Annotated in this window: 105 protein-coding genes and 3 tRNA genes (2 of these 108 only partly in view); 63 read left to right on the top strand and 45 right to left on the bottom strand. The window is 57.1% G+C overall.

The annotated features are described in order from the left end of the window. From tssH to E1180_RS21260, 9 genes are all read right to left on the bottom strand, one after another. Positions 1–1293 carry the beginning of a type VI secretion system ATPase TssH gene (gene tssH, locus E1180_RS21300; RefSeq protein WP_155194645.1) on the bottom strand. 1509 nt of this gene lie to the left of the window's left edge, so 1293 of the gene's 2802 nt are visible here — the first part of the coding sequence; it begins with the start codon at positions 1291–1293; the stop codon falls past the left edge of the window. Positions 1294–1319: 26 nt separating this feature from the next. Next, positions 1320–2915 carry a type VI secretion system baseplate subunit TssG gene (gene tssG / locus E1180_RS21295; RefSeq protein WP_196220672.1) on the bottom strand — a complete coding sequence of 532 codons (1596 nt, stop codon included), beginning with the start codon at positions 2913–2915 and terminating at the stop codon, positions 1320–1322. Then, positions 2912–4909, bottom strand: a complete 1998-nt coding sequence (gene tssF, locus E1180_RS21290; protein WP_155194641.1) for a type VI secretion system baseplate subunit TssF — start codon at positions 4907–4909, stop codon at positions 2912–2914. Before tssF ends, tssG begins: the two co-directional genes overlap by 4 nt. Beyond that, on the bottom strand, positions 4906–5457 hold the full coding sequence (gene tssE / locus E1180_RS21285; RefSeq protein WP_155194639.1) for a type VI secretion system baseplate subunit TssE: 552 nt from the start codon (positions 5455–5457) through the stop codon (positions 4906–4908). Before tssE ends, tssF begins: the two co-directional genes overlap by 4 nt. Positions 5458–5575: 118 nt before the next feature. Further along, positions 5576–6061 (bottom strand): Hcp family type VI secretion system effector, encoded by a 486-nt coding sequence (locus E1180_RS21280; RefSeq protein ID WP_155194637.1) that lies wholly within the window; start codon positions 6059–6061, stop codon positions 5576–5578. Positions 6062–6263: 202 nt separating this feature from the next. Continuing rightward, positions 6264–7787 (bottom strand): type VI secretion system contractile sheath large subunit, encoded by a 1524-nt coding sequence (tssC, locus tag E1180_RS21275; protein ID WP_155194635.1) that lies wholly within the window; start codon positions 7785–7787, stop codon positions 6264–6266. Next, on the bottom strand, positions 7788–8339 hold the full coding sequence (gene tssB, locus E1180_RS21270) for a type VI secretion system contractile sheath small subunit (protein WP_155194633.1): 552 nt from the start codon (positions 8337–8339) through the stop codon (positions 7788–7790). Positions 8340–8607: 268 nt separating this feature from the next. Further along, the gene (locus E1180_RS21265) at positions 8608–9894 is read right to left on the bottom strand and encodes a type VI secretion system protein TssA (RefSeq protein ID WP_155194631.1); all 1287 of its coding nucleotides are present in this window, start codon (positions 9892–9894) and stop codon (positions 8608–8610) included. A 71-nt stretch (positions 9895–9965) separates the two neighbouring features. Beyond that, a complete protein-coding gene (locus tag E1180_RS21260; RefSeq protein ID WP_155194629.1) occupies positions 9966–10676 on the bottom strand; it encodes an OmpA family protein in 711 nt (236 codons plus the stop codon). A gap of 383 nt (positions 10677–11059) precedes the next feature. Here E1180_RS21260 and E1180_RS21255 point away from each other — a divergent pair, with 383 nt between their 5' ends. From E1180_RS21255 to E1180_RS21205, 11 genes are all read left to right on the top strand, one after another. After that, positions 11060–12886 carry a type VI secretion system Vgr family protein gene (locus tag E1180_RS21255; protein ID WP_155194626.1) on the top strand — a complete coding sequence of 609 codons (1827 nt, stop codon included), beginning with the start codon at positions 11060–11062 and terminating at the stop codon, positions 12884–12886. A 43-nt stretch (positions 12887–12929) separates the two neighbouring features. After that, positions 12930–13532: a DUF6931 family protein gene (locus tag E1180_RS21250; protein WP_155194625.1), complete on the top strand. Its 603-nt coding sequence runs from the start codon at positions 12930–12932 to the stop codon at positions 13530–13532. 18 nt (positions 13533–13550) lie between these two features. Beyond that, positions 13551–15344, top strand: coding sequence for a type VI secretion system-associated FHA domain protein TagH (gene tagH, locus E1180_RS21245; protein ID WP_155194623.1), 1794 nt, complete (start codon positions 13551–13553; stop codon positions 15342–15344). 57 nt (positions 15345–15401) lie between these two features. After that, positions 15402–16736, top strand: coding sequence for a type VI secretion system baseplate subunit TssK (gene tssK, locus E1180_RS21240; protein WP_155194621.1), 1335 nt, complete (start codon positions 15402–15404; stop codon positions 16734–16736). After that, on the top strand, positions 16736–18379 hold the full coding sequence (icmH, locus tag E1180_RS21235) for a type IVB secretion system protein IcmH/DotU (RefSeq protein WP_155194619.1): 1644 nt from the start codon (positions 16736–16738) through the stop codon (positions 18377–18379). Before tssK ends, icmH begins: the two co-directional genes overlap by 1 nt. A 19-nt stretch (positions 18380–18398) precedes the next feature. After that, the gene (gene tssM, locus E1180_RS21230; RefSeq protein WP_196220671.1) at positions 18399–22052 is read left to right on the top strand and encodes a type VI secretion system membrane subunit TssM; all 3654 of its coding nucleotides are present in this window, start codon (positions 18399–18401) and stop codon (positions 22050–22052) included. Positions 22053–22056: 4 nt separating this feature from the next. Next, complete coding sequence (gene tagF, locus E1180_RS21225; protein ID WP_155194608.1) at positions 22057–22704, top strand: type VI secretion system-associated protein TagF; 648 nt, start codon at positions 22057–22059, stop codon at positions 22702–22704. Further along, positions 22701–23471 carry a PP2C family protein-serine/threonine phosphatase gene (locus tag E1180_RS21220; protein ID WP_155194600.1) on the top strand — a complete coding sequence of 257 codons (771 nt, stop codon included), beginning with the start codon at positions 22701–22703 and terminating at the stop codon, positions 23469–23471. Before tagF ends, E1180_RS21220 begins: the two co-directional genes overlap by 4 nt. Further along, positions 23471–25447, top strand: a complete 1977-nt coding sequence (locus E1180_RS21215) for a serine/threonine protein kinase (protein WP_155194597.1) — start codon at positions 23471–23473, stop codon at positions 25445–25447. The genes E1180_RS21220 and E1180_RS21215 overlap by 1 nt, the downstream gene beginning before the upstream one ends. A gap of 70 nt (positions 25448–25517) precedes the next feature. Next, positions 25518–25940: a biopolymer transporter ExbD gene (locus tag E1180_RS21210; RefSeq protein ID WP_155194595.1), complete on the top strand. Its 423-nt coding sequence runs from the start codon at positions 25518–25520 to the stop codon at positions 25938–25940. After that, on the top strand, positions 25937–27745 hold the full coding sequence (locus tag E1180_RS21205; RefSeq protein ID WP_155194593.1) for a hypothetical protein: 1809 nt from the start codon (positions 25937–25939) through the stop codon (positions 27743–27745). Before E1180_RS21210 ends, E1180_RS21205 begins: the two co-directional genes overlap by 4 nt. A gap of 146 nt (positions 27746–27891) precedes the next feature. On the opposite strand, the gene E1180_RS21200 is transcribed toward E1180_RS21205, so the two are convergent. The 3 genes from E1180_RS21200 to E1180_RS21190 all read right to left on the bottom strand — a co-directional run bounded on the left by E1180_RS21200 (position 27892) and on the right by E1180_RS21190 (position 29662). After that, complete coding sequence (locus E1180_RS21200) at positions 27892–28560, bottom strand: MotA/TolQ/ExbB proton channel family protein (RefSeq protein WP_155194590.1); 669 nt, start codon at positions 28558–28560, stop codon at positions 27892–27894. A 174-nt stretch (positions 28561–28734) separates the two neighbouring features. Further along, on the bottom strand, positions 28735–29172 hold the full coding sequence (locus E1180_RS21195) for a hypothetical protein (protein ID WP_155194588.1): 438 nt from the start codon (positions 29170–29172) through the stop codon (positions 28735–28737). A gap of 55 nt (positions 29173–29227) precedes the next feature. Continuing rightward, the gene (locus tag E1180_RS21190; protein ID WP_208997289.1) at positions 29228–29662 is read right to left on the bottom strand and encodes a DUF1036 domain-containing protein; all 435 of its coding nucleotides are present in this window, start codon (positions 29660–29662) and stop codon (positions 29228–29230) included. A 228-nt stretch (positions 29663–29890) separates the two neighbouring features. Between E1180_RS21190 and E1180_RS21185 the strand changes: the two genes are divergently transcribed. Further along, positions 29891–30271 carry an ExbD/TolR family protein gene (locus E1180_RS21185; protein WP_196220669.1) on the top strand — a complete coding sequence of 127 codons (381 nt, stop codon included), beginning with the start codon at positions 29891–29893 and terminating at the stop codon, positions 30269–30271. 80 nt (positions 30272–30351) lie between these two features. On the opposite strand, the gene E1180_RS21180 is transcribed toward E1180_RS21185, so the two are convergent. The 3 genes from E1180_RS21180 to gloA form a co-directional block, all read right to left on the bottom strand. Then, on the bottom strand, positions 30352–31890 hold the full coding sequence (locus tag E1180_RS21180; protein WP_155194582.1) for a caspase family protein: 1539 nt from the start codon (positions 31888–31890) through the stop codon (positions 30352–30354). A gap of 468 nt (positions 31891–32358) precedes the next feature. Beyond that, a tRNA-Glu gene (locus tag E1180_RS21175) sits at positions 32359–32434 on the bottom strand. A 125-nt stretch (positions 32435–32559) separates the two neighbouring features. Continuing rightward, positions 32560–33000 (bottom strand): lactoylglutathione lyase, encoded by a 441-nt coding sequence (gene gloA / locus E1180_RS21170; RefSeq protein WP_155194580.1) that lies wholly within the window; start codon positions 32998–33000, stop codon positions 32560–32562. Positions 33001–33052: 52 nt separating this feature from the next. Here gloA and E1180_RS21165 point away from each other — a divergent pair, with 52 nt between their 5' ends. The 5 genes from E1180_RS21165 (at position 33053) to E1180_RS21145 (ending at position 36398) form a co-directional block, all read left to right on the top strand. Beyond that, entirely contained in the window at positions 33053–33817 is a 765-nt protein-coding gene (locus E1180_RS21165) for an SIR2 family NAD-dependent protein deacylase (protein ID WP_155194578.1), read from the top strand. Positions 33818–33964: 147 nt separating this feature from the next. Beyond that, the gene (locus E1180_RS21160) at positions 33965–34546 is read left to right on the top strand and encodes a cold-shock protein (protein WP_155194577.1); all 582 of its coding nucleotides are present in this window, start codon (positions 33965–33967) and stop codon (positions 34544–34546) included. A 121-nt stretch (positions 34547–34667) separates the two neighbouring features. Further along, entirely contained in the window at positions 34668–35162 is a 495-nt protein-coding gene (locus E1180_RS21155; RefSeq protein WP_208997288.1) for a DUF192 domain-containing protein, read from the top strand. 234 nt (positions 35163–35396) lie between these two features. Then, positions 35397–35473: transfer RNA gene (locus tag E1180_RS21150), tRNA-Pro, on the top strand. A 208-nt stretch (positions 35474–35681) separates the two neighbouring features. Then, positions 35682–36398 carry a hypothetical protein gene (locus E1180_RS21145; protein ID WP_155194575.1) on the top strand — a complete coding sequence of 239 codons (717 nt, stop codon included), beginning with the start codon at positions 35682–35684 and terminating at the stop codon, positions 36396–36398. On the opposite strand, the gene E1180_RS21140 is transcribed toward E1180_RS21145, so the two are convergent. Together E1180_RS21140 and E1180_RS21135 are read right to left on the bottom strand one after the other, a co-directional pair. Continuing rightward, on the bottom strand, positions 36370–36876 hold the full coding sequence (locus E1180_RS21140; protein WP_155194573.1) for a hypothetical protein: 507 nt from the start codon (positions 36874–36876) through the stop codon (positions 36370–36372). The genes E1180_RS21145 and E1180_RS21140 overlap by 29 nt on opposite strands. A gap of 14 nt (positions 36877–36890) precedes the next feature. Continuing rightward, positions 36891–37187 carry a hypothetical protein gene (locus E1180_RS21135; protein ID WP_155194571.1) on the bottom strand — a complete coding sequence of 99 codons (297 nt, stop codon included), beginning with the start codon at positions 37185–37187 and terminating at the stop codon, positions 36891–36893. Positions 37188–37519: 332 nt separating this feature from the next. On the opposite strand from E1180_RS21135, the gene E1180_RS21130 reads away from it, so the two are divergent. Both E1180_RS21130 and E1180_RS21125 read left to right on the top strand, forming a co-directional pair. Then, positions 37520–37825 (top strand): ETC complex I subunit, encoded by a 306-nt coding sequence (locus tag E1180_RS21130; RefSeq protein ID WP_155194568.1) that lies wholly within the window; start codon positions 37520–37522, stop codon positions 37823–37825. A 146-nt stretch (positions 37826–37971) separates the two neighbouring features. Continuing rightward, positions 37972–38048 (top strand) — tRNA-Arg (locus E1180_RS21125). A gap of 245 nt (positions 38049–38293) precedes the next feature. On the opposite strand, the gene E1180_RS21120 is transcribed toward E1180_RS21125, so the two are convergent. After that, the gene (locus tag E1180_RS21120) at positions 38294–38551 is read right to left on the bottom strand and encodes a hypothetical protein (RefSeq protein ID WP_155194566.1); all 258 of its coding nucleotides are present in this window, start codon (positions 38549–38551) and stop codon (positions 38294–38296) included. Positions 38552–38737: 186 nt separating this feature from the next. Between E1180_RS21120 and E1180_RS21115 the strand changes: the two genes are divergently transcribed. Continuing rightward, positions 38738–40735 carry an AfsR/SARP family transcriptional regulator gene (locus tag E1180_RS21115; protein ID WP_155194564.1) on the top strand — a complete coding sequence of 666 codons (1998 nt, stop codon included), beginning with the start codon at positions 38738–38740 and terminating at the stop codon, positions 40733–40735. Here the strand turns inward: E1180_RS21115 and E1180_RS21110 are convergent. Together E1180_RS21110 and E1180_RS21105 are read right to left on the bottom strand one after the other, a co-directional pair. Then, the gene (locus E1180_RS21110; protein ID WP_155194562.1) at positions 40732–41019 is read right to left on the bottom strand and encodes a hypothetical protein; all 288 of its coding nucleotides are present in this window, start codon (positions 41017–41019) and stop codon (positions 40732–40734) included. The genes E1180_RS21115 and E1180_RS21110 overlap by 4 nt on opposite strands. Positions 41020–41072: 53 nt before the next feature. Beyond that, positions 41073–41366 (bottom strand): hypothetical protein, encoded by a 294-nt coding sequence (locus tag E1180_RS21105; protein ID WP_155194559.1) that lies wholly within the window; start codon positions 41364–41366, stop codon positions 41073–41075. Between the two features lie 268 nt (positions 41367–41634). On the opposite strand from E1180_RS21105, the gene E1180_RS21100 reads away from it, so the two are divergent. Then, positions 41635–42951, top strand: coding sequence for a YcaO-like family protein (locus tag E1180_RS21100; protein ID WP_155194557.1), 1317 nt, complete (start codon positions 41635–41637; stop codon positions 42949–42951). A 210-nt stretch (positions 42952–43161) separates the two neighbouring features. Here E1180_RS21100 and E1180_RS21095 read toward each other — a convergent pair whose 3' ends face one another. Both E1180_RS21095 and E1180_RS21090 read right to left on the bottom strand, forming a co-directional pair. Beyond that, positions 43162–43704, bottom strand: a complete 543-nt coding sequence (locus tag E1180_RS21095; protein ID WP_155194554.1) for a CAP domain-containing protein — start codon at positions 43702–43704, stop codon at positions 43162–43164. Then, positions 43701–44540, bottom strand: coding sequence for a phosphodiesterase (locus E1180_RS21090; protein ID WP_155194552.1), 840 nt, complete (start codon positions 44538–44540; stop codon positions 43701–43703). The genes E1180_RS21095 and E1180_RS21090 overlap by 4 nt, the downstream gene beginning before the upstream one ends. A gap of 174 nt (positions 44541–44714) precedes the next feature. Here E1180_RS21090 and E1180_RS21085 point away from each other — a divergent pair, with 174 nt between their 5' ends. The 4 genes from E1180_RS21085 to E1180_RS21070 are packed head-to-tail and all read left to right on the top strand — an operon-like array spanning position 44715 to position 48550. Next, on the top strand, positions 44715–46523 hold the full coding sequence (locus E1180_RS21085) for an ArnT family glycosyltransferase (protein WP_208997287.1): 1809 nt from the start codon (positions 44715–44717) through the stop codon (positions 46521–46523). After that, a complete protein-coding gene (locus E1180_RS21080) occupies positions 46507–47418 on the top strand; it encodes a phosphatase PAP2 family protein (RefSeq protein ID WP_155194550.1) in 912 nt (303 codons plus the stop codon). Before E1180_RS21085 ends, E1180_RS21080 begins: the two co-directional genes overlap by 17 nt. Further along, complete coding sequence (locus E1180_RS21075; protein WP_155194548.1) at positions 47415–48176, top strand: glycosyltransferase family 2 protein; 762 nt, start codon at positions 47415–47417, stop codon at positions 48174–48176. The genes E1180_RS21080 and E1180_RS21075 overlap by 4 nt, the downstream gene beginning before the upstream one ends. A gap of 59 nt (positions 48177–48235) precedes the next feature. Continuing rightward, positions 48236–48550, top strand: a complete 315-nt coding sequence (locus tag E1180_RS21070; RefSeq protein ID WP_155194546.1) for a lipid-A-disaccharide synthase N-terminal domain-containing protein — start codon at positions 48236–48238, stop codon at positions 48548–48550. Positions 48551–48602: 52 nt separating this feature from the next. On the opposite strand, the gene E1180_RS21065 is transcribed toward E1180_RS21070, so the two are convergent. Both E1180_RS21065 and metC read right to left on the bottom strand, forming a co-directional pair. Then, positions 48603–49442 carry a PhzF family phenazine biosynthesis protein gene (locus tag E1180_RS21065; RefSeq protein ID WP_155194543.1) on the bottom strand — a complete coding sequence of 280 codons (840 nt, stop codon included), beginning with the start codon at positions 49440–49442 and terminating at the stop codon, positions 48603–48605. A gap of 100 nt (positions 49443–49542) precedes the next feature. Then, the gene (gene metC / locus E1180_RS21060) at positions 49543–50718 is read right to left on the bottom strand and encodes a cystathionine beta-lyase (RefSeq protein ID WP_155194541.1); all 1176 of its coding nucleotides are present in this window, start codon (positions 50716–50718) and stop codon (positions 49543–49545) included. A 227-nt stretch (positions 50719–50945) separates the two neighbouring features. Here metC and E1180_RS21055 point away from each other — a divergent pair, with 227 nt between their 5' ends. The 5 genes from E1180_RS21055 (at position 50946) to E1180_RS21035 (ending at position 56891) form a co-directional block, all read left to right on the top strand. Continuing rightward, the gene (locus E1180_RS21055; protein ID WP_155194539.1) at positions 50946–51965 is read left to right on the top strand and encodes an amino acid ABC transporter substrate-binding protein; all 1020 of its coding nucleotides are present in this window, start codon (positions 50946–50948) and stop codon (positions 51963–51965) included. 412 nt (positions 51966–52377) lie between these two features. Beyond that, positions 52378–53394, top strand: coding sequence for an amino acid ABC transporter substrate-binding protein (locus E1180_RS21050; RefSeq protein ID WP_196220668.1), 1017 nt, complete (start codon positions 52378–52380; stop codon positions 53392–53394). A gap of 252 nt (positions 53395–53646) precedes the next feature. Further along, positions 53647–54855: an amino acid ABC transporter permease gene (locus E1180_RS21045; protein ID WP_155194914.1), complete on the top strand. Its 1209-nt coding sequence runs from the start codon at positions 53647–53649 to the stop codon at positions 54853–54855. Positions 54856–54866: 11 nt separating this feature from the next. Further along, positions 54867–56018 carry an amino acid ABC transporter permease gene (locus tag E1180_RS21040; protein WP_155194537.1) on the top strand — a complete coding sequence of 384 codons (1152 nt, stop codon included), beginning with the start codon at positions 54867–54869 and terminating at the stop codon, positions 56016–56018. Between the two features lie 69 nt (positions 56019–56087). Continuing rightward, positions 56088–56891, top strand: a complete 804-nt coding sequence (locus E1180_RS21035; protein ID WP_155194535.1) for an amino acid ABC transporter ATP-binding protein — start codon at positions 56088–56090, stop codon at positions 56889–56891. Positions 56892–56925: 34 nt separating this feature from the next. Here the strand turns inward: E1180_RS21035 and E1180_RS21030 are convergent, their stop codons facing one another. Beyond that, entirely contained in the window at positions 56926–57555 is a 630-nt protein-coding gene (locus E1180_RS21030; RefSeq protein WP_155194533.1) for a TetR/AcrR family transcriptional regulator, read from the bottom strand. A gap of 171 nt (positions 57556–57726) precedes the next feature. On the opposite strand from E1180_RS21030, the gene E1180_RS21025 reads away from it, so the two are divergent. Beyond that, on the top strand, positions 57727–58437 hold the full coding sequence (locus E1180_RS21025; RefSeq protein ID WP_208997285.1) for an HD domain-containing protein: 711 nt from the start codon (positions 57727–57729) through the stop codon (positions 58435–58437). A gap of 359 nt (positions 58438–58796) precedes the next feature. After that, positions 58797–60137, top strand: a complete 1341-nt coding sequence (locus E1180_RS21020; protein ID WP_155194529.1) for a globin-coupled sensor protein — start codon at positions 58797–58799, stop codon at positions 60135–60137. 17 nt (positions 60138–60154) lie between these two features. Here the strand turns inward: E1180_RS21020 and sseA are convergent, their stop codons facing one another. The 6 genes from sseA to E1180_RS20990 form a co-directional block, all read right to left on the bottom strand. Continuing rightward, a complete protein-coding gene (gene sseA, locus E1180_RS21015; RefSeq protein WP_155194527.1) occupies positions 60155–61009 on the bottom strand; it encodes a 3-mercaptopyruvate sulfurtransferase in 855 nt (284 codons plus the stop codon). Positions 61010–61018: 9 nt separating this feature from the next. Then, the gene (locus E1180_RS21010) at positions 61019–61492 is read right to left on the bottom strand and encodes a GFA family protein (protein ID WP_196220667.1); all 474 of its coding nucleotides are present in this window, start codon (positions 61490–61492) and stop codon (positions 61019–61021) included. 39 nt (positions 61493–61531) lie between these two features. Next, a complete protein-coding gene (locus E1180_RS21005) occupies positions 61532–62248 on the bottom strand; it encodes an alanyl-tRNA editing protein (protein ID WP_155194525.1) in 717 nt (238 codons plus the stop codon). A gap of 329 nt (positions 62249–62577) precedes the next feature. Continuing rightward, positions 62578–63228 carry a LysE family translocator gene (locus tag E1180_RS21000; RefSeq protein WP_155194523.1) on the bottom strand — a complete coding sequence of 217 codons (651 nt, stop codon included), beginning with the start codon at positions 63226–63228 and terminating at the stop codon, positions 62578–62580. A gap of 83 nt (positions 63229–63311) precedes the next feature. Next, positions 63312–64826 carry a cardiolipin synthase gene (gene cls, locus E1180_RS20995; RefSeq protein ID WP_155194521.1) on the bottom strand — a complete coding sequence of 505 codons (1515 nt, stop codon included), beginning with the start codon at positions 64824–64826 and terminating at the stop codon, positions 63312–63314. A 30-nt stretch (positions 64827–64856) separates the two neighbouring features. Next, complete coding sequence (locus E1180_RS20990) at positions 64857–65891, bottom strand: cysteine synthase A (protein WP_155194518.1); 1035 nt, start codon at positions 65889–65891, stop codon at positions 64857–64859. Between the two features lie 336 nt (positions 65892–66227). On the opposite strand from E1180_RS20990, the gene E1180_RS20985 reads away from it, so the two are divergent. Together E1180_RS20985 and E1180_RS20980 are read left to right on the top strand one after the other, a co-directional pair. Beyond that, complete coding sequence (locus E1180_RS20985; protein WP_244314143.1) at positions 66228–66860, top strand: ChrR family anti-sigma-E factor; 633 nt, start codon at positions 66228–66230, stop codon at positions 66858–66860. Between the two features lie 59 nt (positions 66861–66919). Next, entirely contained in the window at positions 66920–67717 is a 798-nt protein-coding gene (locus E1180_RS20980; RefSeq protein WP_155194514.1) for an SDR family NAD(P)-dependent oxidoreductase, read from the top strand. A gap of 206 nt (positions 67718–67923) precedes the next feature. On the opposite strand, the gene E1180_RS20975 is transcribed toward E1180_RS20980, so the two are convergent. The 8 genes from E1180_RS20975 to E1180_RS20940 all read right to left on the bottom strand — a co-directional run bounded on the left by E1180_RS20975 (position 67924) and on the right by E1180_RS20940 (position 78095). Next, on the bottom strand, positions 67924–69153 hold the full coding sequence (locus E1180_RS20975; protein WP_155194512.1) for an SAM-dependent methyltransferase: 1230 nt from the start codon (positions 69151–69153) through the stop codon (positions 67924–67926). Further along, a complete protein-coding gene (locus E1180_RS20970; protein WP_196220666.1) occupies positions 69150–70028 on the bottom strand; it encodes a DUF1365 domain-containing protein in 879 nt (292 codons plus the stop codon). Before E1180_RS20970 ends, E1180_RS20975 begins: the two co-directional genes overlap by 4 nt. After that, complete coding sequence (locus E1180_RS20965) at positions 70025–71323, bottom strand: NAD(P)/FAD-dependent oxidoreductase (RefSeq protein ID WP_155194510.1); 1299 nt, start codon at positions 71321–71323, stop codon at positions 70025–70027. The genes E1180_RS20970 and E1180_RS20965 overlap by 4 nt, the downstream gene beginning before the upstream one ends. Positions 71324–71594: 271 nt before the next feature. Then, the gene (locus tag E1180_RS20960) at positions 71595–72194 is read right to left on the bottom strand and encodes a hypothetical protein (RefSeq protein WP_208997283.1); all 600 of its coding nucleotides are present in this window, start codon (positions 72192–72194) and stop codon (positions 71595–71597) included. Positions 72195–72668: 474 nt separating this feature from the next. Next, positions 72669–73349, bottom strand: coding sequence for a DsbA family oxidoreductase (locus tag E1180_RS20955; protein ID WP_155194508.1), 681 nt, complete (start codon positions 73347–73349; stop codon positions 72669–72671). Between the two features lie 107 nt (positions 73350–73456). Continuing rightward, entirely contained in the window at positions 73457–74638 is a 1182-nt protein-coding gene (locus tag E1180_RS20950) for a PleD family two-component system response regulator (RefSeq protein ID WP_208997282.1), read from the bottom strand. A 13-nt stretch (positions 74639–74651) separates the two neighbouring features. Further along, complete coding sequence (locus tag E1180_RS20945) at positions 74652–76283, bottom strand: class I adenylate-forming enzyme family protein (RefSeq protein WP_155194506.1); 1632 nt, start codon at positions 76281–76283, stop codon at positions 74652–74654. Between the two features lie 24 nt (positions 76284–76307). Then, complete coding sequence (locus E1180_RS20940) at positions 76308–78095, bottom strand: extracellular solute-binding protein (protein WP_155194503.1); 1788 nt, start codon at positions 78093–78095, stop codon at positions 76308–76310. A gap of 365 nt (positions 78096–78460) precedes the next feature. Between E1180_RS20940 and E1180_RS20935 the strand changes: the two genes are divergently transcribed. Further along, entirely contained in the window at positions 78461–79072 is a 612-nt protein-coding gene (locus tag E1180_RS20935) for an invasion associated locus B family protein (protein WP_155194501.1), read from the top strand. Positions 79073–79202: 130 nt separating this feature from the next. Here E1180_RS20935 and hspQ read toward each other — a convergent pair whose 3' ends face one another. The 3 genes from hspQ to E1180_RS20920 all read right to left on the bottom strand — a co-directional run bounded on the left by hspQ (position 79203) and on the right by E1180_RS20920 (position 81682). Continuing rightward, positions 79203–79526 carry a heat shock protein HspQ gene (gene hspQ / locus E1180_RS20930; RefSeq protein WP_155194499.1) on the bottom strand — a complete coding sequence of 108 codons (324 nt, stop codon included), beginning with the start codon at positions 79524–79526 and terminating at the stop codon, positions 79203–79205. A 102-nt stretch (positions 79527–79628) separates the two neighbouring features. Next, a complete protein-coding gene (locus E1180_RS20925) occupies positions 79629–80669 on the bottom strand; it encodes an HpcH/HpaI aldolase/citrate lyase family protein (RefSeq protein WP_155194497.1) in 1041 nt (346 codons plus the stop codon). 95 nt (positions 80670–80764) lie between these two features. Beyond that, positions 80765–81682 (bottom strand): lysophospholipid acyltransferase family protein, encoded by a 918-nt coding sequence (locus E1180_RS20920; RefSeq protein WP_208997280.1) that lies wholly within the window; start codon positions 81680–81682, stop codon positions 80765–80767. 233 nt (positions 81683–81915) lie between these two features. On the opposite strand from E1180_RS20920, the gene E1180_RS20915 reads away from it, so the two are divergent. Both E1180_RS20915 and E1180_RS20910 read left to right on the top strand, forming a co-directional pair. Next, positions 81916–82869, top strand: a complete 954-nt coding sequence (locus tag E1180_RS20915) for an AEC family transporter (RefSeq protein ID WP_155194492.1) — start codon at positions 81916–81918, stop codon at positions 82867–82869. A gap of 19 nt (positions 82870–82888) precedes the next feature. Continuing rightward, on the top strand, positions 82889–83311 hold the full coding sequence (locus E1180_RS20910; RefSeq protein ID WP_196220664.1) for a DUF1801 domain-containing protein: 423 nt from the start codon (positions 82889–82891) through the stop codon (positions 83309–83311). A 3-nt stretch (positions 83312–83314) separates the two neighbouring features. Here the strand turns inward: E1180_RS20910 and E1180_RS20905 are convergent, their stop codons facing one another. Next, a complete protein-coding gene (locus tag E1180_RS20905; protein ID WP_155194488.1) occupies positions 83315–84517 on the bottom strand; it encodes a UbiH/UbiF family hydroxylase in 1203 nt (400 codons plus the stop codon). A 204-nt stretch (positions 84518–84721) separates the two neighbouring features. Here E1180_RS20905 and E1180_RS20900 point away from each other — a divergent pair, with 204 nt between their 5' ends. The 15 genes from E1180_RS20900 (at position 84722) to E1180_RS20830 (ending at position 101549) form a co-directional block, all read left to right on the top strand. Continuing rightward, the gene (locus E1180_RS20900) at positions 84722–85660 is read left to right on the top strand and encodes a DUF2182 domain-containing protein (protein ID WP_155194485.1); all 939 of its coding nucleotides are present in this window, start codon (positions 84722–84724) and stop codon (positions 85658–85660) included. A gap of 283 nt (positions 85661–85943) precedes the next feature. After that, positions 85944–86660 carry a CDP-alcohol phosphatidyltransferase family protein gene (locus E1180_RS20895; protein WP_283404437.1) on the top strand — a complete coding sequence of 239 codons (717 nt, stop codon included), beginning with the start codon at positions 85944–85946 and terminating at the stop codon, positions 86658–86660. 141 nt (positions 86661–86801) lie between these two features. Next, positions 86802–87779 carry a quinone oxidoreductase family protein gene (locus tag E1180_RS20890; protein ID WP_155194483.1) on the top strand — a complete coding sequence of 326 codons (978 nt, stop codon included), beginning with the start codon at positions 86802–86804 and terminating at the stop codon, positions 87777–87779. Between the two features lie 11 nt (positions 87780–87790). Further along, positions 87791–88750, top strand: coding sequence for a LysR family transcriptional regulator (locus E1180_RS20885; protein WP_155194481.1), 960 nt, complete (start codon positions 87791–87793; stop codon positions 88748–88750). Between the two features lie 97 nt (positions 88751–88847). After that, complete coding sequence (gene uraH / locus E1180_RS20880; RefSeq protein ID WP_155194479.1) at positions 88848–89201, top strand: hydroxyisourate hydrolase; 354 nt, start codon at positions 88848–88850, stop codon at positions 89199–89201. A 3-nt stretch (positions 89202–89204) separates the two neighbouring features. After that, entirely contained in the window at positions 89205–90686 is a 1482-nt protein-coding gene (gene xdhA, locus E1180_RS20875) for a xanthine dehydrogenase small subunit (RefSeq protein WP_155194477.1), read from the top strand. Beyond that, positions 90670–93009 carry a xanthine dehydrogenase molybdopterin binding subunit gene (xdhB, locus tag E1180_RS20870; RefSeq protein ID WP_155194475.1) on the top strand — a complete coding sequence of 780 codons (2340 nt, stop codon included), beginning with the start codon at positions 90670–90672 and terminating at the stop codon, positions 93007–93009. Before xdhA ends, xdhB begins: the two co-directional genes overlap by 17 nt. Next, on the top strand, positions 93006–94010 hold the full coding sequence (gene xdhC, locus E1180_RS20865) for a xanthine dehydrogenase accessory protein XdhC (RefSeq protein WP_155194473.1): 1005 nt from the start codon (positions 93006–93008) through the stop codon (positions 94008–94010). Before xdhB ends, xdhC begins: the two co-directional genes overlap by 4 nt. 60 nt (positions 94011–94070) lie before the next feature. Beyond that, positions 94071–95615, top strand: coding sequence for an ABC transporter ATP-binding protein (locus tag E1180_RS20860; RefSeq protein ID WP_155194470.1), 1545 nt, complete (start codon positions 94071–94073; stop codon positions 95613–95615). Then, positions 95615–96706, top strand: coding sequence for an ABC transporter permease (locus tag E1180_RS20855; RefSeq protein ID WP_155194468.1), 1092 nt, complete (start codon positions 95615–95617; stop codon positions 96704–96706). The genes E1180_RS20860 and E1180_RS20855 overlap by 1 nt, the downstream gene beginning before the upstream one ends. Further along, positions 96699–97613: an ABC transporter permease gene (locus tag E1180_RS20850; RefSeq protein WP_155194466.1), complete on the top strand. Its 915-nt coding sequence runs from the start codon at positions 96699–96701 to the stop codon at positions 97611–97613. Before E1180_RS20855 ends, E1180_RS20850 begins: the two co-directional genes overlap by 8 nt. A 98-nt stretch (positions 97614–97711) precedes the next feature. Then, positions 97712–98776, top strand: coding sequence for a BMP family ABC transporter substrate-binding protein (locus E1180_RS20845; RefSeq protein WP_155194464.1), 1065 nt, complete (start codon positions 97712–97714; stop codon positions 98774–98776). 83 nt (positions 98777–98859) lie between these two features. Next, complete coding sequence (locus E1180_RS20840; protein ID WP_155194462.1) at positions 98860–100041, top strand: urate hydroxylase PuuD; 1182 nt, start codon at positions 98860–98862, stop codon at positions 100039–100041. A gap of 6 nt (positions 100042–100047) precedes the next feature. Beyond that, positions 100048–100557, top strand: coding sequence for a 2-oxo-4-hydroxy-4-carboxy-5-ureidoimidazoline decarboxylase (gene uraD, locus E1180_RS20835; protein WP_155194459.1), 510 nt, complete (start codon positions 100048–100050; stop codon positions 100555–100557). 65 nt (positions 100558–100622) lie between these two features. Continuing rightward, the gene (locus tag E1180_RS20830) at positions 100623–101549 is read left to right on the top strand and encodes a patatin-like phospholipase family protein (RefSeq protein ID WP_155194457.1); all 927 of its coding nucleotides are present in this window, start codon (positions 100623–100625) and stop codon (positions 101547–101549) included. Between the two features lie 17 nt (positions 101550–101566). Here E1180_RS20830 and E1180_RS20825 read toward each other — a convergent pair whose 3' ends face one another. Then, complete coding sequence (locus tag E1180_RS20825; protein ID WP_155194455.1) at positions 101567–103255, bottom strand: alpha/beta hydrolase; 1689 nt, start codon at positions 103253–103255, stop codon at positions 101567–101569. A gap of 561 nt (positions 103256–103816) precedes the next feature. Here E1180_RS20825 and E1180_RS20820 point away from each other — a divergent pair. Continuing rightward, positions 103817–105772, top strand: a complete 1956-nt coding sequence (locus E1180_RS20820) for a putative bifunctional diguanylate cyclase/phosphodiesterase (protein WP_155194453.1) — start codon at positions 103817–103819, stop codon at positions 105770–105772. A 14-nt stretch (positions 105773–105786) separates the two neighbouring features. Here the strand turns inward: E1180_RS20820 and E1180_RS20815 are convergent, their stop codons facing one another. Continuing rightward, the gene (locus E1180_RS20815; protein ID WP_244314134.1) at positions 105787–106863 is read right to left on the bottom strand and encodes a LacI family DNA-binding transcriptional regulator; all 1077 of its coding nucleotides are present in this window, start codon (positions 106861–106863) and stop codon (positions 105787–105789) included. A gap of 113 nt (positions 106864–106976) precedes the next feature. On the opposite strand from E1180_RS20815, the gene E1180_RS22075 reads away from it, so the two are divergent. The 10 genes from E1180_RS22075 to E1180_RS20770 all read left to right on the top strand — a co-directional run. Further along, complete coding sequence (locus E1180_RS22075; RefSeq protein WP_196220663.1) at positions 106977–107144, top strand: hypothetical protein; 168 nt, start codon at positions 106977–106979, stop codon at positions 107142–107144. Between the two features lie 42 nt (positions 107145–107186). After that, complete coding sequence (locus tag E1180_RS20810) at positions 107187–108329, top strand: TRAP transporter substrate-binding protein (protein ID WP_155194450.1); 1143 nt, start codon at positions 107187–107189, stop codon at positions 108327–108329. 123 nt (positions 108330–108452) lie between these two features. Beyond that, entirely contained in the window at positions 108453–108968 is a 516-nt protein-coding gene (locus E1180_RS20805; RefSeq protein ID WP_155194447.1) for a TRAP transporter small permease, read from the top strand. Positions 108969–108978: 10 nt separating this feature from the next. Beyond that, positions 108979–110310 carry a TRAP transporter large permease gene (locus tag E1180_RS20800; RefSeq protein WP_155194445.1) on the top strand — a complete coding sequence of 444 codons (1332 nt, stop codon included), beginning with the start codon at positions 108979–108981 and terminating at the stop codon, positions 110308–110310. Between the two features lie 8 nt (positions 110311–110318). Then, on the top strand, positions 110319–111632 hold the full coding sequence (gene hisD / locus E1180_RS20795) for a histidinol dehydrogenase (protein ID WP_155194443.1): 1314 nt from the start codon (positions 110319–110321) through the stop codon (positions 111630–111632). Between the two features lie 4 nt (positions 111633–111636). Continuing rightward, complete coding sequence (locus tag E1180_RS20790) at positions 111637–112389, top strand: SDR family NAD(P)-dependent oxidoreductase (RefSeq protein ID WP_155194440.1); 753 nt, start codon at positions 111637–111639, stop codon at positions 112387–112389. Beyond that, positions 112386–113381: a zinc-dependent alcohol dehydrogenase gene (locus E1180_RS20785; RefSeq protein ID WP_155194438.1), complete on the top strand. Its 996-nt coding sequence runs from the start codon at positions 112386–112388 to the stop codon at positions 113379–113381. The genes E1180_RS20790 and E1180_RS20785 overlap by 4 nt, the downstream gene beginning before the upstream one ends. A gap of 10 nt (positions 113382–113391) precedes the next feature. Beyond that, positions 113392–113682 (top strand): UxaA family hydrolase, encoded by a 291-nt coding sequence (locus tag E1180_RS20780; RefSeq protein ID WP_008197157.1) that lies wholly within the window; start codon positions 113392–113394, stop codon positions 113680–113682. A gap of 13 nt (positions 113683–113695) precedes the next feature. Continuing rightward, positions 113696–114877, top strand: a complete 1182-nt coding sequence (locus E1180_RS20775) for a UxaA family hydrolase (RefSeq protein WP_055671772.1) — start codon at positions 113696–113698, stop codon at positions 114875–114877. Between the two features lie 125 nt (positions 114878–115002). Next, positions 115003–115343, top strand: the 5' portion of a protein-coding gene (locus E1180_RS20770) for an Ldh family oxidoreductase (protein ID WP_155194436.1). 676 nt of this gene lie beyond the right edge of the window; 341 of the gene's 1017 nt are visible here — the first part of the coding sequence; its start codon is at positions 115003–115005; its stop codon lies off the right edge, out of view.

The following is a 115343-nucleotide window of genomic DNA, read 5'->3' as shown; positions in this document are numbered from 1 at the left end:
GGAGGCCGTGTCCAGAACACTGACGGCCTTGTCCGGCAATTGGCGGGCCGGAATGTATCTGTGCGACAGTGATACGGCCGAGCGGACAGCGCTGTCGAGGATCCGGACCTGATGATGGTCTTCCATCGGTCCGAGCAAACCACGCACCATTGCAAAACATTTTTCTTCGTCCGGTTCATCCACCTGCACCGGCTGGAACCGGCGGGTCAGTGCAGGGTCCTTTTCAAAATGCTGCCGGTATTCCGACCAGGTGGTAGCTGCGACGGTCCGCAATGTCCCGCGGGCAAGTGCCGGTTTCAAGAGGTTGGCGGCATCCCCGGTTCCAGCGGCACCGCCAGCGCCAATAAGTGTATGGGCTTCGTCGATGAACAAGATGGTTGGAACGATTGAAGCGTGAACCGCGTCGATGACGGCCCGGAGGCGTTTTTCGAATTCACCCTTCATGCTGGCGCCGGCCTGCAGCAAACCAAGATCGAGCGCGCATAACCTTGTGCCCAAAAGGGCAGGTGGAACGTCTCCGGCGACGATCTTTTGCGCAAAGCCCTCAACGATTGCGGTCTTGCCGACCCCGGCTTCACCGGTGAGGATCGGATTGTTTTGCCGCCGCCGCATCAGGACGTCGATCACTTGCCGGATCTCATCATCCCGCCCGACGATCGGGTCAAACTCTTCCGCCCGTGCCCGTGCCGTGAAGTCGACGGTGAACTGGGTCAATGCGTCTTCACCGGCGCCGCTTCCCGGTCCCGCCTCTGAAGGGTCGGCGCTGCCTGCGGGACTGGCTTTGGGGCCGGAGCCATCCACGGGCCTTGCTCTGGTTTCTCCGGAGGCGCCTGCAATGGCATCCAGGTTTTTGACCAGGAGATCACGGTTTATCTCGGAAAACTTGTCAGAATAACTCAGAAACTGGCGCCAGGTGCCCTTGTCGCTCATGGCGGCCATCAGCACGTAGGCTGAGCGGATCTTGTAATCACCGTACCGGAGAGTGCCCTCGAACCAGGCCCGCTCCAACGCTTCCTGAAAGGGGGCGGCCATGCCGGGAAGTTCGGTCTGGTTGATCTTGAATTTGGCAATCGTTGCCTGAAGATCTGCATCGACCTCGCCAAGGTCGATATCAAAATGGCGCAGAATATGAACAAGATCGGTGTTGTCGTCGCGCACCAGATAATAGAGCCAATGGACAATCTCCAGATGGCGATGGCCGGAGCTTTTTGTCAGCCGCATGGCCTTTTCCAGGCTTTCATAGCTGACGCTTGTCAGTTTGTTTGCAACGGTCTCAACCAGAATATCGCTCATGGTATCGGCCCTTCTGAAGTAAATGCCTATTGATAAACAGTGGTGTGTCTGCGGATGGGGCGGAATCGCGTGTCAGTCAGGATATCGTCTGCCGGGCTGTCATCCCCGGGCGCATCGGATTCGCCGTGTGGGGGCTTAAGCCAGCCGATATGTCCAAGCGTTGCGGACGCCGAGCGGTTCATGCAGATGGCGGAAGCGCAATGTCTGGGAAGCGCCAATTCGATTTCATATTCGATCTCCAGACCAAGATAGAATTCGATGAGATCAAAGAGTTTTTCCGTCCATTCGTTTGGTTTTGTGCGCGTTGGCGGCAGGAACTTGCGATACTCGGAAAGATCCTTGGTATAGATCCGTATTCTGATTTTATCGCTTACGCTATAGACGCGCGCGCCAACAATTGTGTCCCGGCCAAGACGGCCCGCACCGCCGAGCCCGTTTCCGCCGACCGCGAGCTGATCGTCCGGATCAAGTTGCAGCCAGCTGCCCACACATTGCTCGATTTCAACGCGAACCCCGAAGACGCCTGAAATGAGGGCTTTGAGGCGCGCCGCGCTTTTTGCCTTCGGGGAGGTCAGGCCGGCATAAAGCAGTTTGAGGCGGTCATCGATCCGGTCCAGATCCCGGTAGATTGGCGCCCCAATGCCGATGGCCGACCCAAGATAGTTCAAGAAGCGGTCATCATCCGGCCGGTCATGCTGGGCAATGGGCCTCGCATCCGCCCAGGCGCGGAAGAAGAGCTGCACGAAGCGATTGTTGAAAACGTCGAGAAATCTCGGAAAACTGTCATCCCCGCGCAGTCCCCGCATGATGGCTTCATCGGTCATGGCGGAGGGAAGGGCCCCATGAGGCCCGAGCATGCCAAGAAACCGTTCCATAAACACCAGCCCGTCTTGCTGGTCGCGCATTGCCCGTTCGATTGTTGATGGCGCAAACTCGCTGGACGGATCTTGTCCGAAGCGGACAATGTCTTCCATTAGCCTCTGGCTTTTGCCGATCCGTGGCGGCACGGGCGCGGCTTGGGTGGGAGAGTTGCCGGGCTCGCCAGTGTGATCCTTAACCGGCGCCGTCTGACCCTCCAGCATCCGCAATACGGCGAGAAGATCATATCCACCCGGATTGCTTTCTATTTGTGCGCCGAGTGTGGCCAGAAGACTAGCATATTGTTTTTGAACGGGAACCTCTATGCGCGGGGCCGGTTCCGGCGTTGCGAAGTCTTCAGCGCCGTGTTCTTCGTCTTGATCGGCGGAAGGTTCGCTGTCTGCTGCGCGGCCCACTGCAACAACCGCATCCGTTTGCGGTGCGCTGTCGAAAGCGCTCGTGATTTCTGTATCTTCTGTGACCGGCGTGTCAGCTGAAGTTGATTTGATCGTGTCCGATAAAGCCGGAAGTTCGTCCAAACGCGGATCGCTCGCATCCACATCGACAGGCGATAAGATCTCATGCGACTTGATCGGGGGTTCTGGGCTTTGAAACGGGTCAGATTCGGTTTCGGGTGGCTCGGGCCAAGGGAACGCGGATTTTCCGGGCCGAATGACAGTCTTGTCCAACGCTTCGGCGCGGTCGGTCGCGTCAACGCGGGTCTTGTTGGCATCGGGATCAGGCGTGTCTGAGGAGGCCGTCATAAGATCCCCTTCGCGCCAATTCTCGGCGGCCATTTCATGATCGTGCCGCGTTCGGTTGTTGCGATGACACACTGCGTGAAGTGATTGATCGACGCATATTCACACAAGAATCGATCCAGCACCGCTCCGAGCAGAAACGCACTTGCGCCCTCAAAAGCCTTGTCGTCGAGGGTGATGGTAACCTCCAGCCCCCGGGCGACCCCAGTTCCAGATTTTTGCTGCAGGCGGCGGACGACCGGCCGGGTTGAAACAGAGCGGACCGACTGCGCCTGCCGGTCTGCGGAATTGTCTGCCAAAGGAGCAAAGACGCTCAAGATATCCCGGAAGGACCGGCCATCTTGTCCGGCCCCATCGTTCAAGAGTCCCGAGTGATTGAGTGCCAAGATGTTTACGAGCCGCCAGACAATCGCGCCAACATGGCCCTCTTCGCCGAGACGTTCATTGTAAGACAGAAGCGGCGGGCGCGGCGGTGTCGGTCCGGATACGCAATCGACCTTCAGGCCGGTATCATCCAGGAGTCGGAAATCGCCGAGCGCCGATGTCTCCAGGTTGCTGCCTACCGGAAGATCGGCGGCAAGGGCCCGGTTGGATGCCATGACCTTCAGGGACAATTCTGCAAGTTTCTTGTCGCCGCTCTGCAGGAGGGCTGCTGCCTGCGCGCCGCTTGAAATGGAGATGTAGGTCTCCGTCCCGATGTATGGATTGGGCTGCATCCGCCGGAGCTCTGAAGACGATTGGCGGCGGGGCATGCGCCGGACGGAGTAAAACCATTCGTGCCCGGCCTTGTCGGCATCCGGAGCGACGCTGTAAAGCGGCTCAACGGCGAGCTTGTCACCACCGGAAAAGTGGGCATTCACGTCGGTAACTGAATGCACTTCATAGTCGAGCGGCCGGGTCCTGTCGGGAATGACCGCAAACTCATGCTGGCCTTTCTTGATCGGAACCCGGTCTGTTTGACGTTCGAACAGATTGACGGCCGGTGCGGTGTGTAACGCAAAGATCTTCTTCTCCACGTGAGCCGGCAGGCGCGGGTCCGCGTCATCGAACACAAAAACAAGATCAAATGATTTTGCTCTCACGCGGTTCAGCGCGGATCTTAGCCCGCAGAGCCGGAAGCCCAGGAAGCTGCGCGGAAAATTGAAATAGTCCCGCAGGTAGTCAAAGCCGACAAACAGCCTCCGGTCGTTGCGCAGCAGGGCATCTTCTTCATCGAACCCGACTTGCTCGATGCTGTCGATGGGAAGCCGCTGCAATGTGACTTGGCCGTAAGCATCTTCTGTCCGGATATAAAGGGCAACCGTGTGGCCGAAGATCTGTTCATAGACACGGGCTGCCAAATCGATTGGACCAGTCAGATAAACCGGAAGCGTATCAATTCTGCAGCCTGCGACCTGAAATTCCGGTTTTTGGCGTGCCTCGTCTTGGGATACTTCCAGTTCGGGATCTTCCGCCATCCGGTGAGTGAGGGTGAGGGACAGTCCGGCCCGGACGCGGCGGTCCTCGGCCATATCCGCGCCCAGACCTGAAACTTGCGCGGCAGAACTCAGGTACTTTGCCGAGGTCAGCTCCAACGGCGTCAAGGTGATTGGAGCGGAGAGGGTGAACCGGCAGCGGACTTCTCCCTGCCGTTCTCTGAAAACAGCCTCCATCGGCGCGTGGCGCGCGATCTTGATGCCGTTGCGCAAATTGGAATCGCCATATTTCGGCGTGACCCGCGCGAGCACCATGGATGGGATCGGAGCAAGCGCTGACGGGTACAGCTGCTCAAACAAGTTGGAGGTGAATTCCGCGAATTCATGCTTCATTTTCAGCTGAACGCGGGCCGCCAGAAAGGCGGTTCCCTCCAGTAAACCCGACAGCATCGGGTCGGACCGGTCTTCAAGAAGCCCGCCCAAGCGTTCGGCAACAGCCGGGTAGGCCTCGGCAAACGCCGATCCCTGTTCGCGCAGATAGGTGAGCTCCTGATTGTAAAGGTCTAGAAACTCGCGGTTCATCCAGCCGCTCCCAAGATCTTGATCCGCCCGAAGGCGGGATCCACATCGGCGATGAACTCGCTGCCGACGCGAACCGGATCGCAGCGGATTTCCGCCTTGATCAGGAAGCGGACCTTGAGCGTGTCGCTTTCATACTCCTGATCCCGTTCAACATGCAGCGTCTTGGGGTCCATCCTCGGTTCAAAACGGATGAGGGCGCTCCGGATGTCATCGGCAAGGCGGTCTATGCGAACCGTGTCGACGATGTGCACGGACAGGTCCGGCAGGCCATAGTTCAAGATGGAACTCTGGACCTCGGGAAAGTCTGAAAGGTCCTGGGAGGAATTCAAATTGACAGTATTGAGAAGGGCCTGCAGATCCTGACGGACTTCATTCAAAAGCGTATGCTCGGAGATCCCATGGGCCCGGGACAGGTGCCGCCCGGCCTTCAGCGGCTGACCGCTTTCATCTTGCAGGCGCTCGCTCTGGGCGGCCTTGTAGTCCGGATCATCCATGGCACGGAATGCCCACATGAGCGGCGAATGGAGTTTTGTATGCGCACGTGCCATCCGGTGTCCTGAATGATGGCCCGCCTGGTGCAAGAAAGCGCGAAAGGACCGCGGGCGGGCAGATAATCAGAAGGATCCCGGCTGCAAGTGGCCCTGCAGCCGGAAAAGGTATTGCCGGTTACTTCTTCTCGTTTGCTGCAATGTCCCAGGCAAACTCGGGGGCGGCGCCCTTGGAGCCGTCCGGCTTTTGTTCGGTGTAGATGTATTTGAATTCACCGAAGTTCAGCGTCACGTTCTCGGTAATCCGGTCGTCATTTCCGCTGCCGCCCGTCGAGATATTCGAGACGATGATGTCCTTCACCTCAAGCTTGATATATTCAAGCGGACTGTCTCCGGCCGCCTTGCGGATGAACAAGGTTCCCTTGCTGATATGCTTGCCGGTCGATGCGTGCTGAAGCAGCACAGGCGACGACTTGTCGACATATTTCGTTACGCTCAGATCCTGGAAATGTGCCTTTCCAGAGCCCGAGCCGGAGCCCATATGCGTGGTGCCGGATTGGGAAACGCCCCAGGACCAGGACAGAACGTCAATCTTGTCCTTGTGGGTCTTGTCCTGGGCTTCACCTTTGATACCGTCCAATTCAAGATAATAATCTACAGCCATTGTTCACATCCTCTTGGGTGTTGGCGGGTGTGCTTCAGCTATCCGCCGCCAAAGTTTCATGTCTGACAAACACCTCGGACCATCCGGTCCAAACCCCAAGGCGCGTCCTTGTTAAAAGTCACCTCCACCCGGAAAAAATCCGGGGTGCATCCCTTGAGATGCGTGCCGGAGGGCAGAAGCCCGTCCCCCGGCAAGACAGCTATCAGTTTCCGTCTTGCGGAATGCGGGAGGCGAGGCTCATGCCGATGTCCATGCCTTCCAGCTGATAATGAGGTCTGAGGAAGAACTGGGCGCGGTAGTATCCCGGGTTCTCCTCATCATCGACGATGGTAACCTTGGCCTCACGCAGTGGTTTGCGGGCCTTGGTTTCTTCCGTTGAGTTGTCCGGGTCGCCGTCGACGTAATCCATGATCCAGTCATTCAGCCAGCGCTGAAGCTGGGCGGATTCCTTGGTCGAGCCGATCTTGTTACGGACCATCACCTTGAGATAATGGGCAAAACGGGTGGTCGCGAACATGTAGGGCAACCGGGCGGACAGATTGTCCGATGCGGTGGCATCCTTTCCGTCAGGGCCGGAAAACTGGCGCGGTTTGAAGACCGACTGGGCGCCCAGGAATGCTGCCTGGTCTGTGTTTTTCCGATGGATCAGAGGGATCAAGCCGAGGCGCGAAATCTCGTGTTCGCGGCGGTCCGATATCGCGATCTCCGCCGGGCATTTCTGGTCAACACCGCCATCATCCGTCTCGAAGACGTGGGTTGGCAGATCTTCGACCAATCCGCCACTTTCAACCCCGCGGATACGGACTGTCCATCCATATTCCTTGTAGGCGCGGTTGATGTTCGAGGCCATGGCATAGGCGGAGTTCATCCATGCGTAGTTGTCATGGTTGTTCTCCGGGAATTCCTCTTCAAAAGCGAACTCTTCCACCGGATCGGACTTTGCGCCATAGGGCTGGCGTGCCAGCACGCGCGGCATGGTCAGGCCGAGATACCGGGCATCTTCGGATTCCCTCAAGGTCCGCCACTGTGCATGGATCTCCGTATCGAAGATCTTCGACAGATCCCGCTTTGCAGGAAGTTCCGTCCAGCTGTCCATTTGCATTAGCTGCGGATTGGCAGCGGCCAGGAACGGTGCATGCGCTGCGGAGGCGATTTTCGCCATCCCGCGCAGGATTGTGATGTCCTGTGGCTCATAAGAGAATTCGTAATCGCCAACCAGGCAACCGAAAGGTTGTCCGCCAAGCTGTCCGAACTCGGCTTCGTAGATTTGCTTGAAGAGCGGGCTCTGGTCCCACTTGGCGCCCCGGTAGCTTTTCATCACACCGGCCAGCTCGGACTTCGAGATGTTCAAAAACCGGAGTTTCAGCGTCGCGTCGGTCTCGGACTGGTGAACCAGATAGTCCAAGCCCCGCCAGGCGCTTTCCAGTTTCTGGTATTCCGGTGCGTGAATGATTTCGTTGACTTGATCGGTCAGCTTCTCATCCAGCTTGGCGATCATCTCGTCGATCGTATCGTAGACATCGTCCTTGATGAGCGCCTGATCGGACAGGGCCTCCGACAGGAATGTCGACATGGCCGTATCGACAAGCGCGTTGGCCGTATCATTTTCATTTTTAATGCGGAAGTTCTGCTTCAGGATCGAGGCGAACTCTTCCGGGCTTTTCTCGCTGGCAACGTCACCTGCAGGTGCGGCTCCGGCCTGTGTGCTGGTATCGGTGCTGCTCATTTATGCCTCCTCGGTATCGCCGCCGGCGTCGCCTTTTGCATCGGCGGATTTGTCGGCTTCGATTTTCTGAGCCAGGGCCTGCATGAGGGCAGGGTCCCGGGTGAGTTCTTCAAGCTGGCTGATGGCTTGGACGCGGCCGTCCATCATCGTGCGCAGGGCTGCCAGACTGCGGCGCGCATCGAGCAGTTTTTTCAAGGCAGGTACCTGCTCGGCAACACGGCCCGGGCTGAAGTCGTCCATGTTTTCAAATTTCAACTGGACGCTCATCTTGCTGTTGTCTTCGCCGGAGAGGCGGTCCTTTACCGTAAAGGACGTGCCGGGCTGAATGGCCTTCATCCGCGAGGAGAAGTTGTCCATATCGATATCGAGAAGTTTCCGGTCATCAATGTCCGGCTTGTCGACGCCTGGATTGTCACCCGACAGATCTGCCATGACGCCCATGACAAACGGCAGTTCTACTTTCTGCTCTGCATCGAACGGATCTTCATAGAAAATGTGGACGCGCGGAGGTCTGTTCCGCTTTATAAAGCTTTGCCCGCTATTAGACGCCATCGTACTTGCCTTTCATTTACTGGATTTGCTTTCGTGCAAATCAAGTTCAGTCAAATACAAGCGCGGCAGTTTATGTTTTTTTATTTTATATGTGCCTGCGCTTTGTTCTGTTGGAGTAAATGTACTTCAGAAACATGTGATTCATAGTGATCGCGGTCACAGGTGCGGCGGATTTCAAAAATACTTCAATTATTGAGGACCGATTGTTTTCGCCTGTCAAGAATGTAGCCGCAGAAACGCTGCGGAAGCACGGTGCCCAACTTCCGTATTATTCCTCCTCCGGTCTCAAAAAGAGGTTCAGAAGTCCGGTGAAGGAGCCTGAACTCATGGTTTGGGCTTCGTCCAGAAGCAATGGGATCGGGCTCGTGGGTTCATTGGCGGCGTAATAGGCCTTCACGGCGCCGATCCCGCGCATCGCTTCGGTCCGGTTTGTGATCTGGGGCGGCTCAAAGCCGTCCATGTCGCCTAGATCTCCCGTACCGCTGTCATTCAGATCGACCAGACGGTCGTTTGACAGCTGAAGCCCGCTAGTGCCGAGGATAAGGCTGACATCATCGAAACGCCGCGGCATGAGGATCTTCAACGCATCCAGATAGGTTTTGCCGACAAGCCCACGGGACTCGCGCACCAAAAAGAGCGCCGGATGCGACGGCTCCCGGGAGGCAAAGTAATTCTCCACCTGCTCTAGAAGGCACTTCGCCTGCGCCGCATTTTTGAGTTCCTGGGACGAGCCTGTGGTTTCGGCGGCCGCCGGTGCGGTGTGTTCTGCCTTGCCGCCGTCCGGTTCCGCTTCCCCGGTATCGCCTGTCGCCCGGCCGAGCCGGAGGTTCAGTTCCTGCCCCATGTCCTTGAGGAGCTGGATCAGCGGCGAGTAGTCGGGCGGGTTCGAACTTGCGCTGGCTTCCGACAGTTTTGACGAGCAGGTCTGGCAGATCCCGGCCAGAACCTCTGGCAGCGCAGAAAGGTCCTCTAGAAGCCGGTCAATGCTTTCCTGTTCAAGTTCGCCAGAGGTCAGAGCCGCTTCGATTGCGCCTAAAGAGATGACATGTTCGTCCGGACGCGCAGTTTCATGACCTGCGGCAACCTGAACGGCCCGGTAGCTCACCGGCCCGCTGCGCCTGGTTTTAAACAGAGGCGCCGCAGCCAGGGGGAGGAGAACGGTCGGACGGCTGTTCAGGCCCTCAAGAGCGCCCATACGTTCCATGAAATTGAAGTCGCCGTCCGCCGGATGGACGGCATCCCAATGGGCATCGAGCAATGTGCCGATGGTCCGCACGGTGTTTGCAAAAAGGTGCAGGTTTCCGCTCAAAAGGGCGAATTGGCCAAGGAAAACAAGTAGCCGTAAATCGCGGGACTGCTTTAAAAAGCCGTCCATTTGCTTGAACAGGTCTGGAAAGTCGATTTCGCTCCGGTCGAAATCGCCAAACCGCTCCGGAAGCATTTCCTCGCAAGAATCCATCAGCGCGGCAAAGGCTGGATCCGTGTCATAGAGATCAGGCCCGCACCCGGCACCGGGTGCGATTTCCATGCCGTAGATATTCGGATCGAGCTCCATGCATCCCCCAAGGCGCGGCGCCAATTCAGATCAAGGCGTTCTGCCGCCAGTTGGCCGGTGTTATGCCGGGTTCATTCCAGAACCAATCGGCTCTCGACCCGGCGGTTGACCGGATCATATTTGTCGGCAACCTTCGGCCGGGATTCACCATAGGCGATGGTTTTCAGGCGATCACGGCCAACCCCGAGTGAAACCAGATATTCCGTAACGGCGCTGGCCCGGTCTTCAGACAGGCGCTGGTTATAGCTGGCTGATCCGATGCCGTCGGTGTGGCCTTCTATGACGAACTTCGCAGCTTCGAGATCCGGGTCCGATATGCCTTTGGCAAATTCCCGGAGGTTCGCCTGTGCGGTCGGGCTGAGACGCGCAGATGCATACTCGAAGGAAACGAGAAGATTGAAACCTTCTCCAATGGCATTGGTTTCCGGGTCCGGAGTGGCTGCAGCCGTATCGCCAGTTCCTGCGTTGCCTGCTGTGCCGCCATCTGGCTTGACGGCGATTTGACCCGTCTCAGGCGATGCCGCGCCGCCGGGAGAACACTCGTCGCGGGTTCCAATGCACAGTGCACGTGTTTGCCCGGTTGGCTTCAAGGATCGTGTCTTGAGCTGCTTGAAGTGGCGCGTGACGTCGTCGGCCGAATAAGTTGTGTCCTGCGCCAGAACCGGTTCCGGCGAAGCCACTGCCATCGTGGCCGCAATCGAAGCGGCAAGACTAGCCATAAGGATGCCCGGGCGCTTCGGGCGGCGGCTGGCTTGTGAAATCTGGCGGTTTGCGGAGGTCATTTTCCAATCTCCCTTTGTGAGCTATCAATCATTTGAGCCGAAACCGGCGACTGAGCGCACTATGGAATTGTCTGCAATAAAATTATGTGGCGGAAGTCACTAAAGTACGTTTTGATATCAGTATGGCCGATCCCGTTTAAGAAGCAAGAAAAACGTGGGTGTGTTACGTTGGTGAGGCGGTGAAGTAAATGGAACGAGTGTTTCGTGTGTGACGGGCGTCACAAGCGGAACCTTCGGTCTGTTGTGAAAAAGGGTTATTGTTGCGATTTAAAATATTTGCATCAACTGTGTCGTTGAGCACATTATTTGGATCGGAAACAGCGTAGAACCTGGAAAACGTGCTGAGAGCACTTCCCAGGTCTCATTGTTCCGAGGAGAGTTTCGTGGTTCAGGGTCAATTGAAACAATTGAAGCGAATGGCCGAGCTGACGTCGGTCTTCGGCAAGGATGAACTGGCTCTTGTATCGATAGAGTGCGACGAAGGCATCAGTCAGGATTTTGAGATCCGGCTGGAAGTGCTCAGCCAAAACGAAGATCTTGAATTCGACCAGGCCATTGCCACGCACATGACCACGAAGGTCGTCACCAATAATGGCGACACACGGTATTTCGACGGTTTGCTAACCGATGCCCGATGGCTTGGCCACAGGGAGTCCTATTACATTTACCGGCTCACACTCCGGCCGTGGTTCTGGTTGCTTACGAAGAACTCCAACTGCCGGATATTCAAGGACAAGACCGCGCCTGAAATCATTTCAGAAGTGCTCGGCGAGCATGATTTTGCAGATCATCGCAAGAACCTGACCGAAAGCTATGATCCGATCCATTATTGCGTTCAATACCGTGAGTCCGACCATGATTTCTGCTGCCGGCTCATGGAGGAGTTCGGGATCTCGTATTTCTTCGAGTACGAGGACGGCAAACACACGATGATCCTTGCGGACGGGAAATCGTCCTACTCGCCAATTGAGGGCGATCCGGCAATTCCCTTTATCCCAATCGGCGGGGACAGCCAGCGGGATGAGGAACACATCTATCATTGGGTGCCGAGCCGGAAGTTCCGGACGGGAAAATTCGCGGTCAATGACTACGACTTTGAAAAACCTAGCGCTTCTTTGGAGGCCGACCGGGATGCCGGCTCTGCCTACCGGGCAGGCAGCCTTGAGCATTATGACTACCCGGGCCGCTACACTGAGAAGGACAAGGGGACGGCCTACAGCAAGATCAGGCTGGAGGCGGAGCAGGCCGGCGACAAGCGCATTGAGACAGCCGGGGAGGTGTCCCGGTTTTTCGCAGGCGGCCTTTTCACGTTGAAGGACCACCCGCATGGACCGCAGAACAAGGAATATCTTGTTTTGCGGGCCAGCCACCAGATCATCACGGAAGAATACCGCTCGGGCAGTTCGAGCGGGCAGGGTGAGGCCTATACGGGCACCTATGATGTCCTGTCCTCGGATATCCCCTTCCGAACCCCGGCAGTTACCGCAAAACCCCGCATTCCCGGCCCCCAGACGGCAAAAGTCGTGGGCCAAGGCGAAATCGATGTGGACGAGTACGGCCAGATCATGGTCGAATTTCACTGGGATCGGGACAAGACCCAGTCACGCCGTGTGCGTGTTGCACAAGTATGGTCCGGCAAGAATTGGGGCGGAATTGTCATCCCCCGTGTCGGCCAGGAGGTAATTGTTCAATTCCTGGAAGGAGATCCGGACCAGCCGATCATAATTGGTACGGTCTACAACGCAGAGAATATGCCGCCTTATGCGCTTCCGGGAGAAAAGAACAAGGCCGGTGTTAAGTCCGATTCGACTGTTGGCGGAGGCGGCTACAACGAGTTTGTTTTTGACGACACCAAGGGTCAGGAACTTATCGGCATGCATGCACAAAAGGACATGGAGACGGTCATCGAGAACGATGAGATGCTGCATGTCAAAAACTGCCGCGAAACGAAAATCGATGTGAACCGGACCGAAAAGGTCGGGAACAATACGACGGAGGAGATCGGAAAGGTCTGGAAGGTGGAAGCGGGCATGAAGATCGAATTCGTCTGCGGGATGAGCAAGATCGTCATGACACCAGCATCGATCCAGATTGAATCTCCGACAATCGATGTGAAAGCAATGGGCCAGCTTACAGCGACAGGTTTGATGACGGACGTCAAAGGCACGGCACTGTTGAAATTGAACGGGGGCTTGGTCTTGATCAACTAGGGATCGGACCGGCTTGGGCGCAACGGATGAACGGAGGAGCCAGATGGCATCACGTATCCGGTTTACAAACGCGAAACAGGTTTTTGAAACATACCCGGATCTGGCCGAGACGGTGACGGAACCGGAAGCGGACGCGGACCCAGGAGCGTTCGCTCTGGAGCTGAAAGAGGGCGATGCCCCGTATTCGGCCCTGGCCTATTTTGCGCATCTTCTGCCGAAACGGGAATCCGTCTGGTGGGGCATGAAGTGCGTGAGCGGGCTCGACACCAACAAATCCGCCGATGATCATCACGTGCTTGCCCTCAGCGAAGCCTGGGTCCGGGAAGGCGATGAAGAAGCCCGCGCGGCGGTTCATGCGGCGGCGGAAGCGACCAAGGCTGACAGCGCTGCGGTTTGGATTGGCTTGGCAGCCGGATGGTCCGGCGGGTCCTTGTCACCCAATCCGGACCACCGGGTGGATATGCCGGATGGCCTGACGGCGAAGGCGGTCAACACGGCCGTCCTGATCGCCTTGGGCTCGCTCGGGCCGCAGGAGCGGGAGGAAGCGCTTGAAGCGTGTCTGTCCGCCGGACTGACATTTGCCAAGGGCGCTGCGATGCCTCCGGTGAGTATCCGAACGCCGATGACCTTTGAAGCCAGAATCTAAGATTGAGGACGGGCGGAGATGCGTATCACGCTCCAGATCGAAAACAAGGACCGGTTGGAAACCGGGGGTCAGATCAGCTACAGCTGTGTCGACCGGGGTTTCGATATCGGGCGCCACGAGCATCTGGACTGGAGCCTACCCGACCCGCAACGCGTCATTTCGGGAAAACATTGCGAAGTCCGGTTTGAGGGCGGGCAATATGTTCTCTACGACGTCTCGACCAACGGCACATTTTTGAACGGCAATCCGAACCGGATGGATCAGGCGCATGCCTTGCGCTCTGGGGACCGGCTGATGATTGGCGATTACATCATAAGCGTCGGCCTCGACGAGTCCCACTCGCCCGCATTGGAGCCGGTCTCCTCCGGTCAGCCGCAGTGGGCTGCGCCAGCACCCCCTTTGCCCGAGCCGCCTGCCGCTTGGCCGGAACCGGGCGCTGCTGCAGCACATCCCTATCCGCAACCGGATGCAGGCCATGTGTGGGGCGCAGCCCCAGGGGCAGGTGTGGAAGGGCGCCATGCGCCACCATCTCAAACACCCGGTATCGGGACGCCGGCAGATGATGTCTGGGGACAGCAGGGCCCGGCGTCCGGGACCGCTGATCCAGGCCTTTTTGACACGGGACATGTTCCACAGGGAGCCGCCCCGGTGCGTCCGCTATTCGGGGATTCGCTTGATCATTTGGCCCAACAGCCGGACCTTCAGCGCTCTGAGGGGGGGACGCCGCAGCCTGAACCAGCCCCTCAGCCCGTTGCCCCGGTCCAGGCCAGTCCGGCACCCCCGCCAGCCGCGTCATCATCAACACCGCCACAGCCGGCCGAACCGCTCTTCGGAATGCCGGATCTCGGTCAGCCGGAGCCACCTCAGGCAGCTTTGCCGCAGACCGCACCGCCACCCGCCGAGGCCCCGGTGGTACCAGAGCCGCCAAATCCAGATCCGGGCGGATACCCGGAAAGCGTCAACGCGTCCATTCGAGAAGCGCCCGTCCATGTTCCCGGCGGACATGATCAAGCACCTCCCGTGGCGGCGCCTGTCATCTCGCCTAATGGACCAAGGCTGCAAGCATCAGCGGCAAGTGCCGGGCCGTCCCTGCAGAGTGCACCTGAACTTGAGAGTGGACCTGAAAATGCCGCCGGAGATGGCGCGGTCTCCTTATCGGCGGAGCCGCAGGCCGGCGTCGTCCCGCAGGATGCTGGAAACGATGGCGGCAAGGCTCTCCTCAAGGCATTTGCACAAGGTGCAGGTATTCCGGAAAATATCGTCGCGGATCGGGACCCGGAGGAATTTGCAAGGGAACTTGGCAGCATATTGCAAACCATGACCGGCGATCTGATGGGGCTGCTGCAGGCGCGCAGCCAGGTTAAGGCGCTGACACGGAATGCCAACCGGACGCTTATCAGCCGCACCGGCAACAATGCGCTGAAATTCTCGCCAACACCGCAAATGGCGCTGCAAACCATGTTGTCCGAGCAGGCTGAGGCCAATGGGTATTTGCCCCTGGAAAGGGCCATGACGGCAGCGTTCAAGGACATCCAGAAACATCATGTATGGACCTATTCTGCGATGCAGAAAGCGGCCGCCCGATTGCAGGACACCTTATCACCGGCAGCAATTGAAGCTGCCGCGCCGCCTCAAAAGAGCACCTTTGGAAATCCGAAAGCAAAATTGTGGGACCGGATTGAGGAACGTTGGACATCCATAAGCGCCAGCCATGACGACGGACTGGTCGGTGTCTTCACGCAGTATTTTACCGAAAGTTACGAAGACCTGAGTTCGCCCGGTTCAGCGGATGAACCTGGGCAGATGCCTTGAATTTTTTAAAGATAGCAGGTCCCGGCAAACGGCCGTGGAACAAGGAGCAGTGCCTTTATGTCTTGGTATAGTAAAGTTGCATGGACGGAAGGCCTTTTTTTGAGGCCGCATCATCTGCAGCAAAGCGACCGTTATGCGGAGCATTTGCTGGATGAACGCGTGCGGCTCGCATCTCCCTATCCTTGGGGATTTGCCGATGTTGAGATCGACCAGGACATGGGGCAGCAATGCCGTTTTGCGCTCCGGCAAGGCCGAGGCATCTTTCCAGATGGCACTGTCTTCAATTTTCCCGCAGACGGTACCCCGCCACCGGCAATTGATGTGCCTGAGGACGCGGCCGGTCAAATTGTCTGGCTCGGAATTCCAGAGACGACCGTCAATGCGGTCGAAGTGGCCAATGGCCGGGACGATATGGCAACCCGGTATCTGCAAGGACGGGAGACCATAATCGACTCCACGTCGGCCGTCCGGCTGGAAGAGGAAATCGACGTTGCCCATCCGCGCCTGATGTACTCGATCCGCGCAACGCCGCATCCGGGGCAGGTCTGTCTGCCGGTTGCCCGCATTACGGAGATCAAGGACCGAATCGTCATCACCGATAGCAGCTTTGCGCCTCCGGTCCTTGCCTGCCACGTGCACCCGGTGGTGACCGGCTGGATCGATTCCGTCATCGGCTGGGTTGAGCGCAAGCTGAGCGAGCTGGCACGTTATGCCGCGGACACGTCGGCGGGCGGTGGCCTGCAGAATTTCGACTATCTGACCCTTCAGATGCTCAACCGGACCCATCCGCATTTGATGCATTTGCGCAAGTCCGCCTATATCCATCCCGAACGGCTTTATACGATGCTCTTGCAGATGGCCGGTGAGCTTGCGACGTTTGCGACCGAGGAGCGGCGCGCGCGCAGCTATCCCGTTTATGACCACGACCGTCTGCACGATGTATTCAAGCCGGTCCTGGCCGACATCCAGGCATTTCTGTCCGCAGGATATGACCGCCGGGCAATCCGGTTGCCTCTGGAGCAATTGGCGCCGAATGCGTTCAAGTCGATCATTGTCGATCGGAATCTGTTCTCCCAGGCCAGTTTCGTGCTGGAAGTCGCTGCCCGCAGACCGTTGACCGAAATCCAGAACGAGTTTCCAAAGCTCTTCAAGGTCGGGCCATTCGGCCAGATGCGCCAGATCGTCTATTCCAATCTCCCAGGCATACCCTTGATCCACATGCCGGTTCCCCCCGCACAGATCCGTGCGCTGACGGACCGGGTCTATTTCCGGCTCGACAAGACCACACCGCTTTGGCGGGAATTCAGCCAGGATTCAGCGATTGGGCTTCAATTCGCGGGTAACTGGCCGGATCTACAGCTTGAGTTTTATGCCATCCGGGAGGGCCGGTGATGGCCGACAATGACGATCCCTTTGGTGTTTCCAAACGGCAAGGCAAGACAATCGTCAAGCCAAACCCCGGCGGGCGATGGTCGGAAAGGCCTGATGGCGGACAACAGCCGCCGCAAGCCCCGCCCCAACCGCCCATGCCGCAACAAGGCAGGCCGCCGGTTGCTCCGGCCGCGCCGCACCAGCCTCCGCCACAGGGGCAGGGACGCCCGGCCGATCCGTGGCAAGGGCAGGGACAGGGCCAGGATCCCTATGCCCCAACCCCGGCGGGCTACGAATATGGCCAGCAGCAGGCGCCTGACCTTCATCGCCCGCCACCTGCGGCACAACCCGGCCCCGGCCAGCCACCTCAGGCCGCGCCGCAGTCTGGACCGCAGGGGCAGCCGCTCCCCGGACAGGGGCAACTTGCCAGCACGCCCGATCTCAACCAGATCAGTGTTGCCAACAGGAACCCGATCTCCCGTGCCGCCGCGCCGTTATTGCTTCTTCTGGGCCGGCTGCATCTGACCATGACCGACGCGCAATTCGATGCGCTTATGGGAGATGTCTACAACGCGATAAAGCGTTTCGAGCAGGACCTTAGAAACACCGGCATATCGGACGACCAGATCCGGTCCGCAGCCTATGCCTTGTGCGCGACATCCGATGACATCGTCCAGAACCTGCCCTCGGCGGGACGGCATCAATGGACTCAATATTCCATGCTGACCCAATTCTTTGGTCAGGCAACCGGCGGGGTCGAGTTTTTCCAGTTGCTCGAAAAGGCGAAACAGGATCCGGGCCGCAATTATGGTGTCCTTGAGGTGATGCATGCCTGCTTGTCGCTCGGATTTTACGGAAAATACCGCGCGATCCAGGGCGGGCAGCAGGGGCTGGAACGCGAGCGGCGGGATCTGCATGAAATTCTGCGCCGGGTCAGGCCAAGGCCAGGTGATGATCTGTCGCCGCACTGGCGCGGGCTTGACCTGATGCAAAAGCGGACGGGGTTCAGCGTTCCGATCTGGTCGGTCGCAGCTATCGCCGGTGCCATTCTCCTGGGCGGTTATGTGACATTGATGCTGTTGCTGGCAAGCGGCAGCGAAGTGGTTGCGAGCCGGGCGTCCGCGCTCTACCCGGCTGGCCCGGTTGAACTTGCACGCGAGGGCTATCAGCCGAAACCGCCACCACCGCCGCCGCCGCCTGAAGATGCGCCAATCGATCAGGTCACAAAACAGCTTTCGGGGATCGAAGGGCTAGAAATTGCGCAGGCGGGCCCCGCGATCATGCTGCGTATGCGGGCTCAATTTGATGTAGCTGCCGCAACGCTGCGCCCGGAGTTCCAGCTGCTGGTCGAGCAGGTTACCCAGACCCTCGACGGTGTTGACGGCGAAATTCTTGTCGTCGGTCATACCGATAGCGACCCGATCCGGAACAATCCGCGTTTTCCGACAAACTGGCATCTGTCTGTGGAACGGGCAAAGTCTGTCGCGGGTGTGATGCAAGGCATACTTCAAGCGCCGGGGCGTGTGCAAGTTGAAGGACGAGGAGCTGACGAACCGGTCGCACCCAACACAAGCCGGGAAGGAAAGGCACTGAACCGGCGGGTCGAGGTTTTCCTCAAACCGGCAGGGACGGATGCGGATGTCCTTGCAGGCAATGACGGGTGAGCGGAAGAGAGCAGGCCAAATGAAGTTCTGGTTCGGAGTAACAGCAATAATCGCAGGGGTTCTGGCCCTGATTGCGCTGATCTGGTTCGGTGGCCCCTTTCTGGCGATCAGCGGTTTCCGGCCGTTCGAGCCCTTCTGGATCCGCCTGACCCTGTCCTTGCTGATCGCGCTATTGATTGGAGGCTGGACCGGGTACCGGATCTACCGCCGGATTGCCGCCAACCGTCAGCTTGAGCAGGAAATTCTGCAGCCCAAGGCGAGCGACGAAGACCTGCAGATCCTGTCTGAACGGATGAAGGACGCGCTCAAAACGCTCAAGACATCGAGCGCCAATTCGCGCACCTATCTCTACGATCTTCCCTGGTATTTGATGATTGGCCCCCCTGGCGCGGGCAAGACCACGGCTTTGATGAATTGCGGTTTGAAATTTGCCGGATCCCGCGGCAAGGGCGAGGCGCAGAAACTTGAGGGCTTTGGCGGGACACGGTACTGCGACTGGTGGTTTGCCGAGGATGCGGTGCTGATTGATACCGCAGGCCGCTACACCACGCAGGATTCCGATCAGGATCATGACCGCGAGGCCTGGCTCGGCTTCTTGAAAATCTTGCGCAAGGCAAGACCGCGCCAACCGATCAACGGTGTCATGGTGGCCATCAGCCTGGAAGATCTGATGACCCTTCCGGACGCCGATATCAAGCTGCACACGGATGCCATCCGGGCGCGCCTCGTTGAACTCTACAAGACGTTGAAGATCGATTTCCCTGTATATGTGGTCTTTACAAAGGCAGATACGGTTGCCGGTTTCATGGAATTTTTCGGCTCCTATGCGGAGAGCCGGAGAAATCTTGTTTGGGGCGCGACGTTTCAAACGCGCGAGAAGAACAAGAACATGGTCTCCGAGACGCCCGCGGAGTTTGACCTGCTCATCGAGCGGCTGAACGAGGAACTTGCCGACCGCCTTCAGGAAGAACCGGACCCGCGGGCCCGATTGATGCTGTTTGGTTTCCCGACACAGGTGGCAGCGCTCAAGGAGCGTCTCGCAGGCTTCATGAACGCGATATTCGAGCCAAGCCGCTATTATCCGAATGCGGTGTTGCGCGGGTTTTATTTCACGTCCGGGACCCAAACCGGGACGGCCATTGACCGTGTGATCGGTTCAATGAACCAGGCTTTTGGGACCGCCTATCAGCAAGCCGCACTTTCCGGCCAGGGCAAGAGCTACTTCCTTCGGGATCTTTTGACCAAAGTGATCATCGGGGAATCCGGCTGGGTCAGCCACAACATTCAGGCCGTCCGTTTGGCGACCGCCGCCCGCATCTCAGTCTATGCCGCGATTGCCCTTGTAACCGTGGGCCTTGGGACGCTTTGGACCATGAGTTACCTCAACAATCGGGCGCTGATCGAGGAAACGGCTCAAGCGGTTGCCGCCGTCCGGGCAAATGGGGAAGGGGTTCTGGATCAACGCATCGTGCGCGATGATAGCCTGCGCGATACAGTCTTCCTGCTGAACCTGTTGAGAGCCTTGCCTGCCGGTTATGACAGCCGCGACAATCCGGTTCCGCTGATGGAGCAGTTCGGCCTTAGCCAGCGCGAGCGACTGGAAGCCGCCGGGGTCACGTCCTACCGCAGCGGCCTGGAGCGGCTCCTCAGGCCGAGATTGCTGCTGCGTATAGAAGAGCAAATGGCCGAGATCCTCGATAACCGCACAGGGCCGAGAGGGTCGGAGATCGACGTTCTCTATAATCTGGCAAAGCTCTACCGGATGGTGGCAGGCGATGCGCCGGAAATAGACAAAGAGCAGATCAAGAATTCCTTCCGCGCGGATTTCCTGGCCAGTTTCCCCGGTCCGGAATTTGAAGCCGACCGGGCGTCCCTGAATGCCCATATTGCCGCGATGCTGGATCTTGATTTCGGCGGCAATGTTCTGACGAGCCAGCTCGACGGGGTTTTGGTTGAAGAAGTCCAGCGGGAACTTGCAAGGGTCAGCATCGCGGAACGCGGGTATGCGCTGTTAAAGTCACGGGCCAAGGGTCTGACAAGCGAAGACTGGATTGCGGCTCAGCGCGGCGGACCGGACATGGAGACGGTTTTCGAGACGGAAAACGGTGACACGCTCGATACGGTGATGATCGACAAGTTTTTCACCTATCCCGGGTTTCACCTTTCTGTTCTGCCGAATTTGGCGGGGATCCGCGAAGAACTGGAACGCGACAAATGGGTCTTTGGAGATATTGGTGAAGGCGAGGCGATCTCCGGTCAGTATCAGTCCCTTCCGGCGGAAATCCTGGCTCTATATACCAAGGATTTTATCGACACTTGGGACAGTGCCCTTGCCAATTTGAAATTCAAGTCGATGCGCGGAGACAAGCCGCTTTATACCACCTTGCAGGCGGTATCGGCCCCGACATCCCCGGTTGTCCAGCTCCTTGAAAGCATCCGCCGGGAAACATCACTGACCACGGACCAACCTGGACAGGGTATTCCCGGAACCGGTGCATCCGGGTCCGCTGCTGATGCGGGGTCGGACGCTGCCCAGAAAATCTTCCAGCGCTATGTGATCGATTCAAGCGGGGGGCTGAAACGGATCGGCATTGAAGCCGGGTTGCAGGCCTTGGCGCCGGGCGGATTGTCGAATGCCCTGAACAGCGCGACCGGGGGCGGCGGGCCGGCGATTATTCCGGGCAAGGCAATCGAAGATCACTTCCGGCCGTATCATGTCCTGGTCGAAGGCGAGACCAATCGACGGATTGATGCGCTTCTGCTGAACTTCAAAAATATCCTCGACAATCTTCTGGTCGTTGCCAACAACCCGCTGCAGAGCGAAACCGCGAATGCCAATGTTCAAATTCAGGCATCCTTGCTGCGCTCGAACGCTACCCGGTTTCCGAACCCGTTCGACAAGCTGATCCTGCAGGCGGCCAAGGAATTCGATGAGGAGTTCGCGGAAACCTCGATTACCCAGTTGAACGAAAAATTGAAATCGGACGTGACAGGAGCCTGCCAGAAGATCGTTGGGCGGAACTATCCCTTTACGAATGGCCGCTCGGAAGTGCCCATGACCGAGTTTGCCCGGCTGTTTGCCCCCTCCGGGATCATGCAGCAGTTCTTCGATCAGAACCTCAAGGCCCTGGTCGACACCAGTAACCGCCCATGGACTTACAAGCCGGAAGTTGCCCAGGCGGACCGTTTGTCAAATGCCACTTTGCGCCAGTTCGAACGGGCGGATCTGATCCGGCGGGCATTTTTCCCGACAGGCAATGCCTATCCGTCAATTGGCCTCCAAGTGGTTCCAAGATCATTGTCGCAACAGGCGGATGCGGCCAGCCTTGAGGTCAACGGAAACCTGGTGATGGTCAACAGGGGTCCTGGCTTCAATGCGGAAATTCAGCCCCTGCCGGCGAGTTTCGATTGGCCGAGCAACACCGCAACCCCCAGGGTCGTGCTGGTCGTGCTGCCGGAGGTTCCAGGCTACCGGTCCCGGCAGGAAATTCATGGCGATTGGGCCTTTTACCGGTTTGTGAGGGCGAACCGGGTCAGCTCCGGGCAGAACAGGTTTGTCGTGCGCGATACGATCGGGGGGCGTCAGGTAGCCTTCACCGTCATGCTGCGCACCAAACCAAATCCGTTTTTCTTATCCGCTGTCAGCGAGTTCAGCTGTCCGACGAGCTTTTAAAACGATGGGCTGCGGTTTTTTCGGCAAATTGCCCGCCCGCGGAGATTTTGTAAGCCGGTCCTGTCCCAGCGGGTTCGTCGCGGTTTGGGACCCGTTCTTGACGGAGGGGTTGACGGAAAGCCGCGAAGAGTTGAAAGACGCTTGGGAGGAGGCCTTCATGACAATGCCGGTCTGGCGGTATGAGTTGGAATGGCAAGACGGCAGAGTTTTTGCCGGGGCCTTCATGCCGAGTGTTGACCGTGTAGGCCGGGCTTTTCCGCTTACGATCATATCGTCTGCGATGAAAGCGGACAGCAAGGATCCGCACGCGTGGTACGGACAGGTTGAAACCGTTTTGTTGTCCGCGCTTCAAGAAGACACCTCGTTCGAAGAATTTGAAGCTTCGGTCATTCGTCTGGCTGAGGCGCCAAGGCTCGGTGACAACAAACAGGACTGGTTCGAACTTCCAGCGGCAGCGCGCGCAGGGCATGTGCGCAGGTCCTGGTTCTGGGCAAGGGGCGGACCGCATCACTTTGCATTTTCGGCGGACGGGTTGCCGTGGGCCGGCGCGTTTCGATGGTTCTTGCGTCCAGAAGAGGCAGCGCAACAGTTTAACAAGCCAGTGGCAGGGCAAGAAAAAGGGCGATCTCAGTCTAGGGACCAGGGAACATGACAGCCAAGGTAATGACCGAACCACGCCTGAAAGCTTACGCAGTCGGCCTCACGGATGTTGGATGCGTGCGGACAGAAAATCAGGATGCATTTTTTGTCGATGAAAAACTCGGTGTCTTTGCGGTCATGGACGGTGCGGGCGGGATGACCAATGGCGCACAAGCCTCCTGCCTCGTTCGTGAGGCCTTGCAGGACCTTTCAACTCCGCGCGACGCGGAAGATCTGCTTGATCAGTTCGAAAGGCGGGTGATTGAAGCCAAAGCGAATATTGACAAGGTGGCCGCCGAGGCAAACGGCGTGATGATGGGAACAACCATTGCAGCGCTTTTGACATTTGAACGCAATTTCGCCTGCCTTTGGGCCGGGGATAGCCGGGTCTACCGGTTCCGGCAGGGAGGTCTTGAGCAAATCACGACCGATCACACTGAGGCGCAGGAGCTGGTCGATCAGAACGTGCTGACCAAGGATGAAGCAAAAACCTTCAGCCGGAGACATGTCATTACCAAGGCGATTGGATCGGACATCGATCTGGAACTGGAAATGGTGTCTGGAAACCTTCGGGCAGGAGACCGATTCCTTTTGTGTTCGGATGGACTGACAGGCCTTATCGACGACAGCGTGATCGCAACAATCTTGCGGACCGGCGCTGCGGAAACAGCGGCAAAGGAGCTTCTTGCAGGCGCCTTAAACAGCGGTGGCTCAGACAATGTGACGGTCTTGGTCGTGGATATTGACGAGCTGACCGCAGCCTCCCTGGAGGCGAGTTGATGGCGGCGCCCGATCACCTTCTTCCAACCGGAACACGGTTGAACAACCTCTATGAAATCGAGGCACATATTGCAGATGGCGGGATCGGAACCGTTTACCGCGCCCGCGACATTGAAAGTGGTGATCCGGTTGCGGTGAAGGTGCTGCTGGCAAGTTTTTCGCGCGATCCCCTGATTGTCGATCTATTCAAGCGCGAAGCCAAGATCCTGCGGAAGCTGAAGCATGATGCCCTGACGCAGTATTATGTGTTCGCAAAGGAACCTGAACTCGGCTTCTATTATCTTGCGATGGAGTTCGTGGAGGGCCCGTCCTTGAGTTCGCGGCTTGCCGCAGGGCCGCTTGAACCGGAAGCCGTCTACCGGCTGGTCACGCGGCTTGCCTCTGCCCTTCAAGCGGTGCACGACCGCGAAGTCATCCACCGGGATTTGTCGCCGGACAATATCATTCTTCAAAACGGAGACGTGACCCAGGCCAAGATCATCGACTTCGGCATTTCGAGATCGAACGCGGCCGGCCCGACAATCATTGGCGATGGATTTGCCGGAAAGGTGAACTACGTCTCTCCCGAGCAGGTTGGAATATTCGACGGCAAAGTAACGCCGCGCAGCGATGTCTATTCGCTGGGGCTGGTGATCGCAGAAGCTTTGACCGGACGCCAGATCGATATGGGCGGCACACAGGTTCAGATTGTTGAAAAGCGGCGCACCTTACCGCCCCTTGAAGGGATCGACATGCGGTTCCGGCCGCTTCTTGAAGCCATGCTTCAACCCGACCCGGCCAACCGTCCGGCGTCCATGTCTGAAATTGCGGCCTGGACCATGGGCGCGCCTTTGCAGCCCCGGACCGATGACCGGACCATCATCCGTCCGTCCGGCCCGCCGCCGGAGCAGAGCGTTCTGGATGCACCGCCCCAAAAAACAAACTGGATTGCCCGGATCGCGATTCTCCTGTCTCTGATCGGTTTTGCAGGTGTGGGTGCAGCTGCAGTCTTCTTTCTCGCCGGGCCGACGGTCGACGCGCCCGATCAACGCCCGGTCCTGATCGCGGAACCCCGGCCAAATGCACCGGAAGCACCCGTTACCTCCGGACCGGCTCCCGCGTCGCCCGAGCCCGACGATCAGGAGGCCGACGCACAGATATCCGAACCGGATACGGCAATTGCCGACGAGGTTGAAGAGCAGACGGTTGAGGTGAGTGAACCTGAAGCAACGGTGCCGGAACCACCGTCGCCTCTGGATAACTTGGTCAAATTGCCTGGCCCGGACCCGGTGGAAGACCCTTTACCCGGACCGCAGACGAGTATTCCAGAAGAAGGCACCGGACCCGAACAAACCGTAGGCGCTAAAGAGCCTGTCTTGACCGCCGCAGACAAGGTCCGGAACTTCGTGACCGGTTACCAGGCGGATGAGTGCATGTATCTGCAACCGACGACCGTCGCGGCGCGGTCTGCGGCGATTGAAGGATTTGCGGCCCGAACACCTCCATTTATCGCGTTCGATTCCGACTTCACACGGGTTCAGGGTTTTGAGGCCAAAATCCAGGTCAATCTGATTACCGATGCCCAGTGTCCGGCCCTCGGATTCTTGCGGGGAACGCCCCAAGGCAACGGTCTGACCCAGCTGCACCTCGACATGCAACGGACGGTGATTCAAAGCGGCGCTAATCTGGCCGGCCGTATTTCGGGATTTGATCCCGATGCAGGTGAACTCGGACTGGTGATTGTGGGCAGCGACGGCTCTGTCAGCAATTTGACCCCATACCTCCAGTCCGACAATGGCGGTGCAGGTTTCGTCATTCCAGTCAATCTGGAAAGCGGTCAAGACGATACGAGCCTGATCATTGCGATGGTCGGGCCGGAGATGATTGAAACGCTAGCGGGCATGAGCAGAGCCGATGCAGATAGCGTTTTTGACAGTCTCAACAAGTCAGCCTCCGTTCTGCGTGCAACGGCCACAACGATTAGGGTGACGCCTTAGCTGTAACGGGTTTAAGTTCGGGACGTAGACGGCCTTAAGAGGGTCACCGGACAGGCAAGGGGAGGCGTGAATGCGGCGGTACACAAAACCTATTCACCTCCCGAAACCACCGCCGAGCCGCCCCCCGGACAGTTCGCTTGCCCTGATCAATGTCGTCTTTTTGCTGCTGGTTTTTCTGCTTGTGTCCGGAACGCTCCGGCCCCCGTTGCCAGACGCCTTCGAATGGGCCGAGACGGCCTCCAAGACCGGCGGAGGCCCTCTTCAGGGCAGTTTTGCAATCGATCGAGATGGTTCAATCTGGTTTGCCGGTGAAATGATCGGCGCTGAGGATATTGTGACCACAGTGCCTCTGGCTGGCAGCGGGAATGGCACGCTGACAGTTCAGGTCGACCGGCGCGCACCGATGGCAGCGATTGCAAAGGTGACTGCGCGTTTGGAAGGCTCCGGCATTACGGCACTATCGCTGGTCACAATCGATGCGGAGGGACCGTGAGCCAGGGCGCAGGCACTGTTGACGTCCTGACTGCGCGCGAGGACCAAATAGGTCCGGCGTTCTGGGCAGGTGCGTTGGTGATCTCCTTCACGGCCCATCTCCTGATCCTGGAAACCGGGCTCTTGAATGTGCCTGGTGAAGACACTGAGCCGCCAAGCCCTCTTGAGGAAACGGATATCGTCATTGAGAGCGGTGGCCTCATTTTCGAGGCCGTGGATAACATCGATGTCGTGACCGCTGAAACCGCGGCACCTGATGCAGTTCCGGTTATCTCTGCACCGCTCGATGCGGCTCAAAACACGCAGGCCGTTCCGATTGAAACAGTGCCTGATACCGGGATTCAGGCTGAAAGAGTGGCGCCCGAAACGGCCGAAATCGCTGATTCAACCAGTGACTTTCAGCCTGTGCCCTTGAGCGAAGCCCCGGTCGCGGGTCAAACTGCGATAACGGCTGTCACTCCGGTCGGCCAGCCTGATGCAGCCATCGCTCAGCCTGCGCCAGCTTCAAATGGGATTGCACAGGATTTGAGGCCGCTTGAGCCCTTGAAGCCCGCGACTGGTCCGGCGGCAGGATCTCCGGATGTGACCCCGGTACAACCCTTTTCGGCTGATGCCCAAACCACGATCACTGCGGTACGGCCGGTAGACGGCCAGCCGTCAACTGATCAGCTGGTTGTCATTCCGTCTCCGCAAGACAGCGTGGCTGCGGAAGGTGCGGGCACAGAGCGCCCCAGCGGCGGAGTTGTCGGGACCAATCAACCAACAGCTTTGTCTCCGGTTGTATCCTCCAGTGCAGGCGTGTCTGTTCTGCGGCCCGCACCGGTTGTCGTTGGAGTGCCAGATGCAAGCACACCTGTTGCCGCTGCCGCCGTTGATGATCCGTCCAAAACACCGGGCGAACCCATCAGACCGTCCAATACTGCAGCGGTTGGCGCCACCGCTCCAGTCATAGAAGGTGTGGGCGTTCCGGCAGGAACTGCGACTGTTATCGAGCCGGCTGGCGAGCAGGTAGCAGCACTGCCATCAGCCGCATCTACGCCCTCAATTCCGCCATCTCCGTCAGGCGGGACGTCGGTGCAGCCAGCTGCCCTGCCGAACGACACCCCGGATGCGGTCACACCATCAGGAGTGGCGGGCCTCGACCTCATGGAATCGGCCGCTGCTTATGTCGCGGCTTACCAGATCGGAGACTGCGCACACCTCTCAGTGACTGAGGTTGCGGCGGACAGGGCGTCGGTTACTGGGTTCGGCGCGGCCATAGATCCTTTTATTTCGTTTGATCAGCACTTCAAGGCGGACAACGGATTTGAGGCGCAGATTGAATTGCGGATTGTCAGTCGGCCGCAATGCGTCCTCCTGGACACACTGGGGCTGACGCAAGGTGTCGAAGCGCCGGGGCTTGTTACTCTGGATCGCTCGGTCGTTGCCAGCGGGGCTATGGTACGCGGCATTGTCGAACGCGACTTGCCGTTATCCCGCATTGCTGCTGCAGAGGCCGAGGGGCTTGTTTTGAACGGCAATGGTCCGCCTGAGCTTTATCTAATTGATGGCGCCGGGCAAGTTCACGACGGCCGGGCCTTTCTGCTTCCCGCCAGCAACCGGGTCACAGCGGGCGGCTGGAAGTTTCAGGTGCCTGTGACCCTCATGTCGGCAGGTGATGAAGAGACGGCCTTGATCCTGGCGATCTGGAACCGGACGGCAGAGCGGCAGCCGGGGAGCTTCGGGACGGTTTCAAGTGCCCGGATACCCGACATATTGCGCCATCCTGGGGTCTATTCGCTGACGGCTTTCAAGGTCGTCCGCTAACGGCCGCAGGGCAGATTGACCCCCAAGGTCCGACCGCCCGAGAAATCGGAGCTTGCCCAATTTTCCTCGTTAAGGTCTCTGTCATCGATCGTGTGCCGGAATTGGCTTAGGCGGATTATCGATGGCCCGGCATATGCCAAAAGACGCTATTCTTGGCCGCCAGGTTTCGGCCCGGCGGTGAAGACACCTGTGAGCATGACCTCGAGTGCTGCACGCTCTTTTTCAAGACGTGTTTCAAACCAGGTGACAGCGACCGCGACCGGAATGGCAACGGCCAGTCCGCAAGCCGTTGTCAAAAGCGCAACCCATATGCCGCCGGCCAGTGTTGTCGGGTTCGCCGAAGAGCCGCTTTCCTGCAAGGTCTGAAACGTATCGATCATTCCAAGAACCGTTCCGAACAGGCCAAGAAGGGGAGCGATTTGGCTCGCCAATTCGAGGGCTTTCAGCCAGCTGGAAAGGCCGAACAAACGGTCTGCGGCCCGTGCTGAAATCTCTTCGCGTAGGCGTTCCTCGCGCAGGTCCCGCTCTTGCGGCGACAGCGTCTGTTGATCAAGGGCTCTAAGCGCGTCCATTGCACTTCGAATGAGGGCAGCCGAGAGGGATTGGTCCTTCAGAAGATTTTGGGAAGCTTTCGTCCGATCGCCACTGCGCCACTGTGCAACGGCGCTTCTGGCACTGGCATGGCGGCCGACCCGCACGCTCCAGAACTGAAAGGCCTTTGCCAAGATAATCGCAAGGGCAACAACCGAGATGCCCAAAAGGAGAAACACCACCGGACCGCCAAGCGTCAGGAAAGAGGTCGGGCTGTCAAACATCAGGCCGGGCTCCTGTAGTTGCTCATGAGGCAGCGCGTCTTTAGCAAAGCGTGACCCTCCTAAATTTGCTTAAGACATCTGGCGTTTCGGTCGAAACGCTCAAAGATGCCCGCCCATTCCAAAATCGGTTCTCTTCGGGCGGGGTAAATCGGCTCCGATAAATCGCCCGCCGATTTAGTCGCCGAAGGCAATATCAGTCCGGTTCTTCAGATCCATCAACTCCGGGCAATAGACACCGGTTATGGCCGGGGGCACACAGTTCAAAACATCATTCACATGCAGCCGGGAGAGATTGTCACAACTGGTGGCGGACAAATCAAATTGGAGGACTTTTGTCTTGCCCGCGGAGATCCGGGTGAAATCAAGCCGCAGAAACTGGTCCACAAGGCCGTCCTTGTCAAAGGCAACAATCTCAAGGCCGAGTTGATCGATGGGCCGCTCCAAGCCATTGGTGGCCACAACAGACAGTCTGCAGCCACCGGTTTGGGTCGGGCGGACCTGATTGAGTTCCATGGTAATCATACCCGACACCTGCTGGGCAGATGCCGCAGTTCCTGTCAATAAAGCGGATGTGAAAAACAGGGCGGCAAGGGTTCTCTTCGCAATCGTCATGGTAACTCCCGGTTCGCAATTGGTCCGCTTGGGGGTGATTGCGCGGCTTTGGAGGTCAATCGTAGGAAAGAAGAACGGTCCAGTCCTCGGTACCATCCGTTTCGACCAGAAAAAAGTCCGCTTCTATGAGCCCGCGTTGCCAGCATTGATCCCCATCGTAGAGAACAAATTTTTCTTCGCGAATGCAAAGGGTAATATCCCCGGCAAGCCGGCTTTCGCCAAAACCGTCTGCAACATGAAGATAATAGCGGTCGCTGGTCAGCCGCCCCTGGATGAGCTGACTGCAGGCATTTGCCGTGACCGTCCACCAGCCTTCGGTCCTCAAGCCATCTTCTGTTTCATAGCCGATGGCAATGTTCACGAGATCCACCGACCCGTTGCACACACGCAAGCCGGCTGACGCCGTTTCAGCCTGTGCGAACAGGAGAAAAGTGCCTGTAATTGCAGATTTAAAGATGCCGGCTGCGCGGCGGAAAAAATGAACGCACATAAGCTCTATACAAACCAAACGCCGGTCTTCCGTCGACCGCGTCATGTTATAGCAATTTGCAGTTTTTCTGAATTGTCCATTTGCCTTGCCAGGAAACGCTGAAGTGTATCTTGGCATTTGCATCGGGCTGAAAACTCTGGCTCAATCCTGGTCATCTTTTTTTGCACTTGGCAATGGCACAGTTGAGCAATGATCCGGATCCGACAGCCAATTGCCAAACATCGGCGTATGCCTTTAACGCCGCTGATCGATGTCATCTTCATTCTCGTGATGTTTTTTCTTTTGTCCTCCGCGTTTGGAGTTTGGCGGCTGATTGACGTCGGTATCGCTGGGCCGCAGCCTTCAGCTTCGCAAGGCGACAAGGACAGTCCCGCACCGATCCTGATCACCTTGCGGCCGGATGGCACCGCAAGCGGCATCCGAATTCAGGTCAATGGCCTGAGGTTTGAGGAGTCCAAGCTCGGCACGGAGCTGGAAAGACTCGTTTCTGGAGGCGCTTCTGCTGCAATCGTTCTGCCGTCCGAAGACTTGAGCTTTGAAAATGCGGTCCGCATTCTGGACGCCGCGCGTCTCTCCGGTTTGAAATCGGTAAGTCTGCAGATCAGATAACCACGAAGACTTGCGCAAGGAAAAACCGGAGAGGTGAGGACCTCCCCGGTTTCCGCGTCTTGGTTCGGATCAGCGTTGCTTTACCGGCCGATCGCACCGCCGATGACACCGCCGAGAACACCGCCGATGAAGGCTGCGCCGGCCGGATTCATGCCGCCACCGTTGTTGTTATTGTTATTGGTCCGGCGTGTTGTGGTTGTTGTGTTGGTGCGGCGCTGCGTTGTGCTGCGGGACGCGGCAGCAGCTTTCTGCTTCCGGGCAACCTCTTCCTGATACGCCGCATATTGCCCGGCCGTCTGAGCCGTCAGCAGCGAGTACTGCGCAGGTGTGAAGTAGCCGGTTGCCGAAATGCCGTTTGCCAGCTGCCAGTTCGTGACACCGGCCCGTGTCTTGGGACCGAAGGCACCATCCGGACGGCCGACATTGTGACCGGCAAGATTGAGGCGGGTCTGAACTTGACGGCGAGCTGTGCGGTTCCAGCCAAGGGCAGCCTCGGTTTCAGGAGTGCCGGGCACAGCGGCCTGCGGATCGGGCAGGCCAGCCGGAGCCGGTGTTGCAGTCGCGCCTGGCACCACAGCCGGGTTTACAGCCGCAACCTGGTTTGCACTTTCAAGGCGCTTGATCGAGTTTCGCGCAAAGTTTGCAAACGTACCATTCGGATAAGCATCCAAATACGCCTGATAATCGGCAATTGTCTTGCTGTCCTTGACCGTATTCCAAACCAGTTTTTCGCGTTCCCAGGCAATCGTCGACTGGGTTGCCGCGCTGGACGCAGCTGGGGCCGCAGCTTGCGGAACGCTGGTTGCTGCATTGCCGAGCGCGGCGACATCCGTTGTCGGGCCGGTTTCGGTCTTGTTGAGAATGACTTCACCGATGAGGGACGCATTCACCCAGGGGCGCTGACGTTTTTCGGTTTCCTCGTAAACGTCGCCGGTCACGCGGGTCATGATCGTCTGGATGGACGCATTCGGTGTGTCGATGTGACGGACCAGAGCCGAGGTGAACGGTGAGTTGCTGCCCTCGCCATCCAGAGCGACATCGCCAGGGCTGGTGGCAAATGCGATGACCGACCCTTCACCGCCAGCGTCATCGACCTTTATTTCCGCAAGGCCTGCGCCAACATTGCCGGAGCGGGAGGGGCCCATGCGCCGCGCCAGCGTGCGCGCCAGCGGGTTATCACGGCATGCGTCGAGGAAGACCATCTGCACCTTCACGTCCTTGGACATCTGGCGCAAAATGAAGTCAACGGAGATGGTTTCGAAGTCGAGGGATGTCTCGTCTTCGATCTTTGCATCGATCGGAACAAGCAGGTTTTGGCCACCGACCTGCATGCCATGCCCTGCATAAAACAGAAGTGCGATTTCGGCGCCATAGGCCTTCTTCGCGAACTCCATTACCGTGCGGCGCATGTCAGTGTAGGATTGATCCTGGCCTGCGACGACGTCAAAACCAAGGCCACGTAGTTTGGAGGCCATTTGTTCGGCGTCATTTGCCGGGTTGGGAAGGGGAACTGTGTGTTCATAAGCGCCATTGCCGATTACAAGGGCAACGCGCTTTGCCAGTGCCGGGCTAATCCCTGTTAAAATAATGGCCAGCACGGCGATCACGTATTTGAACATCTTTATGTCCTTTCGTCGATCATGGTTGCCTGTCGGTTGGTCCGATCTTCTTTCGAGGTGCATCCTCTTGATCAAGAGCAATACCCCGGTTGGCAGTAACGTTCTGTAATGAGCATCACAGGAACTTGACATTCCAGTTGGACCGATGACTGCGCGTGATTTCCAAAGAGCTGCTTCGCTCACGAAGCGCATCCCGAGGGCAGCCTCAGCACGATCACCTGAAACAATACCCGGAAACAGCGTGAATTTCCATGACGCAAACTGTGAAAACGAGCCGTCCACAACTAGTCTGAACAGACTGTGATGCCAATGGATCAAATGGAACCGTTATGGAGAGCGGTGCGCCAACCATATCACCGGCGGACGCCATCTAAAGACGGGCCGGATTGACCGCGCTAAACCTGCCACATTTGGTGCGGCTCGGCACAAGACAACACCTAAGTGAGCAAATGCATTTCGGGGGAGAAATGGCACGCCCAACGGGACTCGAACCCGTGTTTCCGCCGTGAAAGGGCGGCGTCCTAGACCGCTAGACGATGGGCGCGCGGTCGACGCGGCTGCGTCGTGGGGAGGCTTATAGGCGGGATTTTCATGCCCCGCAAGAGGCAATATGACAATTTTTTGCAAGCCCGTCCGTCCGGGCTTGCAGATGCCGGAAACCGGCCGTTTCTACCACTCTCCAGTGTTCCCCATAGAGGCCCACGGCTCTTTGATTTCAAGAGCTTCGCCTTTTTGGAGAAGTTCGAAAGAAATGTTGTCCGGCGAACGGACGAAAGCCATCCGGCCATCGCGCGGCGGGCGGTTGATTACGACACCTTTGCTCTGAAGCGTTTCACAAGCCTCATAAATATTGTCGACCTCATAAGCGAGGTGACCGAAGTTGCGCCCGCCGGTGTATTCCTCCGGATCCCAGTTGTAGGTTAGCTCAAGGACCGGAGCCGCATTGGCCTTTCCTGCCTCAATATCCTCAGAAGCGGCGAGAAACACCAGCGTAAAGCGGCCCTTTTCATTGTCGTAGCGCCGGATCTCGGTCATTCCCATTTTGTTGCAGTAAAAATCCAGCGAGTCCTCCAGATTGGAAACCCGGACCATCGTGTGCAGATAACGCATGCTGTATCCTTAAGTGCGTAAATTCAGGCAAGGTTGGAGCATTAAACAACTTATGACTGTCATCACAAGTCTTCCAGAGGCCCAGGCCTATGTGGCCGGCCTCCTGCTCGATCCTCAAATCCGAATCGTTGCAATGACGGGCGCGGGCATATCGACCGATAGTGGCATACCGGATTACCGTTCGCCCGGCGGCGCTTGGACCAAGAGACAACCGGTTCAATACCAGTATTTCGTGTCCTCACATGAAAGCCGCATGAAAGACTGGGACCAGCGTTTTGAAATGCAGGAAGTCTTTGGCCGGGCTCATCCGAACGCGGCACACTTGGCTTTGGCCGCGCTTGCCCGGAGGGGCAATCTGACGATGCTGATCACACAAAATGTCGACGGACTGCATCAGCGCTCGGGGGTGCCGCAGGAAAAACTTGTGGAACTGCACGGGAATGCCACTTTCGCAACGTGTCTGTCCTGCGGTGCGCGGGCCGAGCTGGAGGACCAGCGGGCAAGCGTTGAGGCCGACGAGAGCCCGGCCTGCCAGAAATGCGGTGGATACTTGAAGGCAGCTGTGATCAACTTTGGCCAGCAGATGCCGGAGCTTGAATTGGAGCGGGCCGCCGCGGCATGCGAAGACTGCGACCTCTTCCTGGTGCTTGGGTCATCACTTGTCGTTCATCCTGCGGCCCAATTGCCCGTTCATGCCGTGCGCAACCGGGCAGACCTGGTGATTCTCAACCGGGAGCCGACAGATGTTGATGCGCTAGCAAAAACAGTTATCCGAACGCCTTTGGCCAAGACATTCGAAAATTTTCCCATGAATTAGCGCCACATGCCGCAAATGGCCTGTGGTTAGTCCGACAATTTCTCTTTCTGGCACAAGGCGCAATGTTATCCTTTTGTTAGGAATCAGCACGAAGTGAGTCGTTTCTCGTGCTTTACCAAATGCGGACCAGAGACGGGACACAACGCTATGGGGGCTAAAACCGCACAGGATCCCCGCGCACTCGAAGCGCTGACAGATGATGTTGCTGTTGATGTATTCGAGATCGCCGGAACCATTAAGTGGTTTGACGTTGGCAAGGGCTACGGATTCATCGTGCCTGACAGCGGGGAAGCCGATATTCTTTTGCACGTGACTTGCCTGCGGCGGGACGGCTACCAGACCGCCTATGAAGGCGCGCGGGTTGTGTGCGAAGTGCTCGACCGCCCGCGGGGGCTGCAAGCCTTCCGGATCCTGTCGATGGATGAAAGCACGGCGGTGCATCCGTCGCAGCTTCCGCCGTCACGCACCCACGTCCAGGTGGTTGCCGAGACCGGGTTCGAAAAGGCAAGTGTCAAATGGTTCAACCGGGTCAAAGGCTTCGGCTTCCTGACCCAGGGCGAGGGCAGCGAAGACATCTTCGTCCACATGGAGACACTGCGGCGGTTTGGCATTACCGAATTGCGGCCGGGGCAGGAAGTTCTGGTGCGGTTCGGCACAGGACCCAAAGGACGGATGGCTGCTGAAATCCGCCCGCTTGGAACCGGAACACACATTCCGTCCTCTCATTGAGTGCGTAGCGTAGCGATCTGATCAGCGTTGACCTCTTGGCCGGACATGTTCCGGCCTTTTTCTTGCCGTCACTGGCACTACGTTCAAATCAGCCCAGAAAATTGTTCCTGCTGAGGTGCCGATGCTGCTCCAGTTCCGTCCGACAAAGATTGTCCAGATTGTTTTCACGGCACTCGTCTTCGTAGCCCTGTCAGGACTGGTCAAAGCGCAAGATGTTCCCGACCGGCTGGCAATGGAGACGCTCACGATCCAATCGGACGGAGGCGAACATGTCTTCCAGGTCGAAGTTGCAAAAACGGACCGTGAACGGGCGCGCGGATTAATGTTCCGCGAAGCGATGGCGGCGGACCACGGCATGCTTTTCATTTTTGAAAGCGAGGGCGAACGTTTTTTCTGGATGAAGAACACGCCGCTTTCCCTGGATATCATTTACGCCAACGGTGCCGGGAAGATTGTCAGCATCGCCGAAGATACGCTGCCTTACTCCGAGCGGGTCATTCCCTCCAACTACCCATCGCGCTTTGTGCTCGAACTCAATGCGGGAACCTCGAAAAAACTGGGTATCAAACCGGGCGACGTAATGGCATCGCCATCGATCACAGACGCCAAACCGTGACCTTTTTAGATTAGGAGCGGTTGTGACACGGTGATCGTGAAGCCGCCATTCTCCATGAAGGGGAGGGCGTATTGGTCCGGGTTTCATATCTTCCACCTGAATAGTCTGTGGCCTCGTCTTGGAACCAAGGCCGGATTGGTTCACCTGCCTTTGTCCACAACGGGTTGATTTTCATGTTCTGTTCTCGCTTGACGGACTGAGGGAACGGCTATAAACCCGCACAAATCAACGGCTCGGGGTATAGCGCAGCCTGGTAGCGCATCTGGTTTGGGACCAGAGGGTCGCAAGTTCGAATCTTGCTGCCCCGACCACTTTTCTCCTAATAATCGATTAGACGGCAACGCAGTCCTTGACGGCCTATTGCGTGCGCTCGAGCAAACAATCCATCAATTACCGGGATAACACTGGGGACAGAATCGCGCTCTGCTTGTGCCCGGCTGGCTTCGCCCGCACTCTGAAACGAGGGGATTTTCAATTCAGAGAGGCAGCGGTTCTAGCTCCGGCGGCCGCTGGACGGGCATGGACAAAAGGGTCGATCCGTATCAAGACGCCATTTTGGACGTCACCACGGCCATTTCCTACCTGCAGACCAAAATCGGCAAGACAGGTTTGAGCCTGAAAGAAAGTTCCGACTTTACGCTATTTGAAAAGACCGTGAAGGCGACGGAGGACAAGTACCTGATGGAGGACTTCTCGCCGCGGTTCTTCGATCTCCACGGAGCCACCGCCTTCTGGATCGGCGCATATGATGAGCGCGGTGACATTGTGTCTGTCCAGGCGGCAAAAGTGGAAGACCTTCTGGACCGGAGCCTTGCCGATCACTGGGACCAGCAGCAGCGCCGTCTGTTTGTAGACCCCAACCCGCAGGCCAAGTTCGGGACCGATCACGCGCACGATGCATATTTTATGCGGGGCCGGATCGTTTATCATGGAAACCTGTGGCTGCGCCGGGATATCAGAGGTCAGGGCCTTGCCGAGCCTTTGACCCAATTGGGATTTCTTGTGTCTCTCTTGAAGTGGTCACCCGACTATCTTTACGGGCTCATGGCTGCTGCGAGTGCAGAGAAAGGGTTCGGAATAAGGGTCGGATACCGGCGGTTTGTGCCCAGGGGTACTCATTGGCGGATCGCCCCCGGACACATCCGCGAAGATGACTGGCTTGTCTACGCAACGCGAAACGACATTCAGGGTCTCGCCGAGCTCGTTCTCAGGTCGTCTTCTGCAGATCCTGGATGATGCCGAGATAAGCGCAAATTCTGTAGTCCGCCACCGGAGACGGGCGCAGTGTCACAATCAGGCGCTCGAAAGCGACTTCATAGCTTTGGCTGCCGGCCTGGACCACCGTGCGCGCATAGCCGTAATAGGGCTCGTCATTCAAGGCGCGCATATAGGCCTCCGCCGAGATCCGCTCAAGGTCAGGATCCGGTGTTCTAAGAGGCGTTGTGGAGGTTTCCGGCGATGCCCAATCATCTCCGAAAAGATGCCGCTGCCCACTGTCTCTTCCGACGTAGAAAATCGGAGGTGGCACAAGGGGCGAGACCTTGTCCGAGCACAGACTGAGCTGCGGCAGGAATTCCTTCAAGGCTTCCTGTGTCTTCCCGGCTGGCGCTGACATGATTGCCTCGTAAAACGCCGAGATGGTTGGGTCCGCCAAGCCATTTTCGATGGCCCGGGTGCCTATTTCCGAAAAGACAGATTTCGGACGGGTCAGCAAAACAGGTCCTTCACTTAACTTTGGTAAGCCTTGAGCAGCAACGCCATGACATTCAGGAATTCGTCTTGTTTTTCGACGGAAAGTTCTTCCACTTCCGAAACGCCATAATCGAGCGTCAGGATCATCGACCACATATCCCCGAGATTTGCGGCTTCAATTGCGGCTTTCAGATCCGAAGCCGGCTTCGAACACGGTTGGATGTGCTCGGGTACATATGTTTCTAACGGACGGTAGTGAGTACGGTGCATGGTCCGGCCCTTGTTCTTGTTATATGCCCGGTCGCAGTGCATGTGCCTGAGAGCCATAGACATCAAAACAGACCCCGGCGGATTTGGTCCGCAGGAGCCGATCAACATAGCCTGCTTCATAGCATAGGTTGCAAAATCCCGCTACGTCACTTTTGGGTGACCTTAGAAAATCCAACGCCAGTGTTAATGAATGCTTGTCATGGTTGTGGGGCGTCATAACGAGCGTTTGGATTGATATTGCGCGTGATCCGGGAAAGGAGCCACTGTGGCAGCTGACGTTTCGACTTACAGGTTCGGTCGCAGCGAAAACAGAGTTGACTTCCACCGGAAAGATGGGAAAAAGCTTTAAACTCAATCTGAGAGTTTCCGGGGCATCCAACAAGGACTGAACAACTATGGTTGCGCGCATTTATCGTCCGGCAAAAACGGCTATGCAGTCTGGCAAGGCGAAACTGCAACGTTGGGTGCTGGATTTTGAGCCGGAACAGGCCAAATCCGTCGAACCATTGATGGGCTACACGTCTTCATCCGACATGAAGCAACAGGTGCGGATGTATTTCGATACGCAAGAAGAGGCTGTGGCTTACGCCAAGCGCAATGGCGTGCCTTACCGGGTAGAAAAGGCAAAGGAGCGGAAGGTCCGCGGTGCAGCTTATGCGGATAACTTCAAGTTTAACAGAGCGGCCCCCTGGACGCATTAATCTGGCGATGGAGCATGGTCTGCTGCGCCCTTACGCAGACAGTATGCGGACGCAAACACGCCTGATTGCCTGTTGAAACTGGAAAATCCCTATCGACATGAGAGCAGTGTTTGCGCATGTAAGAGCCGATAGAAACCAACTTAAATGGCCCCGTAGCTCAGCTGGATAGAGCACTCGCCTTCTAAGCGAATGGTCGCAGGTTCGAATCCTGCCGGGGTCGCCACCATTCAAAAATGCCAGAAACGATTACCGTGTCCGCGTACCTATATCTGCGGGACAATGCATCTGTTGGACAATGCATTGTTGAAACAAGCGCTGTCTTGATCATCGCAACGCGACGGTCTGCATAAGGTGCGCCCCGCAAATATAAAGCCGCCCCGAGACCGGCAACGGGACGGCAATCATTTGCCCGGCAAGGAGCCCAAACTCAAAGAAATTGAGCTCGTTTGGCCGATACGCAGCGCAGACTTACGAGTTGCGTGACGAACTTTGTTCGGCCGCGGCTTGTCCAACCATCAACGGCGTAATCTTGCTTTTCAGCATTGTATCAAGGTCTTCGGATCCGTCTTCTAGTGACTGCAGCGCCATGTCCAGGAAGTAGGAGCAAAATGTCCGGCCGTCCTTGTCGGACTCCTTCTTGGTGTAGCGGATCATCCGCTTGATGGCCTCAATCGCAGGCTCCTGCTCGAAATCGGGCGCTTGTTGCGAGTACGCTGTTTTAGACATAATAACCACCCACCGGTTCTATCTCTCCCGCCCAGACCGGACGGATACAAAGCCAACATCAGTCCTAACATGCGTTTTCAGCGTGAAACGACCGTGATAGACTGATGTTGTATTACGGGTTGTTCTAGTGTCGGCGGTTGTAACGCCTAAGTATTATGAACATGACTGCAACAGCATGGGGAATTGATGGCAAACGGCCCCTATTTTGCCTGTTTGGGACGTCCATTGCTGATCGGAGCGGATGGCGATCCCATATCCGTAAAGACACGTAAAGCATTAGCGATTCTGGGGTATTTGATCCGCCAGCGCAGCATGGGTGACAGCCGTGACCGCCTGGCAGATCTCCTGTGGAGCAATGCGGAACGTCTCAAGGCAATGCAGTCTTTGCGCCAAGCGCTCAAGCAGCTCAAATCCGCGGAAACGGAAGCGGGCGTTGACTATGTCATGTCCTCCAGCGGCCATCTTCACGTCGACAGTGCGGTGTTCCAATCTGATTTATTGTGCCTCGGCGAGTTGATCGAAGACGGCAGTGCGCAGGCATTTCGGGCAGCCGCGGAATTGTGGCGCGGAGACTTTCTAGCCGGCTATGAAGATCTCGATCCGGAATTCGGCGCATGGCTCGTGGTCGAACGGGAAAGGATCAATGCGGATATTTTCTCGCTCGTTCTTAAAGACCTGGATCCGGAAGATACAAGCGATGATGGAGTTCGCGTTGAAGCCGGGGCCTTGTTTCTTCTGAAAATGGATCCGGCATTTGAAACCGCGCACAGAGTGCTCATGAGGCTCTATCTCGCCCTTGGCCAACGAGAGCGGGCCGAACATCAACTCAAGAGTTGCGAGCGTGAACTTCAGCTGCATCTCGATATTGAGCCGTCAGAGGAAACCAGAGCGCTTCTGGAAGATCAGTTGCCGCGCGCTGCAATGGGCCATGGTGTACCGGCTGCCCGGCAGGCTCGCGACCAGCGTGCTCTGCAACAGACAGCGAAAAAGACGGGTGAAATCATCCTGCCTTCGGTTTCCATATTGTCGAGCGAAATCAACAAGCAAGAACTGATTGAGATCCAGCATTTGAAGGACGAAGTCATTGCCGGTCTTTCAGGCTTTCGCTCATATGATCTTTATGAGGGGGGCGGAGGTTTTGATGATCCGGCTTCGTCAATGCTGGTCAACGGCTCCGAACTGGGCAGTTACCTCCTGAAGTTCCGTCACAATGAACAGAGCGGCAAGACGGCGATCCAGTTCGAAGACCGCGCCGATGGCCGGATCGTTTTCAACGAAATAGTGGACCTGCGCCTGTGGGATAGCGTCCATGCCGCTGCCAGTCACACGATCAGCCGGATCCATCTTCATACGACAAACAGGTTGCGCGACCCAAAAAACAGCGCCGCATTTGCGCGCTGGTGCCAAGCCGAAGCTTTGATGTGGGAGTTCGATCCAGGTTCAGACCGTAAAGCCCTGCAATTGCTTGAGGAATTGGAAGGCAACTACAATAACTTTTCCATGGTGTTCTCGGCCAAAGCCATGATCAACCTAAAGCACCTGGTCAATTATCCAGTGAAGGAAAAAGACCGTGGGATGCAGATGGATAGTATTTTGTCCCTCTGCGAAAGAGCCGTGACCCTGGATCCCTGGCAGCCGTGGAACCAGAGGGCCCATGGTTGGGCTTTGCTTCAGTCGGATATGCCGGATATGGCGCGCCGTGCATTCCTTCAAGCGGGCAGGTTGAATACCGTTGACCCAACCAATCTGATGTCGGTTGCCGAGGGTTTGGCATTTTCGGGCGACGTCGCATTGGCTAGGCGGAATGCGGAAGAAGCGATGTCTCTGGTGGCTGCAGTTCCAAGACTGTTCTATGAATATTATGCCAATGTCTATTTCGCTTCAGAAGACTACGACATGGCTGCAAAGTTTGTCGAAAGGGCCTCTCAAAGCAGCATATCTGGCCTCACAACACGTGTTGCTGCTTTGGTCTGCGCCGGCCGGGAGCCAGAGGCCCTGCAAGTCTTGGAGCGCTATCGCGAGAAATATGATGCGATCGTGAAAAACACCGGACTGGGGCTCCATAATCCTGAGGAATGGGCCGCGAAATCAAATTTCTTCCAAGACCCCCGGACGAGGCACCGCTACGATCAGGGGGTGACCTTGGTCAAACGCTTCTTTTTCGGCGGTGGCCACCAAGCCTAGTGCGCTCTTTGGAATTGGGCGCCCAGACTGCCAAGATAGCTGCTGTCGTCTGACCGGACCAGTTCGGTATCCAATTTATAGGGGAGGGCAACCGATTTCCGGTCCGGATCGTCGATCACCGCGAATGACATGAGTTCGGTGGTTTTTTCAGGCAGACCAATTTCAGCCAGATACTTCTTGGGGTTGTCGATGAGAGCTTTCCGCTTGTTTTCATCAAGCCTTGCCTCAGCAATCAAACGTCCCAAAGCTTGGATGTTCTGCCTGTAGAATGGGAACCGTGCCATGAGAAGTCTCCTGTCCACCAAAGGCCGGGCGCTGCCCGGCCTTGTTTGAAAAATCACTCCGGCAGTTCTTCCTTGTAGACACAGTTGCCGAGCGCGAGGCGGCCGAGTTCCTCAAAATATGCAGCATCATCTGCGGCCACACGCGTCGCGTCGACCTGCGCCGGGATGATCAGATGAACATGGTCAACAGTATCGGCGTAGACAGTAAGCTCGGAATTGCCACCGTTTTTCTGAAGGGCCGTTTCTGTGTCTGCCAGAAAGGCATCACGGGCTGCTGGGTCGGAAATAATGGACGCCAGCTTGCGGCCCAACTCGACAGTGTTTTGGGTATACTTGTCTGTACGCATTGTCGTTCTCCAGGTAGCCGGCTTTGTTTGGCCGGTTTGTTTGACGCTGTTGGACAATGGAAGTATTTCGAAGTTATACGCTTCTTGAAGGCTTCGATTACTTGCCTGTTCCACTTTCAACGCTAACCGGAGGCGCTCAAAAATTACAACCTATATTGTGAATACGCGCAGCGGTGCAATTACTGAGGGCAGTTTAAAATTCAAGTAATGCTGGGCTAGTTGGAAGAATGCGAGTTGAATATGTACCCAGTTGGGCAAGAGTAACTTGATGGACCACCTAAAAGCCTTGGAGCATTCCGGACTTGCAAAAGCCGTAACCGGACCGGACGGACAAGACGGCATCACCATCGCAGAAGCGCTCATGCCGTTTGCGCCTCTTTTGTCCTCCTTCAATCCCGACCTGAGACCGATGACAACGGGGGAATGCCCGGTCAAATTTTGGACCGGGATTGTCTCTGTTGCCGATGGGGCAGGTGCTTCTCCGGTTCGGCTTCCGGCAGGCGGGCAAGGTCTCACCGATGCCGATGCAGTCTTGAGTTGTCTTGGCGAATTAGCTGAACGGATAAGCCTTTGCCGATCTGGGCGGGTGGACAGGATATCCGCCGCAAAACCCGAAAAGCAACCAATGGTAGATTATTTTCCGATCCTTGGTTTCAGCCCAGCCCAGGCAATTTCCCTTGAACAATTCAAGCAGGAGCCGGCGTCACACAGGGGTTCCTCTGCTCCGCACCGAAATGAAGATGAGGATTGGGTCGATGTCGTGCGCCTGGACGGGCGTACGACAGGTCGCCTGCCTCCAGAAATGGTTTTCCTTGACTGCAGCGGGCCCTTGGACCGGTTGGGTCCGGGTCTGACATCGACAAGTGGATGTGCCGTCTGGACGGACAGGGCGGGCGCGCGCGAACGGGCGCTTCTTGAGCTCGCCGAGCGCGATGCAGTCGCCCAAATGTGGTACAACCGGCTGGGGATAACCCGCGTCGAAAATCGGATTCTGCAAGAAAAATTAGACGAAAGTCTAACGCGTTTTCTCGCGAATAGAAGCCGGCAAACCTTTTGCCTCGCCGTTGATACGGATTTACCGGTGCATATCGCAGTGTCGATTTCTTGCAGTCCGGACGGAAAAGACACAGCACTAGGCGCCGGTGCGGGCTGGACCTTCGTCGCCGCACTTCAAAGTGCTGCTACAGAGATGCTTCAGTCGGAAAATTCACTCCGCTTGATGGACAAAGCTTACATGGCTTCGACGGGAAAGGTGCCGTCTCATCTTGCGTACGCGCGCGGGCGCAGTGTCTTCGATGACCTGCCGCTTCAATCGGCGCCAATGGCGGACAGCGCCGGTCTTATGACAGAGTATTCGTTTGCGGCCTTGCTGGACGACCTCGCGGCCCGGGACTTTCAGATCTGGGAGTTTGACGCGACCCGCGACGATCTTAAGATCCCGTGCGTAAAATTGTTTTCTGCGGATTTGTGTTCCTGGCAGCCCCGGTTTGGCAAGGAGCGCCTGTTTCAAGGCGTGGTCGACCGCGGCTGGCGGCAGCAACGGGCGAGCGAAGAGGAATTCGCAGCAAGGCCTTTTCCGTTCTAGGCACATGGGTTTGCAGGTCGGCTCAAGTCTCGGTGTGCACTGAGCGGGTTTCAGCGCCAGGACGGTGAGGAGCAAGTTTGTGGTCAAGAGCATCAGGCGTTTCATCAGATCCACCCAAAGATCCACGACCATCTCTCAATCAAACAGCTATCGGGGTTAGATCAACGCGGATCGCGCACGCTCTGACGTTGGAACCAGATGCGGCGCTTCTTAACCTGGGCGGCCATCGGAAACAGGCCGGGACAACGTCATGACCCAGAAGTTCCGCCAGGTTCCTGTGTTCCGGTTGGTCCGGGCTATTCCAACGCGCGTGACATAGGGGTTGAGGAGGTTCTTATTGTGGCCCGATGACCCCTGCCAGCCCCGAAACGCGGCGCCGAGGTCCGCATATCCCGCCCCAAGGTTCTCAGCGCCTGCATAATTCGGGTAGTCGGCCTTCTCCAAGCGGCTCGACAGGCCGAATGCGCTGTGTTGCCAGGTATCCATGCTGTCGCGCTTGGCAATGTGCTGCGCCATGCCTTGGGAGACCTGATCGAGCCTTGGGTCGTGCCGGAGCGGCGGCAGCCCGTTTTGCTGGCGGTAGGCATTGAGCAGGGAGAGCATCTCGGTACTGCTGACCGGCACATCCGTCAGAACCGTCTTATCCTGCAGATCGCTACCGCCGGGCAGGGCACCGCATGCTGCAACGAAGAGCAAGCAAAGTACGGCAAATGCCCTTGCGAGGACTGAAGGATAGAACGGGTCTGGTGTCATGTGGCATCATCTCCTGGCCAGGTCACGCCTGGATCTGAGAAGAAATCATAAGGACCCGGATACGATTCGACATAGGCCGTGTGTGTGACTGTACCGGTTTCCTGTGTGTAACGGTGCAGGAAAAAGGCCGCGGGCTCGAAGTTGAAATGCGCTGGCCCATTTTCGGTCAGGTCCAAGACAACCTGATGGCAGGTACTCGGTGCCAATGTCATGATTTTCCCGGCAAATCCGGAAATGATCGGACGGTGCAAGTGTCCGCATAAGAGCCGTTCAACATGCGCGTGCGGTTGGATAACCTCGGCAAGGGCAGGGGCGTCAATCAGACCGATCGCGTCCATATGGGCAATGCCGCTCAGGGCTGGCGGATGGTGCAGGGCGATCAGTGTCGGCTTTGGATGCGCGGACAGTTCCTTTTGTAGCCAGAGAAGCTGATCTTTCCCGATTTCCCCGGTAGGTTTTCCCGGCATATGCGTATCAAGGGCGACGAGCCGAATGTCTCCAATGTCCGTGCTGTAGCAGATTTTGCCCGTATTGGCGTTTACCGGCCCCAGGAAAGCGTCCATTTCACGGCGCATGTCATCTGTGCTGTCGTGATTGCCGGGAACAATGAAGACCGGTAGATCGAGCCGGGCAAGCAGGTTGCGGGCAACGGCATATTCACGCGGGTCACTACGGTCCGTCAGATCGCCTGTAATGACAACGGCATCTGGCCGTGGTTGCAGCGCGCGCAAGGCGGCCATCGCTCGTTCGGCGAGCATATTGGTGTCTGAAACACGGTAACAGGGAAGTCCGCGCGGGCGCAGGTGAAGGTCGGTGATATGGGCGATCAATGTCATGAGGACAATCTGTGCAAGTTGTTGGAAGTGCTGCCTATTCCTATTGGCTAGGCTGGGCGTTGGACAAGTTCGTGTTTCCCTTTGCCAAAACCTCATGTAGGAACCGTGACAGAACTGGCCTTGCCGTTGAACAATACCGCCGGCGGCAGGAACAAATCAGTGGAACGAGGATTGATGTCAACGAAATCCGATACAGCAGAAATGGCTGAAGGTGGCCAGGACAATGGCTCCGCAGGCGTAGCCGGGGCTGCAAATGCTGGACCTGTCAAAAAGCCGGTCTGGCTTCGCGTTTTCGGTCATGACCTAAGCGCTCCTCTGTTTCTGCTGCTGTTGTCTTTGGTGCTGTTTGTGCCGGGACAGTGGACCGTCCCGCCGCTTGACCGGGATGAGCCGCGCTACACTCAGGCCACCAAACAGATGCTGGAGACGGACGATTACATCGATATCCGTTTCCAGGACCAGGCCCGCCACAAGAAACCGGTCGGTATCTATTGGCTCCAGGCGGCAGCGGCCAAGGCGACGGGCTATAATGAGGAAGCGCCGCTCTGGGTGTACCGGCTGCCATCCCTGATCGGGGCGGTGCTGTCCGTTCTGGCAACCTTTTGGGCTGCAAGAGCCTTTATGGGACCGGCTCCCGCCTTGGTGGCCTCAACCTTCGTGGCCCTGGCCATTATAGTCGGTGTTGAAGCGCGGCTTGCCAAGACCGACGCCATGTTGTTCGCCACGATTATCCTCGCGCAGGGCGCGCTTGCGCGGATCTGGTTGAAAGAGGCGGATGAGCGTCTCTGGGGCCTTGGCTTTATTTTTTGGACATCGCTGGCAGCCGGCATCCTGATTAAGGGGCCGGTCGGGCCCATGGTGGTCTCCCTGACGGTGATTGGGCTGATGATTGTGCGCCGGCGCGCGCGCTGGTTTTACGCGGCTTCTCCGATCCTCGGCCTGATTTGGATGCTGCTTCTGGTTCTTCCCTGGCTGATTGCGATCTGGATTGCGACCGATGGGACATTTTTCACGGAGGCCATCGGGCGGGATCTTCTTGGGAAAGTAGGAGAGGGCCAGGAAGGACACGGCGCCCCGCCCTTGACCCATCTTGGGGCAATGTTTGGGGTCTTCTGGCCGTTGCCTGCATTCTTCATTCTGGCTTTGCCGGTCATCTGGCGCGAGCGCAGCAGCGCCCTTGTCGTGTTTTGCCTGTGCTGGGCCGTGCCGACCTGGATCGTGTTTGAAATTGTCGCCACCAAGCTGCCGCACTACACCATGCCGATCCTGCCGGCCTTAGCGATGCTTGTGGCAGCGGCCCTGATGGATGGCGCAGGGCAAGCAAGCCGGCCTTGGGTGAAATGGCTGTGTGCAATACTTCTTGCAGTGCCTGCCGTTGGCGTCGCTGCCGCTGCTTTCGTTGGTCCGTTTGTGCTGGGGGCCTGGCCCTCGCCGCCGGGAGCAGTTCTGGCGGCCATCGGTGCGGTATTCGCGCTTGCCGCAGCTGGACGTTTGTTACGCGGTCAGGCATTGGCCGCGCTTTTCCCCGTCATGGGCGCGGCAGCCTTTGTTGCCGTTGGTGTTTGGGGCTTTGTCGGCCCTGCTTTAACGCCAATCTGGGTCAGCCCCCGCCTCGTTGAGGCCATGGACACGGTCCCTGGGTGCGCTCAGCAAAGTGCACGTCAGGTCGTCACGACGGGCTTCCACGAACCGAGTTTCATCTTCTTGGAAGGTACAAACACACAGATCATCTCAACCCAAGAGGCTGCGGAGTTCTTGAAAAATGCACCTGCACCGTCCGCAGCCGCGTGCCATATCGCCCTTATTGAAAGCCGGGAAGAACAGGCGTTTTTGGCGGCTGCTTCCGAAATTGGTCTTGTGCCGGTAGTGCGAAAAAGGGTAGACGGCCTCAACATCAATGGCGGTGACCTTGTTGATATAGCGCTTTATCAGAAAGGCCCCGCACCAACGGGAACAGACACAAACGATGAGCAACAGCAGTAGTTTTGTCCGGCGAACTTTTTCGCGTATGCGCGGAAACACCCGGCGGGCAGCAATACTGTATGCAGGCCGCCGCGATCGCCCCGTCCATAACCGGGATCCGCTGCCCCCCGGTCAGAGGCCGCAGGATATCCTTGCAGTCCTTCTTTTGACCGTTGGGATCGCGGTCGTCGCGTTCGACGTTCCGACATATCCGTGGCTGCGATCATTGCCCGGTGAATATAGGGCCGCTTTCCGAGCCTTTACCGACTTCGGCAAATCCGACTGGATTTTGTGGTCAAGCGGCCTGACCTGCCTCGGTCTGCTAGCATTGGATGCCGGCAAGTATGCCTTCCGGCTGCGTATGGCCGTTGGGGCACTGTTCACCTACGCGACCTTTATCTTCTACTCTGTGGCTGCCACCGGCCTGATCGCGATCGCGTTCAAGTGGTCGCTTGGCCGGGCGCGTCCCAAACTCTATGAAGAAGTTGGGCCGGTGCGGTTCGACTTCCTCGCGTTTGACGGGACTTACACCAGCTTCCCATCGGGGCATTCCACGACAATCGCGGCACTGGCAACCGCCCTTGCTTTCATTTTCCCCGCCTATCGCTGGCTGATTATTGTGGCCGCCTTCTGGATTGCTTTCAGCCGGGTCATGGTGGGTGCCCATTACCCCAGCGACGTGATCGCCGGAACGCTCTTGGGCATGGCATTCACATTCTTTACGGTGCGGGCCATGGCGCGGCGCCGGATCGGCTTTCATCTCAATGATGCCGGGAAGATCGTTCCGAACATGAGTGCGCGTTCTGCAAAAGCGTGCCTGCGGGCGGTTTGGCAGGTTGCGCGCGGCCAGCGCGGTGCAGCCCGTATTCACTTGGATGGCAGTCGATCTCAAGCCGCAGAACGGACAGGCGTATGACACAGAGCTACATGGAAGGACTGGCTGCCTCAAAAGGTGCATTGGCGGTGACCGTCGTCGTGCCCGCCAAGGATGAAGCTGAGAACCTTCCAATCCTTTTGGACGAAATCGAGAACGCTCTGAAGGACCGCAAATTCGAGGTCATCGTCATCGATGACGGCTCTTCGGATGGGACGGACATCGTGCTGCAGGACTATGCCGCAACCCATGACTGGCTGAGACCGATCCGCCATGAGACATCTTGCGGGCAGAGCTGCGCGGTCCGCACAGGCGTTCAAAACGCCCGTGGCGATGTCGTTGCCACCATCGATGGCGACGGCGAGAACAATCCGGCCTATATCCCGCAACTGCTGGACGCGCTTGAAGCCGCCGGGCCGTCTGTCGCCCTGGCCGCAGGGCAGCGTCTGGGTCGCAAGGCAAGCCTTGCCAAACGGTATGCATCCAGGTTTGCCAACAAGGTTCGCGGGGCAATTCTGAAGGACAACACACGAGACAGTGGGTGCGGGCTCAAGGCCCTGCGCCGTGAGGTGTTCTTGCAAATCCCGTATTTTGACAGCTGGCACCGGTTCTTGCCCGCTCTCGTGATCCGGGAAGGTTATGGCGTCGTCCATATCGACGTGCAGGACCGGCAGAGGCGGCACGGTACGTCCAAATACGGTATCTTCGACCGGGCTCTTGTGGGAATTCTGGATCTTGTGGGTGTCTGGTGGCTGCGCCGACGCCGTAGAAAAATTCCGACGGTGCGCCCGCTAACCTGAAATAAGCCGTATTTGACCGGATAACACCGCCGCCTGGCAACAACTTAACTGGACGTGTAATGACCGCGCTGATTGACTGGTTCTATACCGTTTTCATCGAGCAATTCGATTTCTGGATCATCTTGGGTTTCTTTGCTCAAGCCATGTTCATGATGCGGTTTGTCATCCAGTGGATCGCTTCCGAACGCGTCGGCCGGTCCATAGTTCCGGTAGCCTTCTGGTTTTTCTCGGTGGCGGGCGGGTCCCTGCTGCTAGTCTATGCCATTCAGCGTCAGGATCCGGTCTTTATCGCAGGCCAAGGGCTCGGCCTACTCATCTATTTCCGGAACCTTTGGCTGATTTTCAACGAAAAGCGGAAAGACCCGACGATCTGAACGTTGTGCAGAGCGGGTATTGCGCAAAATCCATTCCGCTCAGCGTGAACACCTACCGGTCCTGCATGATCCGCGCGGTCCCCGAGACCCGGATTGAGCCGCTTTTTTCATCCCCGATTTCAGCATGAATTTGGCTCGGCATTCCCATGTCGGCCCCTTGACTGATTTCGATGCGTCCGCCATGCGGCCAATCGATATCGCGCAGATACCCAGCGAAAGCGGCACTGGCAGCCCCTGTTGCCGGATCCTCGTAGACCCCACCGGACGCAAATGCATTCCTGGTATGGAACTGCTGCGGGCTCTCAGAATAGGCCAGCATAATGGTCACCCAGCCATGGTCCTCCATGAGCCGGCGTCCGGCCTCCTGGTCGTATGCCATCGACGCCAGAGCCTCGCGGGACGTCAACGTCAGGGAAAAATGATCCGCCCCGCCATGAACAATTGCCGGCGGAATACGATAATCAATCTGATCTTCAGCAAAACCGAAAAGCGTGAGGACCTTTTGAAGGGTATCAGCGTCTGCGGGGCGGCTGCGGGTCGGCGGGGATTGTAGGGCAGCCGTGTAGAGGCCGCCGTCTTCAGATCCTTCCACCGTGATATTGCTGTTGTTTAGGATCAGTCTGTAGGTGCCCGGTCCGAACTGCCGGGTAAGCGCGGATCCAAGCGCGATCGTGGCGTGCCCGCAAAAGGGCACTTCAGACTGGGGCGAAAAGTAACGGACACGCCAAGCGCCGTCCGCGTCAGGTGCAGAAAAGGCGGTCTCGGAAAATCCAACCTCAGCTGCAATGGCCCGCATCTTGTCGACCGGAGGGTGGGACGGACTAATGAGGACACCGGCCGGATTGCCACCGGTGTCCCCGTGAGAAAAAGCTGCAATGCGCTGGATGGTCATGGTCGGTGCCTTTCCGGTTGGCTGGTCCCCACCATTTCGTCATCGCCGGCGTCTGCCGCAATGTTTTGATCCCATGAAACTTTGTCATGGAATCCATCAATCAGCTGAAAGCTTTGTCGAATGCCTGAGCCATATCGGCGATCAGATCCTCCGGATCTTCTAGCCCGATATGAAGGCGCACGGATTGAAGCTGCGGATCTACGGGGGTCGCGGATCGCATTCCTTTCAGCCGCACTGGAATGGCCAGGCTTTCAAAGCCGCCCCAGGAATAACCGAGCCCAAAAACATCTAGCGCATCAAGGAACGCATAGGCCGCTTGTTGGCTGGTACCGTCAGCGAAGTCAAAACCGCATAAGCCTGAGGCGCCCGAAAAATCACGTTGCCAGATACTGTAGCCAGGGTCTGTTTCCAGTGCCGGATAGCGGATCTGGCCCACATGCGGCTGGTTCTTCAACCAATCGAGCACTGCGGCAGTGTTTTTCTGGTGGCGTTCCAGGCGGACCGAGAGTGTTCTGAGACCGCGGAGCCCGAGGTAAACGTCGTCCGGAGCAACGTGGCTGCCCATGGCGCCCGTCAATGTGTCCAGCGCAGCCCAGGCTTTCTCGCTGGCGGCGATGGTTCCAAGCATGACGTCGGAATGGCCGACAATATATTTCGTTCCGGCCTGAATGGAGAGATCGACACCGAGTGAAATCGGCTGACAGAAAAGGGGGCTCGCCCAGGTGTTATCCATAAGGACAGTTGCGCCGATTACGTGGGCGGCAGAGGCGATTGCCGGGACATCCTGCATTTCAAAGGTGAGGGAGCCCGGTGCCTCTGTGAAGACTGCCGTAGTGTTGGGTTTGAAAAGCGCCTTGATGTCCGCCCCGAGAGCCGGGGGGTAATACTCAACATCCACATTAAGCCCTGGCAGCACAGTATCGGCGAAATACCTTGTTGGGCCGTAAGCCGTGTCCGCGATCAGGATATGATCACCGGCCTTGACGCAAGAGAGGATCGCCAGTGCAATTGCGTTCAGGCCAGAGTTCGCCAGTTTGACACCTGCCGCCCCTTCCAGCTCTCTCAGCGCTCCCTCCAGCGAATCTGTCGTCGGATTGCCCCTTCGGGCATAGGAATAGCGCTGGCCGTTGCTCACCATCGTGCCGGTGTCGGGATAAAGCACCGTCGAGGCATGAACAACGGGCGGGTTTACAAACCCGTGGAAGGACGACGGGTCACGGCCCGCATGGGCAAGAAGAGTGTCGGTTTTTGCCGGTTTGGAGGTCTTGCTGGTCATTCTATCCTACTTGTGCGATGTGCCCCGGCCTTTCGCTTGCCGGGACGGTAGAGCGGCGGTCTGCGGGAAACGCTTGTCCTGCGAAGCGCAACCTGTCTGCCAAGGCTGCGCCATGTTCATGCCAATCCATAGCGCTTTTTGCCATTGGACCTACAGATTTTTCGCAATGGTCATTTGAAATCAAGGTCTTCCGGAGCGGTATTTCCAGCCTCAGGAGGACAATACTGATGAAACGAACTGCTTCGAAAATCATTCTTGCAATTGCAACATTGGGCGTGAACTTCGTGCCGGCGGCCGCCGCGACCCTGGACACCGTCCGGGAAAACGGGTTTTTCACCTGCGGCGTCAGTCAGGGCAATCCCGGGTTTTCCAATCCCGATGCGGAGGGAGCTTGGACTGGCCTTGACGTAGACTATTGCCGGGCTATCGCTGCCGCCGTTTTTGATGACCCGACTGCTGTGAAATTCCGGCCGTTGTCATCCCCGGAACGGTTTACCGCGCTGCAATCGGGCGAGATTGATGTTCTGTCGCGCACAACAACCTGGACCATGTCCCGCGACACCAATCTCGGGGCCAATTTTGCAGGCGTGATGTACTACGATGGCCAAGCCATGATGGTCCGCAAGGAGCTGGGCATAACATCGGCCCTGGAGCTTGCTGGTGCGTCGGTCTGCACGGCCACCGGCACGACGACGGAACTCAACGTTGCGGATTATTTCCGGGTCAATGACATGCCCTATGAAGTGGTCGCATTCGAAAAGAATGACGAAGTCACGCAGGCCTATGACGCCGGGCGCTGTGATGTCTATACGACTGACAAGTCGGGCCTGCATGCCAACCGGCTTAAACTGACCAATCCCGAAGACCATATGATCCTGCCGGAAATCATTTCCAAGGAACCCCTGGGGCCGGTTGTCCGCCAGGGCGATGATAAGTGGTTCAACATTGCCAAGTGGACACTGAACGTTTTGATCAACGCCGAGGAACTTGGCGTCACCCAGCAAAATGTGGACGAAATGCTTGGATCGGATAACCCGTCCATCAAGCGTCTCCTGGGTGTTGACGGAAATTTTGGTGAGGCGCTTGGCCTCGACAAGGATTGGGCCGTCCGGATCATCCGTGCTGTCGGAAACTATGGTGATGTGTTCGAACGCAATGTCGGACCCGAGACACCACTGGAGATTAGCCGGGGCATAAATGCGCTGTGGAACGATGGCGGCGTTCTGTATGCCCCGCCGATTCGATAACCCAGACGTGATTTGAGAGATCAAACCGGTGCGCCTGGGCATTGCCCGGGCGCTTGTCCGTCACCGGCTTAGGACGGTCAGGCACAAGCCCGGCGGATTTCATCGAGATAGGGTGAATTTGCGCAATGCACACGATCTAGGCAGCGTGTGCGCGGATGTGCGCCATGTTCGCGTTTTGTGCATTTTTGTTAATCGCAAATGAAAGCAGTCTTTAGAATTTTGACAAGATCCGCGCAGCAAGTACTTGACCCGAACAGCTAAATGCCATCGTATGGGGCCGTTGGGTGGGACGGAAGACGTCTGGAGGAAATGGCCGTAAAGGCCGAGATCGTCCAGCTACGAGACGATGAAGATGTCTTCATGTCATGCCCGGCGTAATAAAGTATGGGTAACAAATAAAGGCTGCATATCCATGACTAATAAATTCCTTCCGCTCGTACTCGGCGCTGCACTGGGAGCAACAGCGACGGCTGCTAGTGCGACAACGCTGGAAGACATCAAAGGCAAAGGCTTCATCCAGTGTGGTGTGAGCCAAGGCCTTCCGGGCTTCTCAAACCCGGATGCACAGGGGAACTGGACTGGTCTCGACGTTGATCTCTGCCGTGCAATGGCATCTGCCGTTTTCGGTGATGCTGAAGCGGTTAAGTTCACCCCGCTGTCTGCTAAAGAGCGTTTCACCGCGCTTCAGTCCGGCGAAGTCGACGTTCTGTCACGGAACACCACCTGGACCATGTCCCGCGACACCCAGCTGGGTCTGAACTTTGCTGGCGTCAACTACTATGACGGTCAGGGCTTCATGGTCCGCAAGGACCTGGGCGTTACGTCCGCTCTGGAGCTGTCCGGCGCATCTGTCTGCACCAACACCGGTACGACAACCGAGCTGAACGTTGCCGACTACTTCCGTGCCAACAACATGCCGTACGAAATCGTCGCTTTTGAAAAAGCTGACGAAGTTGTCGCTGCATATGACGCCGGCCGCTGCGATGTTTACACCACGGACGCTTCCGGCCTGTACGCACAGCGCCTGAAACTGACCAACCCAGGCGACCACATGGTTCTTCCGGAGATCATCTCCAAAGAGCCGCTTGGTCCGGTTGTCCGTCAGGGCGACGATGAGTGGTTCAACATTGCTAAATGGACCCTCAATGCAATGATCAACGCTGAGGAACTCGGCGTCACCTCCGCAAACGTTGACGAAATGAAGGGTTCCGACAACCCATCCATCAAGCGTCTTCTGGGTGTTGACGGTGCATTTGGTGAAGGTATCGGCCTGTCCAACGACTGGGCTTACAACATCATCAAAAACGTCGGTAACTACGAAGAGTCCTTCAACGCCAACGTTGGCCCGGACACACCGCTCGGCATCTCCCGTGGCGTGAATGCTCTGTGGTCTGATGGCGGGTTCCTCTACGCAGCGCCGGTCCGCTAATCCACCGTTCTAAACGGGGATGATGGGGTTCCGGCAGCGATACGCCGCCGGAACCCTCAATAAATTTAGTCCACGCCAAAAATTCCGGACAAATCCGGAAACCGCGTGGGGGGACGAATTGCTTCCGCCGATAGGGGCGCGCGTTTAAGCGCAAAAAGAAACACCGGAAGCAGTTCAGACACGAATGAGGAGAGGCTGCCTCTGGCAGGCCGGGCTCACTCGTGACAACTTGGGCGAGGTTCTATGGCAGTCATGGAGCAGGACTCGGCGCAAGCGCCGGCACGTGCTTCGCTGGTGAACGATCCTAAAGTACGCGGGCTCTTTTATCAGGTCCTCCTGATAGGCACGCTTATCTTTTTCGGATACTTCATCGTATCGAACACCATTGCCAACCTGGAGCGGCAAAACATTGCCTCCGGTTGGGGTTTTCTTGATATTTCAGCCGGTTTTGGCACGAGCCAGGCTCTTGTCGATTATACTGAATCATCAAGCTACGGGCGGGCGATTTTCGTCGGGTTCTTGAACACCCTGTTTGTTGCTGTTGTCGGTATTTTCTTTGCGACCATCATCGGGTTCATCGTCGGTATTGCCCGTTTGTCCAACAATTGGGTCGTCCGGCAGATCTCTTACTGGTATGTTGAGCTTGTTCGCAACGTTCCGCTGCTTCTTCAAATTTTCTTCTGGTACTTCGCTGTGCTGCGGGCTGTCCCTGACAAGCGGGACAAATGGTCGTTCGGGTTCGAGAACTTCCACCTGAACATCACCGGTCTTTATGGGCCGAAACCGGTCTGGGAGCCTGGCTCTGCATTTATCGGCTACGCGCTGATCATCGCAATTGCCGCCACTTTCTTTATCGCCAAATGGGCCAAGAAGCGGCAGGATGCGACGGGACAGCAATTTCCTATATTCCGGACAGCGCTTGGTCTGATTATTTGTCTCCCGGTCATCACATACTTGATGACCGGCATGCCGATGTATCTGGAGCATCCGAACTTCGTCGAGGAAGGACCTATCCTCCGGCGTGGATTTGAGCTCGGCGTTGGTGCCCGGCTTATTCCTGAGTTTCTTGCGTTGACAGCTGCCCTTGCCATCTACACGGCAGCCTTTATCGCCGAGATCGTCAGAGCTGGCATTCAGGCCGTCAATCACGGGCAAACGGAGGCAGCCCATGCGCTTGGCCTACGCAACAGCCCGACGCTTCGGCTGGTCATCATTCCGCAGGCAATGCGGGTGATCATCCCGCCGCTGACGTCCCAATATCTTAACCTGACCAAGAACTCGTCCCTGGCCGTTGCCATTGCCTATCCGGACCTTGTGTCCATGGGCGGCACGGTTCTGAATCAGACCGGTCAGGCGATTGAAATCATTGCGATCTGGATGGCGGTCTATCTCTCGCTCAGCCTGATCACCTCAGCCTTCATGAACTGGTACAACCAGCGCATGGCGCTCGTCGAACGGTAAGGAGCGCACACATGTCTACAAACTCAGTGTTTGAAGTGAGAACAGAGGAGGCGCCGACACTTCCGGCGCCGGTCTCGACAAGCGGTGTGATCGGCTGGATGCGGGCCAACCTGTTTTCGTCGATCGGAAACACAGTTCTGACTGTGATCGGCGTGCTGATTGCCTATTCATTGATTGCCCCTTTGATCCAGTTCGCGCTTATCGATGCGGTCTGGACTGGCGACAACCGTGAGGCATGCCTTCCGCAGGATGGCGGTCATAGCGGGGCCTGCTGGGCCTATGTGGAGGCTTATTTCCCGCAGTTCATCTACGGGCGGTATCCGACCGAGGAGATCTGGCGCGTCAACATCGTCTACTTCTTGTTCGCAGCTTTGCTGGTGCCTTTGGCCATGCCAAGCATGCCGTTCAAGCGGACCAATGCGCTTCTGTTCCTGGTTGCGTTTCCAATCGTTGCCTACTTCCTTCTGACCGGCTTGGTCATTGGCGGAACCGTCATTCTGCCGATCGTCGAAACAGCGGTTTGGGGCGGTTTGCTGGTGACCCTGGTAATTGCCGTTACCGGGATTGTGGCTTCGCTTCCGCTCGGCATTGCACTTGCACTTGGGCGGCGGTCGAAGATGCCGGTCATTAAACTGGTGTCGATCATCTTTATCGAGTTCTGGCGCGGCGTTCCGTTGATCACCGTTCTGTTCATGTCTTCGGTGATGTTGCCGCTGTTCCTGCCGGAAGGGGTCACGTTCGACAAGCTGCTCCGGGTTTTGATCGGGGTGACCTTGTTCTCGGCGGCCTACATGGCGGAGGTGGTCCGTGGTGGTCTTCAGGCGATCCCGAAAGGCCAGTATGAAGGGGCGATGGCCCTTGGCCTGCGCTTCTGGCCGATGATGTATCTCATCATCCTGCCACAGGCGTTGAAACTCGTGATCCCGGGCATCGTCAACACTTTCATCGGGCTGTTCAAGGACACGACGCTTGTACTGATTGTCGGCATGTTCGACCTGCTTGGCCAGATCCAGTCGTCCTTCACGGATCCGACGTGGTCGACACCAAGTCAGGGCCATACCGGCTATCTGTTCGCAGCTATCGTGTTCTTCGTCTTCTGTTTCGGAATGTCGCGATACTCCATTTTCATGGAGAAGAAACTGCACACCGGACACAAACGATAACGGTCACACCGGGGCGCGCGGGATCAAAGCGCAGCGCCCCGGCTCACAAACACTCGTGGAGTAACAAGAATGACTGAAAACGCTTTACGCGACGACGATCTCGCGGCAGACCGCTCAAAGATGATGATTTCCGAGACGGATGTCGCGGTCGAAATAAAAAATATGAACAAGTGGTATGGTGATTTCCACGTTCTGCGGGATATCAACCTGAAGGTGATGCGCGGCGAGCGCATCGTGATCTGCGGCCCATCGGGCTCTGGCAAATCCACCATGATCCGCTGCATCAACCGTCTTGAAGAGCATCAGGCGGGCAACATTATCGTCGACGGAAACGAGCTGACGGACGATCTGAAAAAGATCGACGAGATCCGGCGCGAAGTTGGCATGTGTTTCCAGCACTTCAATCTCTTCCCGCATCTGACGATCCTTGAGAATTGCACCCTGGCACCGATCTGGGTGCGCAAAATGCCGAAGAAGGAAGCCGAAGAGATCGCGATGCACTATCTTGAGCGTGTCAAGATCCCGGAACAGGCTCTCAAATATCCGGGGCAACTGTCCGGCGGCCAGCAGCAACGTGTTGCCATCGCGCGCTCACTTTGCATGAACCCGAAAATCATGCTGTTCGATGAGCCGACATCCGCACTTGATCCGGAGATGATCAAGGAAGTGCTTGACGTGATGGTCGGGCTTGCCGAAGAAGGCATGACCATGTTGTGCGTAACCCACGAAATGGGCTTCGCGCGCAAGGTCGCCAACCGGGTGATCTTCATGGATGCGGGTCAGATCGTAGAGCAGAACGAACCGGAGCCGTTCTTCACCAATCCGCAGCATGAGCGGACGAAACTGTTCCTGAGCCAGATCCTGCATCACTGATCAGGCGGCAAACTTCAATAACGAAAATCCCGGATCATCTATCCGGGGTTTTTTCGTGTCTGACCAATTTTTCGATTACGTCATTTGCGAGCAGCTTGAGCGTTCCGGGTTTGTGGCCGATGCGGGCCCGGACTGATAATCCATGGAGAAACATCGCCAACTGGCTGCCCGCTATTTCCGCTGCATCTTCCGGCAGACTGCCGCCCATTTCGCGCTTGAGCAGGGCTGTAAACCCGGCATCCATCCGCATGAGAACCTCATCAAGTGCGGCTTGAAAATCCGGATCCGTTACCGCTTCCGATTGGAGCGTTGAGATGGCGAGACAGCCAAGAGACGCATCGGACACGTCCGTGCTCCCTGTGTAAAGATCGATGGCCGCTGAGAAAATTGACTTTAGTTTTGGAGCAGCCCCGCTTTCTTTTTCGCCAGCTTGTTTGAGATGCGCGTTCATCCTGTCGGCAAATCGGTTGACCACCTTCAGATACATATCCTTTTTACTGCCAAAGGCGGCATAAAGGCTGGGCCGGTTTAGGCCGGTTGCCGCTGCGATCTGGTCAAGGCTGGTCGAAGAATACCCGTTCTTCCAAAACACATGCATGATTTGGTCCAGGGCAATGTCATCGTCGAACTGGCGCGGGCGGCCGCGGTTTGCTTGCTTGCTCATTCTGTACTGTCTTGCATAAAAATAATCTGCCGTCTATTAATATGCGAAACGGTACATAATATGGAGGCCAGCGTGAAGCACCAATGCGAGACGCCAAAACGTAAACCTGCAATAGGGTCACTGGAATGGGGCAGAAGGCACGGAAGGCATGCGAAAGGGCGATTGACCCGAATGGAGAAAATCGCGGTGACCGCCAATCTGGGACGGATGGCATCTCTTCAGTTTTTTGATGTGCTTGCCGACAAGGCCGGCTTGATCCGGACGTACGGTTCGACCCTGGATGGTTTACTACCGGCCGAAACAACGCTGGTTCAGGACAGCCTTGCATTCGCCGAAGAGGTGCAGGGGCTTGAGATTATGCGTCATTCCTGGCGGACCTATTACTTCGGGATGTTACTCGGCGCGTATTCTGGTTACGAGGTGGATCGCGAGATTCTGTTCTGTAGCGCAATTCTTCATGATGTCGGACTTGCGGCTGGCCGGGAAGAGGAGCCCTGCGCGTGTTGTTTCACAGTCCAGGGGGCTGAACGGACATTCAAGCATCTGATTGGCAAAGGACAGGACCGGGCAAAAGTCAGGCAGATTGCCGACGCGATTGGCCTTCATCTGAACGGATATGTGTCTGCCAGACGCCACGGTGCAGAGGCACACTTGCTCAGCCGGGGCGCCATGTGTGACGTGTTCAACATGGGCAAAAAGAGGCTGACACCACGCATATTGAAAGAGATTTCCGCTCTCTATCCAAAGCAGGACCTAGCGGATGCGCTTGAAGTCTGGCCGGGTCATCACCTGGAAGGCAGCCGTGCAGACTTATTCATCAAGCTGACCCACAACAAGCAGGGACGTGGAGCATCGAAACCGGACGCTTTGCTGCACGGTTAAACGGTCTGTTTGGCGCGGTGTCTAGGTCTGCAGGTACCCGTGTTTTCCCGCAAGAAACCCGCGGTGCAGATTGCTTAAATTTGTCATCAGAAACATGTTCTTAGCTCTAAAACGCCGCCATTGAGGTCCCCGGAAAATCTGTTGCCGCTTTGGGCCGGCAAGGCTTGCGCTGCGCTGGCCAAAAGCAGAGGCCAAACTGTTGAAGTGATGCCGAAAACAAATAAGAAATACTGATCGTATTTACCCAAAACGCATCCGGAAATATATCGTGGACAATAGTATAGTAGGGAACACCTAAAACAATTTATGGTTTCTTTAATGGTTGAAGCTCACCCTTCGTAAAGCTGTGAGGGATTCATATGACAGACCATTTAGGTGATTTTCAAAAAAGGCTTCGATTTGCAGAGGTCGACCAAGAGCATATTGCGCGCCTTCAGAATATCTGGCCGACCATCAAGCCGAGCCTCGATGATTTGCTGGAGGGATTTTACCAGCATGTCCGTTCGGAGCCGGATATGGCTGAGATGGTGGGGAGCAAACAGCCCCGCCTGGTCTCGGCGCAAAAGACGCACTGGGAAAAGCTTTTCACGAGCGGTTTTGACGACGACTATTTTGAAAGCATCAACCGTATCGGCCATGTCCACTGCCGCATTGGCCTCGAGCCGCGGTGGTATATCGCCGGATACCGCTTTGTGCTGGGGCGCCTGTTGAAGATTGTCGCCCGAAAGTTCGGGGGCCTATTCAGAGACCCTGGGCCGTACCTGGACGCTGTTGCGGCTGCAGTAATGCTCGACATGGATCTCGCAATTTCCACCTATGAAGACCAGCTGCTGCATGAACGCGCCGAGCAAACACGTAAGCTGAATGAAGCTATCGAGGAGTTCCGGCAGCGCGTCGATAAGCCGATCACGGATGTCGATGCCGGTTTGGAGCAAATAGCTGCGGAAGCTGCCGAATTGTCTTCCTTGTCCATGGCGGCGCAGGACCAGGTGTCCAATGCCCGGCACATATCAAATGATTCCAGCGTTAACATTCAGACCGTAGCGTCCGCGACAGAAGAACTATCGAGTTCCATACAGGAGATCTCGAAACAGATTTCCGGAGCTTCGGACATTGCAAGCAGGGCTGCCGCTGGCACGGAACAATCAAGCCAAAAGGTGGGCGGGCTTGCAGGTGCTGCGCAAAAAATCGGAGACGTAGTTGGGTTGATCCAGGCAATCGCCGAACAAACCAACCTTCTAGCACTGAACGCCACAATCGAAGCGGCGAGGGCGGGGGATGCCGGCAAGGGCTTCGCGGTTGTCGCAAGCGAAGTCAAAACCCTTGCCGAACAGACCGCCAGAGCAACCGAAGAAATCAGCCAGCAGGTGTCAGAGATACAAGAATCGACCGATGCATCGGTGGCTTCGATCCAGGAAATCTCGACTGTTGTGAACCGGCTCGATGAAATGACAGCGTCCATCGCAGCGGCCATCGAGGAGCAGGGGGCCGCAACCGATGAGATATCGCACAGTGTTCAAAGCGTTGCCGACGGATCGCAAAACTTGAACGGCAATATTTCCTCGGTCGGAGATGCAATCGGAGCAACTGATGAGGCCGCCCGGACTTTCCTTGAGGCTTCGGACCGGATGAAAGCGAGCGCAACAGAAATATCCGCCGAGATCCGGTCCTTCTTTAACCGCCTCAAGACAGGGACCTAGAGCCCGTTGCGCCGGATCTAAGCCGCTGGATCGGTTGACACGTCTGTGTCAACCCGGCCTCCCCATTCGGCCCATGAACCATCATAAAGTTTGAGGTCGCTGCTCCCAAGGACGGTAAGACCCAGGGTCAGAATGGCTGCGGTGACGCCTGACCCGCACGTCGTGATAACCGGCCGGGCAAGGTCGATACCTGCTGCCTCATAGAGCGTTTTCAACTCGGCGGCCGACTTCAATGTACCGTCTTCATTGACCAGTTTCGCATAGTGGAGGTTCTTGGCGCCCCGCATGTGACCGGACCGCATACCCGCACGGGGCTCTTTCTCTTCGCCAGAGAAGCGACCGGGCGACCGGGCATCCAACAGCTGCCGGTCGCCGGACTGCGTTGCGCGCTTTACGGCCTCAATATCGGCCATGGTGCCGTGGTCGAGCCGGGCGGTGAAATGGCGCGGCGGACGTTGGCGCGGTGGTCCGTCTTCCAGCGGACGGCCTTCTGATGTCCACTTCGGAAGACCGCCGTCGAGGACGAAAACATCCCTGACACCCATTGCCTTGAACATCCACCAGACCCTTGGGGCGGAAAAGAAACCGATGCCGTCATAGGCAACGATGGTCTGACCGTCCCCGATTCCCATCTTGCGCATCTTTGAGGAAAATGCGTGAGGTTGCGGCATGGTATGGGGCAGGCCGGACGCAGGATCGCTGACATCGTCAATATCAAACGGGATCGCGCCGGGAATATGCGCATCCTGATACTCGGATTCGGCGTTCCGGCCCATTTGCGGGAGATGCCAGGACGCGTCCAGGATGACGATATCCGGTGATTTCAGGTGATCGGCTAGCCACTGTGTCGTGACGAGAGGCGTGGTCGTCATTGTGTCTCCCTAAGACTCAAACAGTCCCTTTGATTTGTGCCAGTCTTCTATGGATTTGTCCGGATAGCCATCAAAATGAACGTGTCCGGGGCCGTTTGGAACATCTACCCAGTCCGGCTTATCACGGAGCATGATGTGAACAATTTCGGGTGGGCTTGGCAGGGCCGTGTCAACTGAACCTGCGTGGGGGTGGACAAGCTCCGGCCAGCGGGGGTCCCACACCCACAGATGACTCCCGCAGGCCTTGCAGAAATGACGCTCCGCCGGGCTCGTTTTGCCGTCAATTTCCGCCTGATAAACGGCCTTCTTTTCGGCGCCCCTGAGTTTCAGGCTGCCATAGTCGGCCATAAGATTCACAGCATAACCACCGCTGCCACCAATCTTCCGGCAGATGGAGCAATAACACCGCATGTAAGGATAGGGCGTCTTGCTGTCCACTTCATACGTGATGCCACCGCATCGGCAACTGCCTGAAAGTTTCATCTTGAACGCGCCCTTTCATTCCGTGCAATCTATTGTGCGTCAGTCCGTCAGACGGATTCGAACTCGCCGGTTCTGTTTTCCCTTTTTCTCGGATTTGCCAAGAGCAAGCGTTCCTATTTCTGAGGTTCGAGCCACGTGCGTGCCTCCGCATGGCTGCAAATCCACTGTCTCCCCGATACGGACTAGCCGGACCTTTCCGTTCCCGCGCGGGGGCTTGACCTTCATCGTTTTGACAAGGCCGGGATTGGCGTCCAGTTCCTCGTCGGTGATCCATTCGCTTGCGACCGGATGATCGGCACTGGCCATCTCGTTCAGGCGTGCGGCCAATCCATCTTTGTCTAGGGCCTCTTCGCCCATATCAAAATCAAGCCGGCCTTCGCCGTCGCCAATTTGCCCGCCGGTGACGGGAAAGGGCAGGGCGACGGACAGTAAATGAAGAGCCGTATGGACGCGCATTAAACGGTACCGGCGCTGCCAGTCGACATGTGCAACCACCGACACGCCTTCTGCAGGAAGCTGTTGTCCTTCAGCCGGCACATGGATCACCGTGGATCCGTCCGCGTCATAGACAGCCGTAGCAATGCCGAGCGTCGAACCGTCTTCAAACTCCAAGATGCCGCTGTCACCGGGCTGACCGCCGCCTGTTGCGTAAAAGACAGTCCGGTCCAGCACGATGCCGCCCCGGTCATTAACGCCAAGAACCTTTGCCTCGCAGCTGCGCAGATAAGCATCATCGCGAAACAAATGGGTGGTCATGGAGAGTCTCCGGAAAGGTGGCAGGACCTTGAAGGTGCCGTCCGCGGGAAAGGGCGTCAATGCTACATGTCGGAATTTTCAAGACAACCGCCAAACCCGGACAACGAAGTGCGGTTAGGAGAAGCGCACGGATGCTGTTTTCACCCTGAATTTGCCCGGTCGGACAAGGCCTGTTTTGGTCTAGGATGCATGGGCGATTGGTATGGACACCTCAAAATGGGTCTAAAGGTATCACTCTAAATAACTTCGATAAACGCTTGTAAAAAGGACAAAAAGGGTCGGTGCCGGATTTCTGGTGGCTGAGGCTGTTCCCAAAAGCTTACTGATCATCAGGCATTGGCACGTGCGGTGAGCAGCTTTACCGCAAAACTGGCCATGATACCGGCGAATACCCAATCAAAGAGCCGCATGATCGTCGGTGATGACTTCAAAAATGCTGCAAATGCGCCAGCGCCGAACACCATGGCCAGGCAAATCGGAAACCCAAGGACCAGGAAGTAAAACCCTAAAAACAGCAGTTTATAGACCGCATATGGATCGCTTGCACTGACGAACTGCGGCAAGAACGTCACAAAAAACAGCACGATCTTCGGGTTCAGGATGTTTACCCAAAGTGCCTGCAGCCACACGCGCCGGACGGATTCGGAGTCGGCGCCTGTCTGGTCGACCCGGAACGCCGTTCCGTGGCGCAATGCCTGATAGGCAAGCCATAGCAGGTAACCGGCCCCGGCGATCTTGAGAACGGTGAACGCGGTGGCGGATGCCGACAAAAGGGCGGATAGACCGACCGCAGCAAGGACCGTGTGAACGATGAGCCCGGAGGTTGCCCCTAGCACTGCCGCAACACCGGCCCGCTGGCCCTGCTTGAGTGTTTTGGACATGAACAGGGTCATATCCGGCCCGGGCGTCAATGTGAGCACGAGAGCTGCCGCAGTGAATGCGGTGAGAACAGGGAGGGCAGGAACAACATTCTCAATCATGAGCGGGCATCCGGTGTGAGGTCACTGGATGTTCTTGCACAATTTCCCGGCAAACCAAAGCACTGCATTTTCGTATGAGAACGTTACAGGATCGGAGATAGAAGGCGGGCGCCCTGTGCCAGGACCTGGAAGACGTAGCTCCGAGACTGAAAAGCATCCGGCCAAGTCAGCCTTGCGCTTGCAAAATCCTTCATCAGCATGTCGCTGACCTCTCCAATGATCCGCTCATGCGTGAACCAGAGAGTTAGTTCGAAATTTATCTGGAATGACCGGTTGTCGAAATTCACCGTTCCGATGGATACAAGGTCATTATCCATCAATGTCACTTTCTGATGCATGAAACCGTCAGTATAGCGGTAGACCTTCACGCCCCGCTGGACCAGCATGTCCTCATAGGCGTGTGAGGCAAGCCAGACAGTCCAATGGTCCCGTTTTTCTGGCAACAGGATCCGGACATCCACGCCGCGCATGGCGGCCGATGCCAGGGCCGTCTGGATATCCACGGAAAGCACCAGATAAGGGGTCGTGATCCAGAGCCGCCATTTTGCCTGGGCAGCGGCTTCCACGAACGCGATGGCGCATTCCTCCAGCTTGTCCGCCGGGCCTGTCGGCATCACCAGGACCGGTTCGTCGCCGGGCATGGGAATATCGCTTACAAGCGGTAGGTCGATATGCTTGCCGCTGGCCCAGAGCCAGTCCTCGACGAAGCAAAGCGCGCAGGCAACGGCGGCCGGACCTTGCACCCGCACATGGGTGTCCCGCCAGTGCCCGAAACGCTCCGAACGTCCCACATACTGATCGGCCACATTGTGCCCGCCGACAAAGGCAGTCTGATAATCGGTCACGACCAGCTTGCGGTGGTTGCGGTAATTCAGACGCATTGGGCCCAGCAGCCGCAAGAAGCGGTGGTTTTCATTGAACCCACACACTTGCACACCCGCCGCTTTGAGCTTCTCGATATAGGCATTGGACAGACTGTGACTGCCAACATCGTCATAGAGGAAACAGACGTCCACTCCGGCTTTCGCACGCTCAATAAGGGCGTCAGCCATTTCCTTTCCAAGTTGGTCGTCATGAACTGCAAAGAACTGGAAGAAAACGCTGTTTTTGGCGTCTGCAATCGCGGACTTGATATCGGCGAAGGTCATGTCGCCGTCAATTAGCAGCTTGACCTTGTTACCGGCAAGAAAGGGAACACCCGCCACGCGCGACAGGACCGGCCACTCGCGCGTCTCCGTGTGATCGGTCAAACCCAGTTCATCTGCTCTGCGGGCGCGCTCGGATCTGCCAAGCGTGGACTGGATTTTTGCGTAGTCGGAAAAGGACCGCCACCCGAAGATGAAGTAAAGCGGAACGGTGACATAGGGGATAAAGAACAAGGACAGGAGCCAGGCGACCGACCCCTGTGACGTTCTGGAATTCATGACTTCTCGGACCGCGCAAAGGCCCGCCGTGACATAGATGACCGCAACGAGGCCGGCGACCAGTCCGAGATTGTTGGCTACCGTGTCGAGAACGCCGACATCTGTTGCTGCGTCCTGCAGCACACGGTCTGCCGCAGCAGCATCCCGGTCAAGTCCTGTGGTGTCCGCGTCCATTGGGTGCCCTCTACAAGGTCATGCGAACCATCAGGCAAAGGGTGGCGTCAGCTGGCTTTCCCGCTCAAGCCAACCTGGAACCGGAAGATTTTTGGACCGGAGGAACGCCGGGTTGTAGATCTTTGATTGGGATCGGGTCCCATGATCGCACAAGATCGTCACAATCGTCTTTCCGGGGCCGAGTTCCTCTGCCAGCCGCTTGGCACCGGCCAGGTTGATTGCTGATGAACCGCCAAGGAGCAGTCCCTCATGCTCTGCGAGCTGAAACACGAGGGGAAGAGCTTCCTCGTCGCCGATCGTATAGGCATGATCGATCTTCAGGTCTTCCACAATCACGGTTGACCGGCCTAATCCGATACCTTCGGCAACGGACCCGCCTTCAGAGGCAACAGCCTGACCCGCTGTGAAGAGAGATCGCATCGCCGCGCCTCTCGGATCCGCACAGCCAATGACGACACCTGGTTTGTTCTCTTGCAGATATTTGGACACACCGCCGAGCGTGCCGCCAGAGCCAACAGCACAAATGAAAGCATCGACGCCCCCACCGGTTTGGGACAGAATCTCCGGACCGGTGGTCGTGTAGTGGGCTTTACGGTTGTCCAGATTGTTCCATTGGTCGGCGAAAAGAACACCATTGGGTTCGGTCTTTGCAAGGTCTTCCGCGAGCCTGCGGGCGACATGCTGATAGTTATTGGGATCCTTGAACGGCTTGGCTGGGACTTCCAGCAGCTCTGCGCCGCACATCCGCAGCATGTCTTTCTTTTCCTGGGTCTGGGTTTCAGGGATCACGATGACTGTCCGATATCCGCGTGCCCCGGCAACAAGCGCCAGGCCGATGCCTGTGTTTCCGGCCGTTCCTTCCACGATCACACCGCCAGGCTTCAACTGCCCGCGTTTCTCCGCTTCTAGAATCATTTGCCGTGCCGGCCGGTCCTTGACCGATTGACCGGGGTTTATGAATTCGGCTTTCCCCAAAATTTCGCAGCCGGTCTCCTCTGACAGCGCCTTGAGGCGGATCAGCGGTGTATTGCCGATGGCTTCGACCACGGAGGGAGAGACAGTCATAGTTTGGATCCAGTATGTGTGGCCCGGTTAAGTCCGGAGTTTCAATGTGTTCTGATGGTTAGGACGCTAATCGCCCCTGCCATGCTGTTCAAGCGTGCAATGTAGGATGGCGTGGCCGTATTACCAATCAGCCCATGGCGTTTTGCTTCGGAATTTCTTTCAAACCATTGAAAATGGAGCAAGAGTTAATCGCGGAAGGATCTAGTTTAGAATTCTATTTCCGGTATTTATAGTGACAAAGATGATCTGACGTAGATCGAAGCTCGTAGTGCCATTAGGTATAACGAAAGGCTCTAGGGAACAATGAGAGCGGTAATGGAAAATCACGTGACAGGAATGGATGAACTTCTGGCCGGTTATGCGGCTGGTAGCCTGTCATATCCGGCGCAAGCGCTGGTGGGTGCTCATCTGGAGTTGAACGGATCCAACCGTGGATACGTGTCATCTCTTGAGGCGCTCGGCGGCGTGGGGCTGGATGATGCCGACGGCGTGCCACTTTCCAGCCGGGACGCGATCCTGGATGCGATTTTCGATGAGGCGCTGCCGACAGCAACAAATACCGTGGTGCCTGTGGATGCTGGGAATGATAATTCCCCAGTTCCGCAAAGCCTTCGGTCAATCGTCGGAACGTCAATGGACTCCTTGCCCTGGAAGACACTTCTTCCTGGCGTGAAGGAGTGCAAGTTCGGCGAAATCGACGGGTGTTCCACAAGCTTGCTCTGGGTACGTGCCGGGCGTGCGATGCCATCGCATACGCACCATGGCACAGAATTGACACTTGTTCTTCAGGGCGGCTTCCAGGATGAGGACGACCACTACGTCGCGGGTGATGTTGCTTTTGCCGATGGCGACGTCGACCACCGCCCGATTGCGGATGCAGGCGAAGACTGCATTTGCTTTGCGGTCACAGCAGGCCGCTTGGAACTGACCGGTCCAGTTGGACGCTGGTTCGCGCCCTTTATGCGCTAAAAAAGATCTGGTCCTTTGGGTGAGTGCGTAGACACTGAAAACACCCAACGGAGAGTATTTTGCCCTCAAATCAATATGTTGCGTCTCTTTCTGACGGCTGCGCGTGGGTAACGGGCGCAAGCTCAGGGATCGGTTGCGAATTGGCGCTTGATCTTGCCCGGGACGGATGGACCGTCGCGGTAACGGCGAGGTCCAAAGAGCCTCTCACAGAGCTGGAAGAAAAGGCGGTCTCGCTCAAGGGGCGGATTGTGCCTTATCCGGGTGACGTTTCGGAGACCGAAACCATGGCGGCGCACGCTGCCAGCATCCGGTCCGAACTTGGCCCGATCGCGCTTTTGATCGCAAATGCCGGCATTTATCTTCCCCAAGATGGACTGGATTCGGATATCGAAGCTTACCGGAGGAGTTTCGATGTCAATCTGCTCGGCACGGTGAACGTTTTGTTCCCGGCACTAGAGAGCATGAAGGACGCCGGGCAGGGGCAGATTGCCATCGTGTCCAGCGTTGCCGGATATCGCGGCCTCCCCACATCAGCCGCTTATGGCGCGACGAAAGCCGGCCTCATCAATATGGCAGAAGCTCTCAAGTTCGATCTTGACCGGGCAGGAATCCGGATACAGGTGATTAACCCCGGATTTGTAGACACGCCAGCAACCAAATCAAATCCGTTTCCAATGCCCCATCTGATCTCACCGGCAGAAGCCGTGCGTCAGATCCGCAAGGGCCTAGCCGATCCCAAGCGCTTTGAGATTGCCTTTCCGGCAGCATTTGTGCGGCAGCTAAAATTTCTTCAGCATTTGCCCTATCGTGCCTATTTCGCGATCGTCCGCAGAACCACCGGCTGGGACAAGAAATAGACACCAGCAGGTGGTCCGAGCGCCAAACCCACAAATATGAAGGACCGCTCAGACAATCGGGCGATAAATCGAACTCGATTTACCGCCCAAAACTGATCAACCTTGAAGTGCGTGAGCATCTTTGGGCGCTTCCGACAAAACGCCCTATGCTCAAGAAAAATGGCCGGATGATTTCCGGCCGTTTGCTCGTTCGCTGTTAGGAAAGTTCAGGCGGGTTTGACATAAACCATCTGCCGTACATCGATGTTACCGGCCCGGAAACCGGCTTCACAATAATGCAGATAGAATTCCCAAAGCCGTTTGAAACGTTCGTCAAACCCCAAGGGCCGGATGTTGGGCCACGCCTGGCGGAAACGCTGCCGCCATTCGGATAGGGTACGGGCGTAATCCTGGCCAAAAATGGTCTGTTCCGCCAGATCCAGTCCGATTGATTTTCCCAGCTCCGCCAGCTTTCCAGGGGGCGGCAGCATACCGCCGGGAAAGATGTACCGCTGAATGAAGTCGGTGCCGCGCCTGTAGTCGTCGAACATGGTGTCCTGAATGGTGATGATTTGCAGACCGGCCTTGCCACCCGGCTTCAAACACTGGGCAACCTGGCGGAAATAGGTCGCCCAGTATTTCTCACCAACTGCCTCAAACATCTCGATGGACGCAATCCGGTCGTAAATGCCTTTTTCATCGCGGTAATCCTGGAATACGACGTCGACTTTTTCGTTCAAGCCGGCTTTGAAGATCCGCTCCTGGGCATATTCAAACTGCTCCCGGGAGATAGTCAGCGCCCGCACATTCGCACCGACATTCTTGGCAACATATTCGGCAAATCCGCCCCAGCCACATCCGATCTCCAGAACACTGTGCCCGGGCTCGATCCCCGTCTGCCGGGCAAGGAGCTCGTATTTTTGGCGTTGTGCCTGTTCCAGGTCATTGGTTTCGTTGCTGTAGACCGCAGAAGAGTAGGTCATCGAAGGATCGAGCCACTCCTGATAAAAGGCATTTCCAAGGTCGTAGTGCGCGGAGATGTTCCGTTTGGAGCCTTTCTTGGTGTTTCTGTTGAGCCAGTGCCGGACCGACAGAAGGAGCCGGGTCAAGGGCTGGCCTTGCAGCGCCTCCATGGTGGATTCCTGGTTCAGGCAGAAAACCTCCAGGAACGTGGTTACATCCGGAGATGACCAGTACCCCGCCATAAAGGCTTCGCCGACGCCTACGTCGCCGGATTTCACGACCATTTTGAAAAAACGCCAGTCGTGGATTTTAAGAACACCTGCCGGACCCGGCTCAGTGCCCAATATCCGGAAGTTCCGGCCGTCCGGAAAGGTTATGTCGAGTTGGCCGTAACGGATCTTGACCGCTAGGCTTGCTGCCATCTTGGCAATTCGTGGCGCACCCTTCAGTTCCCGTCGGAAGTTGGAAGGAGACAGCACAACAGGCTCATTCATGACCGAACCTCTTGATTGTTAATCGGATTTGATGCCAATGGCATGTGAAGATTTGCAGTCTGCGAAGGCCCACCCGCAACATTCGCTCCACGCCTGGGAACAAATGGTACACGCTTGCGCCAGATTTTAAAGGCCTCCCAATGGATCGCTGCCATGACTTTGAACGTCAGCAGCGGAACGCGAATACACTCGCGGAAGATTTGAGCTGTGGTTGCCGGTTTTTGTTCGCCGGCAAATGTCGCGGACAGGAGCGGTCCGTCCGCATCCTTTTCGAGAATCCGGACACGCACGGACCGGCCGGGAGGGAGCATTCTAAAAAAATACCGCTGCTTCATCGGGATGAAGGGCGATACATAGAATTCCTTGTCCTGCTCCTGGCGTATGCCGGCATCGGTCCGTTGGCCGTTTTCAATCGGTGCCACATAGGTGTGCTGACCACCGAACGTGTTGCGGACCTCATAGACAAGCGCGGTTAACACGTTCTGTGCGTCATAAGCATAGTAGACTGTGAGCGGGTTGAAGCCATATCCCAGAAGTCTGGGATAGGCGAGCATGAGGATCCGGTGCGGCGCCGGAATGCCCTTTTCCAAGAGCAGCCCTTCGACATGAGCACGTAGATCGCTTCCGTCCCGCGGGCCATGATCTTTCACATGCAGCGACATGAAGTTGAACCGGTTGACGGAGAACAGCATGCTCGATCTTGCAGCGTCTTTGAGCCGATCGAGATCAACCAGGATCGAAAAAACCGAGTAACTGAAGCGGTGTTCGGCCGGCTTCATCCGGTGATGCATGACAGAACCGCTGTAGAGCACAAGCGCAGGGTCCGGGGCAGGCCCGTTTTCACGCATTGTGCTCGCAGAGGTATGCGACGTCATTCGGCAGCGTCCAGTACATAAGTATTCGCCGAACCGCTTTCCCAAGGCAATTCAGCGCCAAGAGCTTTCGCAACCGCCAGGCCGGACTTCAGACCGTCCTCATGAAAGCCATGCCCGGTCCATGCACCGCAGAACCATGTGTTGTTCTTGCCTTGGATTTCGTCCAGCCTGCGTTTTGCATTCAAAGCCGCCGCATCAAACTGCGGGTGGTCATAAACATATTTTTCGAATGTCATATCGTCCCGGGGCGGCTGGAACGGGTTCAGCGTGACGAAGACCGGTTTGCGGCGGTCAAGATTTTGAAGCCGGTTCATCCAGTAGCTGACTGTTACGTCCTTTGTTTCACCCGCCTCACGGTCGGACATGTAGTTCCAGGACGCCCACACTTTCTTGCGCTTCGGCATGAGCTGCTCGTCCCGATGCAGATAAACCTCGTTGGGCCGGTAGCGGATCGCTGACAGAATTTCGCGTTCCTGTTCGCTCGGGTCCCCGAGCATGGCGAGGCTCTGGTCGGTATGGCTCGCCAGGATCACATGATCGAATGTGTCGACATGGCCTGAACTGTCGGTTACGTGAACCTGTCCGCCTTCACGCACAATCCGGGTCACTGGGCTTGCAAGCCGGATTTTGCCCGCCAGCGGCTCCAGGAGTTTTGCAACGTAGTTCCGGCTGCCGCCAGAGACCGTGCGCCAAAGCTGGCGGTCGAGCGATAGCAGTCTGTGATTGTCGAAAAAGGAAACAAAACTCTCTGCGGGATAGGCGCGCATTTCATTGATTGGCGTGGACCAGATTGCAGCACCCATAGCCAGCAGATAGTCGTTGATGAAGCCGTCGGAATAGCCTTCGTCGCGCAGGTAGCCGCCCAGGGTTTGTCCTGCGAGCGAGCCGTTTTTGAGGTCGATAACCGCACTTTTGTTGAAGCGGAAAATGTCCCGGAGCATCCGGAGGAACCGGATGGAGACAAGGTTTTGCCGCTGGGCAAAAATGCTGTTCAGGTTGTCACCGCACCATTCAAGCTTCCCGTTGTCCGCCGACAATGAAAAGCTCATGTCGCTGATTTCCGTCGCGACGCCTAAATGATCAAGTAGGGCGGTGAAATTCGGATAGTTGAGCTCGTTATAGACGATGAAGCCGGTGTCGACCGACATGCTTTGACCGTCATAGTGAATATCGGCTGTTGCGCTGTGTCCGCCGGTCCGGCCGCGCTTTTCATAAATGACCACATCATGATTGTTGCAAAGTGCCCATGCTGCGCTGTTTCCGGAGATCCCAGAGCCGATGACGGCAATACGCATATCCAATCCTTTGTATTAACGGGCGATATAACGCTAACTGCGCGCGCCATGTTTCAATTACAGCTCGGTTACGTTCTGTAGGATGGATTAGATCATGCAGCATTCTGAAAGTAATGGAAAAATTCACTTGAAGAAGAAAAAACCGGCACCTTTCCGCGAAGGCGAAAAAAGCCGCTCACGTGACCGTTACCGCGTGTGATGGATGCCAACTTTAAATGCGTGAGCCAGCGGTGCGCGACCGCTGGCTCAAATCGTGTTTTCGATACAAGTGTCAGGCCTGGAGTGTGTCGACAATCCAGTTCCAGGCGACCTTGACCCGGGTGCCCGCTGCATCAAAAAACGCCACTACGCGCTCCCAGACCATCTGACCGAAATCGGCAACTTGAAGCATGGTCCCGCGCTTTGCAGGTGCTTCGGTTCCGGTTTCAATAAGTTCGACAGTTGTAGCACCGGCAGCGTCATTGACGACACGGCGGGTCACGGTAAGAGCTCCATCAAGCACAAGACGGGATTCGTCCTTGCCCGCAACAGCTGTTTCTGGCGCCATTGCGCGGACAACGACAGCACGTCCGTCAGGCAACAGATGGGTCTCATTCCGGTTTACTTCCGAATCGTAGATGACCTCTCCGTAGGAATCGATCAATTCTACCCAAACGGTTTTTCGCCCCTCGAGTTCGATCTCACCAACCCAAATTGTGAACTCGCTTTCCAGCGGGTCAACCTGATCAAGGCTAGCGGAGGCGACTGTCACTGCCAGCCGGTCATCCGGGATCGTAATAGTTTCCTGCGGCAGTGGGGCCGCAGTTGCGCTGCCCGCCAGGGCAATGATGAGGCCAAGCGCAATAGTTCCTGCTCTGGTATTCCGTTGCATATTCGCCTCCCAAGGCTCATACAACCAAACATCACCGCGCTAGGAGCATATTAACTTGGCTCATTTTGAGCTCATTGATCGCAATCGCTTGTTCTTATTCGGCTTCTTGCGAAGGTGTCTCCACTGCACAGTCACGATTTTGCCATTATCGCACCTCAATCCGTTGAATGGGTGTAACAAACATCACAAATTGACGTGTTTCTGGCTACTTTCTGTTAATAGGTGTGGCTCAAAAGCCGCTATGCAAGAAAAATCACTCGAGCGTGATCGATGCTTCATCCAGAAAACTACTTAATTGATAACCGGCTGACGCGACTCCGGGCTCATATTCGCGCTATGCGTGTTAATTCTTGTCAAAAATTTGGCGTTTGTTTTTTACCGCTTGTGCCTGAGACGGTTAACAAGATCTGGAGGCGCCCGCAGAAACCCGCGGATGAGGGGGCGGGGCTACGAAATAAGGCAAGAAGTTGAGCCCTAGCTGGACCCGAAGGACGGCATATCTGCACTCGTGCGGGTTTCATTGGCATGGGTCAGGGCGGCGGCGAGGGTCTCCGGTTTTTCTGCACCTGCCACCACAAACCGGCTGTCGATGATAAAGCAAGGCACCCCAGTCACGCCGCTTTCCTGGGCCTTTTCTATCTGCTGCCGCGTCTTGTCGAGATCTGTCTCTGTCGCGAGCAAATGTTCCACGAGATCCGATTGCATGCCCGCTTCTTCGGAAATGCGCACCAGAACCTTGGCATCGGCCAGGTTTTCTCCATTGAGGAAATACGCGCGAAACAGAAGCTCGACAACCTCGTCCTGAAGATCGTCCGCACGCGACCAAAGGATCAACCTGTGGCAATCCAGTGTATTCGGCGACAGCTTGATCTTGTCGAATGCAAAATCGATTCCTTCCGATTTGCCGGCCAGCTCGATCTGGCTATAGACATGACGGGCCCGGTCAGCTCCTCCGAACTTGTCATTGAGATATTGCTGCCGGTCCTTGCCGGTTTTCGGGAGTGTGCTGTCCAGCTGAAACGGATGCCAACGGACCTGGATGTCGAGATCCGGCACCGCGCGAATGGCGGCCTCAAGCCGGCGCTTTCCAATAAAGCACCATGGGCACATCACGTCAGATACGACATCGATGGTAATTGGCGGCATTTCTTGCATATGACAACCTGAAAAGTGTTCGCGTTTGCCGGTAGCCTAACCGGATTGGACCAAAAACCAAAACCCTGGTGCGCGGCCCGCGCGAAGACCGGTAACATCGTCGTGTTCTAAAGAACCGTATGCGCAATGATTGAGTGAATCCGCCGGCGCAAATTCTCCGGTCCTGCTTCGTTCTTCAGAACCGCCACCGGGCCGAGTTCATGGACGAGACACACAAGATCTTCATCCCGGCTTGTGGCATCCGCGATGGAAAGAAGGGTGCTTTGAAGTTCGTGCAAGGCATCGCCCACTGGAGGGGTAACACCGAAATTCTCTGGGATCAGCCGCATCTCCCATAGGTCCAGGCCGCGGGAGGCGAGCATATCGCTGCAGGTCTCAAGGTATGACGTGTATTTTTGAACCGACAGACCACCTTCTTTGAACTGCTGCCGCAACCAATTGTGACTTTGCGCAAGGACCCGGTCGGCCAGCCTTCTGCGCTTTCCAAAGCGGATCGCAGCTTCAAGCCTCTTGGAAAGAGTCTCTTTCAGGTTCGACCCCAGGAGCACGTCGGAAGCCCCGTTTCTGAAGAGAACCTGAGCGTCATATTCGCCCTCACAAACCGCAAGAACCGGGATCCCGGCAAAACGCGCGTCCCTGCGGATTTGTTGCATATAGTCGATGGATTCTTCGAAATTCGTATCGATCACAACGGCGTCAAAGGCCCGCTGGGACATGAATTCGGTCGCCATGTTCCCGTCGAAGGCGCCGATGACCTCCACCTTGTGATCGCTGGCAGCCTGCCACTCCAGAAAGCGGCCGCTCAGGCCGATGACGAGAAGACTGCTTGTCCCCGAATGATGGGGAGCCGGTTCAGCGGCCGGATTGCTGCCAAAGACCTGGCGGCGGATCCTTGCTTCGTCGGACCGGATAAGAGCTCTTTGATGAATGCAGATCAGCATCAGGAGCACGTCATCCGGAACCTGCCGTTCCAGGATCGCCGTGACATTTGAAACCTGGGGGACATGGTCCTGACCATCGGTCAGGATGTAGACAGGCACTTCGCAGGACAGGGCTTGTATTTGCGGGGACAGCCAATCGAAAAATGGCTTTCGTTCGGGGTCAGGAACAGCAGCGATATCAACGACGACCGCCGCAGGGACCGCAGACGGCATCTGTCCGCCGCGCGCAAAGAACTGGGTCAGCGACACATCTAGATCTTCGGGTAGATCGGCAAAGTTGTTTCGTATCGGCCGCCGCCCGGCATACCAATATGGTCCACGCCATGATAGCGAGGTTTCCACGTCCATCCCCAGTCCCCACCTAGGCCACGGCTGCAGGCAACCGCTGCGTCCGCATTGTTAAGCGCTCCCGGCAAATCGTACCATCCGCGTTACGCGGCAGCGACTGTAAAATCAACACCCGATGAGGGATCTTGGCAAGATCTACGCCTTCCGCGTCAAGATAAGAGAAGAATGCTCCGGCATCAGGCACGTTTCCAGGACTTGGCACCAGTGCAGCATACATTCGCGCACCGACCACAGGGTCTTCAACAATGAAGGCCGCAGCTTCTTTGACCCCCGGAAAACTGGCGTAGATCACGTCTATTGTTTCAAGATTGCCGGTTCCGAGAGCGTATTGCCCCGGAATACCAAAGCCGGATATTCCGCCGTCGGACCGGACGACCTTAATGGCAGTGTTCAGATAACCATTGCCTTCATGCCGGACCCGCCGGTGTTCGCCATTCATCGTATGCCAGCCGACGTCCGGCACCATGGCACCGCGCACAAGCAGGCGTGGGGGTTGGTTATCGATTTCCTCGGTGACGTCGATTTCCAGAAGGGCTGGCCCGCTTTCACACCCGTTTGGCCCGCTATGCTTTCCCAGCGCGGTCGCCCTGATCTTGGCGGATGGCCCGCGGGCCTTGGCCGTCAAGGCGAACTCATCAGCAATATGCAAATCGACAAGCCGCCTTTTCGGGGCAAAGGTCGCCGGATGAGGCGCCGAGATGTTCCAAGCGGCTAGGATTGTCGTGTTGTCGGCTTTCAGTTTCCGGTCGAGCGTTTGGGCGAGCGGCCCCGGTGTCATGACCAGATCGGCCGATATCGCGTTTGCGTGGGCCGCAAGATTTTCGAGGCTTGTCGGATGGTGCAGATGCAATGTGCCTCCGGTCAAAAGCCAGGGTCCGAGCCCGGCGCCAAGTCCTGTCAGGCCGCTCAAAGTATAGGGCACCAACATGGTGCTCGCCGGTTTGATGTGCGCCTCGTGAACGACAAGTTGTCCGGCCGCCGTCCAATGATTGTGGCATCTGGTGACCGGAACATTTTCCTCACCGCTCCGGCTCCAGCAGATCGTTGCTGTGTGATCAGCAGGTTCGGGACGCGCGCCCGGTGTGAAAGACAGGTCGTCGCCCATTTCCGCCAGCATTGGGCCGAGTTCAATCAGGCCGTCCGGAATATCCTTGCCGAGGCCGAACACAAAACGCAGGGAGAAGAGGTCCGCGGCGACATCCCGCGCCGCTGCTCCAACATCCCGGGTCTCAACCCGGTCGGCTGCAATAAAACCTTTGGCCCCGATGGAGTTCAGAGCTTCCAGCACGTTCTTCTGGCGCCAGTGAAGGGGGAGGGGCGAAACAATGAGATTTGCTCTCAAAGCTGCCAATATCGCAACCACCGTATCCACGGTATTTGGGGCCTGGACGCCGACGACATGGTCGGAGGTCAGCCCGACCACACCGAAAAAAGCGGCCAGCCGGTCGATTTCCCGGTCCGCCTCGGCATAGGTCAGCTTTCGGGGCGTGCCGCCCGTCCAGGACGCGCGATCCGGTGCGTCTACGATGGCAAGCCGGTCGGGATGTTCGGCGGCCGTTATGCGGAAGAGTTCATCCAGCGGCACATCGGACCAGGCTCCGCTTTCATGATACTCGTTTCTTAGGCTCTCAGGCGTGACTTTCATGTGCTTTCGTTTCCAAAGGTCCGATCAATTGTTTGGGGATGCCCACCAGGTGTCGAATTGATGTCCGTAAAGGGAGTGGTTTTCAGGCGGGCTGATCCGCGTCCAGTGCGCGACCCAATCGTCCGAGACGTGAAAAAGCGGAACGGCGTAAGCGCCTGAAATCAGGACACGGTCAAAGGCTCTGACAGCGTCAACGAAATCGCTTTTGGTGCGGGCCCCAACCATCGCATCGACCAGGGCATCGATTGCCGGTTCATTTGCCCCGACAAAATTGAAAGATCCCTGGGTCTCGGCGGCTTGCGACGACCAGCGTCCATACTGTTCCGCGCCCGGCGACAAGGACGCCGTCCATGTATTGAATACCATGTCGAACTCGCGCTTTGTCCGCCGTTCTTCGAATTGCGCTGGATCGACACTGCGCACGGTGGCCTGGATGCCGAGGAGCTCAAGGGTACGGATGTAGGCGAGGGCAAGCTTCTCCTCGTCTTCGTTCTTGGCGAGGATTTCAAAGGCAAGGGCGTCGCCGGTTTCAGAATGCACTAGGCTCCTGTCCTGAAGCGCATATCCGGCGCTCCGGAACTGATCGAGTGCAGCCCGCAGCACCTTTCTGTCGCGGCCGCTGCCATCGGCATCGGACGGACGCCAGGTGCCCTCCAGGACGTCTGGGTCAACAGCGCCGGGGAAGGGGGCAAGCAGCTCGCGTTCGCGTTCGCTTGCAGGCCTGCCAATGGACGAAAGATCTGAATTGTCCCAGTAACCGGCCGTGCGTGTGTAGAGCCCATAGTAGAGGTTTTGGTTCACCCATTTGAAATCAAATAGCATCCGCAGGGCTTTGCGCACTGAAGGATCCGCGAATTGGGGCCGACGGGTGTTGAAAGCCAAACCCTGCATGTTCGCAGGAATACCATAAGGAATGGCGAGTTTTACCACATCACCGGCTTCGGCCGCTGGGAAGTCGAAACCATTCGACCATCGGACGGGATCGCGGAACTGCAGCGCATCGACTAGTCCTTTTTTGAAGGCTTCCTGAAGGCTGGTTTCATCGCGGAAATAGTCGATCCGGATCTCATCAAAATTGTCAAAGCCGGCCTTGACCGGCAAATCTGCGGCCCAATAGTCCGGATTTCGTTCGTAGACTACGCGGCGGCCCGGATCGATCGATTTGAACACATAAGGCCCAGAGGCAACCGGCGGCATCAGGGTCGACTTGTCAAATGTGTCGGCGTCTGTAGCCTGTTTGGAAAAAACAGGCGCCAGTGCGATCAGAAGCGGCAGCTCCCGGTTCTCGCCGTTTTCGAAGGTCAGTTTCAAGCGGTTTGGCCCGGTAATCTCCTTTTGCACGATAGCGGCATACCAATTGCGGAACGGCGGACGGCCTTTCGCCGCGATGGTTTCCAGGGAGAAAATGATGTCATCGACCGTCACCTGCGAGCCGTCTGAAAAACGTGCGTCGGGATTGAGTTCAAACTCGATCCATTCGCGGCTCTCCGGCATCCGCACTGTCTGGGCGATCAGGCCATAAAGCGAAAATGGTTCGGCATAAGACCGGACCATAAGGCTCTCATAGATATTGTTGCCAAACTGACGTTCCCGCATCCCCCGGGCTGATGTCCAGCCGCCCTGGACGATAAACTGGTTCAAGCTGTCGAACGTGCCTTGTACGCCAAGTGTCAACGTACCGCCTTTAGGGGCTTGCGGATTGGCGTATGGAAACGGTTGACCGGGCTCAAGCGCGGGTTCGCCATGCATTGCGATGCCGTGTACCCACGGCACATCCTGTTCCTCAGCGGCGCTGGAAGCGGGGTGGGCCATGACCGAAGCGCACAAAAACGCCGCTGCGCTGCCGCACCGGAACAGTCTTTTTGTGAAATGGATGCTCTTTAAGACTAAGCTTTGAGCAACAAGGCTCCGCATGATCACCGCCAAAAACCCATTGATTCTCGCCGCCAAGACTATCACAGGGTTAACAAAGGTGCGCGAGGCGCAAGGCAGTATGACCGAGATATTCAGATTTGTTTCAAGCTGAGGCCATCCGTTGCATAAGTGTCACCCTATTGCCCAAATTGGATGTGTAACCTTCAAATTCGTAGGTGGATTGTTTGAGCGCCCCTTGCAGACCGGCTCTGAATGCCGCAGAACTGCGCGAGTTTCGCTCAAGAATGATTGAGGACGTTTCTATGAAGAGTGTTTTGAAAAGAGGATTGCTGGGATGCGCGGCCGGTGCATTCGTTGCTTTGTCTTCTTTTGCCGGTGCTCCCGCTTTTGCTCAAGAGGGTGAAAAAAGCCCGTGGACAAAGGCGTGTAACACCAACCCGAATACGCAGAAGGAAATCTGCTTCATTTCCATCGAACTGCGGACAAATACCGGCCAGTTTTTGAGCAATGTCGCGATCCAGGAAACGGAAGGCGAAGCCCGTAAGAAGCTGCTCGTTGCTGTTCCAACAGGTGTTCTGATTCAACCGGGTCTGCGTATACAGATTGACGACGGCAAGGTCGTGCAGGCGAAATACAGCATCTGCGCGCCGAATGCATGCTATGCAGAGCTTGCGATTGACGACACTTTCATCAATGCGATGAAGCAGGGCGGTCAGATGCGGGTCGCGCCGTTCAATCAGCAGGCGAAAGAGATTGTCTTCGACGTGACCTTGATCGGGTTTACAGCCGTTTATGACGGCGCGCCGATGGATATCGCCGAGCTGCAAAAGCGCCAGGAACAGCTTCAAAGCGAATTGCAGAAGCGCGCGGACGAAGCGCGCCAGAAGCTGATCGACGCCCAAAACTCACAGTAAGTTGCTCAAGCAACAATGCTGAACACAGAAAAGCCGTCCGGGATGAATTCCGGACGGCTTTTTAAGTTTCTGTCTGACTGCGGTGGGTGTTGAAGCGTCTAGCGTTTTATCGGCGACACCCAAAGCTGATCTAGTGCATTTCAACGCTTCTAGGCAGATATGAGCCGTCAGATTGCTCTTCGAAGATTTCCTCGACCTGGGGATGGCGCACCGGTTCGCCGGTCATGTCAGGCACAAGGTTCTGTTCGCTCACATAGGCAACGTACTCGGTCTCCTCGTTTTCCGCGAGGAGGTGGTAAAACGGTTGATCACGCACGGGACGCACGTCTTCGGGGATCGAATCCCACCATTCTTCCGTATTGCTGAAGGTCGGGTCGACATCGAAAATCACCCCGCGAAAAGGGTAGATCCGATGGCGCACAACCTGGCCGATTTTAAATTTCGCAGTACGCATATTTACTCATCCGCATAGTGCATACATTGCCGGGATACCGCGTTGCCCCACCGCATGCAACCTTTGCAACCGTAAAGATTATAGGCCTGATCTTGCGAATTTCTAAAGACCGTAGATATCACCCATGGCCTTGTCCTTTGAGGCAACAAGGCGTGCAAGATCGACAATGACCTTCGCCTGCTTCCAAGTCGCGTCATCTTGCATCTTGCCGTCAATCATCACAGCACCCGTTCCATCGGGCATCGCATCCAGGATTTTTTTGGCGAAAGCCACTTCACCCGGATCAGGTGAGAAAACGGTCTTGGCGATGTCAATTTGCGATGGATGAAGTGACCAGGCCCCAAGACATCCCATCAAAAAGGCGTTCCGGAACTGGCTTTGGCAGGCATCTGAATCAGAAAAGTCACCGAAAGGTCCATAAAAGGGTTTCAAACCGTAAGACAAGCAGGCATCCACCATCTTGCCGACGGTGTAATGCCACAGATCCTGCTGGTAGGCGGTGCGTCCGGCGGCGCCATCTTCATCCGACAGGACCGCATAATCCGGATGGCCGCCGCCAACCCGGGTGGTTTTCATCCCGCGCGAGGCTGCAAGATCTGCCGGTCCAAGGCTCATTCCATGCATCCGCGGACTTGCGGCTGCGATTTCTTCAACATTCTTGACGCCCTCGGCCGTTTCCAAAATCGCATGGATCATGATCGGCTTGGTCAAGCCTGCCTGCGCCTCAAGCTGCGCGAGCAACTGATCAAGGTAATGGATATCCCAGGCGCCCTCGACCTTTGGCAGCATTATGACATCCAGCTTGTCTCCGACGGCTGGAACTATCTGCAGGATATCATCGAGAAACCAAGGACTGTTCAAGCAGTTGACCCGTGTCCAAAGACCGGTGTCCTTGAAATCATTGTCGGCCGCCAGCTGGATAAAGCCTTTGCGGGCATCGATCTTGGCGTCCGCAGGGATCGCGTCTTCCAGGTTGCCGAGCACCACGTCAACCTTATCAATCAGGTCAGGCACCTTGGCCCGCATCTTTTCGATATGCGGAGGCACGAAATGAATCATCCGCTCCAGAGCGACAGGCCGATCCCGATAGGGTTGCGGGGCTCCGATGGCCAAAGGGGCATAGAATGATTTCGGTGACTTCATTTCGGCGGTTCCTCCAACTGTTCGATGAGTAGCTATAGCTGTGATGCTGCGCTGCAACCATCCGCCGAAAGTCAAAGGCTGGTGCCCGCCGGGGCTCAGGTCCGGGCGAGGCCGCCTTTTCTGGTCTGCTTCGCCTTGGCGCGGCTTTTGGGAGCGGCCCACTTCTTGTGGATCCACATCCATTGGTCCGGATGCTCCCGGATCCATTCCTCGAACACGGCATGCATATTGGCCGTTGTTGCCAAAATATCGGCTTGACGGTCATCGGTAACCCGGACGGGGATGGCTTTGCCTTCGATTCGGAAATGGACACCCTTGGTCCGGACCACGCGGCCAAGAACGATGGGAACATTGCACGCCCTTGCCATGGAGGCTGGAACCGGATTTGCGTAGGCGGTGCGTCCGAAAAACTCAACGGCAATTCCCCTCGTTTCCCGAAGGTCGCCCATGATCGCTACAACACCGCCGGTCTTGAGCGTGGACAGGAGCATCCGCGCGGTCTTATGTCCCTTGGACAGCAAACCGCCGCGGTAAAGGTCCTGCCGCATCTCTCTCAAGACCTCATCCGCCTTCGGATTGCGCAAGGCCTGGTAGACACCGGTGATGGTGACACCTGCTTCGACCGCCGGCTGAACACACAGCTCCCAATTGCCGCTGTGCATGGAGACGAAAATGCAGGCTTGGTTTCCCTTCAGAACGTCACTGGTGACGTCATCCGCAACCGCGGTATAACGGTTCGATTGTTTTAAAAGCCGGTCGATATGGAACGTCTCGGCCGCCACGCGTCCAAGATTTTCCCACATGTTCCGCGTGATCCTTTCGCGCTCTGCGGCGGAAAGATCGGGCATTGCCAGTTCGAGGTTCTCAAGCGCGCGCTTATGCCGGGCATTGAAGGGCGCAAGATGCCGCCAGAACCACCCCATGATCGCCGAGGCGGTATCCACAGGGATAAGCCGGAACAGAAAGATCGCTGTTTTCAGAAGGTGGTACTCCAGCCCGTTCTGAAATTTCACCCATCTTGATAATTGCCCTGGGGCAGCTGGCATACTTTCAACGTCTTTCATTTGTCCAAGAGTGGACGATCCGGCCGGTTGCTTGACTTGCTGCACTTGCAGATTTGCGCAAGACCTGATTGGTATGCAGGCCGCTGCTACAGTGGAATGCACCGCGTGCTTAGCCAAACTCGATTTGCGATGCAAGCAACCAGTGCTGACCGGCGGCCTCAAGATGCTATCGCGGACGATCCATGCAGAATGTCATCTCACTTGCGCTCCCGTTTTTTGGGCTGATTTTTTTGGGCTTTGCCGCGGGCAAGTTCAAAGACCTTCCCGAAAGCGGGTTGAGCTGGCTGAATTTTTTTGTGATCTACCTGGCCCTGCCGGCCCTGTTCTTCCGGTTGCTGTCGCAAACGCCCTTCGACCAGCTTGCCAACATTGCCTATATCTCGGCAACGACCTTCACCACTTACATCGTCTTTGCAATTTCCTTCTGCGTCGGTGTGATGGTCACCCGGGGCAACATTGCAGAATCGACCATCCTCGGGATCGCCGGGTCTTACTCCAACGTCGGCTACATGGGGCCCGGCCTGACGCTCGCCGTTCTTGGTCAGGAAGCAACCGTGCCAACCGCCCTGATCCTGACCTTCGACAATATGCTGATGTTTGTGCTGGCCCCGCTTCTCATGGCTTTGGCGGGGACGGAAACGCAATCACCGCTTGAAACGGTCAAGACGATCCTGGTGCGGATTTTTACGCATCCGTTTATTCTTGCCACCATGGCCGGTGTTGGCGCCGCAGCCATCGAGTTCCAGCCTCCAACCGCGATCAACACCATGCTCCTGTACCTGTCCAACGCCGCTGCGCCATGCGCCCTGTTTGCGATGGGGGTCAGCATCGCACTGCGCCCAAGCGGGCGGATTACGGTGGAGCTGCCGATCGTTCTGGCAGTGAAGCTCGTCGTTCATCCTCTACTGATTTTGATGCTGTTGCTTTGGATCGGCGGTTTCGACCCTGACTGGGTTGCCACAGCGGTGCTCATGGCCTGTCTGCCACCTGCAACAAATGTCTTCGTTATTGCCCAGCAATATGGAACATACGTCCAACGGGCCTCGAGTTTTGTGCTCTTCGGAACATTGGTCTCCATGCTCACCGTGACGCTTTTCATCCTCGGTTTGAGCGAGGGATATCTGCCGTTGCAATAGTGCGAGAGGCCCGTGAGCTGTGATCCAATCAGCTGAAACTTCCAATTTATGGACCGCCTATCCGGAGGCGACGACGCAAGTCTTGGCTCAGTTGCGCGCCCTAATCCACGAGGTCGCTAAGGCAAACCCTGCGATTGGCCGTCTGCAGGAATCCGTCAAGTGGGCGCAGTTAAGCATTCAACCGCTCAGGCCCAAAACCGGAACGCCGATCCGGCTTGATGCCATGGGCCCGAAGCGGGACCATGCCGCACTCTTCGTCAGCTGCAATACAACGCTTGTCGGCGATTGGCGCGATCTGTTCCCGGACTTGGAATTCGGCGGCAACCGCAGTGTGCATTTCCAGGCGGAAAAGCCGTTGCCGGAGGCTCAAGTTCGAGCCATGGTGACAATGGCTTTCACCTATCATGCTGCCAAAAGCGCGCGTGCCAGCCGCAAAAGCTGATTTTCAGGAGCGGAGCTGAAATCCGGTTCCAGGCGCGATGCCCTCACGCATTAAGAGACGGCGAAACGGCCCGATTTTGTCGGCGAGATACATTCCCGCGCTTCTTGCGGCCTGCACCGGCAGGAAATCGGTGAGGAGGGACCTGTTCAACGCATCGACGGCAAATGTTCGGCTACGGACATCGGCGCTGCGCTTGGTCTCATAGGCGGCCAGAATCGTGTCGCTTTCAAAGTCCTTGCCGCTCGCTGCAGCTTTAGCAAGGACATCTGCAAGGTCTCCGACATCGCGCTGTGACAGGTTCAAGCCTTGCGCGCCAATGGGCGGAAAGACATGAGCGGTTTCCCCCACCAGAGCCAATCTCTTGCCAACGAGCTTTGGCGCCGAAAGCCCGGAGAGGGGGAAACTCTGCGGTTTCGTCGTGATCCGGAATTTGCCGAAGATGGAATGTGCCCGGCGTTCCAGTTCCATTTCGAGCACGGATGTGTCCAGACCGCAAAGCCGCTCTGCCTCTTCTGCAGTGACGACACACACAAGTGACGAGGACCGTCCGGGCAGTGCGACAAGCGTGAATGGGCCGCTGGGCGTGTGAAACTCCACGGACATGTTCTGATGTGGGCGATCGTGATCGAGGTTCAGGACGACGGCTACTTGCGGATAGGACCAGCGTTTGACCTCAATACCGGCCGCATCCCGGAGCCGGGACGACCGGCCGTCGGCAGCCACCGCAAGGTTCGCCCGGATCTCGGTCCCGTTGTCACCGTTAAGTGAAACGTGATCCTGTTCGAAGGACGCTGTTTCTAGGCGCGCGTTGAAATGGGTCAGCGTATCGGCGTTTCCACAGGCTGCACTTAATGCCTCATTCAGGTCGGAATTGCGGATGTTGAAACCGAACTCGTTCAGTCCGAGCTCTGAGCTGTCAAACGTCACCTCCGGAGCCCTGACCAGGCGCCCGGTATCGTCAATCATCCGCATTTTTTGAAGCGGAGCGGCCTTTAGCTCCAGATCGTCCCAAACACCGATTTCCTTCAAAACCGCAATTGATTTCTGCCACAGCGCTGTCGTTCGACCATCAGCTGGATCTGAATCTGGCGCCAGCAAGGCAACCGAAAAGCCCTGACGCGCGAGGACAAGAGCCGCAGAACGCCCGGCCGGTCCGCCGCCAACAACTGCGATATCAAAGTGTGAAGGACGTTTTTGGTGTTCCATGATGTGTTCCGGTTGCGCTTATTCTAGGGCCAAACATCGGCCGGTAGATGCCCCGCTTCAACGGGACGAAAGCGCACAGTTTCAATCAGTTTCGGCTTTTAACACCGAAAAGGGTCGAAACCATGAGAAATATCAACGCCGGCTCTCCCCGTATCGCCTAAGGAGACTTTAGAGTAGGGCGCGCTGGAAACATTTACCGGTCTCATGAGCATCGATACATCTAGGCATCAAGGGTTTCAGACGGAACGGATTGGCGTTTCCCGGCAGCCTGATCCGGCTTGGCGGATTACCCTGGGTGCGGTCGGAGTGCTGGCGTTCACTGGCTGGGCGTATCTGGCCGCAATGGTCATCGACATGATCCCGGTGATGGACATGAGTGAGGCCGGGCCCGGGATGGGGCTCCTGAACCAGTTCAATTTCTTCCGGGGCTTGCCGGAAGAGGCACGGGCCGCGCTTGCCGTTCTCTGCCTGCCCGCAGGGGCGACGTTCGGCATGCCGAGCGAAGCATTGACTGCTGGCGACTTTCTGAAGATCTACATGATGTGGGCGATGATGGCGCTCGCGATGATGCTCCCCTCCGCGGTGCCGATGCTGCGCGCTTTCCATAAGCAGCATCAAAATGGTCTCGCTGCTCGTTCATTGACGATTGTGACCTTGCTGGCCGCCGTGGGCTATCTGTCGGTTTGGTTCGGCTACGCTGCAATCGCAACGATCATGCAGTGGGGGCTGGTGTCTGCTGGCGCGATCAGCCCGATGATGGCTCCGGTTAGCATGGCTTTGACCGTGACGGTGCTTCTGGTTGCCGGTTTCTATCAATTTAGCCCGCAAAAGCGCGCCTGCCTCGACCGGTGCTGGTATCCGAAATGGGTGTTTGACCGTCCAAGCAAAGAACATCCGCAAACTGCGGCGATTGCTGAAGGCTGGCGCCAAGGCCTTTATTGCCTCGGTTGCTGCTGGGCGGTGATGGCCGTCATGTTCGCAGTCGGCTTGATGAACATCTTCTGGATTGCCGCGCTCGGCGGCCTTATGGCTCTGGAAAAGTCGTTGATCACCCAGTGGTTCCCGAGGTTCATCGGATTATTTTTCCTCGTCTGGGGAAGCGCCTTACTGTTTGCGCTGACCCGCGCTGGAGGCGGTGGTTGACGGGACGCTGCGCAAAAGCAGATTGTTGAGCGCATCCAAATTTTAAACGACGGTCGGCGGGACGTGGTGCCGCCGCAATATCGATCAGTTTTTTGGCTGAACGAGCCTTTCCGGTTCAATAGCCGCCCAGCGACAAACCAGATTACCGGTTCACAGCGTCATATTTTTGCAATATTAAACCTATGCAAGGTTGCTGCGTGTTTCGCGCGCATTTCCGGTAGGGGCAACCTGATCAGGACCCATGGGCGCACCGCTCGTGAGCCAGCGTCTTCGAGGAACAAACGTGGCGGACATTACCCCGGACAAAGAGGCCCCAGAGCCCGCGCTGTTTTTGATTCATATTCTGACAGCATCCGGCGCACCAATTGCATTGGCAGCGCTGCTTGCGGGCGCGCAGGGAAAATGGGCCGAAATGTTCGCCTGGCTGGGCCTTGCCCTTTTTGTCGACGGGATCGACGGGCCGCTTGCACGGAAATATAGGATCGCTGAACGCTTGCCGCGCTGGTCGGGAGCGTCTCTCGACTTCGTGATTGATTACGCGACCTATGTCTTCCTGCCAGCTTTCGCTCTGTCCTGGAGCCTGATGCTGTCCGAGCCATGGAACTGGATTTGCGGCGGCTTGATCGTGTTCACAGGGGCACTCTACTTCGCCGACAACGGCATGAAGACGCTGGACGGGTCCTTCAAGGGCTTTCCGGCCGGCTGGAACATGGTTGTCTTCGGCTTGTTCGTTCTGTCTCCGTCCGAAGCCTTCACAATCGCAATCATTTTGCTGTGTTGCGCGCTGACATTCGCTCCGGTCCGTTTTGTCCACCCGGTGCGCGTTAAACGCTGGCGAATCGTGACCTTGCCGGTGACGCTTGGTTGGATGGCCCTGGCTGGTTATGCCATTCTCAACGGCATGACCTTGACTGGGCTTGCATTGGTCGCATTCGTTGTTGCAAGCCTCTATCTCTTCTCGGTGTCCGCCGTGCAGCAGCTTATCGACCGCGTCGACTGACCAGGGTACAACTGCGCATCACAAGCACTGAAGGTGTTTTTTCAGCCGGCCCTTTGCGTTGCCGGTAGAAATCACTAATGTCCAAAAAAATTCAAACCGCGAGCTGATTGGCCCGACAAGATCGGCCAAATGGGAGAAATTATGGTTCAGGCAGTGCGTGTGAATGAGACTGGCGGCCCTGAGGTTATGACCTGGGAGCATATTGAGATCGGAGAACCGGGTGCAGGCGAAGCGCGGATCCGCCACACGGCGATCGGCCTGAATTTCATCGATACATATTTCCGATCCGGTCTTTATCCCGCGCCAACCGGCCTGCCGTTCAGCCCCGGCAATGAGGGGGCCGGTATCGTGCTTTCCGTGGGCGAGGGGGTCGATCATGTGAAACCAGGCGACCGCGTTGCCTATGTGGGTCCGCTGGGGGCATATGCCCAGGAGCGTCTCGTGCCTGCCGCCAGCCTTGTGGTGGTGCCGGAAGGGATCGACGACAAAACCGCAGCTGCCATGATGTTGAAAGGCATGACCGCCCAGTATCTTCTGCGTCAGACCTACAAGGTGGGTCCGGAAACCACGCTTTTGTTTCATGCAGCCGCCGGCGGTGTCGGCTTGATCGCCGGACAATGGGCCGCTCATCTCGGTGCTACGGTGATCGGAACGGCCGGATCCGAAGACAAGATCGAGCTGGCGAAGGCCCATGGGTACCAGCATATGATCAACTACCGGACAGAGAACTTCGTGGAGCGGGTCAAGGAAATCACGGACGGTAAAGGCTGCGATGTCGTCTATGATTCCGTGGGACAAGATACCTATCCCGGGTCGCTCGATTGTTTGAAGCCGCGTGGCATGTGGGTGAGTTTCGGCCAGTCATCCGGGCCGATTACCGATTTCAACCTTGCCCTTCTTGCCCAAAAGGGATCTCTCTTTGCGACAAGGCCATCACTTTTCAACTATATCGCAACGCGCGAAGACCTTGAGGCGACCGCGGGCGAGTTGTTCGACGTGGTGCAAAAAGGGATCGTGAAGATCGGGATCAATCAGGAATACCGGCTTGCCGATGCCGTTCAGGCGCATTCCGATCTCGAAGGGCGGAAAACCACCGGCACCACCGTGCTGCTGCCCTAAGAGCCCAACACATGCGTACCGGCCGCACCCAGGAACTTTCGCGCAACCTTTACAGCCCGGCAATGCGCTACTTCCTGGCTGCGGCTGAAGCCGGATCGATCCGGGCTGCGTCCCGCGAGCTCAATGTCGCCTCGTCCGCCGTGAACCGCCAGATCCTGTGGCTCGAAGAATCCCTTGGTCTACAACTGTTTGACAGGGTGGGGCGGCGGCTCCGGCTGTCACAGGCCGGTGAGGTCCTGCTTGCCCATATCCGGCGGACTTATTCCGATTTTGAAGGAACCGTTGCAGAGCTCGATGCCTTGAAGGGCCTCAGACGGGGCACGGTTTCCATTGCCTGTGTGGAAAGCGTCGCCGAAAAATTGCTGCCAGCGGTCATCAGTTCTTTCCGCGCCACCTATCCCGGCATTCATGTGAATATTTCCGTTTCCTCGTCGCAAGAGGCAGTGCGGAAGGTCGAAGCGGCGGAAGCGGATGTGGGTTTTACCTTCGATCCGCCGGAAACATCGGCGCTCACAACAGCCTTTCACCAGGATCTGGTCATCGGCGCACTCATGGCACCGAGCCATCCGCTAGCTGCCGTTAAGGATCTCAGTCTCCAGGACTGCCTTGCCTATCCTGTGGCCCTACCGGCCGAAGGGCTGTCGCTGCGAACCAGAATTGATGCCGTGCGGCGGCGCATACCAGGCGCATCACGCACCTATGTCGAGGCGAATTCCTTAAGGCTCATGCGGGCGCTCGCAAGGGAAGAAAACGTCATAGGTTTCCAGACCCGTATTGGCTGCGAGGAAGACCTGGCTGCGGGTCACCTGGTTTTTGTTCCCTTGTCAGATCAACCGCTTCAGGCGGACCGGCTGTGTGTGGTAACCTCGTCCCTGCGCGCGCTTGCCCTGGCTCCGGGCATGTTTTTCGACCATGCCGTGATCGCCTTGAAAGAACATATACCTTCTCTTGATGCCAAAAAGGCATCATAAAGATCGCAAATGAGCGCTTTGGATCTGCGTTTTTTTGAGGCACATTTTTCAAATGATGGAATATGCGGCACCGCGCCGTGCTAGGGAGAGGGTCAATATGGGGCGTTTGACAACGCATGTTTTGGACACGGCTCTGGGCCGCCCGGCCGAGGCGCTTGCGATAGAGCTGTGGTCGATAACGGACGATACCCCAGCCCATGTTTCCACACACATCACCAATTCGGATGGCCGGGTGGACGGCCCGATCCTCGACGGCGATGCATTTACGCCCGGCACGTATGAACTCAGGTTCATGGCCGGAGCCTACCTGAAAAGAACAGGGCAGCCTCTTCCCGATCCGCTGTTCCTCGACATCATCCCAATCCGCTTCGGAATTGCAGAACAAGACGGCCATTATCATGTGCCGCTCCTGCTGTCCCCGTTCGGTTACTCCACCTATCGCGGGAGTTAGGGCATGCGCGACACGATCCGTTTCCTAAAAAATGGCGAAGTTGTCGAACTCGACTCGGTCGGCCCAACTGAAACTCTCTTGGATTACCTGCGCCTGAGACGAAGGGAAACCGGCACCAAGGAAGGCTGCGGGGAGGGCGATTGCGGCGCTTGCACGGTGGCGCTTGGCCGGCTGGTTGGCGGAAAAATGGTGTATCAACCGGTCAATAGCTGCATCCAGCTTCTGGGCATGATCGACGGGGCGGAGCTCGTCACGGTCGAAGACCTGGCAAGTGATCAGAGGCTGCATCCGGTGCAAAAGGCGATGGTCGACCTGCATGGGTCCCAGTGCGGTTTTTGCACTCCCGGTTTCATCATGACCCTTTTCACGCTCTATCATGCCGAAGAGAAACAGAAATCACGAAAAACAGTAACAGAGTGGCTTGCTGGCAATCTCTGCCGGTGCACTGGTTACCGCCCAATTGTCGATGCTGCGCTGGAAGCTTGTTTTGACGCAGCCGATGACGCCTTTACATGGCGGGCGAACGAAACACGCCAAAAGTTGCAGGATCTTGCCGACAGCCGGGATGTGTATCTTGGCGATAGCAATGGTTTTTTTGCATCGCCCTCGACCCTTGACGGTCTTGCCGCGCTTTATGCCCAGCATCCGGATGCGACCATTGTCGCCGGTGCGACCGATGTCGCGCTCTGGGTCACAAAAAACCTGGCAGAGCTTCCCAAAATCATCTGGTTGGGGCGGATCGAAGAACTGGACCGGGTCGAAGAAACCGGCTCCGGTGTTTTGATCGGCGCCACGGCAACCTATGCCGCGACTGAAGCAGCGATGACCCGGATCGAGACGAGCCTTGGGGCGCTTTGGAAACGGATCGGATCCAAACAAGTCCGGGCATCTGGAACAATCGGCGGCAACATTGCCAACGGATCGCCGATTGGCGACACGCCGCCTGCCTTGATTGCGCTCGGGGCAACCTTGGAGCTTCACTCGGCCGATGGTTCCCGGGCTTTGCCGCTGGAAGACTTTTTCCTGGAATACGGAAAACAGGACAGGCGGGATGGCGAGTTTGTGACCGGTCTCTTCGTGCCCGGATTATCCGCCAACCAAGTGTTCCGGTGCTACAAGATATCCAAACGGTTTGACCAGGATATTTCTGCGGTGATGGCCGGGTTCCGGTTTGCGCTTTCAGATGGCGTGATCACCGAGGCGCGCATCGCGTATGGAGGCATGGCCGGCACGCCCAAGCGGGCTGCCACCGCAGAAGCCGCCCTTGCAGGTGCAAGCCTCGAAGACCCGGCAACATGGGGCGCTGCCATGCAGGGCCTCATCAGTGATTTCACGCCCATGACGGATATGAGGGCGAGCAGTGCGTACCGCATGGAAACCGCACGCGCGCTTCTGGCCAAAGCATTGATGGAAATCAGCGGCACAGCTCCGGAAGATGTGAATGTTCTGATCAAGAGGGAGGTTGACCATGACCGCGCCGCTTGACCAGGCTGCGATGCAGCCGCCGCTCAAAACCGTCTGCAAGGCGCTGGCCCATGACAGCGCGGAAAAACATGTCACAGGGACTGCCGCCTATATCGACGATATGGTCGAACCCACTGGCACGTTGCATGTGGTGCCGGGCTGGATCCGGCAGGCGGTCCGGGGTGAAGTTACGGCCCTGGATCTCGATGACGTGCGTCAATCACCCGGCGTTGTTGCGGTTCTGACCGCCGCCGATGTTCCTGGAACAAATGACTGTTCGTCCGCGTTCGGCGATGATCCGGTTCTCGCAGACGGTGACATCCTGTTCCATGGACAAGTGGCCTTCGCGGTCGTTGCCGAGACCCGTGATCAGGCGCGGCGCGCGGCCAAGAAAGTAAAGGCTGAGGTCACGAGCATCCCGCCGGTCTTGACGCAGGAAGATGCGGTAGCCGCGGAAACAACGGTGCTACCGGATTACCAATTCCGGCGCGGGTCACCGGAAACCGGTATGAATGCGTCACAAGAGATTGTAAGCGGCAGCTTGCGCATCGGAGGTCAGGAGCATTTCTACCTGGAAGGCCAGATTGCCATGGCCGTCCCGCAGGAAGATGGCGGCATGCTTGTTTATTCATCGACCCAGCACCCAACCGAAATCCAGCACACTGTCGCCAAGGTTCTCGGTGTTCCGGATGCGCTGGTCACAGCGGAAGTCCGGCGAATGGGTGGCGGATTTGGCGGCAAGGAATCGCAGGCCAACCAATGGGCGAGCCTTGCAGCCTTGGCTGCTCACGCAACCGGCAGGGCCTGCAAGATCCGTTTGGACCGGGACGACGACATGATCATGACCGGTAAACGGCATGATTTTCGGGTGGACTGGAAAATTGGTCATGACGGCACCGGAAAGATTCGCGCAGTCGATATGGAGTTCCTGTCCCGCTGCGGCTATTCGGTCGATCTGTCCCTTGGTGTCAACGACCGCACGCTGTTTCACGCTGATTCCAGCTACTTTTACCCGGATGCCGTGATCCGCTCGCGGCGGCTGAAAACCGACACCGTGTCGAATACGGCGTTCCGGGGGTTTGGCGGGCCACAGGGCATGCTGGCCGCGGAGCGAATGATCGACGCGATTGCCATCAAGCTCGGCAAGGATCCGCTGGAAATCCGCAAACTCAATTTCTATGACGGCGAGCGCAACCAGACGCCATTTGGCATGCCGGTTGAAGAATATGAGGTGATGCATCACCTGATTGGCCAGCTTGAAGAGAGTTCGGCCTATTGGCAGCGGCGCGAAGACGTCTCCGCCTTCAACGCTGAAAATGCGGTGCTGAAAAAGGGCCTTGCACTGACGCCGGTCAAGTTCGGCATCTCCTTCACCTTGAAGCATCTCAACCAGGCGGGAGCGCTGGTCCATCTCTATACGGACGGGTCGGTCCATCTGAACCATGGCGGCACCGAGATGGGGCAGGGCCTTTATCAAAAGGTGGCCCAGGTCGTTGCGGAAGAATTCGGCATCACACTGGACAAGGTCCGGATTACCGCCACAAACACCTCGAAGGTTCCAAACACAGGGCCAACCGCGGCCTCCTCCGGCACAGACCTGAATGCCATGGCTGCAAAGCTGGCAGCTCAGGAAATCAAGGCGCGGATAACAGCCTTCTTGTGTGAACAGCATCAATGCGGCGCTGAAGCCATTCACTTCGGCGACAATAAGGTGATCATTGGCGACCAGAGCTTCACGTTGAGCGAGATCGCCAAGCAGGCGCATATGGCGCGCATCCAGCTGTCACATGCGGGCTTCTATGCTACGCCTGGAATCACATGGGACCGGGACACGGCGACCGGCCGTCCGTTCTATTACTTCGCCTTTGGCGGGGCCTGTGCCGAAGTGACAATCGACACAATGACCGGCGAGATGACTGTCGACCGTGTCGATATTCTCCATGACGTCGGGCATTCGCTAAATCCGGCCATCGATCTCGGCCAGATCGAAGGCGGCTTCGTGCAGGGCATGGGCTGGCTGACCACAGAGGAGCTCGTCTGGGACGCGCAGGGCCGTCTTCGAACCCATGCGCCGTCTACCTATAAAATCCCGACGGCTTCGGACATTCCCGAAGAGTTTCATGTCCGGCTTTACGAGGGCACTGGGAACCCGCAGGAGACGATCTATCGGTCAAAGGCCGTCGGCGAACCGCCGGTCATGCTTGCAAACGCCGTTTTCTGCGCAATTACCGATGCTGTCGCGAGCCTTGCGCCCGGAGAGGTGCCAGACCTTGATGCGCCGGCGACACCTGAAGCCATCATGAAGGCCGTTCACGGCATGCGCGCAAGAAAGGCCGGCCAATGAAGGTATGGGGGCACATTGCGGACGTTCTGAAGACATCGGAAGCATGTGCCCTTGTGACCATTATCAGCGCGGACGGATCGACCCCGCGCGACGCGGGCACCCGGATGGTGGTTCGCGAAGATGGCGGTTTTTTTGGCACAATTGGCGGCGGGACGCTTGAATTTGAGGCAATCCGAAATGCCTCAAACGCCGCCCGGACAGCAAAGCGGTCCTTTTCCCTTGAAACGGTCTCTCTGGGCCCGGATCTCGGCCAGTGTTGCGGCGGCCGGACGAAAGTTGCAATTGAAGTGCTCAATGCGGAAGACCGGCAGACGGTTGACCACCTAGCAAGTCTCGAGCGGCAACAATCCGTCTTCTCGACCAAGGCCAGCGTTGAAAACAATGAGCTCACTGCCCGGCAGGTTATTGAAAAAGAGCACAATTCTTCAGCAAAACTGGTAAAAAACAGCAGCGGAAACGTTCTCGTTGAGACCTTCGGCGAACACCGCCGGGCTCTTTATCTGTTCGGTGCCGGTCATGTTGGACGCGCCCTTGTTCTTGCCCTTGCACCGCTGCCGTTTGACATAACCTGGGTGGATAGCAGGGCGGACCAGTTCCCCGGCGCCGTGCCTTTCAATGTTCAAAAGGTCTGCCTGCCAGACCCTGCCGAAGTTCTTCAAGGAGCCCCAAGCGGCGCATTCGTGCTGGCCATGACGCACTCGCATGCCCTGGATGAACATATCATGGCACGAGCTTTGCTGGCTCAAAGGTTCGAATATTGCGGTGTGATCGGTTCCAAAACCAAGCGGGCCCGTTTTCAAAAACGTCTAAAAGCGCAAGGGGTGTCGGAGAGACTGATTTCCAGAATGGTCTGCCCGGTAGGGGTGACGGCAATAAAATCAAAACACCCGGCAGCCATCGCGGCCGGAATAGCCGTTGACCTTCTCGAACGGGATGAGGCCAGTCATCAACAGGCTGCCGCAGGCGAGGGGCTTGCACAAAAACGAACACATGGTCAATAAGGCGGCATACGCGCGGGGGACAGCGTGGCAGAAAGCAACCGGAATAAGGTGAGTGCGGGCATGGAGCAGCAGAATAGATCCGAAAAGGACACTTTGCTGGATGCGCGCGGACTGACCAAGAGATTTGGCGACATACTCGCAAACGATACGGTCGATATCAGGCTGAACAAGGGTGAAATTCACGCGCTACTCGGGGAGAATGGCGCAGGGAAATCAACACTCGTCAAAATGTTCTATGGCTCGCTCGAGCCCGATGCCGGCGAAATCTGGTGGGATGGCCGCAGGGTCGACATCGGCAACCCTGCCGCCGCGCGTGATCTCGGGATCGGCATGGTTTTCCAGCATTTCTCGCTGTTCGAGGCCCTGACCGTTGTTGAAAACATTGCCCTTGCGCTGCCGAAACCTGGAAACATGCGGGACCTCGCAGCCCGTATTGCCGAAGTCTCGAAAGACTATGGCCTTCCGCTCAATCCGGCCGATATCGTCGCTGACCTTCCGGTCGGAATTCGCCAACGCATTGAGATCGTCCGTTGCTTGTTGCAGGAACCGCGCCTGATCATCATGGATGAGCCGACCTCGGTCCTGACACCTCAGGAAGCCGACCAGTTGTTCTTGACCCTTCAACGGCTTGCAAGCGAAGGTTGTGCAGTTCTTTACATCAGCCACCGCCTGGAAGAGGTGCAGCGCATTTGCCATCACGCAACGATCTTGCGCCACGGAAAGGTCGTCGATGAATGCGACCCTGCGCAGGAGACGGCAGCAAGCCTTGCGAGCAAAATGGTAGGTGCCGAAGTCATCGCCGTAAATGCTGCCAAGAAAACCGAAGTTGGTGCTGAAAGACTGGTGCTGAAAAGCTTGTCGGCCAAGGCATCCACGCCGTTTGCCACGGCTTTGACCAACATTTCGCTTGAGCTGAAGGCAGGCGAAGTGGTTGCCATTGCCGGGGTCGCGGGCAATGGACAGGGCGAGCTTTTTGATGCTGTGTCCGGTGAAATGCCGGTCGCCCCTGACATGATCGCTCTGGACGGCAAACCCTGCGGGTCGAAGTCTGTCACCTGGCGCCGGAAACAAAATGCGGCTTTTGTGCCTGAAGAAAGGCTCGGCCATGGTGCGGTGCCCGGCATGAAATTGTCGGAAAACATCGTTCTGACCCGTCACTCTACCGGCGACAGCCTTGTCGGAAACGGTTTTGTTTCTGAGCGCCAGGCAGGGGAACTGGAGCAGCGGATCAAGCAAAAATACGATGTACGCATGTCCCATGACGATCCCGAGGCAAGATCGTTATCGGGCGGGAATCTGCAAAAATTCGTCGTCGGACGCGAGCTTGACCGCCGTCCGGGCGTCCTGGTGGTCAACCAGCCGACATGGGGCGTTGATGCGGGCGCTGCTGCCCTGATCCGGCAGGCATTGATCGATTTGGCGCGCTCCGGTTCCGCTGTTCTCGTGATCAGCCAGGATCTCGATGAGATTTTCGAAATCGCGGACCGGATCGCAGTTATTTCCCGCGGACATTTGTCCGACGCGGAACCGGCCGCCGGCATGACGCGGGAACGGGTTGGCCTGTTGATGGCTGGTGGCGCGGAAGCGCAAGGGGAGGTCGCCTGATGCGCATAGAACTCGTCAAGCGCAAGGAACACAGCGAAGTCATGGTGTTCCTGTCCCCGGTCATCGCCGTTCTTCTGACCGCGTTGACGGCCGGGATCATATTTGCCCTGTCAGGCCTGAACCCGTTTGAAGCTCTCTACAAGTTTTTCATTGATCCGCTGACGCAGACCTGGTCTCTCGAAGACACGATCGCAGCCGCGACGCCCTTGGTGTTGATCGCATGCGGTCTGGCCGTTTGCTATCTCTCCAACAACTGGAACATCGGCGCGGAAGGCCAGTTCGTGGTCGGCGCATTGTTCGGCTCGTTTCTGCCGGTCATGCTGCCGGGCTTCGAAAGCTTCCTTACTTTGCCGTTGATGCTGGTATGCGGCATGATCGGTGGCGCTCTCTGGGCCCTCATTCCGGCCTTTTTGAAAACCCGCTTCAACACCAACGAAATCCTGACCAGTCTCATGCTGGTTTATGTCGCAAGCCTTTTGCTCGACTATCTGGTGAGGGGCCCCTGGCGGGATCCGGACGGGTTCAATTTCCCAGAATCCCGGATCTTTTCAGACGCGGCGACACTACCGTCCATTCCCGGAACAAGCATCAGCATGGCGACCGTGATCACCATCGGGATCGCGTTGGTTCTGACCGTGATCCTGACCAAGACGCTCAAGGGGTTTGAAATCCGGGTTATGGGTCAAAGCCCCCGAGCGGGCAGCTTTGCTGGCTTTTCGTCAAAGCGCCTGTCTCTGTTTGCTTTCGGCTTGTCCGGGGCGCTTGCCGGACTCGCCGGGATCATGGTCGTCTCCGGTGAAATGAACCAGCTTCAGCCCACGATTTCCCCCGGATACGGCTTTACGGCAATCATTGTTGCCTTTCTCGGCCGGCTGAACCCGGTCGGGATTATCGTCGCCGGTTTCGTGCTCGCCCTGTCCTATATCGGCGGCGAGGGCGTACAATCGGCCATGGGCGTATCCGACAAGATCGCGAGCGTTATTCAAGGCCTTTTGCTGTTCTTTGTGCTCGCTTGCGACACACTAATCTTATACCGAATCCGCTTCTCCTCCCGCAGAGCTCCGGCCAGCGCGGAGGTATCCCATGTTTGAGGCTGTTTTGCTGACGGTCATTACGGCCGCAACACCGTTGTTAATCGCAGCGCTTGGGGAACTGGTCGTCGAACGCTCTGGCGTTTTGAACCTCGGTGTGGAGGGGATGATGATCATGGGCGCCGTGGTTGGGTTTGCCATTGCCAATCTGACCGGCTCCGGTGCCCTCGGCGTCATTGCGGCGATTGGCGCAGGGATGGCCATGTCCGCCTTGTTCGGCTTTCTGGTGCTGGTGCTAGTCGCCAATCAGGTTGCAACAGGCCTTGCGCTGACGATCCTCGGTCTCGGTTTGTCCGGTATGATCGGAGAGGCATTTATCGGGGTCCCAGGTTTGCGCCTGCCGGAACTCTATATTCCGGGCCTATCTGATATCCCGTTCATCGGCCCGGTTTTCTTCCAGCAAGACGCCATCGTCTATCTGGGATTTGCGCTCGTGATCGCCGTCACCTATGTGCTCTTCCGCACAAGAGCCGGTCTGATTCTACGCTCTGTCGGCGACAACCACGGCTCCGCCCACGCCCTTGGTTATTCGGTAATCAAGATCCGCTTCATGGCGGTTTTGTTCGGCGGCGCCTGCGCCGGCCTTGCTGGGGCCTATATGTCGCTGGCCTATACACCTCAATGGGTGGAAAACATGACTGCGGGCAGGGGCTGGATTGCCTTGGCGCTGGTGGTGTTCGCGTCATGGCTGCCGTTGCGCGTCGTAATCGGGGCCTATTTGTTCGGCGCGGTCAGCGTGCTCAACCTGCACGCCCAGGCCCTCGGTCTCGGGATCCCGTCGCAGTTCCTGTCCAGTTTGCCCTATATTGCGACAATAGCCGTGCTCGTGCTCATCTCTGCCAACAGACGGCTGACATTGGTGAACACTCCGGCTTGCCTTGGCAAACCTTTCGTTCCGGACCGGTAATCCTCCCAGATACCGGTCCACTCGGCGCCCGCCGCGGTCAGGGCGTTGAGACAAGAAGAACCGCACGCGAAATGTCAAAACAGAGGGGAATGAAACTGATGAAATCACTGCTCAAAGCCACCGTCGCGGCCATTGCTTTTGCTGCTGCCGGCTCCGCGGCGAATGCGGCGGATGTAAAAGCCTGTTTCGTCTATGTCGGCCCGGTCGGCGATTTCGGCTGGTCCTACCAGCATGACCAAGGCCGTTTGGCCGTTGAAGAAAAGTTCGGCGACAAGGTCGAGACCGCCTACCTTGAAAGCGTTCCGGAAGGCCCGGATGCTGAGCGCGCAATTGAGCGATTCGCCCGCGAAGGCTGCGACATCATTTTCACGACATCGTTCGGTTACATGAATCCCACGATCAAAGTGGCCAAGGACTTTCCGGACGTGAAGTTCGAACACGCAACCGGCTACAAGACAGCTGAAAACGTTGCCACCTACAATTCCAAGTTCCACCAGGGCCGTTACATCATCGGTCAAATCGCGGCAAAGCAGTCGGAAGCGGGCGTTGCGGGCTACATCGCATCCTTCCCGATCCCCGAAGTGGTCTCCGGCATCAACGCATTTATGCTCGGCGCACAATCCGTGAACCCGGACTTCAAGGTGAAGGTCGTTTGGGTCAACACATGGTTCGATCCGGGCAAGGAAGCAGATGCTGCCAAGGCTCTGTTTGATCAGGGCGCTGATATCATCACTCAGCATACCGATTCAACGGCACCGCTTCAGGTTGCTCAGGAACGCGGCATGAAAGGCTTCGGTCAGGCGTCCGACATGATCGCATTCGCACCTGATGCACAATACACCTCGATCATTGACGACTGGGCACCTTACTACATCCACCGGGTTCAGGAAGTACTGGATGGCACCTGGGAAAGCCACTCTTCCTGGGAAGGTCTTGCGGAAGGGCACGTCGTGATGGCGCCTTACACCAATTTGCCGGAAGATGTGGTCGAGATGGCCAAGGCAACCGAAGCCAAGATCAAGGATGGCTGGGAACCCTTTACGGGCCCAATCACCAAGCAGGACGGCACGGTTGCAGCGGAAGACGGTGTCCGCCTCGATGACGGCGCGATCCTCGGCATGAACTGGTACGTCCAGGGTATCGACGACCAGCTGCCGCAATAAACTTGCAGGATGGCCAAACCGGTCCGGGCTATTCCGGACCGGCGGCCTGACAAAACACAAAATCAACATCCGGACGCACTCTCATGACCTTTGCATTCGCAATGGACTGGCTGAATCTGCTCTTTCGATGGGCGCATGTCATTGTCGGCATCGGCTGGATCGGCACGTCATTCTACTTCATTGCGCTTGATCTTTCCTTGCGCAAACGCGAAGGCATGAAGGAAGGCGTAGCGGGGACTGCCTGGGAGGTTCATGGCGGCGGCTTCTATCACGTCGAGAAATACACGGTCGCGCCAAAGGAACTCCCCGACGACCTGATCTGGTACAAATGGGAAGCGTATCTGACCTGGGTCACCGGCTTTGCCCTCCTTGTGGTCATGTATTACTTCAATGCAAGCGCATATCTCATTGATCCTAGTGTGCTTCCGCTCCGACCGCTTGATGCAGTAGCGATATCGGTCATCTCGCTCGTTGCGGGTTGGGTGATTTATGACCAGCTCTGCAAATCGCCGATCGGCAAGAACACACCGCTTCTGGCATTTTGCGTCTTCGTGCTGATCATGGCTGCGGCATTCATGTTCACCCATGTTTATTCCGGGCGCGGTGCCTTGATCCATGTCGGCGCGTTTGTGGGCACAATCATGGCGGTGAACGTGTTCGGCATCATCATTCCGAACCAAAAGAAAATCGCAGCAAGCCTCATGGCGGGCGAAGCGCCTGACCCAGCCCTCGGCGCCATGGGCAAACAGCGCTCGGTCCACAACAACTATCTGACACTGCCTGTGCTTTTGATGATGGTATCGAACCATTATCCCATGCTGACCGGCCATCCGCATGCTTGGTTGCTGGTGGCGCTTATCCTGTTGATCGGTGGGATGGTGCGTCATTTCCTGAACCGCCATGATGCTGGAGATCCGATCGCCAAGTTTTGGTGGGCCCTGCCAACGGCAGCTGCCGGGACACTTGTCGCGATCATAATGACAGCGCCGCGGGACTATTCGGGCGGCGATCTGGTCGCAGATGCGAGAGTGATCGAAATTTCGCAGGCTCATTGCGCCACCTGTCACGCAGCGGCCCCGACCTATGATGGCTTTGACGAAGCTCCGAAAGGGATTGAGCTTGAAACCGTCGAGCATTTGCGCCGTTACGCGGATCTTGTCATGGCTCAGGCCGTTCAATCAGATGCGATGCCGCTCGGCAACGAAACCGGCATGACCCAGGAGGAACGGGATCTTCTGGGAACATGGATTGCGCAGCAAAAGTAGGGCCGCATGATAACCGTCGACGAGATCAACGCGCTGAACCTTTCCGATTTTCTCGCAGCCTTCGGCGATGTTGCAGAACACTCGCCCTGGGTTGCGGAAAAAGCGTTCGAAAAGCGTCCGTTTGTCTCGCGCGAGGACGTCATTTCAGCCTTTGAGCGGGCGATGCTGACAGCCGGGAAAGACAAGCAGATCGCGCTCATCCGGGCCCACCCGGATCTTGCAGGAAAGGCAGCCCTTGCAGGGGAGATGGCCGAGGATTCCAAGAAGGAACAGGCAGGGGCAGGCCTGGACACACTGACCAAGCCTGAGTTCGAGCAGTTCACCACCTTGAATGACCGCTATCGTCACACATTCGGTTTTCCCTTCATATTTGCGGTCAAGGGAGCAACCAAACACATGATCCTTGAGGCCTTTGAGGCGCGGATCGGGTCCGACCCGGAAACCGAGTTTCAAACGGCTCTCTCCCAGATCGCGCGGATATTCCGGTTCCGACTGGAAGATCGTATCCAAGCGTGACGGTCCGGAGGTTTCCCATTTTGTCTGTGCTACGGTGGTCTTGATCACCATCACAGGAATTGGCCATGAAGAGACGCATTTTTCTGAAGACCGCGACCGGACTTACCGGGCTGGCGGCATCGGGACTTGCCGGGTCAGCCTTTTCCAAAAGCTTAGAGGCATCATCCTTGGAAACGAAAACCGGATTTTCACTGGCGCTTGGCGGTGGAGCTGCAAAGGCCTTCGCCCATATTCCAATCCTCGAAGCGATTGACGAACTTGGCGTCACGCCAGCAGAAATCTCCGGAACGTCCATGGGGGCAATCCTGGGTGGCCTTTACGCCAGCGGGATGAGCGGGAAGGAGATCCGGACCTTTACCGTCGATCTGTTCACCCAAAAGACCCAATTGTTCCAGAAGCTCTTTTTGAAGGATGGCCGGACCTGGGGCTCGCTCCTGAACGTCATGCGGCCGGCAATCATTGATCCTGTAGTCCTGTTCGAAACAATATTGCCGCAATCGCTTGCACCCGACTTCAAGACGCTCCGCATTCCCCTCAAGATCGTAGCGACAGATTTCTACACACAAGATTTGATCGTCCTCACCGATGGCCAGTTGCTACCGGCAATCGCAGCCTCATCGGCTTTGCCGATGTTGCTCACCCCGGTAAAAATTGAGGGAAAAGTGCTGATTGATGGAGGGTTTGTGGACCCCACACCCTTTGCCATACTAGACGCCGGTCAGCATCATACCGTTGCTGTTGACGTTACAGGCAGTGATTTTCTTGATGATGGCAAACTTCCGAGCGGGATGGAGACCTGGATCGGGTCATTTTCGATCACCTTGCACTCCCTTGTGCAGGCCAAGCTCGCTTGCAGCCGCCCGGATATTCTCGTCGAACCGCCGATAGGACGGTTCACGGCCATGGATTTCTTCAAGGTGCGCGATATTCTGGCGGCCGCCGACAGAAGTAAGGATCCGTTCAAAAGGGATCTTGAGCGGTTGCTCACCTGAACGCTGCATCGAGGCGTTTAAAAAGCAGGGCCACGTCCCTCGAAGATGACCTTGAGTTCGATTGCCTTGTCTTCAGTCCATCCTTCAGGCGCAACAACAGCTGCCCATCCATCGATATAATCCGGAGCGACGTAGTAGTGCCCAAAGCGCGGCACATCGAGCGCAAACATGGAATCCAGCGCCAGCTGCAGCATGGTTACAACCGGAAACCAGGTCAGCTTGCCGGTCACGTCAGGCGCCCGCGGTTCATTTAACCAGGCAGGCGGCTTGACCGCACTGTCGAAGGTGAAGTTGACGATTGGGTCGCTTCCGTAGTTCAAAAAGACCGCCCGAATGGGTCCCCACGGTGTGTAATTTCCGTTCAGACCTCCATACTGGTCGATGACCCGGAGTAATGATCCGTTGCCATAGGTCGGCCTCCAGGCAGGACTGCCTGGGTTCCTGTTGTCGCGAACTTCAGACCAATAACGGGAAAAGAAAGGCGATCCGGCCCAAAACGCGCCTTGGATGGGATCTCCCAGCATATCCAGAAGCGGTAAGGTTGCCTGGGAATTGAATGCTCCCTGGCTGAGGCCATGGACATAAAACGCCGGCCGGCTGTCCGGCGGTAGCGTGGTCCAGTGATCATATATGGCGTTGAAGAGTTCCCGGGCTTGGTCCACGCCATAATCCGGGTGGGCGAGCAAGGACAGGACGCTCGTCAGATAGGAATACTGGACCGACACCGTCGCCACATCGCCGCCGAGCATGAAATCAAGCGTGTCATGGGCACCGGGATCCATCCATCCGGTGCCGACAGGAACGGTTACGACGAGGACAGATCGTTCAAATCCGCCCACCCGTTTCAGCTCCTCCAGAGCCAGCTGCGCGCGCTCTTTTGCCGTTTCTGCTGAGCGGCGCCCGACATAGACGCGCAGCGGGTCCATCACCGGCCCGTCGAAGAACGCCGCAATCTCTTCTTTTGATGGCGCGGTCGCCACAAAATGGCGCCCCCAACGGCCCATCTCATGCCAGCGGACAAGCGAAGTGACGCTGCCTGTTTTGTTCGGATCGCGCGGTTGTGCAATGTCCGGCTCCATCATGGTGTCAGCCGCCAGAAAAGAGGCATCGGCGGCCCGGAAGAAAGACCGGATCAGCGCGCCATCAACCACGGCCCAGAACAGCCAGCCCACCAAAGCGAGCGAGACCACGATGCCAAGACGCCGCGGAACGATCTTGCTCAATGCCAAAGAGACCGCCCGGCGGATAAAGCCGAGCAGCCGGAAACACACCCAAATCCCAAGAGCGGTTCCCGCTCCAACGGCCAGGATCATGAAAGGAGCGCCTGCCTCAAGATCGGGAAGTTCAACGGCGGACCGTGTTGCGTTCTGCCAACCGGATGCCTTGGTGAGAGAATAGATCAAAATGCCGACACTGAGCGTCACAGCCAGTGTATGCCAGACCCAAAGATGACGCATCGATATCTCGGGAAGTTCCATATACCGCCAGAGCGCCCTTAAAAGCAGGGCCGCTTCAACTGCAATTATCGCGGAAACACCCGACAACACCGCCTGAACCATCGGATCACGGGGCATGAGGGACGGTGTCAATGCGGCGCCAAAAGCCGACACGGCAAATACAAGGCCAAGGGAACAGTATCCCGTGTTGATCAAGCGTCTGGTGGCTGAACCCAACGACCATGCGGATGGATCGTCATTTGGTGTCATCGACTGTCCCACCTTTGCCTTTGCCGCCGAAAACGGAGCTGGGGAGTTTATGAGGCGCCCGGATACGGGCCAGAAAGAACCCGCATGAAATCATTGGCGGCGATCCAGTGAAATTGCAACTGCCCGCCCATCGAACCGGGCGATGTGGCGGGGCCGGGCAGGTCCAAATTTCAGCACAATCCGCTTTAAAGCCTGCACTCAGGTGCTTTGATTGACAAAAACCCCAACAATCAGCCCGATAGTTACGTTGCGTATGCAATTATTTAGGGGTGATTAACTGTTGTGCTGTGTACTTCTCACGATGAAGTTGTGGTCAATGCATCTGAATATGCCGGTTTTCGAGAGGTCCGCACGGCCCGGAGCAGGTTTCAAGAAAGTCTGCCATGGCAAACAGCATCTGGGTGCCGGGGCAATCAAGCGGCAAACAAGGACAATGGCTTCATAGTTGGGGGACTACTTCACACGGCTGGTCGACCGGAAACGATTGAACAGCCGGATTGAAAGACTGCAATCCTGGTCAGGTTCGCGCCTGTCCGGCCCCTTATGGAACGCGAATAACCGATGCGACACGGACTTTCACTCAGGTTGTTGTTCCCGCTGTGTTTTGCGGTGCTCGCCGTGCTCGCAGGACTGAACGGCTATTATCTATATTCCGCACACGCAAACCTGTCCCGCCAGCTTGACACATATGACAAGATGACCCGGACGATTGCCGCCGTTGACACCAGAATGATGGAACGGGCCGCGGGGAGCTACGCAGCATTTTCCTTGCAGCAGGATTCGCAGCTCGCGTCGGTCAGCTTGCGGGAGTTCCTCAAATCCCTTGAGATTCTTGAAGCCACGCTCCCAACCCAGGAGGCTTCGGTTTCCCAGTACGTGCGTGAACGTCTGGATGCCGTCGGCCGGGACGCGGACGCGCTGCAACCGATTCTGACGGACCTTTCGACAAAAACAGCGGCACGACAGGCTCTATCTCATTTGCGCACGGCCGCGGCGTCAATCGATCAGGTCCGCGAGCTCATTCTGTCACGCATCCGCACCCAGATAGACCAGACCCGGCAGGAAGTGGAGCAATTCCGTACAGGGCTGCTTGCCATTGGGCTTGCCTTCGTACTGTCCGCCCTTGGATGGATCGGCATACTCGTGCGGGAGAACCGGATTGCCGTGCAAAAGGCAAAAACAGAATCAGCGCGTGCCGATAAACTGGCACACCAGTTGGATCACGACCCGAAAACCGGCCTCATCAACCACAGTATCTTCGCTAAAACGGTCACAGAGGCCTTTGAGACCCGCCATCCTGGCGATGAGCTGGTGGTCATGCGGGTGGATCTTGAGTCGCGGGTGCCCGTGATCGACGGTTTCGGACACGCAATTGACGATGCTGTTCTGCGGTCCGCCACCGATGTAATGCGCCATGTGATTGATACCATCGACCTTCCGATCACACTGGGCCGGTCCGCCGGAAAAGGGTTCCTGCTTTTGTTCAAGCGCGCAAGCGAGATGGACTTGTCGGCAGAGCACATTGCAAGCCGGATCCAGGATCAATTTCTCCGGCCGGTCGCAACAGCGCACGGTTCCTATGTCGTGACGCCCGCAATCGGATTTGCCGATTCACGGGCTTCTGATGCCCATGGAAGCGACATCATCCGGAACGCAGACCTTGCAGTTGCCAATGCTGTGCAGAACACCAAACGGCGGCCAGTGACATACGAGCCGGTTATGCGCGCTCACATGGAGCGGCACGCCCGTGTGGAAGCCGCCTTGGCGAGGGCGATCGAGGCCAATGAGTGCCTGCCGCATTTCCAGCCTCAGTTCAATCTGAAAACCGGCCGTATCTTCGGAGTTGAGGCCTTGGCCCGCTGGTATCACTCTGAACTCGGCTGGATTTCGCCGTCCGAATTCATCCCGATTGCGGAAAGCAGTGGCGACATCGTGCCGATGGGCTGGAAAATACTCGAAACGTCTTGTGCGGAGGTGCAGCTTCTCCCGTCCAATTTACAACTGTCCGTGAACCTGTCGGTCGCACAAATCCTCAACGATGATGTCGTTGCCATGGTCGATGAGTGCCTTGGCAGAACCGGTCTTCCTGCACAAAGACTGAAGCTGGAGATCACGGAATCGACGTTGATGAAGGACCTGGAACGGGTCAAGTCGACGCTTACCGAGCTTAGAAACTTCGGGATCGGGATCTCTCTAGATGACTTTGGCGTTGGCTATTCCGCCCTGTCGTATCTGACCGATTTCCATTGGGACGAGATCAAGATTGACCGGTCATTCGTCTGTAGGGCGGTACGGGACCAAAAGCTCCGGGACATTCTGAAGATGGTTCTCGGAATTGCGAAAACCATGGGCTCAGACGTGCTCATTGAAGGGATTGAGACCGTTGAGCAGCGCGACATACTGGTCGATTTGGGATGCGAGAACGGGCAGGGCTATCTCTTCGGCGGCCCGATGGCCATTGACGACATCACCACGCTGTTTTTTCCAGATCATAAGCAGCGCAGTTTCGCAGGCTGAAATCTTGCCCGCCGTCACGGCTTGCGCGGAGGCGCAAGCGTTGCCCGCATACAAAGATCCGCTGGCAGCTCAAGCGAGGCCGGGACATCACCACCGGACAGAACTTTCATCAGGGCTTGCGCTGCATATTGGCCCATGCGCCGGTGCGGCACGTGAACTGTCGTCAAAGGCTGAGGCGACACACTTGCCAATTCAATATTGTCAAACCCGGTTATCGAAACATCCTCGGGAACCCGCAGACCCATATCCGCCGCAGCCCTGAGAGCGCCGACAGCCAGCACATCATTTCCGCACATTATGGCGGTTGGCGTATCGGTATCCTGCATTAATTGCCGGAAGGCTTGATCACCGCTTTCGATCGAGTAGGTCGTTTCAACAATCTCCAGGGTATCTGGTGCCAAATCGGCGGCTGCCATGGCGTCCCGTATCCCGTCAACGCGCTCGCGCGCCCGGTCATTGGCGGCGGTCTCGGCCGTAATACACCCAAGCTTGCGGTGACCGGCCTCCAGGACCTTTTCCGCAAGTCTCTTCATCGCATCGCGGTTTCGAAACCCCACACAAAGATAGGGCTTTGCAGGGTCATACGCCCAGGCAACGAGAACCGGTATCCTACGCTTTTCCAGGAACGCATAAATGCCCGGGTCACGGTGATACCCGATCAGGAGCAGCGCATCGGCACCACGGGCGGTCAGGGCCTTGATCTGTTCTTCTTCAAGATCCTGTTTGTAAGACGACGATGCCACAAGAAGTGTGCAGCCGTTTTTCTGAAGTTCCTCCTGAAAAGCCTGCAATCCGCGGGCAAAAATGGCGTTGTCCATGGTTGGAATAATGGCGCCGATCATGTTTGTCCGGCGGGAGGCGAGGGCGCGTGCACTGAAGTTTGGGGAGTACCCGAGGTGATCTACGGCCGCGAGGACCCGCTCGAGCGTTTTCTCCGTCACGAGCTCAGGATTATTCAAACACCGTGATACGGTTGCCGTAGAGACACCGGCAGCAGCGGCAACATCCGCAAGCGTGGGTGGGGCATCCGTGTTTATGTCTTGTGGTTCGTGCATATGGCCATAGTGAATGTGAGCGGCATGGCTGTCCATCGGCCTAATGCCTTATCGTTTTTCCAATTCTGTTGAAACGCTTTTCGCTTGCAATGAAAAATGTAAACGCTTACATTTGAGGCAGCCGGTGAATTGGTCGTTGGGAGGTGATCATGCTTTTGGCTTTGGCAGGCGGTCTCTTTGCCGTCTTTGTGATCAATGTATCGATCGGTTCCCTTGGCGGAACACCGTTTTTCGGAAATGTCGGAGAAATGCTGTGCCTGTTCGCCGTTTCGGTGGCGTTCTCGGCGGCTGTCCTCAAGAGGGAAGCTGAAAAGTAGCCGACGTCATACTATCCAAACCAGATTTCTTGGGAGGAAATCATGAAAAAGACGGAAGACCTGGTCTCACATGAGCGCCGCAATTTCTTGAAGCTGACAAGCAAGGGCGCATTTACTGCAGCTGTCGTTGCAGGGGCGGCCGGAACACTGTGGTCCGACGAGGCCGTTGCCCAGACGGCGCAAGAGGAGCGCGAGCGCGAACAAGCTGCCGATCATACGATGACACTGGCAACCGCTTACGTGCTTGGCGCGTCGCGCAGCTACCCGATCATGCAGCTGGACCTGAAGGAAAACATCCAGAACGCCACCAACGGCAAGGTCTATGTCAAGCTCGCACCGGGCGGACAGCTCGGCGCCGGCGGTGCACTTGCCCAGGCCGTTCAGGGCGGCACCATTCAGGCAGCGCAGCACTCCCTGTCCAACTTTGCACCCTTCGCATCCGCTGTTGACCTGATCAACATGCCGTACTTCTGCGGCTCCAACCAGCGGTTCACCAACCTGGTGACATCCGATGCCTGGAAGAGCGAAGTCCACCCGAAGATCGAGGCCTCCGGCTTCAAAGCGCTGTTCTATGTCGTCATTGATCCGCGCGTCGTTGCGATCCGCAAGGGCGGCAATCAGGTCATCACACCTGGCGACCTGTCTGGCGTGAAGTTCCGCGTTCCAGGATCGGCCATGCTTCAGCAGTATTACCGCATGGTCGGCGCAAACCCGACACCGGTTGCATGGGGTGAAACACCCTCCGCCATCAAACAGGGCGTTGCCGATGCGCTCGACCCGTCGGTCGGCGCACTCTACGTCTTTGGCTTCAAGGACATCTTGAGCCACGTCACCTTCACCCAGGCCGTGCCCGACAGTCAGGTTTATTCAATGAACCTGGAGTGGTTCAACTCCTTGCCCGCCGATGTTCAGGAAGGCATTGAGTTCGCTGGAGAGATCACTGCGCAGCAAAACCTCGCAAAAGTCCCGGCCGCACGTTCCTACGCCATGGCTGAGTTGGTGAAATCCGGCGTCCAGTTCCATTCACTGTCGGAAGACCAGCTGGCTGAATGGCAGGATGCAGGCGGATATCAGCGCTCTGAGTGGGATGAGTTCAAGAAGGAACTCGCCGGGTCCATGGAAGCCTTCGGCCGCCTCGAAGAGGCCGCCAACACTCAAGGCCGTCTCTACGTTCATGACGCTTAAGGCCTGACGGATCTGCCGGCGGCGTAAGACCGCGGGCAGACCACACTGTGCGCTTTCCAATTCCCTGTTCACGCGACCACCGCATCAGGCACGCCGTCTGATGGGAACGGTCGAGGAGTGCCAATGTCCAATGTCCTTAAGGCTATCGACAAGAACGGTGAACGCTGGTTGCTTCTTGTGTTCTACGTCATGCTTGTCCTGACGATGTTTATCGAGGTGGTCCGGCGCGAGGTTTTCGCCTACTCGTCCATCTGGGGTGAAGAGATCGTCCGCTATTCCTTCATTTACCTTGCCTGGATCGGTGCGGCGGCTGCGGTCAAGGAACGCGGACATATCCGGATCGACGTCCTGATGCAGTATGTCGACCCGAAAGCGAAGGCATTGCTCTACATTCTCGGCGACATTGTCATGGCTGTCGTGGCAGTCATTGCGTTCTATTGGTCGCTCGAAACCGTCCTTGTCTCTGCGAAATTTGGATCGGTGACCCACGGTCTGCGCATCTCGCAAGTCTGGTTCCTCAGTGCTGTGCCTCTTGGCTTCGCGCTGATCCTTTTCCGTCTCGCCCAGTCGCTCCTGCGCGATATCCGCGACCTTCGTGACGGCAAGCCCGTCTACGAAGGCGACAAACTGTTCGACTAAGGGGGCGGCTATGCTTTGGCAACATATGCAACCGCAAACAATTGAGCTTGGTTGGGATTTTTACGGCCCGGTTCTGCTGTTTGTCCTACTTGTGGCGCTTGCGGTGCCGGTTTGGGCGGCCATCGGCGCTGCCGCGAGCCTCATGCTTGTCTGGTCCGGCGCGCTTCCGCTGTCGCTGGTCGGCGAAAAGCTGTTCAGCGGCATCGACGCCTTCGCACTGACTGCTGTCCCACTGTTTATTCTGACCGGCGATGCGCTGGTCCGAACGGGGCTCAGTCGAAAATTTCTCGACGTTGCGGAAGCGCTCACGCAATTCGCAAAGGGTGGCTTCGGCTCCGCCACCGTTCTTGTTTGCGGCATGTTTGCAGCCATTTCAGGCTCGGATGCAGCCGGTGCCGCCGCTGTCGGCCGCATGACCATCGACCGGTTGGTGGAAAGCGGCTACCCGCGTCCCTATGCATGTGCGCTTGTCGCAGCTGGTGCCTGTACCGGCATCCTGATCCCGCCATCGATCGCCTACATCATTATTGGATTGGTGCTGGGCATCTCCGCATCGACCCTGTTCCTGGCAGCCGTTATCCCGGGGATCGCCATCCTGGTGTCGATCCTGGCCACAAACATCATCATGAACCGCCTTTATGGCTGGGAAGGCGGCGGCAACATCAGCATGGGTGAATACTTCTCCCAGCTTTGGGTTGCCATCAAATCGGGTTGGTACGCCTTCATCGTTCCAATAATCATCTTCTACGGCATCTTTTCCGGCCGCCTGACCCCAACGGAAGCCGGCGCCACCGCTGTCGTGGTGACAATCGCCATGGGCTTTATCCTGGGGACTATGAGGCTGTCAGACTTCCCGGCCATGCTGGTCAGTTCGGCCAAGGTCAATGGTGTGATCATCCCGATCATCGCCTTCTCCATTCCCCTTGCAGAAGCCCTTGCCATCATTGGTGTGCCGCAAGGTTTTGTGGCGGTCGCCACCGGCATCAGCGACGAGCCCTGGGTGCTCATCATGATGATGATCCTGGTCTTGATCGCGGCAGGCTGCGTTATGGAGACCACACCGAACATCGTTATCCTGGCGCCAATCCTGAAACCGCTCGCCGACAACATCGGCATGAACGAGATCCAGTTCTGCATCATGATGATTACTGCACTCGGTGTCGGGTTCATCACGCCGCCGCTCGGTCTCAATCTGTTCGTCGTCTCAGGCCTGACGGGTGAATCGATATTGAAAATCGCCGCCCGGGCCGTTCCTTTCGTCCTCTTCATGCTCGCCGTGACCTTGCTGATTGCCTATGTGCCGGCAATCTCGACCACGCTGCTGCCTGAAATTTACAAGTAGGCTCTGCCATGACTGTTGAATATCTGAAGAAAGCAGATCTGACCTCCAAGACCGATGCGTCCGAGACCACAAAGGTCGTTCAGGAAATCCTCGGTGCGATTGAGGCGGGCGGCGATGCCGCCGCGATGGAGTACGCCGCCAAGTTCGACAAGTATGACGGCACGATCATCCTGACGGATGCCGACATTGAGGCAGCCAGCGCCAAGGTGCCGGAAAAGCTGAAGCGCGACATCGAGTTTGCCCATGCCAACGTGAAGCGGTTCGCAGAAGCGCAAAAAACGACCTGCCAGAACATCGAGGTCGAGGTTGTCCCGGGGCTCATTGCGGGTCAAAAGAGCATCCCGGTCAACACGGCCGGCTGCTACATCCCAGGCGGCCGCTACAGCCACATCGCCAGCGCGATCATGACGGTCACGACCGCCAAGGTGGCGGGCTGCGACAACATCGTCGCCTGTTCGCCACCGCGCCCCGGCATCGGCATTAATCCGGCAATCATCTACGCGGCGCACGTGTGCGGCGCAGACAAGATCGTCGCCATGGGCGGGGTTCAGGGTGTGGCTGCCATGACCTTTGGCCTCTTCGGTCTGCCAAAGGCCAACATCCTTGTTGGGCCGGGCAACCAGTTTGTCGCCGAAGCCAAGCGGATCCTGTTCGGCCGCGTCGGGATCGACATGTTTGCAGGGCCCACGGACAGCTTGATCCTTGCAGACAAGACAGCGGATCCGGAAGTGGTCGCCGCCGATCTCGTCGGCCAGGCGGAACATGGCTACAATTCACCAGTCTGGCTCGTCACCGACACACGGTCCCTGGCCGAAGAAGTCATGGCGCTGGTGCCTAAGCTCATCGAAGACCTACCGGAAGTGAACAGTCAGAACGCTGCTGCCGCTTGGCGCGACTATGCCGAGGTGATCATGTGCGACACCCGCGAGGAGATGGCGGCAACGTCGGATGCTTATGCACCCGAGCATTTGACGGTGCAGGCTGAGGATCTGGATTGGTGGCTGGACCGCCTTTCCTGCTACGGGTCCCTCTTCCTCGGGGAAGAAACCACCGTTGCCTTCGGCGACAAGGCGTCGGGCACAAACCATGTGCTGCCGACATCAGGCGCTGCGTCCTACACGGGCGGCCTGTCGGTCCACAAGTTCATGAAGATCGTCACCTGGCAGCGGGCCACCCGCGAGGGGGCCAAGCCGGTAGCGGAGGCAACCGCGCGGATCTCCCGCCTCGAAGGGATGGAAGGCCACGCCCGCACGGCCGACATCCGGTTGCGGAAGTATTTCCCGGGTGAAAACTTCGACCTGAGTGCGGAGGCGGCAGAGTAAGGCCATGTCCGGTCTGTTCGATGTTTCCGGCAAAGTTGCCTGCGTGACCGGCGCCAGTTCAGGTCTCGGACGGCGCGCTGCCACGGTGCTGGCCCAAGCGGGCGCGTCGGTGGTCGGCGTTGCGAGGCGGTCGGCCGATCTTGAGGAGTGGCGGCAGGAAGCTGGCGGGTCGACCGCAGCAGTGCCAGCTGATCTGAGTGATCGCGAGAGCCTTGCCGCGACCCTCAAAAGCATTGCCGAGCCATTCGGTCCGCCTGAAATCCTGGTTCATGCAGCGGGGATCAATACCCGCGAACCCGCCGATGATGTGACGGATGCCGGATGGGACATCACGATGATGCTCAATCTGACGGTGCCGTTCTTCCTGAGTAAGGCCTTCGCGCCGGCGATGAAGGAGAAAGGCTGGGGCCGGATCGTCAACTTCGCGTCCCTTCAGACAACACGGGCGTTCCCGGGCGGTATTGCTTACGGAGCCTCCAAGGGCGGCATCGGTCAATTGACACGGGCCATGGCCGAGGCCTGGTCGAAGGACGGCATCACGGCAAACGCAATTGGCCCCGGTTTCTTCCCGACCGAGCTGACAGCTGCCGTCTTTGGCGATGAAGAACGGGCGCGGCGCAATGCTGCCCAGACCTGTATCGGCCGCAACGGAGCGCTTGACGATATTGACGGACCAATCCTGTTTTTGTGTTCCGATGCGTCCCGCTATGTCACGGGCCAAGTCCTCATGGTCGACGGGGGGTTCACTGCAAAATGAAAGCCCTTGTTTACACCGGCCCGGAAACGCAGGCTTACCGGGATGTTGCGGATCCGACCCCTTCGGCAAGCGATGCGCTCATCAAGGTGGCCCACACCGGCATCTGCGGATCCGACATGCATGCCTTCCTTGGCCATGATGAACGTCGCCCGGCTCCTCTCATTCTTGGACATGAAGTTGCAGGAACCGTTATATCGGGCCCGCTCGAGGGAAAAAGGGTGACCGTCAACCCGCTGGTCACGTGCGGCACATGTGAGGCTTGCCGGTCTGGCCGGGACAATCTTTGCCCGGACCGGCAAATCATCTCCATGCCGCCGCGCGAAGGCGGGTTTGCCGACTATCTTGTAATGCCGGAGGGCAATCTGGTCGTGGTGCCGGACAACATTACCGATGCCCAGGCCGCCCTTGCCGAACCGATTGCCTGTGGTTGGCATGCCGTGCGGCTAGCCAAACGGGCCCTCATGTCCGACCCGGCCGAAGCACGGGCGCTTGTCATCGGCGGCGGAGCAATCGGCCTCGGTGCGGCTCTTTCCTTGAAGGCACAAGGGATCCAGCACGTTCGCCTGGTCGAACCCAATCAGGAACGCGCGCAATTTCTCAAGTCCTCCTGCGGGATCGAGGTCCTGACACCGGGGCAGGCGGAGACGAGCGGGCAGTATGATCTAATCGTCGACGGCGTCGGTTATGCCGCAACACGGGCCACCGCAACCAAACTGGCCAAGCCAGGGGGGGTTATCAGCCATATTGGACTTGGGTCCTCTGATGGCGGTCTGGATATCCGGCGTATGACGCTGCAGGAAATCACCTTCATCGGGACCTACACATACACCGCCGAAGATTTCCGCGAGACAGCCAAGGCCATGTTCGATGGCCGGTTGGGCGCGCTGGACTGGACCGAAATCCGGCCGCTGTCCGACGGCCTCAAAGCTTTCAACGACTTGCGCAAAGGCGCGGTTGCTGTTCCGAAAATTCTACTCACACCAGATACTTGAGGAGACAATTATGTCTGAAATTCCCCATCTTCTCGTCCACGAACATGCCGACAATGTCGGTGTGGTGGTTGTGGAAGGGCTGACTGCCGGCACCGACATGCTGTGCTGTGTCACCCATGACAATTCCACATTCCGTCTCACAGCCGGAGCAGATGTGCCGATTGGCCACAAGATCGCACTGAAAGACCTCGCAGATGGCGACACGGCCATCAAATACGGCGAGGACATCGGCAAAATCATCGCCGAAATTCCGAAGGGCGCCCACGTCCACACGCACAACTGCAAAACCAAGCGCTGGTAAGGAGCTGCCCGAAATGTCTACCAAATATTCAAATATGACGGTGAAGGCCTACCGGCGCGAAAACGGCAGGGTCGGGGTCCGCAACCACGTACTCATTCTGCCCGTCGACGATATTTCCAACGCGGCCTGTGAGGCTGTTGCCAACAACGTCAAGGGCACGCTGGCCATCCCACATGCCTATGGCCGTCTGCAATTCGGCGAAGATCTGGAGCTGCACTTCCGCACTATGATCGGCACCGGCGCCAACCCGAATGTCGCGGCGGTCGTTGTTATCGGCATCGAGCCGGGCTGGACCAAACGGATTGCCGATGGCATTCGCGAAACGGGCAAGCCGGTCGCTGAATTCTCCATCGAGCAGAACGGTGATTTTGAGACGATCCGTCGCGCCTCCTGGGCCGCGAAGGACTTCGTTCACAAGACTTCGGAATACCAGCGCGAAGAGTGCTCCATCTCCGAGCTCTGGGTCTCCACCAAATGCGGTGAGAGCGACACAACCACCGGTCTCGGCTCCTGCCCGACTGTCGGCAACATGTACGACAAGCTGCTGCCGGAAGGCATCACCGGGTTCTTTGGTGAAACGTCTGAAATCACCGGTGCGGAACACATCTGCCAAAAACGTGCGATCAACGAGGAAGTCGGCGAACGCTGGTACAAAATGTGGAAGGCTTATCAGGACGATGTGATCTTCGCACACCAGACCGATGACCTGTCAGACAGCCAGCCGACCAAAGGCAACATCGAAGGCGGCCTGACCACCATCGAGGAAAAGGCCCTCGGAAACCTGGAAAAAATCGGCCGCACATCGCAGTACATCGACATTCTCGATCCTGCCGAGGCGCCGAAGTCGGGCAATGGCCTCTATTTCATGGACTCATCGTCCGCAGCCGCGGAATGCGTGACCCTGATGGCTGCCGGCGGTGCCGTGATCCACACCTTCCCGACAGGACAGGGCAATGTGGTTGGCAACCCGATCGTGCCGGTGGTCAAGATCACGGCCAATCCGCGCACGGTTCGCACCATGAGTGAACACGTGGACGTTGATGTCTCCGGCATATTGCGCCGGGAAATGACCATCGATGAGGCCGGCGATGCGTTGATTGAAATGATCTGCCGCACCGCCAATGGCCGGAACACGGCTGCCGAAGCACTTGGTCACCGGGAGTTCTCGATGACCAAACTCTACCGCAGCGCTTAAAACCAACTGGTCTGGTGGCTGGAAACCAGCCACCAGATACTCAGCCTTACAGCTAGGGCATCGCCAAGCCCCAAAATTTGAAATAAGTGTCGGCGATCAGTTGTCTTTTGAAAGCACACACACCGATGGAAGCGACCGAACGCCTCAGCCTTTGCAATGCAGAACTTTTGATCAAGTCCGCCTTCCTGGCCGTGGGAGTGCCAGACCTAGCCGCGCAGTCCGTTGCAAACGCGCTTGTGGCCGCAGAAGCGGAAGGTCAAGTAGGGCACGGATTTTCGCGGGTGGAGGACTACGCCGCTCAAGTCCAGTCCGGCAAAATCGCTGCCGCTGCAGACGTTATAATTTCTCAAAAAGGAACAAGCAGCCTCCTCGCAGATGCCGGTTTCGGATTTGCCTATCCCGCACTTGATGCGGTCATTGAGAAAGGCTCCGAAGTCGCGCTGGACCATGGCTGTGCAACCATGGG

Origin of the sequence: Roseibium denhamense, from assembly GCF_009711415.1 — a bacterium.
In the GTDB taxonomy this organism is placed as follows: Bacteria; Pseudomonadota; Alphaproteobacteria; order Rhizobiales; family Stappiaceae; genus Roseibium; species Roseibium denhamense.
The sequence above is the reverse complement of the archived record's forward strand: the minus strand, read 5'-3'. Positions and strand labels throughout refer to the sequence as shown.

Excerpts from the sequence above, each read along its gene's own strand:
- tssG (WP_196220672.1), bottom strand. The coding sequence starts at position 2,915 with ATGACGGCCTCCTCAGACACGCCTGATCCCGATGCCAACAAGACCCGC.
- tssF (WP_155194641.1), bottom strand. The coding sequence starts at position 4,909 with ATGAACCGCGAGTTTCTAGACCTTTACAATCAGGAGCTCACCTATCTG.
- tssE (WP_155194639.1), bottom strand. The coding sequence starts at position 5,457 with ATGGCACGTGCGCATACAAAACTCCATTCGCCGCTCATGTGGGCATTC.
- E1180_RS21280 (WP_155194637.1), bottom strand. The coding sequence starts at position 6,061 with ATGGCTGTAGATTATTATCTTGAATTGGACGGTATCAAAGGTGAAGCC.
- tssC (WP_155194635.1), bottom strand. The coding sequence starts at position 7,787 with ATGAGCAGCACCGATACCAGCACACAGGCCGGAGCCGCACCTGCAGGT.
- tssB (WP_155194633.1), bottom strand. The coding sequence starts at position 8,339 with ATGGCGTCTAATAGCGGGCAAAGCTTTATAAAGCGGAACAGACCTCCG.
- E1180_RS21265 (WP_155194631.1), bottom strand. The coding sequence starts at position 9,894 with ATGGAGCTCGATCCGAATATCTACGGCATGGAAATCGCACCCGGTGCC.
- E1180_RS21260 (WP_155194629.1), bottom strand. The coding sequence starts at position 10,676 with ATGACCTCCGCAAACCGCCAGATTTCACAAGCCAGCCGCCGCCCGAAG.
- E1180_RS21250 (WP_155194625.1), top strand. The coding sequence starts at position 12,930 with ATGGCATCACGTATCCGGTTTACAAACGCGAAACAGGTTTTTGAAACA.
- tagH (WP_155194623.1), top strand. The coding sequence starts at position 13,551 with ATGCGTATCACGCTCCAGATCGAAAACAAGGACCGGTTGGAAACCGGG.
- tssK (WP_155194621.1), top strand. The coding sequence starts at position 15,402 with ATGTCTTGGTATAGTAAAGTTGCATGGACGGAAGGCCTTTTTTTGAGG.
- icmH (WP_155194619.1), top strand. The coding sequence starts at position 16,736 with ATGGCCGACAATGACGATCCCTTTGGTGTTTCCAAACGGCAAGGCAAG.
- tssM (WP_196220671.1), top strand. The coding sequence starts at position 18,399 with ATGAAGTTCTGGTTCGGAGTAACAGCAATAATCGCAGGGGTTCTGGCC.
- tagF (WP_155194608.1), top strand. The coding sequence starts at position 22,057 with ATGGGCTGCGGTTTTTTCGGCAAATTGCCCGCCCGCGGAGATTTTGTA.
- E1180_RS21220 (WP_155194600.1), top strand. The coding sequence starts at position 22,701 with ATGACAGCCAAGGTAATGACCGAACCACGCCTGAAAGCTTACGCAGTC.
- E1180_RS21215 (WP_155194597.1), top strand. The coding sequence starts at position 23,471 with ATGGCGGCGCCCGATCACCTTCTTCCAACCGGAACACGGTTGAACAAC.
- E1180_RS21210 (WP_155194595.1), top strand. The coding sequence starts at position 25,518 with ATGCGGCGGTACACAAAACCTATTCACCTCCCGAAACCACCGCCGAGC.
- E1180_RS21200 (WP_155194590.1), bottom strand. The coding sequence starts at position 28,560 with ATGTTTGACAGCCCGACCTCTTTCCTGACGCTTGGCGGTCCGGTGGTG.
- E1180_RS21195 (WP_155194588.1), bottom strand. The coding sequence starts at position 29,172 with ATGACGATTGCGAAGAGAACCCTTGCCGCCCTGTTTTTCACATCCGCT.
- E1180_RS21190 (WP_208997289.1), bottom strand. The coding sequence starts at position 29,662 with ATGTGCGTTCATTTTTTCCGCCGCGCAGCCGGCATCTTTAAATCTGCA.
- E1180_RS21185 (WP_196220669.1), top strand. The coding sequence starts at position 29,891 with ATGCCTTTAACGCCGCTGATCGATGTCATCTTCATTCTCGTGATGTTT.
- E1180_RS21180 (WP_155194582.1), bottom strand. The coding sequence starts at position 31,890 with ATGTTCAAATACGTGATCGCCGTGCTGGCCATTATTTTAACAGGGATT.
- gloA (WP_155194580.1), bottom strand. The coding sequence starts at position 33,000 with ATGCGTTATCTGCACACGATGGTCCGGGTTTCCAATCTGGAGGACTCG.
- E1180_RS21165 (WP_155194578.1), top strand. The coding sequence starts at position 33,053 with ATGACTGTCATCACAAGTCTTCCAGAGGCCCAGGCCTATGTGGCCGGC.
- E1180_RS21160 (WP_155194577.1), top strand. The coding sequence starts at position 33,965 with ATGGGGGCTAAAACCGCACAGGATCCCCGCGCACTCGAAGCGCTGACA.
- E1180_RS21155 (WP_208997288.1), top strand. The coding sequence starts at position 34,668 with ATGCTGCTCCAGTTCCGTCCGACAAAGATTGTCCAGATTGTTTTCACG.
- E1180_RS21145 (WP_155194575.1), top strand. The coding sequence starts at position 35,682 with ATGGACAAAAGGGTCGATCCGTATCAAGACGCCATTTTGGACGTCACC.
- E1180_RS21135 (WP_155194571.1), bottom strand. The coding sequence starts at position 37,187 with ATGTCTATGGCTCTCAGGCACATGCACTGCGACCGGGCATATAACAAG.
- E1180_RS21130 (WP_155194568.1), top strand. The coding sequence starts at position 37,520 with ATGGTTGCGCGCATTTATCGTCCGGCAAAAACGGCTATGCAGTCTGGC.
- E1180_RS21120 (WP_155194566.1), bottom strand. The coding sequence starts at position 38,551 with ATGTCTAAAACAGCGTACTCGCAACAAGCGCCCGATTTCGAGCAGGAG.
- E1180_RS21115 (WP_155194564.1), top strand. The coding sequence starts at position 38,738 with ATGGCAAACGGCCCCTATTTTGCCTGTTTGGGACGTCCATTGCTGATC.
- E1180_RS21110 (WP_155194562.1), bottom strand. The coding sequence starts at position 41,019 with ATGGCACGGTTCCCATTCTACAGGCAGAACATCCAAGCTTTGGGACGT.
- E1180_RS21105 (WP_155194559.1), bottom strand. The coding sequence starts at position 41,366 with ATGCGTACAGACAAGTATACCCAAAACACTGTCGAGTTGGGCCGCAAG.
- E1180_RS21100 (WP_155194557.1), top strand. The coding sequence starts at position 41,635 with ATGGACCACCTAAAAGCCTTGGAGCATTCCGGACTTGCAAAAGCCGTA.
- E1180_RS21095 (WP_155194554.1), bottom strand. The coding sequence starts at position 43,704 with ATGACACCAGACCCGTTCTATCCTTCAGTCCTCGCAAGGGCATTTGCC.
- E1180_RS21090 (WP_155194552.1), bottom strand. The coding sequence starts at position 44,540 with ATGACATTGATCGCCCATATCACCGACCTTCACCTGCGCCCGCGCGGA.
- E1180_RS21085 (WP_208997287.1), top strand. The coding sequence starts at position 44,715 with ATGTCAACGAAATCCGATACAGCAGAAATGGCTGAAGGTGGCCAGGAC.
- E1180_RS21080 (WP_155194550.1), top strand. The coding sequence starts at position 46,507 with ATGAGCAACAGCAGTAGTTTTGTCCGGCGAACTTTTTCGCGTATGCGC.
- E1180_RS21075 (WP_155194548.1), top strand. The coding sequence starts at position 47,415 with ATGACACAGAGCTACATGGAAGGACTGGCTGCCTCAAAAGGTGCATTG.
- E1180_RS21070 (WP_155194546.1), top strand. The coding sequence starts at position 48,236 with ATGACCGCGCTGATTGACTGGTTCTATACCGTTTTCATCGAGCAATTC.
- E1180_RS21065 (WP_155194543.1), bottom strand. The coding sequence starts at position 49,442 with ATGACCATCCAGCGCATTGCAGCTTTTTCTCACGGGGACACCGGTGGC.
- metC (WP_155194541.1), bottom strand. The coding sequence starts at position 50,718 with ATGACCAGCAAGACCTCCAAACCGGCAAAAACCGACACTCTTCTTGCC.
- E1180_RS21055 (WP_155194539.1), top strand. The coding sequence starts at position 50,946 with ATGAAACGAACTGCTTCGAAAATCATTCTTGCAATTGCAACATTGGGC.
- E1180_RS21050 (WP_196220668.1), top strand. The coding sequence starts at position 52,378 with ATGACTAATAAATTCCTTCCGCTCGTACTCGGCGCTGCACTGGGAGCA.
- E1180_RS21045 (WP_155194914.1), top strand. The coding sequence starts at position 53,647 with ATGGAGCAGGACTCGGCGCAAGCGCCGGCACGTGCTTCGCTGGTGAAC.
- E1180_RS21040 (WP_155194537.1), top strand. The coding sequence starts at position 54,867 with ATGTCTACAAACTCAGTGTTTGAAGTGAGAACAGAGGAGGCGCCGACA.
- E1180_RS21035 (WP_155194535.1), top strand. The coding sequence starts at position 56,088 with ATGACTGAAAACGCTTTACGCGACGACGATCTCGCGGCAGACCGCTCA.
- E1180_RS21030 (WP_155194533.1), bottom strand. The coding sequence starts at position 57,555 with ATGAGCAAGCAAGCAAACCGCGGCCGCCCGCGCCAGTTCGACGATGAC.
- E1180_RS21025 (WP_208997285.1), top strand. The coding sequence starts at position 57,727 with ATGGAGAAAATCGCGGTGACCGCCAATCTGGGACGGATGGCATCTCTT.
- E1180_RS21020 (WP_155194529.1), top strand. The coding sequence starts at position 58,797 with ATGACAGACCATTTAGGTGATTTTCAAAAAAGGCTTCGATTTGCAGAG.
- sseA (WP_155194527.1), bottom strand. The coding sequence starts at position 61,009 with ATGACGACCACGCCTCTCGTCACGACACAGTGGCTAGCCGATCACCTG.
- E1180_RS21010 (WP_196220667.1), bottom strand. The coding sequence starts at position 61,492 with ATGAAACTTTCAGGCAGTTGCCGATGCGGTGGCATCACGTATGAAGTG.
- E1180_RS21005 (WP_155194525.1), bottom strand. The coding sequence starts at position 62,248 with ATGACCACCCATTTGTTTCGCGATGATGCTTATCTGCGCAGCTGCGAG.
- E1180_RS21000 (WP_155194523.1), bottom strand. The coding sequence starts at position 63,228 with ATGATTGAGAATGTTGTTCCTGCCCTCCCTGTTCTCACCGCATTCACT.
- cls (WP_155194521.1), bottom strand. The coding sequence starts at position 64,826 with ATGGACGCGGACACCACAGGACTTGACCGGGATGCTGCTGCGGCAGAC.
- E1180_RS20990 (WP_155194518.1), bottom strand. The coding sequence starts at position 65,891 with ATGACTGTCTCTCCCTCCGTGGTCGAAGCCATCGGCAATACACCGCTG.
- E1180_RS20985 (WP_244314143.1), top strand. The coding sequence starts at position 66,228 with ATGGATGAACTTCTGGCCGGTTATGCGGCTGGTAGCCTGTCATATCCG.
- E1180_RS20975 (WP_155194512.1), bottom strand. The coding sequence starts at position 69,153 with ATGAATGAGCCTGTTGTGCTGTCTCCTTCCAACTTCCGACGGGAACTG.
- E1180_RS20970 (WP_196220666.1), bottom strand. The coding sequence starts at position 70,028 with ATGACGTCGCATACCTCTGCGAGCACAATGCGTGAAAACGGGCCTGCC.
- E1180_RS20965 (WP_155194510.1), bottom strand. The coding sequence starts at position 71,323 with ATGCGTATTGCCGTCATCGGCTCTGGGATCTCCGGAAACAGCGCAGCA.
- E1180_RS20960 (WP_208997283.1), bottom strand. The coding sequence starts at position 72,194 with ATGCAACGGAATACCAGAGCAGGAACTATTGCGCTTGGCCTCATCATT.
- E1180_RS20955 (WP_155194508.1), bottom strand. The coding sequence starts at position 73,349 with ATGCAAGAAATGCCGCCAATTACCATCGATGTCGTATCTGACGTGATG.
- E1180_RS20950 (WP_208997282.1), bottom strand. The coding sequence starts at position 74,638 with ATGGACGTGGAAACCTCGCTATCATGGCGTGGACCATATTGGTATGCC.
- E1180_RS20945 (WP_155194506.1), bottom strand. The coding sequence starts at position 76,283 with ATGAAAGTCACGCCTGAGAGCCTAAGAAACGAGTATCATGAAAGCGGA.
- E1180_RS20940 (WP_155194503.1), bottom strand. The coding sequence starts at position 78,095 with ATGGCCCACCCCGCTTCCAGCGCCGCTGAGGAACAGGATGTGCCGTGG.
- E1180_RS20935 (WP_155194501.1), top strand. The coding sequence starts at position 78,461 with ATGAAGAGTGTTTTGAAAAGAGGATTGCTGGGATGCGCGGCCGGTGCA.
- hspQ (WP_155194499.1), bottom strand. The coding sequence starts at position 79,526 with ATGCGTACTGCGAAATTTAAAATCGGCCAGGTTGTGCGCCATCGGATC.
- E1180_RS20925 (WP_155194497.1), bottom strand. The coding sequence starts at position 80,669 with ATGAAGTCACCGAAATCATTCTATGCCCCTTTGGCCATCGGAGCCCCG.
- E1180_RS20915 (WP_155194492.1), top strand. The coding sequence starts at position 81,916 with ATGCAGAATGTCATCTCACTTGCGCTCCCGTTTTTTGGGCTGATTTTT.
- E1180_RS20905 (WP_155194488.1), bottom strand. The coding sequence starts at position 84,517 with ATGGAACACCAAAAACGTCCTTCACACTTTGATATCGCAGTTGTTGGC.
- E1180_RS20900 (WP_155194485.1), top strand. The coding sequence starts at position 84,722 with ATGAGCATCGATACATCTAGGCATCAAGGGTTTCAGACGGAACGGATT.
- E1180_RS20890 (WP_155194483.1), top strand. The coding sequence starts at position 86,802 with ATGGTTCAGGCAGTGCGTGTGAATGAGACTGGCGGCCCTGAGGTTATG.
- E1180_RS20885 (WP_155194481.1), top strand. The coding sequence starts at position 87,791 with ATGCGTACCGGCCGCACCCAGGAACTTTCGCGCAACCTTTACAGCCCG.
- uraH (WP_155194479.1), top strand. The coding sequence starts at position 88,848 with ATGGGGCGTTTGACAACGCATGTTTTGGACACGGCTCTGGGCCGCCCG.
- xdhA (WP_155194477.1), top strand. The coding sequence starts at position 89,205 with ATGCGCGACACGATCCGTTTCCTAAAAAATGGCGAAGTTGTCGAACTC.
- xdhB (WP_155194475.1), top strand. The coding sequence starts at position 90,670 with ATGACCGCGCCGCTTGACCAGGCTGCGATGCAGCCGCCGCTCAAAACC.
- xdhC (WP_155194473.1), top strand. The coding sequence starts at position 93,006 with ATGAAGGTATGGGGGCACATTGCGGACGTTCTGAAGACATCGGAAGCA.
- E1180_RS20860 (WP_155194470.1), top strand. The coding sequence starts at position 94,071 with ATGGAGCAGCAGAATAGATCCGAAAAGGACACTTTGCTGGATGCGCGC.
- E1180_RS20855 (WP_155194468.1), top strand. The coding sequence starts at position 95,615 with ATGCGCATAGAACTCGTCAAGCGCAAGGAACACAGCGAAGTCATGGTG.
- E1180_RS20850 (WP_155194466.1), top strand. The coding sequence starts at position 96,699 with ATGTTTGAGGCTGTTTTGCTGACGGTCATTACGGCCGCAACACCGTTG.
- E1180_RS20845 (WP_155194464.1), top strand. The coding sequence starts at position 97,712 with ATGAAATCACTGCTCAAAGCCACCGTCGCGGCCATTGCTTTTGCTGCT.
- E1180_RS20840 (WP_155194462.1), top strand. The coding sequence starts at position 98,860 with ATGACCTTTGCATTCGCAATGGACTGGCTGAATCTGCTCTTTCGATGG.
- uraD (WP_155194459.1), top strand. The coding sequence starts at position 100,048 with ATGATAACCGTCGACGAGATCAACGCGCTGAACCTTTCCGATTTTCTC.
- E1180_RS20830 (WP_155194457.1), top strand. The coding sequence starts at position 100,623 with ATGAAGAGACGCATTTTTCTGAAGACCGCGACCGGACTTACCGGGCTG.
- E1180_RS20825 (WP_155194455.1), bottom strand. The coding sequence starts at position 103,255 with ATGACACCAAATGACGATCCATCCGCATGGTCGTTGGGTTCAGCCACC.
- E1180_RS20820 (WP_155194453.1), top strand. The coding sequence starts at position 103,817 with ATGCGACACGGACTTTCACTCAGGTTGTTGTTCCCGCTGTGTTTTGCG.
- E1180_RS20815 (WP_244314134.1), bottom strand. The coding sequence starts at position 106,863 with ATGGACAGCCATGCCGCTCACATTCACTATGGCCATATGCACGAACCA.
- E1180_RS22075 (WP_196220663.1), top strand. The coding sequence starts at position 106,977 with ATGCTTTTGGCTTTGGCAGGCGGTCTCTTTGCCGTCTTTGTGATCAAT.
- E1180_RS20810 (WP_155194450.1), top strand. The coding sequence starts at position 107,187 with ATGAAAAAGACGGAAGACCTGGTCTCACATGAGCGCCGCAATTTCTTG.
- E1180_RS20805 (WP_155194447.1), top strand. The coding sequence starts at position 108,453 with ATGTCCAATGTCCTTAAGGCTATCGACAAGAACGGTGAACGCTGGTTG.
- E1180_RS20800 (WP_155194445.1), top strand. The coding sequence starts at position 108,979 with ATGCTTTGGCAACATATGCAACCGCAAACAATTGAGCTTGGTTGGGAT.
- hisD (WP_155194443.1), top strand. The coding sequence starts at position 110,319 with ATGACTGTTGAATATCTGAAGAAAGCAGATCTGACCTCCAAGACCGAT.
- E1180_RS20790 (WP_155194440.1), top strand. The coding sequence starts at position 111,637 with ATGTCCGGTCTGTTCGATGTTTCCGGCAAAGTTGCCTGCGTGACCGGC.
- E1180_RS20785 (WP_155194438.1), top strand. The coding sequence starts at position 112,386 with ATGAAAGCCCTTGTTTACACCGGCCCGGAAACGCAGGCTTACCGGGAT.
- E1180_RS20780 (WP_008197157.1), top strand. The coding sequence starts at position 113,392 with ATGTCTGAAATTCCCCATCTTCTCGTCCACGAACATGCCGACAATGTC.
- E1180_RS20775 (WP_055671772.1), top strand. The coding sequence starts at position 113,696 with ATGTCTACCAAATATTCAAATATGACGGTGAAGGCCTACCGGCGCGAA.